The 115,343-nt window shown below is 43.9% G+C and carries 112 protein-coding genes, 4 tRNA genes and 1 pseudogene (1 of these 117 running past the window's edge); 32 read left to right on the top strand and 85 right to left on the bottom strand.

Going from position 1 to position 115,343, the window contains the following annotated elements; translation table 11 throughout:
- Positions 1-261 (bottom strand): alpha/beta fold hydrolase (locus AC9UG7_RS12545; protein ID WP_509588366.1); only part of this gene is annotated, 261 nt, incomplete at its 3' end.
- 109 nt (positions 262-370) lie between these two features.
- Between AC9UG7_RS12545 and AC9UG7_RS12550 the strand changes: the two genes are divergently transcribed.
- The 3 genes from AC9UG7_RS12550 (at position 371) to AC9UG7_RS12560 (ending at position 2,930) form a co-directional block, all read left to right on the top strand.
- The gene (locus AC9UG7_RS12550) at positions 371-1,135 is read left to right on the top strand and encodes an SDR family oxidoreductase (RefSeq protein WP_509588369.1); all 765 of its coding nucleotides are present in this window, start codon (positions 371-373) and stop codon (positions 1,133-1,135) included.
- Between the two features lie 22 nt (positions 1,136-1,157).
- Positions 1,158-1,751 (top strand): 2-hydroxychromene-2-carboxylate isomerase, encoded by a 594-nt coding sequence (locus AC9UG7_RS12555; protein ID WP_509588372.1) that lies wholly within the window; start codon positions 1,158-1,160, stop codon positions 1,749-1,751.
- Positions 1,752-2,135: 384 nt separating this feature from the next.
- A complete protein-coding gene (locus tag AC9UG7_RS12560; protein WP_509588374.1) occupies positions 2,136-2,930 on the top strand; it encodes a class II glutamine amidotransferase in 795 nt (264 codons plus the stop codon).
- 102 nt (positions 2,931-3,032) lie between these two features.
- On the opposite strand, the gene AC9UG7_RS12565 is transcribed toward AC9UG7_RS12560, so the two are convergent.
- From AC9UG7_RS12565 to uvrB, 17 genes are all read right to left on the bottom strand, one after another.
- Positions 3,033-3,845 carry a hypothetical protein gene (locus AC9UG7_RS12565; RefSeq protein WP_509588376.1) on the bottom strand — a complete coding sequence of 271 codons (813 nt, stop codon included), beginning with the start codon at positions 3,843-3,845 and terminating at the stop codon, positions 3,033-3,035.
- Between the two features lie 11 nt (positions 3,846-3,856).
- Positions 3,857-4,201, bottom strand: coding sequence for a cyclic nucleotide-binding domain-containing protein (locus AC9UG7_RS12570; protein WP_509588378.1), 345 nt, complete (start codon positions 4,199-4,201; stop codon positions 3,857-3,859).
- 28 nt (positions 4,202-4,229) lie between these two features.
- A complete protein-coding gene (locus AC9UG7_RS12575) occupies positions 4,230-4,817 on the bottom strand; it encodes a cyclic nucleotide-binding domain-containing protein (protein ID WP_509588381.1) in 588 nt (195 codons plus the stop codon).
- Between the two features lie 5 nt (positions 4,818-4,822).
- Positions 4,823-6,037: a PP2C family protein-serine/threonine phosphatase gene (locus AC9UG7_RS12580; RefSeq protein ID WP_509588383.1), complete on the bottom strand. Its 1,215-nt coding sequence runs from the start codon at positions 6,035-6,037 to the stop codon at positions 4,823-4,825.
- Complete coding sequence (locus tag AC9UG7_RS12585; protein ID WP_509588385.1) at positions 6,030-7,064, bottom strand: adenylate/guanylate cyclase domain-containing protein; 1,035 nt, start codon at positions 7,062-7,064, stop codon at positions 6,030-6,032. The genes AC9UG7_RS12580 and AC9UG7_RS12585 overlap by 8 nt, the downstream gene beginning before the upstream one ends.
- 19 nt (positions 7,065-7,083) lie before the next feature.
- Positions 7,084-7,467 carry a DUF1987 domain-containing protein gene (locus AC9UG7_RS12590; RefSeq protein WP_509588387.1) on the bottom strand — a complete coding sequence of 128 codons (384 nt, stop codon included), beginning with the start codon at positions 7,465-7,467 and terminating at the stop codon, positions 7,084-7,086.
- Between the two features lie 8 nt (positions 7,468-7,475).
- Positions 7,476-8,072, bottom strand: a complete 597-nt coding sequence (locus AC9UG7_RS12595; RefSeq protein WP_509588389.1) for a SiaB family protein kinase — start codon at positions 8,070-8,072, stop codon at positions 7,476-7,478.
- Between the two features lie 462 nt (positions 8,073-8,534).
- Positions 8,535-8,609 (bottom strand) — tRNA-Val (locus AC9UG7_RS12600).
- A 92-nt stretch (positions 8,610-8,701) separates the two neighbouring features.
- Entirely contained in the window at positions 8,702-9,406 is a 705-nt protein-coding gene (gene dnaQ, locus AC9UG7_RS12605) for a DNA polymerase III subunit epsilon (protein ID WP_509588391.1), read from the bottom strand.
- Between the two features lie 5 nt (positions 9,407-9,411).
- On the bottom strand, positions 9,412-9,750 hold the full coding sequence (gene fdx, locus AC9UG7_RS12610; protein ID WP_509588393.1) for an ISC system 2Fe-2S type ferredoxin: 339 nt from the start codon (positions 9,748-9,750) through the stop codon (positions 9,412-9,414).
- Positions 9,750-11,606 carry a Fe-S protein assembly chaperone HscA gene (gene hscA, locus AC9UG7_RS12615; protein WP_509588395.1) on the bottom strand — a complete coding sequence of 619 codons (1,857 nt, stop codon included), beginning with the start codon at positions 11,604-11,606 and terminating at the stop codon, positions 9,750-9,752. The genes fdx and hscA overlap by 1 nt, the downstream gene beginning before the upstream one ends.
- 16 nt (positions 11,607-11,622) lie before the next feature.
- A complete protein-coding gene (hscB, locus tag AC9UG7_RS12620; protein WP_509588659.1) occupies positions 11,623-12,144 on the bottom strand; it encodes a Fe-S protein assembly co-chaperone HscB in 522 nt (173 codons plus the stop codon).
- A gap of 29 nt (positions 12,145-12,173) precedes the next feature.
- Positions 12,174-12,497: an iron-sulfur cluster assembly protein IscA gene (gene iscA / locus AC9UG7_RS12625; protein ID WP_509588397.1), complete on the bottom strand. Its 324-nt coding sequence runs from the start codon at positions 12,495-12,497 to the stop codon at positions 12,174-12,176.
- A 1-nt stretch (position 12,498) separates the two neighbouring features.
- Positions 12,499-12,885 (bottom strand): Fe-S cluster assembly scaffold IscU, encoded by a 387-nt coding sequence (gene iscU / locus AC9UG7_RS12630; RefSeq protein WP_509588399.1) that lies wholly within the window; start codon positions 12,883-12,885, stop codon positions 12,499-12,501.
- A 122-nt stretch (positions 12,886-13,007) separates the two neighbouring features.
- Positions 13,008-14,228, bottom strand: coding sequence for an IscS subfamily cysteine desulfurase (locus AC9UG7_RS12635; protein WP_509588661.1), 1,221 nt, complete (start codon positions 14,226-14,228; stop codon positions 13,008-13,010).
- Positions 14,229-14,236: 8 nt separating this feature from the next.
- Entirely contained in the window at positions 14,237-14,773 is a 537-nt protein-coding gene (gene iscR, locus AC9UG7_RS12640; protein WP_509588401.1) for a Fe-S cluster assembly transcriptional regulator IscR, read from the bottom strand.
- Positions 14,774-14,866: 93 nt separating this feature from the next.
- A complete protein-coding gene (gene uvrB / locus AC9UG7_RS12645; protein ID WP_509588664.1) occupies positions 14,867-16,939 on the bottom strand; it encodes an excinuclease ABC subunit UvrB in 2,073 nt (690 codons plus the stop codon).
- Positions 16,940-17,091: 152 nt separating this feature from the next.
- On the opposite strand from uvrB, the gene AC9UG7_RS12650 reads away from it, so the two are divergent.
- Together AC9UG7_RS12650 and AC9UG7_RS12655 are read left to right on the top strand one after the other, a co-directional pair.
- Positions 17,092-18,291, top strand: coding sequence for an amino acid aminotransferase (locus AC9UG7_RS12650; RefSeq protein WP_509588403.1), 1,200 nt, complete (start codon positions 17,092-17,094; stop codon positions 18,289-18,291).
- Between the two features lie 9 nt (positions 18,292-18,300).
- Entirely contained in the window at positions 18,301-19,005 is a 705-nt protein-coding gene (locus tag AC9UG7_RS12655) for a haloacid dehalogenase type II (RefSeq protein WP_509588406.1), read from the top strand.
- Between the two features lie 50 nt (positions 19,006-19,055).
- Here the strand turns inward: AC9UG7_RS12655 and ygiD are convergent, their stop codons facing one another.
- On the bottom strand, positions 19,056-19,910 hold the full coding sequence (gene ygiD, locus AC9UG7_RS12660; protein WP_509588408.1) for a 4,5-DOPA-extradiol-dioxygenase: 855 nt from the start codon (positions 19,908-19,910) through the stop codon (positions 19,056-19,058).
- Positions 19,911-20,044: 134 nt separating this feature from the next.
- Between ygiD and AC9UG7_RS12665 the strand changes: the two genes are divergently transcribed.
- Both AC9UG7_RS12665 and AC9UG7_RS12670 read left to right on the top strand, forming a co-directional pair.
- A complete protein-coding gene (locus AC9UG7_RS12665) occupies positions 20,045-21,391 on the top strand; it encodes a polyhydroxyalkanoate depolymerase (protein WP_509588410.1) in 1,347 nt (448 codons plus the stop codon).
- A 5-nt stretch (positions 21,392-21,396) separates the two neighbouring features.
- Complete coding sequence (locus AC9UG7_RS12670; RefSeq protein ID WP_509588413.1) at positions 21,397-21,987, top strand: RnfABCDGE type electron transport complex subunit B; 591 nt, start codon at positions 21,397-21,399, stop codon at positions 21,985-21,987.
- Between the two features lie 26 nt (positions 21,988-22,013).
- Here the strand turns inward: AC9UG7_RS12670 and AC9UG7_RS12675 are convergent, their stop codons facing one another.
- The 7 genes from AC9UG7_RS12675 to AC9UG7_RS12705 are packed head-to-tail and all read right to left on the bottom strand — an operon-like array spanning position 22,014 to position 31,754.
- A complete protein-coding gene (locus tag AC9UG7_RS12675) occupies positions 22,014-22,496 on the bottom strand; it encodes a VOC family protein (protein ID WP_509588415.1) in 483 nt (160 codons plus the stop codon).
- Positions 22,493-24,538 (bottom strand): acetyl-CoA carboxylase biotin carboxylase subunit, encoded by a 2,046-nt coding sequence (locus AC9UG7_RS12680; protein WP_509588417.1) that lies wholly within the window; start codon positions 24,536-24,538, stop codon positions 22,493-22,495. The genes AC9UG7_RS12675 and AC9UG7_RS12680 overlap by 4 nt, the downstream gene beginning before the upstream one ends.
- Entirely contained in the window at positions 24,531-24,659 is a 129-nt protein-coding gene (locus AC9UG7_RS12685; protein ID WP_509588420.1) for a hypothetical protein, read from the bottom strand. Before AC9UG7_RS12685 ends, AC9UG7_RS12680 begins: the two co-directional genes overlap by 8 nt.
- 20 nt (positions 24,660-24,679) lie before the next feature.
- Complete coding sequence (locus tag AC9UG7_RS12690) at positions 24,680-26,212, bottom strand: acyl-CoA carboxylase subunit beta (protein WP_509588421.1); 1,533 nt, start codon at positions 26,210-26,212, stop codon at positions 24,680-24,682.
- 30 nt (positions 26,213-26,242) lie between these two features.
- Positions 26,243-27,250 (bottom strand): methylmalonyl Co-A mutase-associated GTPase MeaB, encoded by a 1,008-nt coding sequence (meaB, locus tag AC9UG7_RS12695; protein WP_509588423.1) that lies wholly within the window; start codon positions 27,248-27,250, stop codon positions 26,243-26,245.
- Positions 27,251-27,271: 21 nt separating this feature from the next.
- The gene (gene scpA, locus AC9UG7_RS12700) at positions 27,272-29,452 is read right to left on the bottom strand and encodes a methylmalonyl-CoA mutase (protein WP_509588425.1); all 2,181 of its coding nucleotides are present in this window, start codon (positions 29,450-29,452) and stop codon (positions 27,272-27,274) included.
- A gap of 16 nt (positions 29,453-29,468) precedes the next feature.
- Positions 29,469-31,754: an Orn/Lys/Arg family decarboxylase gene (locus AC9UG7_RS12705; RefSeq protein WP_509588427.1), complete on the bottom strand. Its 2,286-nt coding sequence runs from the start codon at positions 31,752-31,754 to the stop codon at positions 29,469-29,471.
- Between the two features lie 83 nt (positions 31,755-31,837).
- Here AC9UG7_RS12705 and AC9UG7_RS12710 point away from each other — a divergent pair.
- Positions 31,838-31,928, top strand: a tRNA-Ser gene (locus AC9UG7_RS12710).
- A 118-nt stretch (positions 31,929-32,046) separates the two neighbouring features.
- On the opposite strand, the gene AC9UG7_RS12715 is transcribed toward AC9UG7_RS12710, so the two are convergent.
- On the bottom strand, positions 32,047-32,850 hold the full coding sequence (locus AC9UG7_RS12715; protein ID WP_509588430.1) for a sterol desaturase family protein: 804 nt from the start codon (positions 32,848-32,850) through the stop codon (positions 32,047-32,049).
- 4 nt (positions 32,851-32,854) lie between these two features.
- Positions 32,855-33,610, bottom strand: a complete 756-nt coding sequence (locus tag AC9UG7_RS12720; protein ID WP_509588433.1) for a lysophospholipid acyltransferase family protein — start codon at positions 33,608-33,610, stop codon at positions 32,855-32,857.
- Between the two features lie 78 nt (positions 33,611-33,688).
- Here AC9UG7_RS12720 and AC9UG7_RS12725 point away from each other — a divergent pair, with 78 nt between their 5' ends.
- On the top strand, positions 33,689-34,408 hold the full coding sequence (locus tag AC9UG7_RS12725; protein ID WP_509588435.1) for a GNAT family N-acetyltransferase: 720 nt from the start codon (positions 33,689-33,691) through the stop codon (positions 34,406-34,408).
- A 25-nt stretch (positions 34,409-34,433) separates the two neighbouring features.
- Here AC9UG7_RS12725 and AC9UG7_RS12730 read toward each other — a convergent pair whose 3' ends face one another.
- The 13 genes and pseudogenes from AC9UG7_RS12730 to AC9UG7_RS12790 form a co-directional block, all read right to left on the bottom strand.
- Positions 34,434-35,912 carry an SRPBCC family protein gene (locus AC9UG7_RS12730; protein ID WP_509588437.1) on the bottom strand — a complete coding sequence of 493 codons (1,479 nt, stop codon included), beginning with the start codon at positions 35,910-35,912 and terminating at the stop codon, positions 34,434-34,436.
- Positions 35,912-36,355, bottom strand: coding sequence for an SRPBCC family protein (locus AC9UG7_RS12735; protein ID WP_509588439.1), 444 nt, complete (start codon positions 36,353-36,355; stop codon positions 35,912-35,914). Before AC9UG7_RS12735 ends, AC9UG7_RS12730 begins: the two co-directional genes overlap by 1 nt.
- Positions 36,356-36,359: 4 nt before the next feature.
- Positions 36,360-38,051, bottom strand: a complete 1,692-nt coding sequence (locus tag AC9UG7_RS12740; protein ID WP_509588441.1) for a flotillin family protein — start codon at positions 38,049-38,051, stop codon at positions 36,360-36,362.
- A gap of 45 nt (positions 38,052-38,096) precedes the next feature.
- Positions 38,097-38,945 (bottom strand): phosphoenolpyruvate hydrolase family protein, encoded by an 849-nt coding sequence (locus AC9UG7_RS12745; protein ID WP_509588444.1) that lies wholly within the window; start codon positions 38,943-38,945, stop codon positions 38,097-38,099.
- A gap of 20 nt (positions 38,946-38,965) precedes the next feature.
- The gene (locus AC9UG7_RS12750; protein ID WP_509588667.1) at positions 38,966-40,213 is read right to left on the bottom strand and encodes a Tm-1-like ATP-binding domain-containing protein; all 1,248 of its coding nucleotides are present in this window, start codon (positions 40,211-40,213) and stop codon (positions 38,966-38,968) included.
- A 417-nt stretch (positions 40,214-40,630) separates the two neighbouring features.
- Positions 40,631-41,125 (bottom strand): annotated as a pseudogene (locus AC9UG7_RS12755) (ABC transporter ATP-binding protein); the annotation flags it as partial.
- On the bottom strand, positions 41,125-41,952 hold the full coding sequence (locus AC9UG7_RS12760) for an ABC transporter ATP-binding protein (RefSeq protein WP_509588446.1): 828 nt from the start codon (positions 41,950-41,952) through the stop codon (positions 41,125-41,127). The pseudogene AC9UG7_RS12755 and the gene AC9UG7_RS12760, both read right to left, overlap by 1 nt.
- 15 nt (positions 41,953-41,967) lie before the next feature.
- Positions 41,968-43,221 (bottom strand): ABC transporter substrate-binding protein, encoded by a 1,254-nt coding sequence (locus tag AC9UG7_RS12765; protein WP_509588448.1) that lies wholly within the window; start codon positions 43,219-43,221, stop codon positions 41,968-41,970.
- Between the two features lie 99 nt (positions 43,222-43,320).
- Positions 43,321-44,451 carry a branched-chain amino acid ABC transporter permease gene (locus AC9UG7_RS12770; protein WP_509588451.1) on the bottom strand — a complete coding sequence of 377 codons (1,131 nt, stop codon included), beginning with the start codon at positions 44,449-44,451 and terminating at the stop codon, positions 43,321-43,323.
- A 23-nt stretch (positions 44,452-44,474) separates the two neighbouring features.
- Positions 44,475-45,416 (bottom strand): branched-chain amino acid ABC transporter permease, encoded by a 942-nt coding sequence (locus AC9UG7_RS12775; RefSeq protein ID WP_509588453.1) that lies wholly within the window; start codon positions 45,414-45,416, stop codon positions 44,475-44,477.
- Positions 45,413-46,696 (bottom strand): metal-dependent hydrolase family protein, encoded by a 1,284-nt coding sequence (locus AC9UG7_RS12780; RefSeq protein ID WP_509588455.1) that lies wholly within the window; start codon positions 46,694-46,696, stop codon positions 45,413-45,415. Before AC9UG7_RS12780 ends, AC9UG7_RS12775 begins: the two co-directional genes overlap by 4 nt.
- A gap of 14 nt (positions 46,697-46,710) precedes the next feature.
- Positions 46,711-48,024, bottom strand: coding sequence for a metal-dependent hydrolase family protein (locus AC9UG7_RS12785; protein WP_509588457.1), 1,314 nt, complete (start codon positions 48,022-48,024; stop codon positions 46,711-46,713).
- A 10-nt stretch (positions 48,025-48,034) separates the two neighbouring features.
- On the bottom strand, positions 48,035-48,820 hold the full coding sequence (locus tag AC9UG7_RS12790; protein ID WP_509588459.1) for an alpha/beta fold hydrolase: 786 nt from the start codon (positions 48,818-48,820) through the stop codon (positions 48,035-48,037).
- A 191-nt stretch (positions 48,821-49,011) separates the two neighbouring features.
- On the opposite strand from AC9UG7_RS12790, the gene AC9UG7_RS12795 reads away from it, so the two are divergent.
- The 3 genes from AC9UG7_RS12795 to AC9UG7_RS12805 are packed head-to-tail and all read left to right on the top strand — an operon-like array spanning position 49,012 to position 50,947.
- Positions 49,012-49,674 (top strand): TetR/AcrR family transcriptional regulator, encoded by a 663-nt coding sequence (locus AC9UG7_RS12795; RefSeq protein ID WP_509588461.1) that lies wholly within the window; start codon positions 49,012-49,014, stop codon positions 49,672-49,674.
- A 4-nt stretch (positions 49,675-49,678) separates the two neighbouring features.
- Positions 49,679-50,551: a fumarylacetoacetate hydrolase family protein gene (locus AC9UG7_RS12800; RefSeq protein ID WP_509588463.1), complete on the top strand. Its 873-nt coding sequence runs from the start codon at positions 49,679-49,681 to the stop codon at positions 50,549-50,551.
- A gap of 21 nt (positions 50,552-50,572) precedes the next feature.
- Complete coding sequence (locus AC9UG7_RS12805) at positions 50,573-50,947, top strand: VOC family protein (RefSeq protein ID WP_509588465.1); 375 nt, start codon at positions 50,573-50,575, stop codon at positions 50,945-50,947.
- 248 nt (positions 50,948-51,195) lie between these two features.
- Here AC9UG7_RS12805 and AC9UG7_RS12810 read toward each other — a convergent pair whose 3' ends face one another.
- From AC9UG7_RS12810 to AC9UG7_RS12835, 6 genes are all read right to left on the bottom strand, one after another.
- Entirely contained in the window at positions 51,196-51,666 is a 471-nt protein-coding gene (locus AC9UG7_RS12810) for a SixA phosphatase family protein (protein WP_509588467.1), read from the bottom strand.
- A gap of 1 nt (position 51,667) precedes the next feature.
- Positions 51,668-53,725: a polyphosphate kinase 1 gene (ppk1, locus tag AC9UG7_RS12815; RefSeq protein ID WP_509588469.1), complete on the bottom strand. Its 2,058-nt coding sequence runs from the start codon at positions 53,723-53,725 to the stop codon at positions 51,668-51,670.
- Positions 53,725-55,056, bottom strand: coding sequence for a phosphoglucosamine mutase (gene glmM, locus AC9UG7_RS12820; RefSeq protein ID WP_509588471.1), 1,332 nt, complete (start codon positions 55,054-55,056; stop codon positions 53,725-53,727). Before glmM ends, ppk1 begins: the two co-directional genes overlap by 1 nt.
- A 24-nt stretch (positions 55,057-55,080) precedes the next feature.
- Positions 55,081-55,953, bottom strand: coding sequence for a dihydropteroate synthase (gene folP, locus AC9UG7_RS12825; RefSeq protein ID WP_509588473.1), 873 nt, complete (start codon positions 55,951-55,953; stop codon positions 55,081-55,083).
- Positions 55,953-57,866, bottom strand: coding sequence for an ATP-dependent zinc metalloprotease FtsH (gene ftsH, locus AC9UG7_RS12830; protein ID WP_509588475.1), 1,914 nt, complete (start codon positions 57,864-57,866; stop codon positions 55,953-55,955). The genes folP and ftsH overlap by 1 nt, the downstream gene beginning before the upstream one ends.
- A gap of 378 nt (positions 57,867-58,244) precedes the next feature.
- Positions 58,245-58,898 (bottom strand): RlmE family RNA methyltransferase, encoded by a 654-nt coding sequence (locus tag AC9UG7_RS12835; protein ID WP_509588669.1) that lies wholly within the window; start codon positions 58,896-58,898, stop codon positions 58,245-58,247.
- Positions 58,899-58,932: 34 nt separating this feature from the next.
- On the opposite strand from AC9UG7_RS12835, the gene AC9UG7_RS12840 reads away from it, so the two are divergent.
- Complete coding sequence (locus AC9UG7_RS12840) at positions 58,933-59,406, top strand: YhbY family RNA-binding protein (protein WP_509588477.1); 474 nt, start codon at positions 58,933-58,935, stop codon at positions 59,404-59,406.
- A gap of 3 nt (positions 59,407-59,409) precedes the next feature.
- Here AC9UG7_RS12840 and greA read toward each other — a convergent pair whose 3' ends face one another.
- The 17 genes from greA to rpsB all read right to left on the bottom strand — a co-directional run bounded on the left by greA (position 59,410) and on the right by rpsB (position 77,453).
- Positions 59,410-59,886, bottom strand: coding sequence for a transcription elongation factor GreA (gene greA, locus AC9UG7_RS12845; protein WP_509588480.1), 477 nt, complete (start codon positions 59,884-59,886; stop codon positions 59,410-59,412).
- Between the two features lie 27 nt (positions 59,887-59,913).
- The gene (gene carB, locus AC9UG7_RS12850; protein WP_509588482.1) at positions 59,914-63,168 is read right to left on the bottom strand and encodes a carbamoyl-phosphate synthase large subunit; all 3,255 of its coding nucleotides are present in this window, start codon (positions 63,166-63,168) and stop codon (positions 59,914-59,916) included.
- Positions 63,161-64,333 carry a glutamine-hydrolyzing carbamoyl-phosphate synthase small subunit gene (gene carA / locus AC9UG7_RS12855; protein WP_509588484.1) on the bottom strand — a complete coding sequence of 391 codons (1,173 nt, stop codon included), beginning with the start codon at positions 64,331-64,333 and terminating at the stop codon, positions 63,161-63,163. Before carA ends, carB begins: the two co-directional genes overlap by 8 nt.
- A gap of 160 nt (positions 64,334-64,493) precedes the next feature.
- The gene (locus AC9UG7_RS12860; protein WP_509588486.1) at positions 64,494-65,273 is read right to left on the bottom strand and encodes a TrmH family RNA methyltransferase; all 780 of its coding nucleotides are present in this window, start codon (positions 65,271-65,273) and stop codon (positions 64,494-64,496) included.
- A gap of 4 nt (positions 65,274-65,277) precedes the next feature.
- The gene (gene rnhB, locus AC9UG7_RS12865; RefSeq protein ID WP_509588488.1) at positions 65,278-65,910 is read right to left on the bottom strand and encodes a ribonuclease HII; all 633 of its coding nucleotides are present in this window, start codon (positions 65,908-65,910) and stop codon (positions 65,278-65,280) included.
- On the bottom strand, positions 65,882-67,051 hold the full coding sequence (lpxB, locus tag AC9UG7_RS12870) for a lipid-A-disaccharide synthase (protein ID WP_509588490.1): 1,170 nt from the start codon (positions 67,049-67,051) through the stop codon (positions 65,882-65,884). Before lpxB ends, rnhB begins: the two co-directional genes overlap by 29 nt.
- The gene (lpxA, locus tag AC9UG7_RS12875; protein WP_509588492.1) at positions 67,048-67,842 is read right to left on the bottom strand and encodes an acyl-ACP--UDP-N-acetylglucosamine O-acyltransferase; all 795 of its coding nucleotides are present in this window, start codon (positions 67,840-67,842) and stop codon (positions 67,048-67,050) included. The genes lpxB and lpxA overlap by 4 nt, the downstream gene beginning before the upstream one ends.
- Positions 67,843-67,849: 7 nt before the next feature.
- Entirely contained in the window at positions 67,850-68,287 is a 438-nt protein-coding gene (gene fabZ / locus AC9UG7_RS12880; protein WP_509588494.1) for a 3-hydroxyacyl-ACP dehydratase FabZ, read from the bottom strand.
- A gap of 5 nt (positions 68,288-68,292) precedes the next feature.
- Positions 68,293-69,276 carry a UDP-3-O-(3-hydroxymyristoyl)glucosamine N-acyltransferase gene (lpxD, locus tag AC9UG7_RS12885; RefSeq protein ID WP_509588497.1) on the bottom strand — a complete coding sequence of 328 codons (984 nt, stop codon included), beginning with the start codon at positions 69,274-69,276 and terminating at the stop codon, positions 68,293-68,295.
- A 4-nt stretch (positions 69,277-69,280) separates the two neighbouring features.
- A complete protein-coding gene (locus AC9UG7_RS12890) occupies positions 69,281-69,790 on the bottom strand; it encodes an OmpH/Skp family outer membrane protein (RefSeq protein ID WP_509588499.1) in 510 nt (169 codons plus the stop codon).
- Complete coding sequence (gene bamA / locus AC9UG7_RS12895; RefSeq protein ID WP_509588501.1) at positions 69,790-72,066, bottom strand: outer membrane protein assembly factor BamA; 2,277 nt, start codon at positions 72,064-72,066, stop codon at positions 69,790-69,792. The genes AC9UG7_RS12890 and bamA overlap by 1 nt, the downstream gene beginning before the upstream one ends.
- A 216-nt stretch (positions 72,067-72,282) precedes the next feature.
- Positions 72,283-73,479 (bottom strand): 1-deoxy-D-xylulose-5-phosphate reductoisomerase, encoded by a 1,197-nt coding sequence (gene dxr, locus AC9UG7_RS12900; RefSeq protein ID WP_509588503.1) that lies wholly within the window; start codon positions 73,477-73,479, stop codon positions 72,283-72,285.
- The gene (locus AC9UG7_RS12905) at positions 73,476-74,318 is read right to left on the bottom strand and encodes a phosphatidate cytidylyltransferase (RefSeq protein ID WP_509588505.1); all 843 of its coding nucleotides are present in this window, start codon (positions 74,316-74,318) and stop codon (positions 73,476-73,478) included. The genes dxr and AC9UG7_RS12905 overlap by 4 nt, the downstream gene beginning before the upstream one ends.
- An 11-nt stretch (positions 74,319-74,329) precedes the next feature.
- Entirely contained in the window at positions 74,330-74,893 is a 564-nt protein-coding gene (gene frr, locus AC9UG7_RS12910; protein WP_509588507.1) for a ribosome recycling factor, read from the bottom strand.
- A gap of 29 nt (positions 74,894-74,922) precedes the next feature.
- On the bottom strand, positions 74,923-75,651 hold the full coding sequence (pyrH, locus tag AC9UG7_RS12915) for a UMP kinase (protein WP_509588509.1): 729 nt from the start codon (positions 75,649-75,651) through the stop codon (positions 74,923-74,925).
- A 67-nt stretch (positions 75,652-75,718) separates the two neighbouring features.
- A complete protein-coding gene (tsf, locus tag AC9UG7_RS12920) occupies positions 75,719-76,612 on the bottom strand; it encodes a translation elongation factor Ts (RefSeq protein ID WP_509588511.1) in 894 nt (297 codons plus the stop codon).
- 88 nt (positions 76,613-76,700) lie between these two features.
- Positions 76,701-77,453, bottom strand: a complete 753-nt coding sequence (gene rpsB / locus AC9UG7_RS12925; RefSeq protein ID WP_509588513.1) for a 30S ribosomal protein S2 — start codon at positions 77,451-77,453, stop codon at positions 76,701-76,703.
- A 203-nt stretch (positions 77,454-77,656) separates the two neighbouring features.
- Between rpsB and AC9UG7_RS12930 the strand changes: the two genes are divergently transcribed.
- Positions 77,657-78,895, top strand: a complete 1,239-nt coding sequence (locus AC9UG7_RS12930) for an FAD-dependent oxidoreductase (protein ID WP_509588515.1) — start codon at positions 77,657-77,659, stop codon at positions 78,893-78,895.
- Here AC9UG7_RS12930 and AC9UG7_RS12935 read toward each other — a convergent pair.
- A complete protein-coding gene (locus tag AC9UG7_RS12935; protein WP_509588517.1) occupies positions 78,892-79,644 on the bottom strand; it encodes an SDR family oxidoreductase in 753 nt (250 codons plus the stop codon). The two genes, AC9UG7_RS12930 and AC9UG7_RS12935, sit on opposite strands and share 4 nt — an antisense overlap.
- Before the next feature lie 24 nt (positions 79,645-79,668).
- Positions 79,669-81,909, bottom strand: coding sequence for a ribonuclease R (gene rnr, locus AC9UG7_RS12940; RefSeq protein WP_509588671.1), 2,241 nt, complete (start codon positions 81,907-81,909; stop codon positions 79,669-79,671).
- 22 nt (positions 81,910-81,931) lie between these two features.
- On the opposite strand from rnr, the gene AC9UG7_RS12945 reads away from it, so the two are divergent.
- Positions 81,932-82,016 (top strand) — tRNA-Leu (locus tag AC9UG7_RS12945).
- Between the two features lie 40 nt (positions 82,017-82,056).
- Here the strand turns inward: AC9UG7_RS12945 and rimO are convergent.
- The 4 genes from rimO to AC9UG7_RS12965 all read right to left on the bottom strand — a co-directional run bounded on the left by rimO (position 82,057) and on the right by AC9UG7_RS12965 (position 86,427).
- Entirely contained in the window at positions 82,057-83,418 is a 1,362-nt protein-coding gene (gene rimO / locus AC9UG7_RS12950; RefSeq protein ID WP_509588519.1) for a 30S ribosomal protein S12 methylthiotransferase RimO, read from the bottom strand.
- The gene (phaR, locus tag AC9UG7_RS12955) at positions 83,415-83,954 is read right to left on the bottom strand and encodes a polyhydroxyalkanoate synthesis repressor PhaR (protein WP_509588521.1); all 540 of its coding nucleotides are present in this window, start codon (positions 83,952-83,954) and stop codon (positions 83,415-83,417) included. Before phaR ends, rimO begins: the two co-directional genes overlap by 4 nt.
- A gap of 77 nt (positions 83,955-84,031) precedes the next feature.
- Positions 84,032-84,108: transfer RNA gene (locus tag AC9UG7_RS12960), tRNA-Val, on the bottom strand.
- A gap of 108 nt (positions 84,109-84,216) precedes the next feature.
- A complete protein-coding gene (locus AC9UG7_RS12965; protein ID WP_509588523.1) occupies positions 84,217-86,427 on the bottom strand; it encodes a RelA/SpoT family protein in 2,211 nt (736 codons plus the stop codon).
- Positions 86,428-86,498: 71 nt separating this feature from the next.
- Between AC9UG7_RS12965 and AC9UG7_RS12970 the strand changes: the two genes are divergently transcribed.
- Both AC9UG7_RS12970 and AC9UG7_RS12975 read left to right on the top strand, forming a co-directional pair.
- Positions 86,499-87,281 (top strand): 3-hydroxybutyrate dehydrogenase, encoded by a 783-nt coding sequence (locus AC9UG7_RS12970; protein ID WP_509588525.1) that lies wholly within the window; start codon positions 86,499-86,501, stop codon positions 87,279-87,281.
- Between the two features lie 119 nt (positions 87,282-87,400).
- The gene (locus AC9UG7_RS12975) at positions 87,401-87,838 is read left to right on the top strand and encodes a helix-turn-helix domain-containing protein (RefSeq protein WP_509588527.1); all 438 of its coding nucleotides are present in this window, start codon (positions 87,401-87,403) and stop codon (positions 87,836-87,838) included.
- Between the two features lie 4 nt (positions 87,839-87,842).
- On the opposite strand, the gene ispF is transcribed toward AC9UG7_RS12975, so the two are convergent.
- Together ispF and ispD are read right to left on the bottom strand one after the other, a co-directional pair.
- Complete coding sequence (gene ispF / locus AC9UG7_RS12980) at positions 87,843-88,334, bottom strand: 2-C-methyl-D-erythritol 2,4-cyclodiphosphate synthase (protein ID WP_509588529.1); 492 nt, start codon at positions 88,332-88,334, stop codon at positions 87,843-87,845.
- Positions 88,335-88,343: 9 nt separating this feature from the next.
- Positions 88,344-89,057 carry a 2-C-methyl-D-erythritol 4-phosphate cytidylyltransferase gene (gene ispD / locus AC9UG7_RS12985; protein WP_509588531.1) on the bottom strand — a complete coding sequence of 238 codons (714 nt, stop codon included), beginning with the start codon at positions 89,055-89,057 and terminating at the stop codon, positions 88,344-88,346.
- A 124-nt stretch (positions 89,058-89,181) separates the two neighbouring features.
- Here ispD and mfd point away from each other — a divergent pair, with 124 nt between their 5' ends.
- Both mfd and serB read left to right on the top strand, forming a co-directional pair.
- On the top strand, positions 89,182-92,661 hold the full coding sequence (gene mfd / locus AC9UG7_RS12990) for a transcription-repair coupling factor (protein ID WP_509588673.1): 3,480 nt from the start codon (positions 89,182-89,184) through the stop codon (positions 92,659-92,661).
- Positions 92,658-93,374 carry a phosphoserine phosphatase SerB gene (gene serB / locus AC9UG7_RS12995; protein WP_509588533.1) on the top strand — a complete coding sequence of 239 codons (717 nt, stop codon included), beginning with the start codon at positions 92,658-92,660 and terminating at the stop codon, positions 93,372-93,374. Before mfd ends, serB begins: the two co-directional genes overlap by 4 nt.
- Before the next feature lie 2 nt (positions 93,375-93,376).
- On the opposite strand, the gene uvrC is transcribed toward serB, so the two are convergent.
- From uvrC to AC9UG7_RS13020, 5 genes are all read right to left on the bottom strand, one after another.
- Positions 93,377-95,293, bottom strand: coding sequence for an excinuclease ABC subunit UvrC (uvrC, locus tag AC9UG7_RS13000; RefSeq protein WP_509588536.1), 1,917 nt, complete (start codon positions 95,291-95,293; stop codon positions 93,377-93,379).
- 7 nt (positions 95,294-95,300) lie between these two features.
- Positions 95,301-95,720 carry a VOC family protein gene (locus tag AC9UG7_RS13005; protein ID WP_509588538.1) on the bottom strand — a complete coding sequence of 140 codons (420 nt, stop codon included), beginning with the start codon at positions 95,718-95,720 and terminating at the stop codon, positions 95,301-95,303.
- Between the two features lie 129 nt (positions 95,721-95,849).
- Positions 95,850-97,163, bottom strand: a complete 1,314-nt coding sequence (locus AC9UG7_RS13010) for an aspartate aminotransferase family protein (RefSeq protein WP_509588541.1) — start codon at positions 97,161-97,163, stop codon at positions 95,850-95,852.
- A gap of 2 nt (positions 97,164-97,165) precedes the next feature.
- Complete coding sequence (locus tag AC9UG7_RS13015; RefSeq protein WP_509588543.1) at positions 97,166-98,080, bottom strand: NAD(P)-dependent oxidoreductase; 915 nt, start codon at positions 98,078-98,080, stop codon at positions 97,166-97,168.
- Positions 98,077-98,787 (bottom strand): class I SAM-dependent DNA methyltransferase, encoded by a 711-nt coding sequence (locus tag AC9UG7_RS13020; protein ID WP_509588546.1) that lies wholly within the window; start codon positions 98,785-98,787, stop codon positions 98,077-98,079. The genes AC9UG7_RS13015 and AC9UG7_RS13020 overlap by 4 nt, the downstream gene beginning before the upstream one ends.
- Before the next feature lie 117 nt (positions 98,788-98,904).
- Between AC9UG7_RS13020 and AC9UG7_RS13025 the strand changes: the two genes are divergently transcribed.
- Both AC9UG7_RS13025 and AC9UG7_RS13030 read left to right on the top strand, forming a co-directional pair.
- Positions 98,905-99,336 (top strand): HIT family protein, encoded by a 432-nt coding sequence (locus tag AC9UG7_RS13025; protein WP_509588548.1) that lies wholly within the window; start codon positions 98,905-98,907, stop codon positions 99,334-99,336.
- A gap of 19 nt (positions 99,337-99,355) precedes the next feature.
- Positions 99,356-99,709: a hypothetical protein gene (locus AC9UG7_RS13030; protein WP_509588550.1), complete on the top strand. Its 354-nt coding sequence runs from the start codon at positions 99,356-99,358 to the stop codon at positions 99,707-99,709.
- A 9-nt stretch (positions 99,710-99,718) separates the two neighbouring features.
- Here AC9UG7_RS13030 and AC9UG7_RS13035 read toward each other — a convergent pair whose 3' ends face one another.
- The gene (locus tag AC9UG7_RS13035) at positions 99,719-100,507 is read right to left on the bottom strand and encodes an enoyl-CoA hydratase (RefSeq protein ID WP_509588552.1); all 789 of its coding nucleotides are present in this window, start codon (positions 100,505-100,507) and stop codon (positions 99,719-99,721) included.
- A 38-nt stretch (positions 100,508-100,545) separates the two neighbouring features.
- On the opposite strand from AC9UG7_RS13035, the gene aat reads away from it, so the two are divergent.
- From aat to AC9UG7_RS13065, 6 genes are all read left to right on the top strand, one after another.
- Entirely contained in the window at positions 100,546-101,301 is a 756-nt protein-coding gene (gene aat / locus AC9UG7_RS13040; RefSeq protein WP_509588554.1) for a leucyl/phenylalanyl-tRNA--protein transferase, read from the top strand.
- Positions 101,302-101,303: 2 nt separating this feature from the next.
- Complete coding sequence (locus AC9UG7_RS13045) at positions 101,304-102,050, top strand: arginyltransferase (protein WP_509588556.1); 747 nt, start codon at positions 101,304-101,306, stop codon at positions 102,048-102,050.
- 15 nt (positions 102,051-102,065) lie between these two features.
- Entirely contained in the window at positions 102,066-102,854 is a 789-nt protein-coding gene (locus AC9UG7_RS13050; RefSeq protein WP_509588558.1) for an IclR family transcriptional regulator, read from the top strand.
- 199 nt (positions 102,855-103,053) lie between these two features.
- Positions 103,054-103,380 carry an ArsR/SmtB family transcription factor gene (locus AC9UG7_RS13055; RefSeq protein WP_509588560.1) on the top strand — a complete coding sequence of 109 codons (327 nt, stop codon included), beginning with the start codon at positions 103,054-103,056 and terminating at the stop codon, positions 103,378-103,380.
- Positions 103,381-103,394: 14 nt separating this feature from the next.
- Complete coding sequence (locus tag AC9UG7_RS13060) at positions 103,395-103,898, top strand: arsenate reductase ArsC (RefSeq protein WP_509588562.1); 504 nt, start codon at positions 103,395-103,397, stop codon at positions 103,896-103,898.
- A complete protein-coding gene (locus AC9UG7_RS13065) occupies positions 103,895-104,560 on the top strand; it encodes an aquaporin (protein WP_509588564.1) in 666 nt (221 codons plus the stop codon). The genes AC9UG7_RS13060 and AC9UG7_RS13065 overlap by 4 nt, the downstream gene beginning before the upstream one ends.
- Positions 104,561-104,614: 54 nt before the next feature.
- On the opposite strand, the gene AC9UG7_RS13070 is transcribed toward AC9UG7_RS13065, so the two are convergent.
- The 7 genes from AC9UG7_RS13070 to AC9UG7_RS13100 form a co-directional block, all read right to left on the bottom strand.
- Positions 104,615-105,592, bottom strand: a complete 978-nt coding sequence (locus tag AC9UG7_RS13070; RefSeq protein ID WP_509588567.1) for a D-alanyl-D-alanine carboxypeptidase family protein — start codon at positions 105,590-105,592, stop codon at positions 104,615-104,617.
- 135 nt (positions 105,593-105,727) lie between these two features.
- Complete coding sequence (locus tag AC9UG7_RS13075; protein ID WP_509588569.1) at positions 105,728-107,266, bottom strand: 2-isopropylmalate synthase; 1,539 nt, start codon at positions 107,264-107,266, stop codon at positions 105,728-105,730.
- Between the two features lie 202 nt (positions 107,267-107,468).
- Entirely contained in the window at positions 107,469-108,272 is an 804-nt protein-coding gene (gene pssA, locus AC9UG7_RS13080) for a CDP-diacylglycerol--serine O-phosphatidyltransferase (RefSeq protein WP_509588571.1), read from the bottom strand.
- A 4-nt stretch (positions 108,273-108,276) separates the two neighbouring features.
- Complete coding sequence (locus AC9UG7_RS13085; RefSeq protein WP_509588573.1) at positions 108,277-108,924, bottom strand: phosphatidylserine decarboxylase; 648 nt, start codon at positions 108,922-108,924, stop codon at positions 108,277-108,279.
- The gene (gene ilvC / locus AC9UG7_RS13090; protein ID WP_509588575.1) at positions 108,924-109,940 is read right to left on the bottom strand and encodes a ketol-acid reductoisomerase; all 1,017 of its coding nucleotides are present in this window, start codon (positions 109,938-109,940) and stop codon (positions 108,924-108,926) included. Before ilvC ends, AC9UG7_RS13085 begins: the two co-directional genes overlap by 1 nt.
- Positions 109,941-109,967: 27 nt before the next feature.
- Positions 109,968-110,459 carry an acetolactate synthase small subunit gene (ilvN, locus tag AC9UG7_RS13095; RefSeq protein ID WP_509588577.1) on the bottom strand — a complete coding sequence of 164 codons (492 nt, stop codon included), beginning with the start codon at positions 110,457-110,459 and terminating at the stop codon, positions 109,968-109,970.
- Between the two features lie 100 nt (positions 110,460-110,559).
- On the bottom strand, positions 110,560-112,341 hold the full coding sequence (locus AC9UG7_RS13100; RefSeq protein WP_509588580.1) for an acetolactate synthase 3 catalytic subunit: 1,782 nt from the start codon (positions 112,339-112,341) through the stop codon (positions 110,560-110,562).
- A 261-nt stretch (positions 112,342-112,602) separates the two neighbouring features.
- Here AC9UG7_RS13100 and AC9UG7_RS13105 point away from each other — a divergent pair, with 261 nt between their 5' ends.
- From AC9UG7_RS13105 to AC9UG7_RS13125, 5 genes are all read left to right on the top strand, one after another.
- Positions 112,603-113,169, top strand: coding sequence for an RNA polymerase sigma factor (locus tag AC9UG7_RS13105; RefSeq protein ID WP_509588582.1), 567 nt, complete (start codon positions 112,603-112,605; stop codon positions 113,167-113,169).
- Positions 113,166-113,606 (top strand): DUF3619 family protein, encoded by a 441-nt coding sequence (locus AC9UG7_RS13110; RefSeq protein ID WP_509588584.1) that lies wholly within the window; start codon positions 113,166-113,168, stop codon positions 113,604-113,606. The genes AC9UG7_RS13105 and AC9UG7_RS13110 overlap by 4 nt, the downstream gene beginning before the upstream one ends.
- Positions 113,607-113,752: 146 nt before the next feature.
- Positions 113,753-114,259, top strand: coding sequence for a DUF3106 domain-containing protein (locus AC9UG7_RS13115; protein ID WP_509588586.1), 507 nt, complete (start codon positions 113,753-113,755; stop codon positions 114,257-114,259).
- Positions 114,256-114,789, top strand: a complete 534-nt coding sequence (locus AC9UG7_RS13120; protein WP_509588588.1) for an RDD family protein — start codon at positions 114,256-114,258, stop codon at positions 114,787-114,789. Before AC9UG7_RS13115 ends, AC9UG7_RS13120 begins: the two co-directional genes overlap by 4 nt.
- Positions 114,790-114,819: 30 nt before the next feature.
- On the top strand, positions 114,820-115,343 hold the 5' portion of the coding sequence (locus tag AC9UG7_RS13125; RefSeq protein ID WP_509588590.1) for an LOG family protein. It continues 61 nt past the right edge of the window; 524 of the gene's 585 nt are visible here — the first part of the coding sequence; it begins with the start codon at positions 114,820-114,822; its stop codon lies beyond the right edge, outside the window.

Genomic DNA, 115,343 nt, shown 5'->3' on the forward strand with positions numbered 1-115,343 from the left:
CGCTTGAGTCCAACCATCCCAGGTGTGCAAACTAGACGAGGTTCCGTGCAACAAAATCAGTGGCATTGGGTCGTCACGCAGACCTTCGTCTCGAAAGTGAACTTTCATCCCGTCAACCAATACAAATTGAGAAGGCGGCTGCGCCCAGCGCTGCGACAAATCTTCGGCTGATCGGTCCGGTGCCCAAATGGAGACAATACCGCCAATAGCAATGACAAATGCTACGAAAAGCACAAGACCGAAAACTTTGATTTTTTTCATGGACTCTTTTAGAAGTGATTAACCAGTTTAGCGAGTCTTCCTTTCTCAGTGGAGTCCCTGCAAGAATTGATTAAGATGCGATTCCAGTCAACGCCTTTAAAGTAATTTCATGTCCACATCCAAAGTCTGCTTGGTCATAGGTGCTGGTGACGCAACGGGTGGCGCTGTAGCCAAACGATTCGCGCGAGAAGGTTTCACTGTTTGCGTGACCCGCAGAACCCTTGAAAAATTAAAGCCATTGCTTGATCAAATTCAACAATCAGGCGGCGTTGCATTTGGATTCGCTTCAGATGCACGCAAAGAAGATGAAGTCATTGCGCTGATAGAGCACATTGAGTCCAACATCGGCTCAATCGAGGTGATGGTTTTTAATATTGGTGCCAACTCACCCAGTAGCATCTTGACCGAGACTGCCCGCCGATACACAAAAATGTGGGAGATGGCTTGTTTAGCTGGTTTTTTGAATGGGCGCGAGGTTGCCAAGAGAATGGTTGCCAGAACCCCTCACAACGAGCCACACATTGGCGGCACCAGCCAAAAAGGAACCCTCATTTTTACGGGCGCTACGGCTTCGCTTAGAGGCAGCGCAAACTTCGCTGGGTTTTCAGGCGGGAAGATGGCCTTGCGTGCCTTAGCGCAAAGCATGGCACGCGAGCTGGGGCCTATGGGTATCCATGTGGCACACACCATCATTGACGGCGCCATTGATACAGAATTCATACGCACACTTTTTCCTGAGCGCTACGCATTAAAGGATCAGGGTGGAATCCTCAATCCTGACCACATCGCAGATGCCTATTGGATGCTGCACCAACAGCCCAGAGACGCTTGGACGCACGAGCTCGATTTGCGGCCCTATATGGAAAAGTTCTGATTAAACTTTAAGGTGAAAAATTATGGCAAAAACATTTGATTATTATTTTGACTTTGGCAGCTTGGCTACTTATTTGGCCCACACCCAGATGGACAAAATAAAGGCGGAAACAGGAGCGAGTCCTGTATATCTTCCGATGCTTCTGGGAGCGGTTTTTAAGGCTACTGGAAACGCATCGCCTGCCAGTGTGCCTGCCAAGGGTAAGTACATCTTTGTTGACTTCAAGCGTTTTGCCGACAACTACGGCGTTCCACTTGAAACAAACCCTTTCTTTCCGATCATTACCACCACCCTCATGCGCATGGTCACAGGATTGCAAATGCGCTCCGATGCTCGTATGCATGAATTCATGGACACCATTTTCAAAGCCATTTGGGTCGATGCACTGAACCTTAATGCACCCGAGGTGGTTGAGCAAGTTCTGCGAGAAGCGCACTTTGACCCCGTCGAGCTACTTCAGTTGGCAAACGAGCAAGCCACGAAAGATAGACTCAAAGATATCACCACCCAAGCGGTCGACCGGGGCGTCTTTGGAGCCCCCACTTTTTTTGTTGGCCAAGACATGTTTTGGGGGCAAGATCGGATTGAGCAACTTAAAGCTGCTCTTCGTGCTTGAATACGAATACATAAAAAAAGCACTTGTATCGCTGCAAGTGCTTGTTCTATAACCAATAAATTGGTGGGCGATGCAAGTTTCGAACTTGCGACCCCTGCAGTGTGAAGACTCCTTTAGACCACTAATTTCTTCAATGAATTCATTGTGTTAGCTGCTTTCTGGTAACTCAAAGTAGTATAGAAGTAGTATGGTTAACAGAATAAAAAGTTTGGTTTTTTAAACCTGTAAATAACTTATAGGAATAAAAGCGTAAAGACTCTTTACGCTTGTGCGTTTTGAACTCTCACCTAACCCGTTTACAAGTCGCGGGACAAGTCAAAGTATATGGAGTTTTCGCTATGCAATAGACTGCAAGACATTGCCAATCCATTAAAGGAGGTCACTATGTGCAGATGGGTTGCTTATGCTGGTCCAGAAATTTACCTAGAAGACTTGGTATTTCACCAAGAGCACTCGATAGTGAGTCAAAGCCTTGCTGCTAACCAATCTAGTTGGGTCACCAATGGCGATGGATTTGGTGTTGCTTGGTACACCCAGCGCACCACGCCTGGACTATTTAAAGATGTACTGCCAGCCTGGAACGATGCCAATCTTCGGTCGCTTGCAGCACATATTCGAACAAGTTTGTTTTTCGCTCATGTACGCGCTACCACTGGCACTGCGGTCAACAGAAGCAATTGCCATCCGTTTATTTGGCAAAACTGGACCTTCATGCACAACGGAAAGATTGGCAATTGGCATAACTGCCGCAAAGATGTAGAAGACTTAATTGACCATGTGCACTACCCACACAGAGAAGGCACCACAGACAGTGAAGCTTTATTTTTAGTGGCACTTAGCAAAGGCCTAATTAATGATCCTATCTCTGCACTGCAAGCAACATTACGTGATGTAACCGGCATCATGGAAAAACACAACTCAAATGATCCTATGCGGATATCTTGCGCACTGACCAATGGCAAAGAAATGTGGGCATTTAGATATTCAAGTGACGATCAGTCACCAAGTATGTACTTTGGTTCCCCGCATACGCGAGCCAGCGAAGCAGGCTCCAACCCAATCACAACCATTGCATCGGAGCCATCAGATTCTGATGCTGGACACTGGTTCAAAGTTGAAGAACGAAACGGTATCCATTGGACTGAGCAAGGTTTACAGCATTTCAAAATAACTGTCTAACAGCTTAAAAGAAATGCTAAGTGGCGACCCTTGCAGAAGTTGAAACCGCTTCGAATGAAAAGCAAACCTATTCTCAATATGTAACAAATATATATTTGTGCATTACTTAAGATGAGAGTAAATTTTCTTGGCTGAATCAGACGAAAAATAAATAGTTGATAAAAACTGACGTCGGCCCTCCTCCGTCGCTACTGTTGTGTGTGCAGGAAAATGAATAATCGCCCATTCTGCGGATAGGGCATGACTAAGTGATGGGCCAAAACTCGAAGTAGCACTCGCCATAATATCGGATTCATTAAGTAGAACAGTGGCCCAGTCAACATCCCATTGAAAAGAACGATCCTTTACCCGCAAATGATTATCCTTAACAAGTGCGAAGTCCGAACGCATGATGATTATTTTTAATCTTTCTATCCACAGTTGACTTAAATGCACTGATTTTAAAAAAGGTAAAAGAGCATCAATCGAAGCAGTTTCAATATCAGATGGAAATCTATTAGTGCGTCCAGGATGGCGAAAGTCATGAGATATTGCAGCAAGCAATAATGCCGCCTGCCATGTCGGATCTCGCCTTACGCCGCCTAATGCCTCTAAATGACACTGAAGCGTCATACAGGTTATTGAATCAGCAAAATGCAGCCTATTGTGATAACAAGGTTCTTCCGTACCTATGCCGCAACCTTTTTCTAACTCAATTTGATGAGCTATGCACATTGCCGCATTTAGCAATGAATTTATTTCTGCGTCTGTTATTTCCTCACTGAAATTGAGAAAAGATATGCACTTACTAAGTATTAAAGGTAAACCTAGCCAACCCTCTGACCAAGAATGTCGCAAATAGGATAGGGATGAATGTAAACACTCCCCTGCATCAGTAATGCGGGTATCTAAATAGTTAGAGAAATTTGAGGACATTGAGCTCGGACTCAATGATTGCGAAGAACATTATTCATACTTTGCTGGAGTAGCAATGCCTCCAATACCGTCACCAAAAGTGGAGATTGAGCCAGAAGTATTTCGGAAGCCTGAGTAGCACTTATTCTTTTACAAATCACTTTGCCTTTTGCCCTTGCAGTAGCTGAACGAATTCCATCTGGCAAGATTGCTGCCTCCCCAAATGACTGCCCAGTATTCGCGCTGGCAAATACTTTTCCCTGCAGATCAATTAACTCAACTACTCCTTTTTCTATGAAATAAAGATGTTGAGCCAAATCACCAACTTTAAAAATGACATCACCATCTTCTAAAGTTTGAACTTCAAAATTATCCATACAAGTTTTCCAATACTTTTTTAAGGAATTAAGCAATTATTCGGTTGATAATTGTTTTCAAAATTGCTTTAACTTCTGGCGGAAGTCTGGAGATAGTAGCGTCGATTTTATGTAAGGGAATCACGCAGGCCAAAACAGCAGTCGTGGTTATGACATTCATACTAAAGGGTTGGTTGATTAGACCTTCCGCCAAACCGATTACTGAGCCAGGCCCAAGGCGATAAATGCTGTCACCTTTGACGGCAACTAAATTACCTTGAGTTATCAGATAAGCAAAATCGACTTGACTGCCAGAGGACATAATTTTTGTTTTAGGTTCAAACAGTTTTGTGTCAAGCAAAGGAGATCTGGAAATTGATAAAAATAATCGCATATCGCTTTTAAGAGAACCAGATCGTAAGGACTCCATTTCAAATTCAGGATTTATGTCACTTGAACCAGGATTAATCTCGCGGACGATTGAAAAACTGGCTTTATATGAAGGTAGATTAGACATACTAAATTTAATTAATTTTAAAAAATAAAAAAAACTTTCTAAAGAATAAATGCATATCTCAGCAAATATTTTAAATTCCAATGGTCTGATATAAAGCTTATCAAATCTATGCTCAATCAAGTAAACTAAGAATTGATGGAAAATGCAATAGCGGATAAATCATCTCTTCTGAGTTCTGTACCACGCCAATCACTTACAGTTTGAAGCAAAAATTGCAATAAATTAGATGGGCTTGCTGATCTATTTTTGTCAACAAATTCCATAAAACGCTTTGGGCCAAAGGCAATATTCTTCGGCCCTCCAGGCTGATCAAAAATACCATCCGACGCCATACAAAACATACGATATCCGTCCAGCGGAATTTCAAATTCCTCAAGAGGCGTGTAAGGTGTAATTCCTGGGTAGCCTAATGCAGATTTTTCCCCTGCAATTCGAAGGATTTGGTCATCACCTCGGGGCACCACAAAACAATTGTTTCGTGCGCCAGAGAATATTAATTTTCGATTCGATAAATCAATCTTACATAATCCCGCATCAAATCCATCATTTGAATCGCACTCCAGTGAATTTTGATTTAAAGCGTCGCGGACTAAATTACCAAGCCGCGCAAGCGCAACGCCAGGTTGTATTTGTGCGTCCTCTGCATAAATACGATTCAATATACTCAATACCATCATAGACATCAAGGCTCCAGGTACGCCATGACCAGTACAGTCGATCAAGCCGACCGTAAAGTGGTTATTTCCTATGTCCTCAGATCTCCAATAAACGTCCCCACCGACTATGTCACGAGGCTCCCAAATTACTCCTACATCCGAAAAACCAACTTGTAGGTTCTTTTTCGTAGGTAATAAACTTTTTTGAATTCGACCAGCGTATCTAACGCTGTCGATCAACTCTTCATGAAGTTCTGACATTTCAAGAGCACGGCGAGAGTTAGATTCAACCAAATAATTTAGTGTGTCAGTACAGGCACCAACACCAGCAAAACTTCCATCGCGCGTAATAATAAAACCGCCTTCACTCAAAGGTAATCCTTCCTTTAAGAAAGTTGACGCCACTTCATCAATAGATATACTTTCATCAAAACTTAGGAATTTGTCCACCATCGCAGCACTAACACTTCGATTTTGAATTACTGAGTAATGTAGGGGATTTGATGCCAACATTAATGCCGATTGTTTTTCAATCAGTCCTATTGCATCTCCATTAACTCCCATGACTGGGACAACTACAGCATTTTCGTCTTTCCGTAAGGCTTCAATTAAGTTTCCGCATTTTTCATTGATACTCACGGACCATTGAGTGCGCAGAATACTTCCAACATTTTTTTCAATCATTTTTATGGCCCTCCAGTAAAGACAATACGCTTCTAAGACTTGTAATTAAGTCAAGTCGATCTGGCAAACTCAATTGATGAGTATTTATAAGTACTTGGTCGTAACCAGGAATGTGCAAGGTAATTGGAGGTGTATCAATTTCTCCATCATCCAGTAAACGACGAACGCTGTATGTGCGAACTGGATTTTTAATACCCTTGAGAGTTACTAAATCTTTTTCGTCAGCAACAACAAAATCTTTTATCAAACCATAAGTTTCAGAGGAGATTAGCACACCAGAGGGTTCGCACAGGCTTTCAATTCGTGCCGCTAAGTTAACTTCTCCTCCGATAATGGTATAGGACATTCTGGTTGTGCTGCCAAAATTACCGACATTGCACCAACCAGTGTTTATACCGATACGTGTTAAGAACGGATATTGAAGTCCTTCAGTCATCCATTCAGCATTGAGTTCCGATAGACGTAACTGCATTTCAACGGCCATTCTTACACAGGCCAAGGCATCCTCCATTTCCCCCTTAGATTCTGGATCACCAAAAAAGATCATCATTGAATCACCGATGAATTTGTCTATCGTTGCACCGTGCCTCATTGCGATATCAGAGAGCTCTGAACAATATTTATTGACATAATATGTCAGTGCCTCAGGTTGTAGGCTTGCTGAAATCTCGGTAAATCCTTTGATATCTGAAAAAAATACAGTTAATAATTTTCTTCTTGTTTTTAACTCTAATGCATAGTCACCTGCAAATATAGATCTATATATTTGCTTTGGTAGATAGCGAGAAAGTTGTTCTGCCACAACCTCCATTTTCTTTTTTTCAATAGATAGTTCATGAGAAATAGTCTGTAAACGATGCTCATTTTTATCACTGATACGGATCATCCGAGAAAAATTTTTGAAAAGCTTTGAATATTGAGTCAACAGTTCTTCAAATTCCTCTTTTCTTACAATTTTTTCACTTGTAGCTATTTCCTGAAAATAAATCAGGACAGATTCTTCATTTTGAAAGTTAAATTGATTCATTTCAAAGATGTAATCAAGATCAAGAATATTCAATCAATTCGAATTTTGCATAACTAAGCTCCTCTGAAAATTCTTCACCAAGCTCTTTCATATTGTCATCATCAAATATGAAGTACCACTCAACTTTCACCTGATTTCCTTTATTTGCTGAGTCTTCAATTGCAGTAAAAAGATCCATTAACACTTTCGCTGAAGAACTATTAAAGTACTTAAATTTGAATTTACAGATAACTTCATCTTGGTGTTTAAGAGCCAAAAATTCAAGAACTTGTGCAATTGGAATTTCATAAAACTTTTTTGTATCTTCAGGGTAGGACTCCCCCTCAATTTCAAAAATACGCCTTGATACATCAAGGCTGACTTTTGGCGTTCGTTGTGCAGCCGATATTTCAATATTTTTCATACTTAATATTAGAAGTGAGCTTCGAATGTAAAAAAATCAAAACCATCTTTGAAATTTTTGATAATGTCATATTCCCAATTACCGTTTGCTTCACGTGCAATTGATATAAAACCAACACCAGCGCCTTTAGAACCTTCTGGCGGACCGTCACGTAATTGCTGCCTCATTAATACACCCAGTTGTTTGCGATCCAATCCTCGAATTGATTCCAACTGTTCTGAAATTCTCACAGTATCAATACTCTGAATAATATTGCAACAGTTTACAAAGTATCGCCCATCTGGATGGATCCCAATTGCTACCAAACCATATGGCAGAACAATAGCTTCAGGGGTATTTAATTCATCATGAAGCGGTACCTCAGGGGAGGTTTCTGCTGAATAGCGGATGACATTTTGCACTTGCTCTACAAACGAAGAGAAAACTGCACGGGATATTTTCTCATCCGTACGATCAGTAATCATTTTGATTCGAAGGGCGTTACCAATGCCATACAGAATATCTTCATTTAAGTAACCGCTATAAGAAAAAACTATTCCACGATCACTAAGCTCTTTTCGAAAATTAATGTAAGACTGACCATCAAGTTTAGTTAATGCTTTCATAAACTGATTTATGTTGTATTGACAAATAATATTTTCCGATAGCAATATTTTACTGTTAATTGCCTTTCAAAAGCAAGGCCCGAAGCCTTGACTTTACAGCCATTCGCCTTCTTGAACTTACGCAAAAACCTGTCGAAGGTTGTTTTGAAAACAAGGAGATCGCTCGCTTCATCTATCAAAATCAAACAGACTTCTATAACAAATTTATAAACATTATTGAGACTGTATCTATGGATAAGTAGTTAACTCTCTCTTACTTATTAGATTTCTGCTTTGCTCACGCGGCGTGAGCATATGAAAATTGTTACAAAGATACCATTAGGATATTTACTTTGTATTGATTATTAGTAATTATATTTTTATCGTCTAAAAATTTGCTTCCTAGGGAAGCATATAAAGTTTTCTGTGAAAGTAAATCGTGAAAAGCACTTAAACAGTTGATTTATATATAAAAAAAAGTAGTGGTGCGTGGTGAGGGTTTCGAACCCCCGACCCCCGCCGTGTGAAGGCGATGCTCTACCACTGAGCTAACCACGCTATGCTGATACCAACATTAGGTATTTTGACACAAATCCAATTTCACAAGAGACGAATGAAGCCTAGAGAAGTCTTTGATTTGAAGAACCAATTCAAGCCGATGCTTGTCTCCATATCGTTTTACCGCCGCTGGCTTTGTCAATCTCATCGAGTAATTTTTCATGGCTCAACAATTCGTCAGCCGTCGCTTGAATGACAGGTAATTTGAAATGACTGTAATCTTTTTTGGTTGTATTGAAAATACCGGCGTTGTTGTCTTCACCCTCCATCAACAAGGCATCTTGACCGCGGGTCAGGTTGATATAGACATCGGCCAGCAATTCTGCATCCAGCAAACCGCCGTGTAATGTGCGTGCTGCATTGCTCACTCCAAGACGTTCACACAAAGCGTCCAACGAATTGCGTTTGCCTGGGTATAGCTCCTTGGCCATGGCCAGCGTATCCAGCACACTATTGACATGTTCTTTGAATACTGGTTTGCCATTGCGTTGCAATTCGGCATTCAAAAAACCGACGTCAAATGGCGCATTGTGAATAATGATTTGAGCATCTTGCACATAAGCCAGGAATTCTTCAACAATATTTTCAAAGCGAGGTTTATCGCTTAAAAAATCGGTGCTGATGCCGTGCACCTTCATCGCATCTTCATGAATATCGCGATCTGGATTCAGGTAGTGGTGAAAATTATTGCCAGTCAATTTACGGTTGATCAATTCCACGCATCCAATTTCAATGATGCGATCGCCTGCCTCTGGCGACAGGCCAGTGGTTTCAGTATCGAGGACAATTTGTCGCATGGAGTTCAGTGGTTTTCTTTGGCATGGTTGATGGTGTAGCGCGGAATCTCGATCACCAAGTCCTGCTGCGCAACCAGTGCTTGACAACCCAATCGCGAATTAGGTTCCAGACCCCAAGCTTTATCTAACAAATCTTCTTCCTCCTCCTGCGCGTCATTCAAACTGGCCATGCCTTGACGCACAATGACATGACAGGTGGTGCAGGCGCAACTCATGTCGCAGGCATGTTCAATATTGATACCGTTGTCCAGCAAGGCCTCACAAATACTGTTACCGGGCAAAGTATGTATGTCTATGCCTTCAGGACAAAGTTCAACGTGCGGAAGAATTTTGATAGTTGTCATCACATGGCCCCGATATGTTTACCAGCCAACGCTTTGCGTATGCCGTCGTTCATGCGTGCCGCAGCAAAAGCCTCGGTTCCTTTAGCCAAAGCTTCTGTCGCAGCCTCAATGGCAGCTGGCGTCTCAAGCGATTTTGCGGTCAACACTTCAGCCATCAAACCTCGAATGACCGATGCCTCATCTACCGTGAGCAAATGTTCGTCAGCGTTTAAAGCACTTTGCGCGGCCAGCCACATGCGGTCGGCCTCGAGCCTAGCTTCGGCCAAGGCACGCGCGTTCTTGTCGTACTCGGCGGTATGAAAACTGTCTTGCAGCATGGTGGCAATTTGATCATCTGACAAGCCGTAGCTTGGCTTGACATTGATCTGTGCTTGCACGCCGCTGTTGGTCTCAATCGCATTCACGCTCAGCAATCCATCCGCATCGACGGTGAAGGTCACACGTATGCGCGCAGCACCGGCAGCCATGGGCGGAATACCGCGTAACTCAAAACGCGCCAGGCTGCGGCAATCAACCACCAAATCGCGTTCGCCCTGCACCACATGCAAGGCCAAAGCAGTCTGTCCGTCTTGGTAAGTGGTGAAGTCTTGCGCCATCGCGGTAGGAATGGTCTGGTTACGCGGAACAATACGTTCTACTAAACCGCCCATGGTTTCTATACCCAAAGACAATGGGATGACATCCAGCAACAGCAATTCACCGTTGGGATTGTTGCCGCTCAATTGATTGGCTTGAATAGCCGCGCCCAAGGCAACCACTTCGTCTGGGTTGACATTGTTTAAAGGTTGGCATTGCAACAATTCACCAACCGCCGATTGAATATGCGGCATGCGCGTGGAACCACCGACCATCACCACACCATGAATATCAGACGCTTGAATACCGGCGTCACGCATGACTTTTTTCACGGCTTGCAAAGTTTGGCGTGTCAAATGCTGTGTGCTCGCTTCAAAAGCTGCGCGTGTCACGAGGTGGCTGATAGGACCGTCGCTGAGTTCTAATTGCAAGAGATGTTCTGTGTTGTCGGACAAAACTTCTTTGCCATGACGTGCTGCTGTCAACATGCGCGACTTGTCTGAGGCGTTATTCAATGAACGGCCAGTCGCAGACAAAACATTTTCGACCACTGCGCGATCGTAATCATCTCCACCCAAGGCGGAGTCGCCGCCTGTGGCCATGACTTCGAACACGCCTTTGCTCAAGCGCAAAATAGACACATCGAAAGTACCGCCGCCTAAGTCGTAGACAGCGTAAATGCCTTCGCTGCCATTGTCTAGTCCGTAGGCGATTGCAGCGGCTGTGGGTTCGTTGATGAGCCGCAATACATTCAGGCCAGCCATTTGCGCTGCGTCTTTGGTGGCTTGGCGTTGAGCGTCATCGAAATAGGCGGGTACCGTGATGACTGCGCCATAAATCTCATCGTCAAAAGTATCTTCAGCGCGTTGACGCAATGTCGCCAGTATTTCTGCACTGATTTCGACTGGCGACTTTTCACCTTCACGCGTTTGCAGACTCAACATACCAGGCTTGTCTAACAATTCGTAAGGTAGCCCAGCGACATTGGCTATATCGGCGACACCACGCCCCATGAATCTTTTGACCGAGACAATGGTGTTGAGCGGGTCTTGCGCCTGCGCTGCCAGCGCTTCGTGACCGATGGCACGTTTACCGTTACCTAAATATTGAACTGCCGACGGCAATATCACCCGTCCTTGTTGGTCTGGCAGACATTCGGCAACGCCGTTACGCACACTGGCAACGAGCGAATGCGTAGTGCCGAGGTCTATGCCAATGGCGATACGCCTGGCGTGCGGATCGGGAGCCTGACCGGGTTCGGAAATTTGCAACAAAGCCATCTGCGTGAAATCTTTTTTAGTTATTGTTTAAGCGGTCTAGGCGGGAATCCAAGTCTTGTTCAAATCGCTCTATAAACATGAGCGCACGAACAGTGTGTGAAGCATTTATCCAATCTGCGTGCAAATCAATGTCTTGTGCACATTGTTGCAGAAGCTTTTTTTTCTCATCAATCATCTGATGCTGCAAGGCTTCAATAGCGACAACATCTGGTGCTTCATCGAGTTCTTCCCGCCACTGCATTTGTTGCATCAAAAAAGTGTGTGGCATAGCTGTATTGTCTTCGGCACGAATCGGCGCACCATTTATTTCACACAAATAAGCGGCGCGGCGTAACGGATTTTTTAAACGCTGATAGGCCTCGTTGACGCGGACTGACCATTGCATAGCCAATCTCTTGTCAGCAGCACTTTGTGACACGAACTGGTCAGGGTGGACTTGTCGTTGTAGCTGCTTCCATTGCCGATCCAGTAAAGCGGTATCGATTTGAAAACAGATAGGCAAGCCGAATAATTCAAAGTCGCTGCTAGCAAGTGTCAGCGCAGCCGAGACTAACCCTTCGCTCACCATCAAACCCGGAAAGATTCACCACAGCCGCAACGGTCACGTTCGTTGGGATTGTTAAATTTAAAGCCTTCATTAAGACCTTCACGGACAAAGTCGAGTTCCGTGCCTTCCAGATAAGGCAGGCTTTTGGGGTCAATCAGAATTTTCAGACCATGAACCTCGAACACCACATCTTCAGGCGCAAGTTCGTCTACATATTCCAGTTTGTAGGCCAGCCCTGAGCAACCCGTGGTTTTGACACCTAAGCGCACACCAACGCCCTTGCCTCTTTTACTGAGGTAGCGGTTCACATGCCGTGCGGCAGCTTCGGTCATAGAGACTGACATATCAGTGGGCGTGTTTCTTTTTGTAATCGTCAACCGCAGCCTTGATGGCGTCTTCGGCCAAGATGGAACAGTGGATTTTGACAGGCGGCAGCGCCAGCTCTTGGGCAATTTCGCTGTTCTTGAGTGACGCAGCTTCGTCCAAGGTTTTCCCCTTGACCCACTCTGTCACCAAAGAAGAAGACGCAATGGCTGAACCGCAACCATAGGTTTTGAAACGTGCGTCTTCAATGATGCCGGTGACGGGATTGACTTTGATTTGCAGTTTCATCACGTCGCCGCATGCAGGTGCTCCAACCATGCCGGTTCCTACAGAATCATCTCCCTTTTCAAACGAACCCACATTGCGTGGATTTTCATAATGGTCGATCACTTTTTCTGAGTAAGCCATATTCTTCCTTGTGTAAATTCTGCTAGCCGTCAATGGGCCCATGTGTGTTGCCGTTGTGAAAACGATGCGCTAAGCACGGTCATCAACAGCGACAAAACGGTGTTTCAATGTGTCGCAACTGTTCAATGAGCAGCCCACTGAATGGTACTGATGTCAATGCCGTCTTTGTACATGTCCCACAACGGACTGAGGTCGCGCAACTTGCTGACATTCAGACGAATCGTTGCGATGGCATAGTCAATTTCTTCTTCAGTGGAAAAACGTCCCACGGTCATGCGTAAACTGCTGTGAGCGAGTTCATCGCTGCGACCCAAGGCACGCAGTACATAACTAGGCTCTAAGCTGGCTGAGGTGCAGGCTGAACCAGATGACACCGCCAGACCTTTGATGCCCATGATCAATGACTCGCCTTCAACGTAATTGAAACTGATGTTCAAGTTGTGCGGCACACGCTGAGTCAGGTGGCCGTTGATGAACACTTGTTCTATGTCTTTCAATCCGTTGAGCAAACGCTGAGACAAATGCCGGGCTTTGGCGATGTCTTGCGCCATTTCCAACTTAGCCAGATGAAATGCCACACCCATACCAACACACTGATGCGTGGGCAAGGTACCGCTGCGCATACCACGCTCGTGGCCGCCGCCGTGCATTTGGGCCTCCAAGCGGATACGTGGTTTACGGCGAACATACAAAGCGCCAATGCCTTTAGGTCCGTAGGTTTTGTGCGATGCCAAGCTCATCAAATCAACCGGCAATTCAGCTAAATTGATGTCAACCTTGCCGGTGGACTGGGCGGCATCGACATGAAAGATGATGCCTTTTTCACGACACAAATTACCGATGGTAAAAAGGTCCTGGATGACACCAATTTCATTGTTGACATGCATGACGCTGATGAGCGAAGTGTCTGGTCGGATAGCGTCTTTCAACTTGTTCAGGTCAAGCAAGCCGTCTTCTTGCACATCAAGGTACGTCACCTCAAAGCCTTGGCGCTCAAGTTCACGCATAGTGTCGAGCACGGCTTTGTGCTCGGTTTTCACGGTAATCAGGTGCTTGCCCTTGGTTTTGTAGAAATGCGCAGCACCTTTGATAGCCAGATTGTTGGACTCGGTCGCGCCAGAAGTCCAGACAATTTCACGAGGGTCGGCGCCAATCAGATCCGCTACTTGGACCCGCGCTTTTTCAACTGCTTCCTCGGCTTCCCAGCCCCAGGCGTGGCTACGGGAAGCTGGGTTGCCATAATGCTCGCGCAACCAGGGAATCATGGCGTCGACCACGCGTTCGTCACAGGGGTTGGTGGAGGCGTAATCCAGATAAATCGGGAAATGAGGCGTCATATCCATGGTATCCATCAACCTTTGATAAATGCATTGCCCAAAGCAAAGACAGAGTTAGGCGCATTGACGCGGATAGGCTTGACCACTGGTGCAGTTGTGATGGCACGCTTCATCATGGGCTTATCTTCAATTTGCAAACCTTTGGCGAGCTGATCATCTACCAGTTTTTGCAGATTGACCGAATTCAGGAAATCGATCATGCGCTGGTTGAGAGAAGTCCAAAGTTCATGAGTCATGCAGCGGCCGGTTTCGCCTAAGCAATTTTCCTTGCCTGCACAATGGGTGGCATCGATAGGCTCATCCACAGACAAAATGATGTCAGCCACTGAAATGTCTGAGGCTTTGCGCCCCAGCGTGTAACCGCCACCGGGACCTCGAGTTGATTCGACCAGATTGTGGCGACGCAATTTGCCGAACAATTGCTCGAGGTAGGAGAGTGAAATCTGCTGGCGCTGGCTGATGGCAGCCAGGGTGACCGGTCCATTGTTTTGGCGCAATGCCAAATCAATCATAGCGGTGACGGCGAAACGGCCTTTGGTTGTGAGACGCATAGAAACTCCTGAAAGGTGCTTTGTCGACTGGATTAGTCAACTATAGCACATAGCCTAACAATTTAGTCGGGTAATAGCCCTAAATCCTTGTGGCTAAAGCCTATCTTGGGGTGTGGCGCCAAAGGTCAAGGCGCGTAATCGACCCAATTGGTCCCTGGTTGCTGCGGCCTGCTCGAACTCTAGGTTACGCGCGTGTTCCATCATCTGCTTTTCCATGCGCTTGATTTCTTTGGCAACGTCTTTTTCGCTCATGTCCTGCAAGCGTGCTTGCTCTAGCTCCATGCGCATGGACTCTTTGTCAGATTTGTCGCTATAAACCCCGTCGATCAAATCGCGAATGCGTTTGACCACACCGCGCGGCGTGATGCCGTTTTCCAAATTAAAGGCTATTTGCTTGTTGCGGCGCCGCTCGGTTTCGCCAATCGCGCGTGCCATGGAATCCGTGACGCGGTCGGCGTACAAAATCGCCCGCCCTTCCAAGTTTCGTGCCGCACGCCCGATGGTTTGAATCAAGCTGCGTTCAGAGCGTAAAAAACCTTCCTTGTCCGCATCCAAAATGGCCACCAGAGAGACTTCCGGCAGGTCCAAACCTTCTCGTAGCAAATTGATGCCGACCAGCACATCGAAAACTCCCAGTCGCAAATCGCGCAGTATTTCCACGCGTTCAACGGTGTCTATGTCACTGTGCAAGTAACGTACTTTTACGCCGTTGTCGCTCAAATAATCGGTCAGTTGTTCTGCCATGCGTTTGGTCAAGGTAGTGATCAGCACACGTTCGCTTTTCTCCGAACGTATACGGATTTCTTGTAAAACATCATCGACTTGGTGGGTGGCCGCGCGTACTTCGACTTGAGGGTCCACCAACCCGGTCGGTCGAACCACTTGTTCCACCACTTGGCCAGAGTGCGTTTTCTCATAGTCGGAGGGAGTGGCCGATACAAACACCAGTTGTCGCATGCGCCGCTCAAATTCTTCAAGTTTGAGCGGTCGGTTATCCAATGCGCTCGGAAGCCGAAAACCATATTCCACCAGGGTAGTTTTGCGGGCGCGGTCGCCGTTGTACATACCCGAGAACTGGCCCATCAGCACATGGCTTTCGTCGAAAAACATGATGGCATCTTTGGGCAAATAGTCGGTCAATGTGCTGGGCGGCTCTCCCACCGCGGCGCCTGATAAATGCCTGGTGTAGTTTTCAATGCCTTTGCAATGACCGATTTCGCTAAGCATTTCCAAATCAAAGCGTGTGCGTTGCTCCAATCGCTGTGCTTCCACCAGTTTGCCCATGCCGACCAACTCCTTGAGTCGATCACCCAATTCAAGTTTGATGGTTTCTACGGCAGCAAGTACTTTGTCGCGCGGGGTGACGTAGTGGCTTGAGGGATACACGGTGAAGCGCGGGATTTTTTGAATCACGCGTCCGGTAAGAGGATCAAGCAACTGCAGGCTTTCGATTTCATCGTCAAATAATTCAATGCGTATCGCCAGTTCGCTGTGTTCCGCAGGGAAGACGTCGATGGTGTCACCGCGCACACGAAAGCACCCGCGTGAGAAATCCATGTCGTTGCGTTCGTATTGCATGCGCACCAATTGCGAAATAATGTCGCGCTGACCCGGCTTGTCACCGATACGCAAAGTCATCACCATTCGGTGATAACTCTCAGGCTCGCCGATACCGTAAATCGCCGACACCGTAGCCACGATGATGACATCTCTGCGCTCTAGCAAACTTTTGGTGCAAGACAACCGCATTTGTTCAATATGTTCATTGATCGCACTGTCTTTTTCAATAAAAAGATCGCGCTGCGGCACATAGGCCTCTGGCTGGTAATAGTCGTAGTAGCTAACGAAATATTCAACGGCATTTTTAGGAAAGAACTCGCGAAACTCGCTATAAAGCTGTGCCGCCAGGGTTTTGTTAGGCGCGTAAATGATGGCCGGGCGGCCCATTTGTGCAATCACATTGGCCATAGTGAAGGTTTTGCCCGAACCTGTCACACCAAGCAGTGTTTGGAACATTTCGCCGTCGTGCATGCCTTCGACAAGTTTGCCAATGGCAACAGGCTGATCACCCGCCGGCGGGTAGGGCTGGAACAACTCATAAGGTGAACCGGGATAGGTTTTCCATTCGCCAGCGAGTGCCGCAGCGCTCTCGGCGGTTTCATCCATACTGAATAAGGGACTGCTCATGTCTATGCTTTGAAAGGACGATCCAGCTCGCACATGCGAACCGCTAAAATCGTTGCCAAACCGCTAAGCCTAACGCAGTCTGAGCTGTTTGATCTCATCTCTGCTTTTTTCCCTCCCCTCAAGGACTGACGATGTCTCTTTTTTCCGCCGTAGAAATGGCACCCCGCGACCCGATTCTGGGCTTGAATGAACAATTTGCAGCCGATACCGCCCCTGTCAAGGTCAACCTTGGCGTAGGTGTGTACTTCAATGACCAAGGAAAACTGCCACTGTTGGAATGTGTTCAAAAAGCAGAGCACGCCATGATGGCCAAGCCCACTGCCCGCGGCTATTTACCAATCGATGGCATAGCGGCTTATGACACCGCTGTCAAAGGTTTGGTGTTCGGTGCTGACTCAGAGGCAGTCAAATCAAACCGTGTCGCCACCGTGCAGGCCCTTGGCGGCACCGGTGGTTTGAAAATCGGTGCGGATTTCTTAAAAAAGCTCAATCCATCAGCCGGCGTGCTTATTAGCGACCCAAGCTGGGAAAACCACCGCGCTTTATTTTCTTCAGCTGGTTTTAAGGTAGAGACTTATGCTTACTATGATGCGGCCACGCGCGGCGTCAATTTTCAAGGCATGCTTGACAGTCTGAATGCTGCCGCCCCTGGCACCATCATCGTGCTGCACGCTTGCTGCCACAACCCGACCGGTTATGACATCACCTCTGAGCAATGGGACAAGGTGGTTGAATCCGTTAAAGCACGCCAACTGACAGCGTTTCTTGACATGGCCTACCAAGGATTTGGCTATGGCATTGCCGAGGACGGCGCAGTGATAGAAAAATTTGTGAAAGCTGGCCTCAACTTTTTGGTTGCTACGTCGTTTTCCAAGAGCTTCAGTCTGTATGGCGAACGTGTCGGCGCCCTGTCTGTTCTGTGCCAATCTGCCGACGAAGCTGCACGGGTCTTATCGCAACTCAAAATCGTTATTCGTACCAATTATTCCAACCCGCCGACACATGGCGGCGCGGTGGTTGCAGCCGTGCTGCAAAGCCCTGAGTTGCGCCTACTGTGGGAGAAAGAACTCGGTGAAATGCGGGTTCGCATCAAAACCATGCGCCAAAGCCTGGTCGACGGTTTAAAGGCTGCAGGCATCAATGAAGACATGAGCTTCATCACTCGTCAGATCGGCATGTTCAGTTATTCGGGTTTGAGCAAGGATCACATGCTGCGTTTGCGATCAGAGTTTGGTGTCTATGGCACCGACACAGGACGTATGTGCGTGGCTGCCTTGAACAGTCAAAACATCGCTCACGTTTGCAAAGCCATTGCAAGCGTTTTGAAATAGGTTTTCAAAATGGCTATCAAAGCGCTGGTTTTTGATGTGTTCGGTACCTTGGTTGATTGGCGCACGAGCATTGCTAAGGAATCCCAAAGGCTTTTGTCGCCCTTAGGATTGACAACCGATTGGCATGCGTTCGCTGACAACTGGCGAAACGAGTACCAGCCGGCTATGGAAAAAGTACGCAGCGGCCAACGCGGCTTTTGCAAGCTGGACGAATTGCACAGAGGCAATTTGGATACTGTGCTTGAGCGCCTAGGCTGGCAACAAGTGGACGAAGCCACCCGTCAAAAGCTGAACCTCGGCTGGCACCGGTTGGACCAATGGGCGGAAGTCCAACAAGGCTTAATGCAGCTGCGTCAACAATTTGTGCTCGCGCCCTGCTCCAATGGCCATATCAGTTTGATGGTCAACTTGGCACGCCACAATCGCTGGCACTGGGACGCGATCACGGGAGCTGAAATCGCTCACGAATACAAACCACAAGCGATCGTCTACCAAGCCTCGGCGGCCGCACTTGGGTTTTTACCCGAAGAAACCATGATGGTGGCGGCGCACTCAGACGATTTGGTCGCAGCTGCTCGCGCAGGGCTGAAAACTGCATTCATTGCCAGACCCGATGAGCACGGGCCAGGTCTGGGTGAGTCTGTGGCAAAAATTCCAATGGACTTTTCCGCCAGAGATCTGCTGGATCTGGCAACGCAACTGGGTTGTGCTTGAGCCTTTTTTCTTTCACTGGCTCACTTTTTCTACTTCACTCAATAATCATTTCAAGCCCGGTCCCAGATTACCGAGCGCATGGCAATCGAGCCAAGCTGAAAGCTGGTGTTGAAATAACTCACAGTGTCTTCTTCAGTGGCAGCGCCAGCCGCGTAGAGTAAGGGCAGAAAATGCTCATAACTTGGGTGTGCATGAGCAGCCTCTTGTCCACGATCTTTAAAAGCGATCAAGGCTTTACGCTCCCCTGCTGAAATTCGCTGCGCTACCCATTCATCGAAACTGCGCGCCCAATCCAGTGCCTCTTCGCTGCCCATTTGCATTTGTATTGCACGAAGATTGTGTACCGTATTGCCGCTGGCAACAATCAACACACCTTGTCGGCGCAATGCTTGTAATTGGCTTCCGATAGCAAAGTGGTCTTCGATAGGACGCGAATAATCCATGCTGAGTTGCATCACAGGTATTTGCGCCTTTGGAAACATAGGTTTAAGCACCGACCAGGCGCCGTGGTCCAATCCCCAATCACTGCTTAAAGTCAGGTTGGCGCCATCCGGTAACGGGCTCAATATGTGCGCTATTGCTTGCGCGGCATGTGGGTCGCCAGGCGCTGGATATTGCTGATCGAACAAAGCCTGCGGAAATCCGCCAAAGTCGTGAATAGTTTTAGGTTTCTCATCAGCCGTGATGTGCCAACCCTGTGTCAACCAATGCGCTGATATGCACAAAATCAGCTTAGGTGCAGGCCAACGTTGCGTGGGGCCAAACTGAGCACCGATTTGCACCCAATGACGGCGAAAAGCATTGTCCTCGATGGCATTCATCGGACTGCCATGACCAACAAACATGACGGGTAATGGTTTTTCGGTCAAAGACTCCGTATTTTTTAAAAAAACTTGTTGATTCAATCAATAACTCCACGGTTTTATGTATTTTGCGACTGTATACCTACAATAAAATTGCAAAGTTACCAGGGTGTCAGCCAAAAACATGTTTCAACTGGTATATTGCACTGCAACAAACACATAGTGAGGTGTCAGCCATGCTTTACCAATTCTATGAAGCCCAACGGGCGATGATGGAACCCTTTGCCGAATTTGCTCAAGCGTCCTCCAAGATGCTGTCCAACCCGGTGTCTCCATTTGTACAAAATCCCATGGTGCAGCGCGTTTCAGCCTCTTATGACTTGATGTACAGGTTAGGCAAAGACTATGTCAAACCTGCCTTCGGTATTCAAACTGTACATATTCACGGTTCAGATGTCGCGGTTCAAGAGCATGTCGAAGTCAGCAAACCATTTTGTGAACTGCTGCGCTTCAAGCGATTCAGCGACAACGTTGAGACACTTCAAAGCCTTCAGAATATGCCAGCCGTTCTTGTGGTTGCACCCTTATCAGGTCACTATGCAACTTTGCTGAGAGACACTGTGCGCCAATTACTCAAGGACCACAATGTTTACATCACTGATTGGAAAAATGCTCGCTTGGTTCCCTTGAGCGAAGGCGAATTTCATTTAGATGATTACATCAACTATGTGCAGGAATTCATACGCCATATCCAATCCACTCAAGGTCATTGCCACGTGATCAGTGTGTGTCAACCTACAGTTCCAGTGCTTGCCGCGGTTTCATTAATGGCGAGCAGAGGTGAAGCCCTGCCCCTCAGCATGACGATGATGGGCGGTCCGATTGATGCCACCAAATCACCAACTGCAGTAAACAATCTGGCGATGAACAAGAGCTACCACTGGTTTGAAAACAATGTGATTTATCGGGTACCTACCAACTTTCCAGGCGCAGGACGTCGTGTTTATCCGGGCTTTTTACAGCACACAGGGTTTGTAGCCATGAACCCCGATCGCCATATGAATAGCCATTACGACTATTTCAAAGATCTGATCAAAGGTGACGATGCCAGCGCTGATCAGCATCGTCAGTTTTATGACGAGTACAACGCAGTCTTAGACATGGATGCAGATTACTATTTGGAAACCATTGCGACGGTATTTCAAGACTTCAAACTTGTACGAGGTACATGGGATGTTCGCTCAGAAAACGGCGATATTGAACGTGTGCGCCCGCAGGACATCACTGGCTGCGGCTTGTTGACTGTTGAAGGTGAGCTTGACGACATCTCCGGCTCTGGGCAAACCAAAGCCGCATTGAAGTTGTGCACTGGCATTCCAGCAAGTGACAAACATCACTACGAGGTCAAAGGCGCTGGTCATTACGGCATCTTCAGCGGTCGCCGCTGGCGCGAATTGGTGTACCCGGAAGTCGTGGCTTTCATTCAAGCACACCATCCCAAAACAAAAAAAGTGGCCACTAAAAAAACCGTGAGTAAAACAAATACTTCTACGACGAGCAGTCGTCGCCGAGCGACGGCCTAAATGCAGTGAATCTGGCGGGCCGCATTCTGGAAGTTTTGCCGCAAACGCAGTGCACACGTTGTGGTTACCCTGATTGCGCAGCCTATGCAAATGCCATCGCTAAGGGTGAGGCTGCGATCAACCAGTGTCCGCCTGGCGGTTTACAAGGTATTAAAAGACTGGCCGCTATCACAGGACAAGCTTTAGTTGCGCTGAACCCTGACAACGGCAACGAATCACCGCGGAATATTGTCTGGATTGATGAGAATTGGTGTATCGGCTGCACCTTGTGCATTGAAGCCTGCCCGGTGGATGCCATCGTGGGCACGCATAAACTGATGCACACCGTCATTGAGGCTGAATGTACGGGTTGTGAACTCTGCTTACCGGTCTGCCCGGTTGATTGCATAGTGCTGGAAAATATCAGCGGACAAGCCACCGGTTGGGATGCTTGGTCTGCCGACGCAGCTCAAAGAGCAAGACAGCGATATGAAGAACGGCAACAACGCTTGTCGGCCCTGCCCTCAGCACCTGAGCCATTGTCTGAACAACATAAACAAAGCAGAGTACAAGCTGCACTGGCACGCGCCAAGAAGCAAACCAGTATTTCAGATTAGGCTAGCGCAGTCATTAAGGACAGAACTCAATAGGCGTTCGAAGCCAGCGCTGCAAACGACTTGACCACCTCGGGTGGCGCTTGCACCAGTTCAATCAAAACGCCTTCACCGCTGAGCGGGAATTCTTCGTTACCCTTTGGATGTACAAAACAAATATCAAAACCAGCAGCTCCCTTACGGATGCCGCCGGGTGCAAAACGCAATCCCTTTGCGCTTAACCATTGCACAGCCTCAGGCAGTTTATCTATCCACAATCCGATGTGATTTAACGGTGTCGAGTGCACGGCCGGTTTTTTATCTGGGTCCAAAGGTTGCATCAAATCTACTTCCACTTTGAATGGTCCGCTGCCGATGGCACAAATGTCTTCATCCACATTCTCACGCTCGGAAGTGAATTGACCTGTGATTTGCAAGCCGAACAGATCAATCCAGAGTTTTTGCAAAACCTTTTTATCACTTGCTCCGATGGCAATTTGTTGTATGCCTAAGACTTGAAACGGTCTGCTCATGCGAATTCCACAATCACTTGATCTACTGTCAAGGACTCTCCCTTGACAGCCATCACATTCTTTACCACTCCATCTTGCGTCGCGAACAATATGTTCTCCATCTTCATGGCTTCGATGACCGCGACTCGTTCCCCAGCTTGTACTTTTTGACCGACGGTGACTGCCACATCTACCAGCAAGCCAGGCATAGGGGACAACACGAATCGACTCAGGTCCGGCGGTGCTTTGAATGGCATTAGACGGTATAACTCGGCCATACGTGGCGACACGACCAACGCATCTATACGGCATCCGTGATGTTGTACTTGCAAGACCAATGGATTTTTGGCTGAACCGCGTTCAACCTGCGCAGTGAAGGGTTGACCATTCACCGTGCCTTCAATTGCAATATCATTTAAACGCGATGTGCTGTGAATGGCGTAATTCTTGCCGTTGACTTTGATGACAGCGGTACCGCGTCCGCCAGCGTCGTCAACTTCAACATCGCTGTACTGATGATCACCTTTAACATCAAGTGTGATGACCGCATATTTCTGTCCTACTTTCACGTCATAACCGGGCAATTGCCCGCTGAGCGAAGCGGCACGCTCACGTGATTTACGACGGACAAAAGCTGCCAATGCCACCAAAAAATCGGGGTCAGTGTGCGGCACATCTTCAGCATGAAACCCTTTACCGAAATGTTCGGCGATAAAACCAGTGTTGAAGTTACCGCTGACAAAATCTGGATGGGCCAGTAAAGCAGCTTGAAAAGGGATATTAGAGCTAATGCCTCTGATCACAAAGCCGTTCAACGCTTCGCGCATTTTCTGAATGGCATCATTGCGGTCACGGCCATGTACGATGAGTTTGGCAATCATCGAATCGTAATGCATGGATATTTCACCGCCCTCTTGCACGCCAGTGTCGACCCGAACGCCCAGCAACTTGGAGATATCGGCCTGCACCATGGTTTGTTCAGGCGGCTGGAAACGAATCAAGCGACCCGTGGAAGGCAAGAAATTTCTAAATGGGTCTTCGGCGTTGATGCGGCATTCAATGGCCCACCCATTACGCTGAATATCGGTTTGTGCAAACGGCAGTTTTTCACCGGCAGCGACGCGAATCATCCACTCGACCAAGTCCAAGCCGGTAATACATTCAGTCACTGGATGTTCCACCTGCAAACGGGTGTTCATCTCGAGAAAATAAAAACTCTGATCTTTACCGACAACAAACTCGACCGTACCCGCGCTTTGGTATTTCACTGCCTTGGCTAAAGCCACGGCTTGTGCACCCATGGCGGCACGCGTTTCATCGCTAATGAAGGGCGAAGGCGCTTCTTCAATCACTTTCTGATGACGCCGCTGAATGGAGCATTCACGTTCATTCAAAAAAACCACGTTACCGTGAGCGTCCCCGAGTAACTGGATTTCTATATGACGCGGCTCTTCAACAAATTTTTCTATAAACACTCGGTCATCACCGAAACTGTTTCGCGCTTCATTTCTACAAGATGTGAATCCTTCGTGCGCTTCCTTGTCGTTATAGGCCACACGCAGACCTTTACCGCCGCCACCGGCAGACGCTTTGATCATGACCGGATAGCCTATGCCCTTGGCGATGTCCACCGCTTTTTCAGGCGTTTCTATGGCTTCGTTCACACCGGGAATGGTATTGACCTTGGCGAGTGCGGCCAGTTTCTTGGACGCAATTTTGTCGCCCATGGCAGCAATTGCTTCGTGTTTTGGCCCAATGAAAACAATGCCCTGTTCTTCACAGCGACGCGCAAACTCTTCGTTTTCACTCAAAAACCCGTATCCAGGATGGATAGCCTGCGCACCGGTTTGTTTGGCGGCAGCAATGATTTTGTCTGCGACCAAATAGCTTTCGCGACTGGCAGCAGGACCAATGTGTACCGCTTCATCTGCCAGTGCCACAAATCGCGCGTTGCGATCTGCTTCAGAGTAAACAGCGACAGTGGCAATTCCCATGCGTCTAGCAGTTGCGATGACACGGCAGGCGATTTCACCTCGATTAGCAATCAGTATTTTGTTAAACATGGGTCATCTCCATCGAGCTGAAATCGCCTGCGTGCGCTACGCGCACCATGCAATTTAACTGCGCTGCTGCGCCGCTTTGCGGCTGGTCACCTCGATTAGCAATCAGTATTTTGTCAAACATAGTTTTCTCCAGCGCAATCATCACAGCGGAATATTGCCGTGCTTACGCCACGGATTCTCAATTTTTTTATCTTTCAACATCACCAACGAGCGGCAAATGCGCTTGCGTGTCTCACTGGGAAGAATGACGTCATCTATAAAACCTCGCGCACCTGCGACAAATGGATTGGCAAATCGGGCTTTGTATTCGGCTTCCTTGGCTGCGAGTTTTTCTGGATCGCCTTTATCCTCGCGAAAGATGATTTCCACCGCACCCTTGGCACCCATGACAGCGATTTCTGCGTGCGGCCAAGCAAAGTTGACGTCGCCGCGCAAGTGTTTGGACGCCATCACGTCATAAGCACCGCCGTAGGCCTTGCGTGTGATAACGGTAATTTTGGGTACTGTGCATTCAGCATATGCGTAAAGCAATTTGGCACCATGCTTGATGATGCCACCAAACTCTTGCGAAGTACCTGGCATGAATCCGGGTACATCCACAAAGGTAAGTACAGGAATATTGAAGGCATCGCAGAAACGGACAAAACGACCGGCCTTGATGGAACTCTTGATATCCAAGCACCCAGCCAATACCAAAGGTTGATTAGCCACGATGCCGACTGTTTGACCGGCCATGCGAGCAAAACCAATCAATATGTTTTTTGCATATTCGGGTTGCAGTTCAAAAAAGTCACCATCATCCACAGTCTTCAGAATCAACTCTTTCATGTCGTATGGCATGTTGGGGTTGTCTGGCACCAACGTATCCAAACTCAGGTCCATGCGTTCTGTTGGGTCACCACTGGGACGGACAGGTGGTTTTTCCCGATTATTTAACGGTAGGTAGTTGTACAAACGGCGCAACATCAACAAGGCTTCAACATCATTGCTAAAAGCCAGATCGGCAACACCGCTTTTGGTGGTGTGCGTTGTAGCGCCACCTAACTCTTCTGCGCTCACCTCTTCATGAGTGACAGTTTTTACTACGTCAGGACCAGTGACAAACATGTATGAGCTGTCCTTGACCATGAAGATGAAATCCGTCAATGCAGGTGAATAAACCGCACCCCCTGCAGAAGGCCCCATGATCATGCTGATCTGGGGCACTACACCGCTGGCCATTACATTGCGCTGAAACACTTCAGCATATCCGCCAAGAGATGCCACGCCCTCTTGGATACGGGCGCCGCCTGAATCGTTCAAACCAATCACCGGGGCGCCGACTTTCATGGCCTGATCCATGATTTTGCAGATTTTTTCGGCATGAGTCTCTGACAACGCCCCACCGTAAACCGTGAAGTCCTGGCTGTAGACAAACACAAGTCGACCGTTAATCATGCCGTAACCGGTAACTACGCCATCACCAGGTATCTTGCTGTCTTGCATACCGAAGTCGGTACAACGGTGCTCGACAAACATATCCCATTCTTCAAAGGTGCCTTCGTCCAACAACACTTCCAAGCGTTCACGTGCGGTCAACTTGCCTTTGCTGTGCTGAGCAGCAATTCGTTTTTCGCCTCCACCCAGGCGAGCAGCTGCGCGTTTTTCTTCCAGCTGATGAATGATTTCCTGCATATCAAATCCTCTTTGGTTTTCTATTTAGCTTCAAGTAACAGGCCGCGATGCCAAAGATAGCAATTGTCGGGCAGCTGTAGAGGCAGCGATCCGACCGGCCAATACTTCCTGCTGCATTTGTGACAGTACAGCAGACACACTTGCATGCTGTGTGAAAGCATCTTTCAATCCTGACTGTATACGCTCGTTCATCCAAGTCAGTGCCTGAGTTTGACGGTGACTGATCCATAGACCGCTGTCAGTTTGAACGGTTTTGAACTTCATCACCTTGTCCCATAATTCAACCAAGCCACTGCCATTCAAAGCGCTTAACCGCATCACCTGCGCCTGCCAACGTGGTGTTGCCTCACTTGGGTGATGCCCCAATAAATGCAACGCGCTTTGAATGAATGATTGCGCGCGTGATGCTGCGTCTTCATCGATATCTGTCTTATTGATAATTATCAAATCTGCCAGTTCCATCACACCTTTTTTGATCGCTTGCAAATCATCCCCTGCATTCGGTAATTGCATCAGCACAAACATATCTGTCATGCCAGCAACAGCAGTCTCGCTCTGACCCACGCCAACCGTTTCAACGATCACAATGTCATATCCCGCAGCTTCACACACCAACATGCACTCACGGGTTTTTTCAGCAACACCACCCAAGTTGCCACTGCTTGGACTGGGACGAATAAATGCGCTGGCATGAACGGACAAATGCTCCATGCGGGTTTTATCACCCAAAATAGAACCACCCGACACACTGGAAGAAGGATCTATAGCCAAGACTGCTACTTTGTGGCCTTGTTCAATTAACCACAAACCCAAGTTTTCAATCAATGTGCTTTTTCCCACACCTGGTACACCGCTTAATCCGATACGTAAACTCTTTCCAGAGAACGGCAACAATTGTGTGAGTAAGTCGTCTGCTTGTTCGCGGTGATCAACTCTGGTGGATTCAAGCAATGTAATAGCTTTAGCCATGGCACGTCTTTGGGTCAAGTTGTCAGAACCCAATATGTCAGCAAGCAAGACGTTGGTATGGGAAGCCATCAAAAATACCGATGATCGGCTTTAGCCGGCCAGTGCCTTATTGATTTGTTCCAGCACATCTCTGGCACTCACTGGAATGGGGGTGCCAGGACCGTATATGCCCTTCACGCCAGCTTGGTAAAGAAAGTCGTAATCCTGACGTGGAATAACACCTCCAACAAACACAATGATGTCATCCGCACCTTGTTTTTTGAGTTCAGCAATGATTGCAGGCACCAATGTTTTATGGCCAGCTGCCAACGTAGAAACCCCTACTGCATGCACATCGTTTTCAATAGCCTGTCTTGCACATTCTTCAGGGGTTTGAAACAACGGCCCAATGTCCACGTCATATCCTAGATCAGCAAAAGCGGTGGCTACTACTTTGGCTCCACGGTCATGGCCATCTTGACCCAGCTTGGAAATCATGACCCGCGGACGCCTTCCCTGCTTTTGTGCAAACAAGGCAATATCTGTTTTCAATGCGTCCCAATAGGCCATGGTGTCTCCTTCATGCGCACCACCATCGTATGCAGCTGCATACACGCCACTGATTTTGTGAGTATCAGCACGGTGACGGCCAAACACTTTTTCTAATGCATCACTGATTTCCCCCACGGTGGCGCGTAAACGCACTGCCTTGATCGACAAGTCCAGCAGGTTAGAACCGCCATTTTGTGCGGCCTGTGTCAACGCTTCCAATGCGTTGGTCACAGCGGCGTTGTCTCGAGATTGCCTGATATGGTGAAGTCTCTTGATTTGCGAATCGCGTACCTTGACATTATCAATGTCCCTTACCTCGACGGTATCCTCGGTAGACAGTTTGTATTTGTTGACACCCACAATCACATCTTGGCCAGAGTCAATTCGCGCTTGTTTATCAGCAGCAGCAGCTTCAATTTTCAGTTTTGCCCACCCAGAACCCACAGCCTTGGTCATGCCGCCCATGTGGTTGACTTCTTCAATGATTTTCCAAGCCTCATCAGCCATATCCTGAGTCAGCTTTTCCATCATGTAACTGCCTGCCCATGGATCAATCACATTCGTGATGTGGGTTTCTTCCTGAATAATCAGTTGGGTATTGCGTGCAATGCGTGAAGAAAATTCAGTCGGCAACGCAATAGCTTCATCAAAGCTGTTGGTATGCAAACTTTGTGTACCACCAAACACTGCCGCCATGGCTTCGATAGTGGTGCGCACTATATTGTTGTAAGGATCTTGTTCGGTCAGTGACCAGCCTGATGTTTGGCAATGGGTCCTAAGCATCAAGCTCTTGGGATTTTGGGCACCAGCTTCTTGCATGATGCGACACCATAGCAGTCGCGCTGCACGCATTTTGGCAACTTCCAAATAGAAGTTCATGCCTATGGCCCAAAAGAAAGACAAGCGAGGCGCAAACGCGTCAACGTCCAACCCTTGATTCATAGCGGTACGCACATATTCCTGACCATCAGCCAAGGTCAACGCAAGTTCCAATGCTTGGTTAGCACCCGCCTCTTGCATGTGATAGCCGCTGATGCTGATGGAATTGAATTTAGGCATATGCACAGCTGTGTACGCAATGATGTCTCCGACAATACGCATACTCGGCTCGGGCGGATATATGTAGGTGTTGCGCACCATGAATTCTTTGAGAATGTCATTTTGGATGGTGCCACTGAGTTGATCTTGCGACACGCCCTGCTCTTCAGCAGCCACTACATAGCCGGCAAGCACTGGCAACACTGCCCCATTCATAGTCATCGATACAGACACTTTGTCCAAGGGTATCTGATCAAACAAAATTTTCATGTCTTCGACAGAGTCAATAGCCACCCCGGCTTTGCCGACATCACCAGTCACACGCGGATGATCTGAGTCATAGCCACGGTGTGTTGCCAAATCAAAAGCTACAGACACACCTTGCCCACCCGCAGCCAATGCTTTACGGTAAAAAGCATTGGACTCTTCCGCCGTAGAGAAACCAGCATATTGCCGGATGGTCCATGGACGCACCGCATACATGCTGGCTTGCGGTCCACGTAAAAAAGGTGCAAAACCCGGCAAAGTATCGGTATAAGAAAGCGATGCTGTGTCCTGCGCGGTATATAAAGGTTTGACAGTGATGCCGTCTGGCGTCAACCAGTTCAGTTTATTCAAGTCCCCACCAGGGGCAGACTTAGCAGCGGCCTTCTCCCAATCGGAAATACTGTACTTAGCGAAAGTTTTTTTATCAATACTCATGGACATTCAACAAGAATTAAAGTTTCACGCAATCTGCAAAGTAATGGGTAACGCCGTGTTCATCTTTTTCTTCAACCAGGCCATGAATATCAGTTTCAAACCCTGGGCATTTCAAATTGAATTCACGCGCGAATTTTAAATAATCAATGATCTTCTTATTAAAAACTTCGCCAGGAATCAATAACGGAATGCCGGGCGGGTAAGGCGTTACCAGACTGGTCGTGATGCGCCCGAGTAAATGGTCAATGGGTACTCTCTCGGTATTGCGATGTGCAATTTGTGAATATGCATCGCTTGGTTTCATCGCTGGCTTCAAATCACTCAAGTACATCTCTGTTGTCAACCGCGCAATATCATACTTGGCATATAGCGTATGAATGTAGTGACACAAATCGCGTAAACCCATGCGTTCATATTTAGGGTGTTTTTGACAAAATTCAGGCAGGATGCGCCACATGGGTTGATTGCGGTCGTAGTCGTCCTTGAACTGCTGCAACGCAGTCAGCAATGAATTCCATCGGCCTTTGGTGATTCCGATAGTAAACATAATAAAAAAACTGTAGAGCCCAGTTTTTTCAACAATAACCCCATGCTCAGCCAGAAACTTGGTCACGATGCTGGCTGGAATACCTACGTCATCAAACTTACCGTCCAAGCGCAAACCCGGCGTGACAATCGTTGCCTTGATTGGGTCAAGCATATTGAACCCATCTGCAAGATCTCCAAAGCCATGCCAGTTAGGTGCATCGGTTTTTTTGATACGCCCTTTTTTCTCTGCCTTGATCACCCAGTCGTCAGCTCTGCCAACACCGTCTTCCACCAAGTTATCAGGACCCCACACCTTAAACCACCAGTCCTTACCGTATTCCGCGTCCACTTTGCGCATGGCGCGACGGAAATCCAAAGCTTCAGCAATGCTTTCTTCAACCAATGCAGTGCCACCGGGTGGCTCCATCATGGCCGCGGCCACGTCACAACTGGCAATGATGCTGTATTGCGGACTGGTACTGGTGTGCATCAAATACGCTTCGTTAAATAAATGCCGATCGAGTTTGTTTTTCTGTGAGTCTTGGACCAATACATGGCTAGCTTGGCTGATACCTGCAAGCAATTTATGCACCGATTGGGTGGAATACACCATGGCTTCTTTGGGTCGCATACGCTTTTTTCCCATGGCGTGAAAGGTGCCGTAGAAAGGATGGAAAGCCGCATGAGGTAGCCACGCTTCATCAAAATGAAGATTGGGTATATAGCCGTCAAGCATGTCCTTGATGGCTTCAGTGTTGTACAAAACACCATCATAGGTAGATTGAGTCAATGTCATGACTTTAGGCTTGATCAATTTAGCATCTTGGCCTTTGAGTAATGGATTGGCTTTGATCTTTGCTTTGATGGCCTCAGGTTCAAATTCACTTTTAGGAATAGGCCCAATGATGCCGAAATGATTTCTGGTTGGCTTGAGAAAAACCGGTATGGCACCGGTCATGATGATGGCATGCAAAACCGATTTGTGACAATTGCGATCGACAACCACAACATCGCCGGGAGCTACTGCGTGATGCCAAACAATTTTGTTAGAAGTACTTGTGCCGTTGGTGACAAAGAAGCAATGGTCAGCGTTAAAAATACGCGCAGCATTACGCTCACTTTCACCTATGGCGCCATCGTGATCCAGCAACTGACCGAGTTCTTCCACCGCATTGCAAACGTCAGCCCGCAACATATTCTCACCAAAAAACTGGTGAAACATTTGTCCCACTGGACTTTTTAAAAACGCAACGCCGCCCGAATGACCTGGACAGTGCCACGAATAAGAACCGTCTTCAGCATAATCAAGTAAAGCTTTGAAAAACGGTGGCTGAACACCTTCAAGATAACTTTTGGCTTCACGGATAATGTGACGCGCGACGAATTCAGGCGTGTCTTCAAACATATGAATGAATCCATGCAATTCGCGCAATATGTCATTGGGCAAATGACGCGAGGTCTTGGTCTCACCATAAACATAAATGGGTACATCTGCATTTTTCCGTCGTACCTCGTCAATAAAACTGCGCAGGTTCAACACAGCGGGATCCAAATCAGGGCCGGGCGTGAACTCCTCATCATCAATGGACAAAATAAAAGCACTTGCACGAGACTGTTGCTGAGCGAATTGACTCAAATCACCATAGCTGGTGACGCCCATGACTTCATATCCCTCACCTTCTATGGCTTGGGCTAGGGCGCGTATACCCAATCCTGACGTATTTTCAGATCGAAAATCTTCATCAATGATGACGATAGGAAAGCGAAATTTCATTAACAGCTCCAGCCCTGGATTTGAGCATTGATGTAAAACAATAAAGTGTACCCTCCATGCCGACTGATACAATTAGAAAATTAGGAGAGGTGGATGAGCGGTTTAAGTCGCACGCCTGGAAAGCGTGTGAGGGTTAATAGCCCTCCGCGGGTTCGAATCCCGCCCTCTCCGCCAATGCACCTTACTTACTGATTCATAAACCCCTTTCATGAACCTTTACGAGCAACTTAAGTATTTTCTTAAAATACCCACAAGTTTGTGTTTGATTCATGACTAAATAGTCGCTTTTCGTTTATTGATTATTTTCTTTTAAATTTACACCCCAAAACAACGAAGAAGTTGAATATTTATTAGTAAGGCCAAGTTGACCTTTGACAGCTACGTTCTGGGCATTGACATAGGTTCCGAACAAATGATCCCAGATAGAAAAATAAAATCCAAAATTACTGCTTCCATAACGCTCATCAATATGATGGTGCACAAAATGCATGCGTGGAGTTACCAGAAAAGCTTCCAATTTATTGGCATAAGGTAAATAAACATTTGAATGCGTTAAGTGTTGACTGCATATGTCAATGACGACAACCGTATAAAACACCCAAGGCTGATCAGACAAAAGGAAAATAGAAGATGTCAGCATACCAGGGAGAATCACCATCAATATATGCACAGGTGAACCGCGAACTCCAGCAACCCAATTCAAGGATTGAATGGAGTGATGAAAAGCATGAACACGCCAAAAGGTCTTGGTGTGCATCAGACGATGAAAGCAGTATCCTAAAAAATCAGTGACTATCAAATAAGCAGGGATTTGGAACCACCATCCCCAGTGGTCTACTGCTCGATGAAGTGCAAGGTGAAAATCTGTGAAGCTTATAAATACATATTTAATTACTGGTGTTAAAAACAATTCAAATAATCCGGAAAATATTAATGCAGAAAAAATAAGCGAATAATCAAGATAGGTGATTTTAAGATTTGAATATTCTTCCATGGGAAAATATTGAGAGATTAACCAAAATGTCAAGCCTAATAAAATAAATATACATACTCTTATTAGCGCATCTTCGGAAAAAATTTGATTTATATAATCCATATTTTTAATTTAAGTTTTTAATTGATAAAGAATTAGTAATTTGAATATAACAATATTCTGAAATTTCTTTTTTATTTGAAAATTCAGGAGCAGCAGGCAGTACTGTGACCTCTGCAATCAATGGTGCATGTTCAAAGATATTTTTCATGCATTCAATCAACGTCATATCGCCAAAAAAAGCAGGCGCACTTGAAACCTGATTGTATTTATCAAGATATCTTATTGCTACTGGTACTACAGGTGTATTAGCCAAAATTGAAGACTGAAACAAGTTGGCTTTAAAAGGTAATATTTCCGCTCCATCTGTTGAAGTGGCTTCGGGGAAAAAACAAATAGCTTCTCCACCCCTAAGCAAGGGCACCATTTGGTCAACTATTTTTTTTGTGCCTGTTCTAGGATTATGTAAATCAATGAAAAGAGAACCGGCAGCTTCTGCCATTTTGCCAATGAGTGGCCAACTAAAAACCTCAGAGGTTGAAATGAATCTACAATGTATAATTGATTCCAGAACTTGTATGTCAATCCAAGAAATGTGATTGGATACCAAACTAAACCCTCCCTGGATTGATAGATTTTCAGGGTTCACCAAATCTATAGTAACGCCAAAAGATTTCAGTACCTTGTCTGACCATTTTTGAATATATATTTTTTTCCAATTTGCTGATAATAAAAAAAAGAACAATCTACTAACTATGGCTGCTTCAACAATCAATGAGAAAATTTTCAACCAAAAAATAAAGAGCTTTAAAAATTTTTTCATCACACCATTTATCAAAAAATTATTTCAATTATTTATTGCAGTTACTTTCAGTGAACTAACAGTAACTTATTCGAGAAGATGAATTCTAAACTGCTTAACATCGAGTGGACAAAAGACCCGAGGGTTATTGAAGATGTACAACGCTTTCGCTTCAAAGTATTTGTCGAAGAGTTTTCTATTACTTTTACAGATAATTTTCATGACATGGATATTGATGATTTTGATCAAGTCTGTGATCATTTGGTAGTCAGAGAAACGACAGAAAACAGCATAGTCGGGACTTACAGACTAATCACTCCAGCTGCCGCAAAGAAAATAGGCAGTATGTACTGTGACTCATTATTTGATTTGAGTCCTATCCATCACCTAAGGGATCAGATTGTCGAAATTGACAGATCTTGCATCGATAAACAATTCAGAAATGGCTACACGATACTTTTGCTTTGGAAAGAAATATACAAGTTTATTCTGAACTCAAGCCATCAATACATCATGGGTTGCTCAAGTATTTCTCTTGCTGATGGTGGCTTGTTGGCATCCAATGTTCATCAGCAATTGATAGCTATGAATCGGTTTTCTAACAAAATAAAAATTAAATCTAAACACCCTATTCAATTATCAGAAAACCTTGCTCACAACGATATGTCTATCCCAGCTATTCTCAAAGGATATTTGAATGTAGGTGCCTCTATTTGCAGTGAACCAGGTGTCGATCCATTGTTTAATACTGTAGATTATTTAACCATCTTAAAGATGACTGATATGAATTCAAAATATGTCAAAAGATTTTTAAGATAATTTATTTTCAATTCAATTTATAGCTTTATCGAATTTTTAACAATAATGAACCCGTTGAAAGTCTAGCCTCTAATTTTTCATGCGCTAGATAGGCATCTTGTAATTCAAATTCTTCATATGCTGGATTTTTCAATACACCATCAAAATATGCTTTCCAAATACGCTGTGCACGCTCGTCCAATAATTCTTGAGTCGACACGTAATCAAATACAACCGGACGTGAAAAGCTTAATGATTTTTGTACCAACCAATGAGGAGATATTTCGTTGATAGATCCTGTGGCTTGTCCAAGACTGATCCAATGTCCGCATTTTGCCAAAGCAGCAAAATTTTCTTCACGTGCCTCTTCACCAAGTCCATCAATGATAACGTCAGCCCCTTGGCAAATGGAATGAACTGCATCGCTAAATTGGTAATTTTTGCTGACGACAACATGATGACACCCATGCTCTCTTGCAATTTTTGCTTTTTCCTGCGTTGAAACAGTTCCAATAACAAGAGCACCTAAACTATTTGCCCAAGCGCATATCAACTGGCCAACGCCACCTGCTGCAGCGTGTACCAAAAGACGAGTGTTTTTTTTGACATGACCAAGGTCACGAATCAAGTAATCTGCGGTAACACCTTTTAACAATAAAGCAGCAGCTACTTGATCAGAAATTCCTGGTGGAATTCGAGTTGTACTAGATACTGAGACATTACGAACTGTGGTGTATGAACCTGGTACTGGAGACATATACACAATCCTGTCACCAGGCAGCAAGCTTGTGACGCCTGGGCCGACATCAATGACCTCACCTGCGGCTTCCATACCGGGAGTTCCGGGCAATGGTAAAAAATCCGGGATCCAACCTTTGCGAAGATAAATATCTAGATAATTCACACCTACAGCAGTTTGTCTGATGCGTATTTCACCAAATGCTGGTGGTGGTACTGTGACTGCTTCGTATTGCATCACTGTAGGTAGTCCGTAATCTCTGATACGAATAGCATTGGCTTGAATTGACAGACCTGTAGCTGAGGCTTGTTTATTCGTTTCAACAGATCGATTATGAAGTTGTCCTGAGGAGAGAAAACTTTTTAAATTAGAAAAACCTGCTTCGTAAACGCCATGAGCTACCATGTCGCGTAACTGGGTTTCCATACCAGGTGGTGCCTCAAAGCTTGAGGCCCAATGCCAAAATGTTCTATTCCCATCAGTAACAGGCTTTAAGCTGACTGTGGCTACATAACGAATCAACGGAACTGTTGCATCTATGATCGTATAGGTACTGATGTAGTCTTTATCGGAAAGGCTGATCAACATTTCACGAATATGATTACCATCAGCTAGTGTGAAATTACGAACACAGCCTACTCGATCAGAGTGTTGGTTGTCCTCTATTTCACTTTGTGCGACCACACTGTGCCATTGATCGTGACTGTTAAAGTCTCGAAGAATTGACCAGACCCGATCTATGGGTGCATCAATAATGCTGGAACGAACGACTCGCTGTAAGCCCATCAACGTCGACTGGCAAAATAACGCTTTAGCGCATCAAATCCAACTTGAAATACACCTTGTCCAATCAATTGGGACAATTCACTTTCCCGACTGGGTACGCAGTCAAATTCCGCACTCCATTCTGCAAAGCAACGTCCACCATCGGTTACTGGAGTTAGCTTCAATGTGGCTACGTAATTTTCAACCCCCATTGGACTTTCAAGAATACTGTAGCTGCAAGTGAAATCATAGTCAGATAAAGCCAAAAGACGCTCTCGTATTAATCCTCCATCGCGCAAATGGAAATAACGAACACAACCTATACGATCTGAAGGTTGATTATTTTCAATGCGACTATCCGCAATACTTGGATGCCAAATAGGTAGCGCATTGAAATCGCGTACACGAAGCCATACAGCTTCGGCTGTCGTATCAATCACACTCGATGTATAAACTTGAATCACAAACTTATTCCTTGATCGCAGGTGTATCGCTCATGCCTGCATTGGCTCCAGAAACACCAGAAACCAAGCGTTGAATATCACCACCTTCTAGCCCTATTTCTTTAAGCAATTGATCCACGATTGGTGCTTGCGCTCTGAAACGCAACGCTGAATTCACAATACCATCAGCAAATCCAGCTTGTCCGTTTCCGTCACTGCCGTGACCGCTACTGCCACCCAAACCATCTACATGCATGATTTTGATGCCTTCTATCCGCTCCATAGGACGAACAGATTCGCGAATAATTGCTTCAGCTTTTTCTACCAAGCGCATACGCAAAGCCGATGCCCTGGCTTCAGTTGATAAAGTATTGTGAGCATGATTCATCAGAGATAGTGCCTCAGCTTCCACTTCGGCACGGATTTTTTGGGCAATAGAGCGGATTTTGTCTGCATCTGCTTCAGCTTCAGCTTGTGCCCGTATGGCCAGTCCACGACTTGTACTGGCCGTATTTTCTGCCTCAGCTGTTTGAACAATTCGCATTGTTTCGCGCTCAATATCTTGTTGAGTGGCAATCAGTTCTATTTCTTTGCGTCGATTAGCAATTTCAACTTCACGCGCAGTGAATACTTTTTCTTCAGCCGATACAGCAAGAGCTCGAGCAGTATCGGCTTGGGCTTGAGCTTCGCTGTGGTGCTTGCTCTCAAGGGCAATGGCAATCGCACGCTGTTGTTCTGCCAGTTCAAGGGACTTACGGCGCTCAATCTCAATGGCTTGAAGTGCTTGCTCTTTGCGGATACGTTCTTGTTCAATCGTCTGATCAGAATGAATTCGAGCACTTTCAATAGATTGCCTAGCCAAAATTTGGGCGCTTTCTGATTCACGCTCTCTCTCAGCTTGCTCGGTTCGTAATTCAGATCGTTGTCGCGCACGGGCAAATTCCACATCTTGGGTTTGCTCAATACGCGCAAATTCACTTTCCTTGTCTATTTGGAGGGATAATTTTTCAGCTTCTAAATTTTTATTGCGAATTGCAATCATGGTATCTTGCTCAACATCATTACGCTGTTTTTTTCTTCGCTCAATTTGTTCAGTTAAACGAGTTAAACCTTCTGCATCGAAAGCATTGCTTGGATTGAAATATTCCATGCTGGTCTGATCAAGTTGAGTCAATGATGCAGCTTCCAATTCGAGACCATTTTTCGTCAAATCTTCAGCAACCGCTTCTCTCACCCGTCGAACATAAGCGCCACGTTTTTCATGTAGCTCCTCCATTGTCATATCAGCAGCTGCAGTTCTGAGGGCATCAATAAATTTACCTTCAATCAACTCTTTAAGTCTTTCAGGTTCAAGCGTTCTTAGGCCTAATGTTTGCGCAGCCGCTGCGACAGAAATTGAATCAGCAGCAACACGAACGTAAAACTCAGCTATGACATCAACTCTCATCCGATCTTTAGTGATCAATGATTTATCTTTACCACGAACGACTTCAAGTCTCAATGTATTCATATTGACTGGAATCACGTCATGGAGAATTGGCAGAACAAATGCTCCTCCATCAACAACAACTTTTTCTCCGCCAAAGCCTGTACGGACAAAAGCTCGCTCTTTGCTGCTTCGCAAATACAACCAGTGCAATAACCAGACCACCACAGCAACTACGATTGCAACAACAATCAGTCCGAGTAGAAATTCACCAAATTGAGAGCCAGTCATGGAATTTTCTCCAGCTTAAATTAACTACCAACACACTTCTTTGACTCAACCAGTGGTTGAATCGCTTTTTTTCATTTGTACAAATTCACGCGTAGTTTGGGTGAGCGCAACTTCAGTTGGCAGTCGCTCCATCGAACTCGCTCCATAGAAACCATGCAGTTGTGGACATTGCGACAATATCCATTGCGCATCTTGGGGTGTTGCGATCGGCCCCCCATGACACAGAAGCAATACATTAGATTTGATTCGCAACGCAGCTTCACACATCTCTTGGATAGGTTGCACACAATCTAAAAGCTTTAGCGCTGTAGAAGCGCCTATATTTCCACCGGTTGTTAAACCCATGTGACAAACGACAATATCTGCTCCAGCATGAGCCATATCGGTAGCCTGCTCAGCATTAAATACATATGGTGTTGTTAATAAATCAAGCTTATGAGCTTTTTTAATCAAATCAATTTCAAGACCGTAGCCCATACCGGTTTCTTCTAAATTGGCTCGAAAAACGCCATCTATTAATCCGACAGTAGGAAAATTTTGTATACCAGAAAATCCTAATTTGATTAATTTTTGTAGCAAATGATCGGTGATCATGAAAGGGTCAGTCCCGTTGACACCTGCCAGTACAGGGGTATGTTTGACCACTGGCAAAACCTCTTTCGCCATATCGCAAACAATATCGTTTGCGTTTCCATAGGCTAGAAGTCCAGCCAACGAACCTCGGCCTGCCATGCGATAGCGGCCAGAGTTATAAATAACAATCAAATCAATACCACCAGCTTCTTCGCATTTGGCTGACAAACCAGTACCCGCCCCACCGCCAATGATCGGTTGACCATTCGCTACTTTGACGTTCAATGCCTGAAGAATAGTTGCTTTATCTATGCGGGACATGTTCTTTCTCAGTTAATTTATCAAGCAGATTTCGACAAAAGATTGCTAGTGGAGATTTCAAGCCAAGCATGAACTAAGGCTTCAGCAAACGCAGCATCGTTCACATGCAGCGGCAAGCGAATGAGTTTGCTTTTTGAAGTTGGTTTGAAGTTAGCCATTAATGCAGCAATCAAAGCTTGATCTGCTTGCGGGTCGTGAAAAGGATGGCCCTGATGATCAATGGCTGAAAATCCTTTTTCAGGGACAAGAAATCTCACTGGCCCTTGCATGGCACTGAGTTTTTTACCGATGAATTCGCCTATCAATCTACATTCGTCTTGCGTAGTGCGCATCAATGTGACATTGGGATTGTGTCGGTAAAGATTTCGGTTTTTAAATTTTTCAGGGACCGAGTTGTAAGGGCCAAAATTAACCATATCCAATGCGCCGCAAGATCCCACATAAGGAATCTCTAACTTAGAAAATATATCCATTCGGGTTGGACCAGCAGATAATACGCCTCCCACTATTTCATCAGCGACCTCTGTCGTTGATACATCAATCACTCCATTGAGTAAATGAGAAGCCACCAGTTTTTCCATAGACTGGCCACCGGTACCGGTAGCATGAAATACCAAACAATCGTAGTCTGACTCTAATTGTTTAGTGACTGCTTGAACACATTGGGTAGTTACACCAAACATAGTCAAGCCAATAGCCGGCTTGATGGAGTCAATTCCTCGATGGCTATGTGTCATCATGCCTGCCATTGCATGCGCAGCATTAGACAAAACTTTTTCACTGATACGGTTAATCCCTTGTACATCCGTCACTGAATAAATCATGCAAATGTCACTTGGGCCGACATACGATCGGGTATCACCAGAGGCCATGGTTGACACCATGACCTTAGGAATTCCGATAGGCAAGACACGCATCGCAGCTGTTGCCAAAGTGGTTCCTCCCGAGCCGCCTGCAGATATCAATCCTCCTACATCTTGTCGATGAAGTATGAATTGCTCGAATGCTATTGCCATCGCAGTGACCGAACTACCCCTGTCCCCGCTGAACACAGCTTTCTCACCTTGTGGGTGATACCTGGCAACCTCTCTTGGATGTATGGATGCAGAAGATGGTCTTCCACTTGTGGACAAGTCTACGGTTATTGCGCGTAAACCAAGTTTTTCAAGGCATTGGCGAATAAAGAATAATTCTTTGCCCTTTGTATCAAAAGTGCCCGCAACGTAAACCGCTTTTTTACTACTGGTAACAACTGGAAAATCAAAAATTTTTCTTTTTGTTGTGTCATTAATTTCTGCACCTTCATCTACTCGACTCTGATAAGTAGAAGAAGTAAATTGCTTACTGAAAGGCTGGTCATCTTTAGCGTGAGCACGCTGAACTCGAATAATTTCGTTCGGATGATCAGACACAGGCTGAGTTTGTGAAACCTCGATGACTTCAACGCTTGCTCGAAGACCTAATAACCTTTCTTGTAAAGCTTTATCAGAGGCCATATCAGATGCAAGCATGTCAGCTTGCAATCTTCCGTTCACCATCACAGCTATACGGTCAGCGGCAGCAGTGGCAACACCTAAATTTTGTTCAATCAACAAAATAGCGATGCCATCCTCTGTCGCTAATTGACGTAATGAGGCTTCCACCTGTTCAACGATAACTGGCGCTAAACCTTCAGTGGGTTCGTCCATTACTAATACTCTAGGCTTTAGCAATAGAGCACGTCCAATTGCCAACATTTGCTGCTCGCCGCCCGATAATTGGGTTCCACCATTAGATCGGCGCTCCGCTAAACGTGGAAACATGGCATACACGCGGTCAATGTCACGTCTTTGAGGAGCAACCAGTCGCAATGTTTCATCTACAGTTAATGAAGGCCACATGCGACGACCTTGGGGTACGTATGCAATTCCTCTTTGAGTAATAGCATGCGGCGGCATTCCAAGAATTTCTTCGCCTGCTAAACGTATGCTGCCACGTGCTGATACCAAGCCCGTAATGGCATTGCATAAAGTGGTTTTACCCATGCCATTACGTCCAACAACGCCCAACACACCTTGACTCAAACTCAAAGAAATACCTTGTAACGCGTGTGCTTGCCCGTAATACACATGTAAATCTTCAATGACAAGCAGTGGGCCTTTCCACGAAGTATGCGAAGGGATATCGCCAAACCAGGCCATCAGTGCTTGCCTCCCATATAAATGGCTTGCACCTGCTGATCATTTTCGATTTCTGAAGGCGTGCCAGTTTTAATCACTTGCCCGTTATGCATGACTGTGACTCGCTCTACAACACGTAATGCAATTTCTAAATCATGTTCAATCAATACGAAACTCATGTGGGCTGGCAATGAAGTCAATAACAAAACCAATTCACGCCGCTCAGCAGGAGACAAACCAGCGGCAGGCTCATCAAAAAGAATCAGTCTGGGTGCACCTGCCAGAGCCATTGCAATTTCAAGTTGACGTTGCTGGCCATGAGCAAGATTGCTGACCATTTCATCAGCTATATGCGTTAAACGACCCCGTTCTAATAATTCCTGTGTGGCTATAGTTGTGGGATGCCCACGTCCCGCTCTTCTAAAACTGAAGCGGGAATTAGATACACCTCGCACAGCCAAAAATAAGTTATCTCGAACACTTAAATCGCGGAACAGTAACGAAGACTGGTAAGTTCTGCGCATGCCTTTGCGAATTCTCTCAAAGGGGTCCATGTGCGTGATGTCTTCGCCAAAAAAAAGAATCCGCCCAGAGGTAGGCGGAAAATCGCCGGTGATGGCATTGAACAATGTAGTTTTGCCCGCACCATTTGCGCCCAAGATAGCGCGTTTTTCACCAGCGAGAACTGACAATGTGACGTCATCCACCGCCCGCAATGCACCAAATGCTCTCGTCACGCCTTCGAGGACAAGTGCCTCAGAAGACATGAGCGGCACTTCGCTTACCTGAGGCAAGCGCGGCATTACCGCGGTGGTAATGGCCGAGCGCAATGCAGTGATGGATGCCATTTTTATCAGCCTAGATTACTTACGGCAATCAGGGATGTCACGTGTGCCCAGACCCATCTTCTTGAACTCTGCTTCAGGCAGACCCAGCGTTTGGGTGATGTTAGGTACTGTCTTCACGACTTTGTTGAACAAGGAACCATCTGCAGCCTTGGTCACTTCAGTAATGTAGGTAGGACCAACACCATTGCGATTGGCATCAATCACCACTTCACCGGCAGGACCAACGAATTTGGTTTTCTGTAATGCTTCACGGTATTTCTTCTGACCACCGCTCAAGTCACCTTTGACAGCATCTAAACCGTCAAGTGCAGCTTTGGTGTTGATGTAGTAGAGGTAGGCAAACAGTGACGGACTTGGAAAACCGTCTTTAAAGTTGGCTTTGTAATCGGCTACGAATTTCTTCCACTCAGCTGTATCCAAGGAATCAGCCATCGGGCCTGCAGAAGCAGTACCGACCAATGACTCACGACGCTTGCCTTTGTAGTTCAATACCGTTTGATCCACGGTAATAGAGCCACCAACCATAGGCTTAGTACCACCCGCTTGTTCATACTGTGTCAAAAAGTTAACTGCATCAGAGCCACCCAGTACCACAAGTAAAGCGTCTACATCCTTAGGTATTTTGGCGATCACAGAGGCATAGTCCTTGGTACCCAAGGGTACCCATGCCTTGTCAAGCACCTTGCCGCCTTTGGCGCAGTAACTGGCCATGAAACCTTGTACTTGTGAATACGGAAAACCGTAGTCTTCAGCAATCAAGAACATTTTCTTGTAGCCTTTTGACAAGGCATGGTCTCCCAAACCTACCATCCACTGAGCACCCTCAGTATTAAATCGGAAAAAGTTAGTCGATGGATCATTCAAGGTGGCAGCCTGTGCACCTGATGAACCATTAATGAAAGTGATGCCGGCCTGTGTTTTGGCGTAGTTCTTTACGGCAATGCCTTCGTCACCGGACAAAGGTCCAATCATGACTTGAACTTTATCTTGCTCAACCAATTTACGGGTAGCAGCAACAGCCTTATCTGGGTTTCCATCTGAGGAACCACTGATGAGTTGAATTTTCATACCACCAGCTGTTCCACCTTTTTGCTTTAAGGCCAGTTCAGCGCCCCGAATACCGTCTTGCCCAGGAACGGCAAAAGGACCTTCCAATATTGAAAGCAGTCCGACTTTCAAAGTGCCTTCTGCGAAAGCAAATCCGGTAGTAGCCGCCAGAATTGCTGCGCTGATCACAGTACGTGTCAGCGTTCTTTTGCTCAGTTGCATATTTGTCTCCTCAAGTTGAAAGATGGCCGGATGGCCGTGAAAAAACGCATAGCCCAGAAAGCACTGCGTCGGGTTGCCTACAAGAAAACACATTGGTTTTCATGCGCGGCGACTTCCTTGTATGCGTTCATCTCTACCTGAAGATGCCCACCGCACACGCAATTTTTGCCACAAGCCCAATAAACCATCAGGCGAGAAAAAAACAATCAACAGAAAAACGCTGCCAATCACAAGATTGAAACGTTGCCTGTCTACCAAATCAATAGCAAAGTTTTGTAGGAGAACAAACGTAATTGCTCCAATGAATGCACCTATAGGATGCTTCATTCCCCCCAGCACGGCTATGACAAGAATATTGATCAATGCGCCAGTATTGATTGAACCTGGAGAGATACGGTTGTTGTACCAAATTAACAAAATACCGCCAACAGAAGCCAGTAATCCAGCAAAAGCATGCGCAGCTAGACGATGCGCAGTGATATTGAAACCAAGTGAATTCATACGCCTGGGGTTGTCGCGTATACCTTGCAAGGCCATGCCGAATGGTGCTCTCACTAGATACTTCACTGACCAATATGACAATAGCGCACAACCTACAGATAAAAAATAAAAAGCATTGGGATCCTTGAAATCAACATCGCCGACTGTAGGTGAGCCAATCTTGCTAAAGCCCTGAAACCCGTTAAACAAAACATAGTTTTGCTGCGTCAAGTAAAAAAATGCCACGCCAATTGCAAGAGTAATCATGATGGTATGAATACCCTCAGTTCGAATAGATAACCATCCCACCAAGGTAGCAAAAACAATGGAGATAAGAATAGAAAAAATAACTGCTAACCACCAAGGCCAACCTAGGCTGATTGCTGTCATGCTGCTAGTACCAAAAATAGCAATCAGATAACCGCTAACACCTGCGACAGTCATTTGCGACAAGGACACCATTCCTCCGTAACCACCAAGGAATGTAAGAGATAAAGCAATCAGACCCAACGCCATCGATTGCGCCGCAATTTGATAGGTAAAGAACGGTGAGGCGATCAACGGATAAATGAATAAACCTAATAAGACTAAGCAATGTCTTATGCGAATATTTGACCAGGCGCGACTTAACCAACTCTTATTTTGATTGGATAAGTCTTGGGTTGGAATATAGCCAGGAAATGAAGTCGCACTTCTATCAGGTGCTTGAGTCACAACACTGACTTGCGCGCGTGGCAACTGAGTATTCATGGCACGACGCCATTGTGCGGCACTCATATTGCTTTTCCTAAAACACCACGTGGCCTGAATGCCAGCGCAATAATCATGATCACAAATGTGAACACCACTGAATAGGTAGGTGCATAAGCTTGACCAAACTGTTCAGCAAGACCAATCAGTAAAGCCCCTATAGCGGCGCCAGGCACACTACCCATACCACCAACAATCACTACCACAAGAGATGCAAGTAAGTATCGGGTGTCCTCTCCAGGTGAAATCGATAAAGCAGTTCCGCCTACTACACCGGCAAGTCCTGCCAACCCAGCGCCCAGTGCAAATGTCAAAGCGAAAATTCTTTGTACATTCACGCCAGATGCAGACAACATTCCTCGATCATCAACACCTGCTCGAATCATCATGCCAATACGTGTACGCGTCAACAGAGTCCATAACCCCAAACCTATGACAATTGAAATGCATAAAACAATCAACCGATAGGTGGGGAATTTCTCAATAATAGGCAAAGATGTTGTCCCATAAATCCATGCTGGCGGATCAAAGGTATAAATCTCACCACCAAAATACCAAAGCATCAAATCAGCAAGAACAATTGATAAACCAATGGTGACGAGTGTCTGCCTCAAGTCTTCACCCTGCATACGTCGAAACACAATAATTTGGATCAACACACCAATAATGGCAGCAGAAATGAATCCCGCAAGCACAGCGAGTAACCATGAGCCGGTGTACTCACCTGCAATCCAACCAATATATGCACCAATTAAAAAAAGCGATCCGTGAGCAAGATTGACATTACGCATCAACCCAAAAACCAAAGTAAATCCGCTGGCAACAATGAAATAAAGTGCGGCAAGTGTTAATCCATTGAGCGTGGTTTTTAAGAATAATGTTGCGTCCTCATATAAACCCCATAGGGATAGCAATACCAGCGGCAAAACCAGTAACCACCAGAATGCAAGCTCACTTCGCTTCATGCAGCGCGCTCCCATGGCATGGCTCGAGTGGTAGGTGGATGTTTGGCAAAAACACCATCTTTCATCACAGCCAATATGCGTGATGGTTCACGCAATATGGCCAAGTTGGTTAGTGGATCGCCATCAATCAATAATAAATCTGCCAAATAACCTTCTTTGACCAACCCAAGTTCGTTGGGCTTGAGCATGATCTGTCCACCGTATAAGGTGCATGATCGTATAGCCTCCATTGGCGTAAAGCCCAAATAACGAACAAAGAACTCCAAGTCGCGGGCATTTTGACCGTGCGGGGTGAAAGCAAAACCATAATCACCACCAGGCATGACACGAATGCCGCGTTTATGCATTGCACTTAACGACTTTAAAGCAGCTTCCCACTCAATGGCATAACCCATACTTTCGGCTTGCGCTCGTGTGACCCCCCAAGGTTCTGCTTCATTGAGTAAGGCATGAATAATGCCGATACCTGGAACAACATACACTTTGTCTTTAGCCTCCTCGAGCAAATCAAGTGTTTTTTCATCGCAAAAACTTGCGTGATAAATGATTTCAATTCCATGCCTTAAGGCCTGTTGAACGGAGGGTCCAGAACGCGCATGCGCTGTTCCCCTCTTACCGCGCATCTTTACTTCTTCCATGGCAGCAGCCACCTCTGCGTCTGTCATCCAGTGGGTTTCAGCCGGCGAGTCTGGGGTAAAGTTATCTCCAGATAAATTGAGTTTGATGCAATCCACACCATATTTCAAAAACATACGAACAGTTTTTCGCATGTCCTCTGCGCCATTGACATTCGCACCGAAACTGAATTCAGGGAAAGGTAAATGTGGAAGTGTTTCATCTCCCAAAGCGCCAGGCACTGTGATTTCCTGACTAGCTGCTAAATAGCGGGGTCCAGGTATTTGACCGCTATTGATAGCATTTCGAATCACCACATCCAGTCTAGGTTTAGCGCACGCAGCACCAACACAAGATGTCCATCCTGCCTCCAAGTAAATTTTGGCTACTTTGGCGCTCCATAGCACATGCTCCTCAAGAGGCATGGTTTGAATACCAGCCAGATTGGCTGCGTTGTTCCAAGAAAAATGTGTATGAGCTTCACACATACCAGGCATTAGGGTAGATCCGGCAGCATCAATCGTGAGAGCATCGCCGCTTAAAATGGGTGCGGTTGAACGACTGATATGTTTGATTCTTTTACCTTCGACAAGCACGCTACCCGTGTAGGGAGCAGATCCCGTGCCATCAATGATTCGAACATTGGTAAATTGAGTTGTAGTCATCATCATCTCCTTGATCACGCGGCCCAGCGTGTTGGCACACTCGGACGGCTAGGTTGCCCTCTCTGAGTCAATGAAGGTGGTTCGCGATGAAATTTTCCGTCTTTCATCACAGCTAATATGCGAAACTTATCTTGAAGAACCGTGATATCTGTCATTGGGTCCCCGTCAATTAATAACAAATCGGCAAGATATCCTTCTCGAATTTGACCTAAGGGTTCAGCACTGCGCATCATAGGAGCGCCCCAAGTTGTCGCACTTAGCAACGCTTCCATATTTGACATACCTACATGCTTGACAAAGTATTCCAAATCTTTGGCATTGGTACCATGCGGAGTCCATGCAAAACCATAGTCCCCTCCGGGCATGATGTGAACTCCACGCTTATGCAAGGCTCGCATAGATTCAATGGCTGAATCAAGCTCTTTAAAATATCCCATTTTCTGAACTACTTCTTTGGTCAACCCAAATTCTTTGGCGTTGTGGCAAGTATTGATTAACCAAGCCAAACCGGGAGCAATGAAATGCGAATGTCGATGTTGATCCAATAAATCTAACGCTTCATTGTCCAGAAAACTGGCGTGATAAATAACATTGATGCCCTGCTTTACACATTGCTTGACAGACCAAGTGGATCGGGCATGCGCCGCCACCCATTTACCCCAACTTTTAGCTTCTTGGACACAAGTGGTTATTTCTTCCTCTGTGAATTGACTTTGCTCACTTGACATGCCAGTGATGGACTCGCCTGATAAATTTATTTTTAATGTATCGACACCGTATTTACAAAACATACGAACACAACGACGCATTTCATCGCTGCCACTGACGACGGCACCAAAGGCAAACTCTGATTGAGGTAAGTGAGGTTGAGTACTGTCTCCCAAACCACCAGGAACAGTAATTTCTTGACTGGGCGCTGTATATCGCGGCCCAATAATTGTTCCATCATTAATGGCATTTCTAATCACTACATCTAAACGAGGTTTAGCTGCAGCAGCACCGACGCAACTTGTCCATCCCATGTCAAGATACTGTTTAGCGACTTGGGCACACCACAAAATATGCTCTTCAGGTGGCATGCGTTGAATCGCATCTAGACTGGGCTGATCATTCCACGAAAAATGCGTATGAGCTTCAACCATACCCGGCATTAAAAAACAACCAGCCCCATCAATGACTGTTTGACCCGATAAGGGTAAATTTCGCATTCCATTGATTGCTTTACTGACACGAACAATTTTGTTGTCTTGCACAAGCACCTCGCCTGCGAATGGCATTTCACCACTCGCATCAAATACATTGACATTGGTAAACAAAATTTGGTTCATGGCCTTAACCTCAAGCATGACGTTTTAAAAATTCACGCGTGGCTCGAATACACTCATGAGGTCTTTCAATCGGAGTCCAATGGCCGCAGCGGTTCACAACCATGCGTCGCGCTCCAGGCATTCGTCTAACCATTAAATCAACAGCATCCGGTGTGGCGACGAGATCCTCGTCCCCAGTAATCAACAAAGTAGGCATATCAATTCGTTGAATGTCAGCAGCCCTCATTTGCGATAGCGCAAGACAATAATCAGCATATGCAATGGGAGCTTGTCGCATTAAGCTTTCACGTACAAATGCAAAAGCCGCTGGGTTATGGTCTCTGGTATGCCGACTAACTGCAGTATTCAATAAAGTATCAGCCACTTCTTGCATGCCAGACAAACCACTCTCACGAATTTTTTGTGAGCGAATACGCAAAGGCTCTCTCGCAGCATCTGCGGGCGCAACAAGCGGCCCGAATAAAAGCATACTTTTCACCAAACTTGGTGTGTTTGCTGCCAAATGCTGACAAATAATAGTTCCCATGGAATGACCTATCCAGTGCGCAGAATCTATAGACAAGGTACGGCAGACCACTTGAAGACAGCTAAGTAAATCTTGAATATTGATGTCGACAGTGCTTCCTGATGACCGACCGCACCCCGGGAGATCTAAACGTATTAAACGAAATCCTTCAAAAGAGGAAAGTATGGGAGACCAAGTATTGGAAGTTCCACCTAATCCATGAACGCACACAACCACTGGCCCCGTACCCGCGTCTTCAACTGCTAAACCTTGAATCAGGTGCAGGCTCATAAGATGGAATTCTTTTGGATATGTTGTTGATTCATAGTCTGGTTATTTGAAATTTTTTCTTCTCAAAATTTTTAGTAAATTACGCAACATGTCAAAATAAGACAGGTGTCTCATTCCTCTCAAACAATAATAAGGTTTGGCGTAGCAAACCAAAACCCTATAAATTGTTTTTTTTCTCCTGATTTACCCTGATGAATACAAACTTAGTTAGCCCAACTCCTGACTCTCCGGATAAACCCGCGGGTATCAAATCAGCAACCTTTAAGCTACTTTTGGACAGTGCGATTGAGTTGTTGCAACGAACAGGTTGCGCTCCTACTATCGCAGAGGTTGCAAAATACGCTGGCATATCACGAGCGACAGCCTATCGATGTTTTCCAAGCAAAGGAGCTATGTTGGGTGCGATGGTCAGTCAATCTTTAGGGCCAATGCGCACATTCGCTTCTGAACAAACCCAAGGCAAAGAACGAATACTTGAGTTGCTATCTAGAAGTTTTCCACGATTGGTTAAGCATGAGACCACCTTGAGAATGGCGGTACAAATTTCGTTAGAGCAACAAGCATTAGCTAATGCAGGAATGATTCAAGAAAAACCTTATCGCAGGGGACATAGAATTCAAATATTAGATAAAGCATTAGAGCCATTGAAAGCTCAACTACCAAACGATATCTATTTGAAGTTGCACAAAGCTTTATCAATGGTTTACGGTGTTGAAATATTTATCGTGATGAAAGATATATGGAATGACAAAAACAAAGATATTCTTACCAACATGATGTGGATGGCAGAAGCTTTGATAGATTCAGCTATCAATCAAGCCAAATCACATTTAGTCTCAAAAAACAAAAGGTAATCTCATGAAATTTGCGACATGTAGTTATAAAAACCAAAGATTTGTCGGAATGATCTCATCCGATGAAAAAGATATTAATTTCTTTCAAATGACTCCGAGTCAACATGCTGAAGGAGTTTTATCACTGGTTAGAGCTTCTCAACATTCGCACGAATTACCACCATTGACATCGCCCAGCATAGCTATAACTGATGTCAAACTCGAATCACCTTTTCCACGGCCATTAAGAAACATATTTTGTGTTGGAAGAAATTACCACGCACACGCAAAAGAACTTTCTACAAGTGTATTTAAAGACAATGATGCAGATCCCAATTCATGGCCTATCGTTTTTACCAAAGTACCAGAATCTGTTGTTGGTCCATTTGACAATGTGCTACTTCCTTTGGAAGTTTCTCAACAAATTGACTACGAAGCAGAGTTGGCTGTCGTTATTGGTGTCGGTGGAAAAAATATCTCCCGTGAAAAAGCCATGTCGCATGTATATGGTTACACCATAGTGAATGATGTCACTGCCCGTGATGTACAAATACGGCATCAACAATGGGACCTAGGAAAATCATTTGATACATTCTGTCCTATGGGTCCTTGGTTGATAACAGCAAATGAATTCGATGGCTTAATTGCTCACATTAGGTGCTGGGTAAACGGAGAACTAAGGCAAGATGGAAATACCCAGCAGATGATTTTCGATATTCCCACCTTGATAGAAACCTGTTCCAGGGGAATTACTTTGCTGCCAGGGGACATCATTGCTACTGGTACACCAGCAGGTGTGGGTATGGGATTAAAACCACCCACATATTTAAAAAATGGGGATGTAGTCAAGATCGAAATAAAAGGTCTTGGCTCCATTGAAAATACATTCATTGCATAGTCTGTCAATTTGGAGAACAGCATGATCACTGGAATGAACCACTTCACAGCTATTGCAAGCGACCCAGATATCACCTTAGATTTTTATACGAACTTATTAGGACTACAAAGAGGTTATCGACCAGACTTGGGTTTTTCGGGTGCTTGGTTGTATGCAGGTGATACTGTTGTTCTACATTTATATTTTGACAGACCTGTACCGAATCCAGCTCCGGGTGTGATTGACCATATGGCTTTCACGACACAAAACTTAAAAATATTCAAATCCAAATTTGACGAAGCAGGTTATCCCTACAAACTACAACACAGACCCAATGGACCATGGCAATTGTTTTGCCATGATCCAAGTGGTGCAAAAATAGAGTTGAATTTCGATTCAACAGAAAACTTAGACTGAATTTATTTACTGTCTGATTTGAATAAGTCAGAAACAGAATTAGCAGCTGAGTCATATGCAGCACTGAGTGACGCACATCCACTCAAACCTAAAACCAAAGATAAACAAGAAACTAGCGTGAGAGTTTTGACAGTGTGAAGCATTTGAATCCTTTGAAAGTAGAGTTGAAAAAGTAGTTTCGATCTTAATGCATACTGATAAAATTAATTGTATGAAAAATAATACGAAATAAATAATAATTAGTCTAATTAAAGCAAGTCTGGGTCTTGGATAGTAAACAAATAAGACTCTTTTCTTTGGTCGGTGGGTTTACGTCTTCGTATCCACCACAGAGATCCTTTGCGAAAAGATATAGGTTCTGATGTCTGCAACCCAAAAATATAAGAAACGGTATCAGCAAGAAATGGTTGATGGGCTACAACTAATGATGGAGAAGAATTTTCACTGTACCAGTCAACAAGCTTGAGTAAATTTGAAGCGTTACTGTCAGGAGCTAATTCATCACAAATCGTGTATGGAACATTCATTCGGTCAACCGTTTGACGTGTTCTCAATGCAGGACTACACAGAATATGAGTTCCTTTAGGCAAACGCGTTTGCAACCAGTCAGCCATTTTTTTTGCATGTGACTCACCCTTAGCAGACAAAGGGCGATCTAAATCGGATTGACCAATTGATGCATCAAGTGCATGAGCATGTCGCCAAAGTAATAAATCCATTTCAGCTTCCTTGACGATATCTATTCATCAATTCTGACTGCGCGCTCAAGGGTGTTTGTCTTGGCTCCAAATGCTTTTGAATATAACGACCATCCACTTGTAGATCCCAAGCATCAGTGTTGTCGTACAAATATGCAACCAAGCATTCATCAATAATTTTTTGTCGCAAGGATTTATCTAGTACTGGCCACGCGAGCTCAATGCGTCGCATCATATTTCTATTCATCCAATCCGCACTTGATAAATACAAATGCTCGGTTTCTCCGGCGCGAAAATAATAGACCCTAGAGTGCTCAAGAAAACGGCCAATGATCGAACGTACACGGATATTTTCGGTAAATCCAGGTCTTTGCGCTGGCAATATACAAGCACCTCTGACGATCAAATCAATTTCAACTCCACGCTGACCTGCCAAAATTAATTGCTTGGCCATTTTTTCGTCAGTGAGAGAATTCATTTTTAAAATGATACGTCCTTTGACGCCATGCATACTGGCTTTAGAAATTTTTTCAACCATTTCTATCAATTTAACTTGAAGATCAAAAGGCGCAAGCCATAAATAGTTAAGCTGAGTAATTCTTGTTTGACTGGCAAGTTGTGTAAATACTTGTTCAATGTCAGAGGTTAATTGGAGATTTGCAGTTAAATAACTTATATCTGTATAAAGTTTTGCCGTGTTGGCATTGTAATTTCCTGTAGACAAATGCGCGTATCGCATCAATTTCTTTCCCTCACGTCTTGTAATCAACAGCATCTTTGCATGAGTTTTTAGACCGACTACGCCGTATACAACTTGTGCACCGACAGATTCAAGTCGTTCTGCCCAATTAATATTGGCTTCTTCATCGAAGCGAGCTTTTATTTCAACAACGACTGTGACTTCTTTGCCCCTAATTACTGCCTCTCTAAGTAATTCCATTAACTCCGAATTAGAACCCGTACGATAAATCGTCTGCTTGATTGCTAAAACATTCGGATCATCAACTGCCTCTCTCAAAAAACTTAAAACACCTGCGAAAGATTCAAAAGGCTGATGAATCACAATATCATTTTTTTTGATTTGTCGAAATATAGATTCATCTATATGCATCTGTTTTGGAAAACTTGCCTCATAGTCAGCAAAAAGTAGCTTTGGTAGCTTAACCAGATCAATCAATTGATTTAATCGAACAAGATTAACTGGCCCATCCACTTTATATAGAGCTTCCCCAGGTAATTTAAATTGCTGCAATAAGAATTGAGATAGGTAGTCAGAGCAACCCGAAGACACCTCCAATCTGACAGGCTTGCCAAACTGACGATGTTCTAAACCATGACGAAGCGCTGTTCTTAAATTTTTAGCATCCTCTTCATCTACCAATAATTCAGAGTCTCGAGTTAATCGAAATTGAGAAAATTGACCCACATTTCTATCGGGAAACAAGTCCTTCAAATGCGCCCTGATCACACTGGACAAAGTAACCATATCAAAGTTGCTACTGTCATTTTGCAAAGGTATTTTGATTACTCGCGGTAATGACCTCGGAACTTTCACAATGGCAATATCATTCTCACGTCCGAAGGCATCTTTACCCGTCAGTCTGACAATGAAATTCAATGATTTGTTGGCAACTTGTGGAAATGGATGTGAAGGATCCAAACTTACTGGCGTCAATAATGGTCGGACATTTTGTTCAAAGTATTGCTTCACCCACTTATGCTGCGCACTGTTTCTCTCATCATAAGTAATAAGACGAATGCCCTGCCGAGAAAGATCCGGCATTAATTCTTCATTAAATAATTTATATTGCTTCTCAACCAGGGCTTGTGCTGAATTTGAAATTTTCTTATAAGTATGGAAAGAATAAGGTGTATTTAAACTCTTATTTTGAATTTGATGCAGGTGAAGAGCAACACGAACCTCAAAAAATTCATCAAGATTAGAGGAAACAATGCATAAATAACGCAATCTTTCAAGCAATGGAATATTTGGACGGCGCGCCATGTCAAGCACACGTTCGTTGAAAGATAAAGTACTTTCATCCCTATCGATTAAAACCTGTAAAGCGGAGGTAGTCATTATTGATTGAGTATTTTGGCAAGTTGATTGACGTTAGATTGTGCAGTAATTAAATCACGTGCTTCAACCATGATTCTCAAAACAGGCTCAGTGCCACTGGGTCTGATTAACAGCCTTCCCTCATCTCCCAATTTCGTTTGAACAGCCTTACATTCACGTTGAAATGCATCATGGTGTTGCCAGTCTAGGCCATCTTTTAATTTAATATTGATCATTACCTGCACATACAAAAAGACATCCTGAAGCAACTCTGTCAGCAACTGCTTTGAACGTAAGCATATTTGAAGTATTTGTAAACAACTGATGAGTCCATCACCAGTGGTATGTTTATCAAGTATCAATAAATGACCAGAACTTTCTCCACCTAACATCCAATTATTCTCAATCAATTTTTCTAGTACGTACCTATCCCCTACATTGGTTCGAATCAATTCAATATTTAATTTTTGTAAGGCCTCTTCGACACCTTTATTCGTCATCTGGGTCCCTACTACACCTGAAATTAGATTTCCTTGGTGAACTCGGTCTTTGGCAAGTAGATATAGCAACTCATCACCATTAAATAATCGACCTGAATGATCAACCATTAACAACCGATCTGCATCTCCATCGAGTGCAACACCAAAATCAGCGTTGTGTAAAAGTACTGCTTGGATTAAGGCTTCAGGATGTGTAGCACCGACATCCAGATTAATATTTATGCCATCAGGTGAACATCCAATAGATATAACTTCAGCGCCAAGTTCTTTAAATACTTGGGGTGCTGCAATATAAGCAGCACCGTGGGCAGCGTCAACAACGATTTTTTTGCCCTTGAGAGTCAGTGTTTCCGAAAAAGTACCTTTACAGAATTCAATATATCTACCAATGGCATCATCCAGTCTTCTTGCCTTGCCAAGCGTTTGTGAGTTTTCCCACGAAGGCTCACTCAACAGTCGTTGCTCAACAGACACCTCCCATTGATCATCCAGTTTGGTTCCGTGCTCATTGAAAAATTTAACGCCATTGTCTTCATAAGGGTTGTGACTGGCACTGATAACAACCCCTAAATTAGCTCTCAAAGCTTTGGTTAAATATGCCACGCCTGGCGTTGGCATAGGGCCTAACAAAACAACATCAACGCCAGCTGAGTTGAAACCGGCCTCCAAGGCAGACTCGAGCATATACCCTGAAATTCGCGTATCTTTGCCAATGACTACCAGGGGTCGCTTTTCTGTCATCCTCAATTGATGACCCATGGCATTTGCCAGTTTCAAGAAAAAATCTGGTGTGATAGGAAAGTGGCCTACAGTTCCTCTGATTCCATCTGTTCCAAAATATTTTCTTTTCATTGAAGTTTATCCAGAAATGTATTTTTATAATTCCATTGGCGCAGCGTGCCAAACAGCCATGGCTGAAACTGTTTGTGCAACATCATGGACTCTTAAGATCCGAGCACCTCTTTCAACAGCCAAGACAGCGGCGGCGATGCTTGGTATTAATCTTTTATCTACGTCTAATCCGGTTATCTTTCCGAGGGATGATTTTCTAGACCATCCAACCATGACAGGAAGTCCCAAATCCAATAGCAATTTTTGCTTTTGAAGAATATCAAAATTTTGAGTGACTGTTTTTCCAAAACCAATACCTGGGTCGATAACAATCCGGTTTCTAGCAAAGCCTTTAATTTCAATCAAATGAATTTGTTGGCGAAAAAAGTCTAATACAGGTTCAATGGTCTCATCTGCCATAGGTTTTATTTGCATAGTTTCTGGAGAACCGTGCATATGCATTAAGCAAATCCCACAGCTATATCCGGCAACCACATTGAGAGAATTTTCCTGCCTCAGCGCCCAGATATCGTTAATAATATCTGCACCCATATCCAAAGCTTTATGCATATTTTCGCAATGGTAAGTATCCACAGAAATAGGAATCCGCCAATTTACAAGCTCTCGCAATACAGGCTCAATACGAAGCCATTCTTGCTCGTGTGATAGCGGTACAGCTCCAGGCCGCGTTGATTCACCGCCAATATCTAATATATCTGCACCTTCACGCAACAAGCACTCTGCTTTCAGCAACGCATCACTAGGTAATTCAGTAGAACTTAGGGAGGAAAAAGAATCTGGAGTGATATTGACTATGCCCATCACCAAAGGCCGATGGAGCGAAAGATTAAAGCGAGTAGTTTTCCAAAAACCCAAGCGAGGAACAAGTCCCTCACTGGTTTTTGTTTCTACATCCATTAAGCAGTCGTAGGCGCAGGATTGGAATGCACTGCTGGAGTCCCACCTGAACCATCACCTGATGAAGGTGTTCGAGGAGTCCAATCCTTTGGAGGTCTAGGTGGACGTCCAGCCATGATGTCATCCAATTGATCACTGTCAATGGTTTCCCATTCCATCAATGCGTTAGCCATAGCGTGCATCTTGTCAGCGTTGTCTTCAATCAAGCGTCGAGCTAAGTTGTACTGCCCGTCAATGATGCTTCTAACTTCATCATCCACTTTCTTCATGGTCGATTCACTCATATTGGTCGTTTTAGTTACGGACCGACCAAGAAAAACTTCTCCTTCATTTTCAGCATAAACCATAGGTCCAAGCGCTTCAGACATACCGTAACGCATCACCATATCTCGAGCAATTTGTGTTGCGCGTTCAAAATCATTTGATGCCCCGGTAGTCATCTGATTCATGAAAACTTCTTCAGCAATTCGACCGCCAAACAACATACTTATTTGACTAAGCATATAAGTTCTATCGTAACTATAGCGGTCAGCAGCAGGTAGACTCATAGTGACACCCAAAGCACGACCGCGCGGGATGATAGTTACCTTATGGACAGGATCACATTTGGGCATTAATTTCCCAATCAAAGCATGTCCAGATTCATGGTAGGCGGTATTTTTACGTTCATCTTCAGGCATGACCATACTGCGACGCTCAGGACCCATCAAAATCTTGTCTTTGGCCTTTTCAAAGTCTTGCATTTCAACCACGCGTGCATTACGACGAGCTGCCATCAGCGCAGCTTCATTGGTTAGATTTGCTAAATCAGCGCCACTCATTCCAGGTGTTCCTCTGGCAATCACACTTGGAGAGACATCCTGACCAACGGGGATTTTGCGCATATGAACATTCAAAATTTGTTCACGTCCCCTAATGTCAGGCAAAGTTACATAAACTTGCCTGTCAAAACGGCCCGGGCGCAACAATGCCGCATCCAAAATATCTGGCCGATTGGTAGCAGCAACCACGATAACCCCAAGATTGGTTTCAAACCCGTCCATTTCGACCAGCATTTGATTCAATGTTTGTTCACGTTCATCATTACCGCCACCGAGACCAGCGCCACGTTGACGACCAACGGCATCAATTTCATCAATAAAAATAATGCAAGGTGCATTTTTTTTGGCGTTTTCAAACATGTCTCGAACACGTGCGGCACCCACGCCCACAAACATTTCAACGAAATCAGATCCTGAAATACTGAAAAAAGGAACTTTGGCTTCTCCTGCAATTCCTTTAGCCAACAATGTTTTACCTGTGCCGGGGGGGCCAACAAGCAACAATCCGCGCGGAATACGTCCACCTAATTTTTGAAATTTTTGAGGATCTTTAAGAAAATCAACAACCTCTTTCACCTCTTCTTTAGCTTCATCACAGCCAGCAACATCTGCAAAGGTCACCGTGTTATTGTTTTCGTCAAGCATGCGCGCCTTGCTCTTTCCAAAGCTGAATGCGCCGCCTTTGCCCCCACCTTGCATTTGTCGCATGAAGTAAACCCAAACCCCTATCAATAAAAGCATGGGGCCCCAGCTGACCAATAAGGTCATAAGTAGCGACCCTTCCTCACGGGGCTTGACATCAAATTTGACATTATTTGCAATCAAGTCGCCAACCAGACCACGGTCTAAATAAGTTGCGTTAGTGCGAACTTTACGGTCGTCAGTAGTGGTGGCAATGATCTCTGTACCACCCTGACCTTCTTGAATAGTCGCTGATTTGATTCTTTTACCCCTGACTTCCTCAAGAAAGTCAGAATATGCAAGATAACCATTTCCGGCCTGGCCACGCGTGTCAAATTGCTTAAATACAGTGAATAGCACCAAAGCAATCACGAGCCATACGGCTATTTTAGAAAACCAGGGGTTGTTCAATGCGAACTCCAGAAAGTAAAGTGCAAGCGAGATGCCTACAAACAGTTTGAGACTATTTTAGGCTTTTCAAGCCATAAACATTGATTTAATCTGTTTGCGCCCTGAACCCAGTACGGTTTTAGAGACATTTTGACAAATTTAATCAAATACAATTCTAATATTGGTTTTTATAATTCCAAAATATTCTATAAAGCATTCAAATACACTACAAGTTGTTAGAACTTCATAGAAAAATCAAATTACTAGTTTTTTAAAGTCTGTGAATCCGAATTCAGGAAACTGATCCCCATTTGGAACAAGTGAATTCTTTGCAAAGGAGGCAGATGCGCTTAGCGCTGTCGAATCAAACACTGAATGCACTTAATATTTTGTAAGTCGCTACTTTAATCCCATGCCAACCAAGAAATTTTCTGAAGATTTATCCCTGCTGGCTTTAGGTTTGAACGGCTTCACGACTTTGAATGTTTGCTTGAATAGCTTAACTAACTGGCTATACCCGCTTCCGTGAAACACCTTCACTATCAAGGTCCCATCCTTTTTCATTTGAGCTTGGCAAAATTCAACAGCCAATTCCACCAGATGCGCCATTCTTGCCGCATCAGCAGATTCAACACCTGATAAATTGGGCGCCATATCAGACACAACTACATCCACAATCTTTCCATCTAAGCAAAGATTAAGCTGTTGCAAAACTTCAGGCTCTCTGAAATCACCTTGTATAAATTGGATCCCCTCAATAGGCTCCATGGGTAATAAATCTAGAGCAATCAGAGTGGCTCCAAGTTCACCACTTGCAGCCCCCGCAGGAGCCATTTTTCTCCTTAAATACTGACTCCAAGCGCCGGGCGAGCTTCCAAGATCTACGACCACCATCCCGGGCTTCAGTAGGTTTAAGGACTCATCCATTTCTTTTAACTTATAGGCAGCACGGGCCCTGTAACCCTCTTTTTTAGCCAACTTGACATAGGGATCATTGACATGGTCATTTAACCAAGACTTATTTACTTTTTTACTTTGTGTTTTGACTTTCAATTGATAACCCTTAAACAAAGAAGATAATACCTGCATGCCAGCAATTCAACTTACACCCTCAGAACGAAAAGTTCACCGAGCAAACGCTCACCATCTTGACCCAGTTGTCATGATTGGTAATGATGGAGTGACTCCATCTGTTTCCAAAGAAATTGATAGTGCGTTAAATTCTCATGGACTGATCAAAGTCAGAGTACTTGGTGATGATCGGATACAAAGAGAATCCATATTTCATGATCTTGCAAATCAACATAATGCTGCAGCTATTCAGCACATTGGTAAATTGTTAGTTTTTTGGAGACCCCAACCTGAAAAAGAAAAGAAATCTGATCAAGAAAAAATGCCAGGTCCGCGAGAATTCAAAGTTCTCAAATACAGCAGCAGGGGTGGTCAAAGACCAGAAATGAAAAGAGTCACCATCCTAGGGAATCAAAGGCTGGCAGCGGGCGGTCAGGTCAAGCGAGCCAAGCCAAAACAAAAATCAATTAAAAAGAAAAATCAGATTTAAGTTTCAAATGTAAGAGACCTTAATGATTTCGTAATTTCTGACACCACCTGGCGCCTGAACGCTGACTAAATCGCCCTCTTCTTTTCCTATCAAGGCTCTGGCAATAGGACTGCTGATGTTGATGAGGCCGAGCTTTAAATCGGCCTCATCCTCACCAACTATCTGATACTTTACAGTTTCATCTGTATTTTCATCTTGAAGTTCTACAGTGGCACCAAAAACCACCTTACCACCAGCGTCTAGTGCGGTTGGGTCGATGATTTGAGACATAGATAATTTACTTTCAATTTCTTGGATACGCCCTTCAATAAATCCTTGGCGATCCTTGGCTGCGTCGTACTCGGCGTTTTCACTCAAATCACCTTGGGCACGAGCTTCAGCAATTGCATTAATTACCCAAGGTCTGTCCACAGTTTTCAAGGTGTGGAGTTCTTGCTTGAGCTTTTCAGAACCTAATTTAGTGATGGGAATGGTTGCCATGTTAGAAATTTTGAAAGTGATAAAGAATCAAGAATGCAATCTAAGATGCAAATCTTGTAATGAATATACATCCAAATTATCAAGGTACTTCATTCCTTGAACAGCGGCTTCAGCACCAGCTATTGTCGTAAATGTTGTGACGCGTGCCAAGAGAGAAGAAATCCTTATCTGCCGTGAATCTGCAATCGCATTACGCCGCTCTTCTACAGTGTTGACGACAAGGGCAATTTCATTGTTTTTGATCATATCCACAACATGAGGACGACCCTCAGTAACTTTATTGACAGCTGATACAGGAATACCAGCGGCAAGAATAGCAGCAGCGGTTCCTTTTGTCGCTACGATTTCGAATCCATATGCGTAAAGATTTCGTGCAACTTCTACAGCCCGGTTTTTATCTGTATTCTTCACAGTTAAGAAGACTTTCCGGATTGAATCAGTTGGGCGGGGCAACTTAGTCCCAGCGCCTAGTTGGCTTTTCACAAATGCTTCACCAAAAGTTACTCCCACGCCCATCACCTCTCCAGTGGATTTCATCTCAGGCCCAAGAATGGTGTCAACACCAGGAAACTTAACAAAGGGGAAAACAGCTTCCTTGACACTGAAGTAGGGAGGAATAATTTCTTTTGCAATGCCTTGTGATTTAAGACTCTGACCAACCATGCAACGTGCAGCAACTTTTGCTAATTGAATCCCAGTGGCTTTACTTACAAACGGAACAGTTCGGCTTGCTCTTGGGTTGACCTCCAAAACATAAATAATATCTTCACCGTTGATTTTTTGAATTGCAAATTGAACATTCATCAAACCAACAACTTTTAATCCATGCGCCATTTCAGTGGTTTGTCTTTTCAATTCATCAATAGTCACATTTGAAAGTGAATAAGGCGGTAATGAACAAGCTGAGTCCCCGCTATGTACACCAGCCTGCTCAATGTGCTCCATCACGCCACCAATAAATACCATTTGGCCGTCACAAATGGCATCCACATCGCATTCAATGGCATCATTTAAAAAACGGTCAAGTAGAACAGGAGATTCATTGCTGACTTTGACAGCCTCTCGCATGTAACGTTCAAGATCTCTTTGTTCGTGAACGATTTCCATGGCCCTTCCGCCAAGAACGTAACTTGGACGAACCACAAGTGGGTATCCTAATTCAGAAGCTTTCAAAAGAGCTTCTTCCTCAGTACGTGCTGTTGCATTTGGAGGTTGGCGCAATCCTAGAGAATGAAGCAATTGCTGGAAGCGCTCTCTATCCTCTGCTGCATCAATCATATCTGGAGAAGTTCCAATAATCGGAACGCCTAGAGCCTCTAGGCCTAAAGCCAACTTCAATGGTGTTTGTCCACCATATTGAACAATCACACCAACAGGTTTTTCTTTATCAACAATTTCGAGCACATCTTCAAGTGTCAATGGTTCAAAATATAGTCGATCACTGGTGTCGTAGTCTGTAGATACTGTCTCAGGATTACAGTTGACCATGATAGTTTCATATCCATCCTCGCGCATGGCCAATGCTGCATGCACACAACAATAGTCAAATTCAATACCCTGACCGATTCGATTTGGACCACCGCCAAGAACAATAATTTTTTTCTTGTCGGAAGGCAACGATTCACATTGCGTTTCATAAGTCGAATACATATAAGCTGTATTTGTCGAAAACTCTGCTGCACAAGTATCAACACGCTTGTATACAGGTCGAATTCCTAAAGTTATACGTGCTTCACGAACAGCTTTCTCACTGGTCTTCAATTGCTTAGCAAGCCTTCTATCTGAAAAACCTTTTTGTTTTAACTGACGCAACTCTATCGCTGAGATATCTGATAACTGATGCTTTTCTAGCTCTAACTCAATTTTGACAATATCTTCAATCTGAACAAGAAACCAAGGATCTATACGTGTCAGAGAAAAAACCTCATCAACACTCATTCCCATTGCAAAAGCGTCTCCCACATACCAAATACGGTCTGGGCCAGGAGCACCTAGTTCTTTTTCTAAAACCTCTCGGTCTTGCGTTTTTTCGTTCATTCCATCAACGCCGACCTCTAGACCGCGAAGCGCCTTTTGAAAAGACTCTTGGAAAGTTCGACCGATGGCCATGACCTCGCCAACTGACTTCATTTGGGTGGTTAATCTGCTGTCAGCAGTGGGGAATTTCTCAAAAGCAAAACGTGGGATTTTTGTTACTACGTAGTCAATACTTGGCTCAAAACTCGCAGGAGTGGCACCTCCAGTGATGTCATTGCGTAACTCATCCAAAGTAAATCCAATTGCCAATTTCGCCGCAACTTTAGCGATTGGAAATCCTGTCGCTTTAGATGCCAATGCAGAGGATCTGGAAACACGCGGATTCATTTCAATCACAATCATTCGACCATCAACAGGATTGATTGAAAATTGAACATTTGAACCACCAGTGCTTACTCCAATTTCACGCAATACAGCAAGACTGGCGTTTCGCATGATCTGATATTCCTTATCAGTCAATGTCTGTGCAGGAGCTACCGTGATTGAATCGCCTGTATGGACACCCATCGGATCCAGGTTTTCAATTGAGCAAACAATAATGCAGTTATCGGCTTGATCTCTGACGACTTCCATTTCATATTCTTTCCATCCAAGAAGTGATTCTTCAATAAGTAATTCACTGGTTGGAGAGGCTTCTAATCCACGCTTACAAATAACCTCAAACTCTTCTGCGTTATATGCAATACCACCGCCCGTTCCACCTAAGGTAAAACTAGGACGAATAACTACTGGAAATCCAACAGTTTTTTGAACTGCCCAAGCCTCATCAAGAGAATGAGAAATACCAGATCGTGCAGAGCCAAGACCGATTTTGGTCATTGCATCTTTGAACTTCAAACGATCTTCTGCTTTATCAATTGCCTCAGGGGAAGCGCCGATCAACTCAACAGGCTTTCCAGTATTTGCACCCAAATACTTTTCCAAAATTCCGTTATGCCACAGATCAAGTGCGCAATTTAATGCCGTTTGACCTCCCATGGTTGGCAAAATTGCGTCTGGTTTTTCTTTTGCAATAATTTTTTCTACAGTCGGCCATGTGATTGGTTCTATATAAGTAACATCTGCGGTATCAGGGTCAGTCATGATAGTTGCAGGATTACTATTGATCAAAATTACCTTGTATCCCTCTTCACGCAAAGCCTTGCACGCTTGAACCCCTGAGTAATCAAACTCACACGCCTGCCCAATCACAATAGGGCCAGCGCCAATAATCAGAATGCTTTTTATATCGGTACGCTTAGGCATGCTGAGACATCGCCATTGAATGAATAAAACGGTCAAATAAATAACCAATATCGTGCGGGCCAGGTGATGCCTCTGGATGCCCTTGAAAACTGAAGGCTTGTTGCCCAATCAATTCCAACCCCTGCAAACTACCATCAAAAAGACTGACGTGAGTAGTTTTAATATGGGCAGGTAAAGATTTCTCATCTACTGCAAAACCATGATTTTGGCTGGTTATTGAAACTCGAGATGTATGCAAATCTTTGACAGGATGATTGGCGCCATGATGACCAAATTTCATTTTGTATGTGCTCGCACCGCAGGCTAATGCGAGGATTTGATGTCCTAAACATATGCCAAATATAGGTATTTTTTGATTCAATAAACTTTGCGTTGCCTTGATGGCGTAACTGCATGGGCCAGGATCGCCAGGACCATTGGATAGAAAAACCCCATCAGGCTTTAATTTCAAAACATCTTCTGCAGAGGTTTTGGCTGGGACTACTGTGATACTGCAACCACGCTGTGCAAGCATACGAAGTATATTTTTTTTAACGCCGAAATCATAAGCTACAACATTGAACTTAGGGCTTTCCAATTTTCCATACCCTTGGCCAAGCTCCCATTCAGTCTCAGTCCACGAATAATTTTCAGTTACCGTAACTTTTGAAGCCAGATCCAAACCATTCATTGAGGGAGCATTTTTTGCGTTGTCAATAGCGTTCTTGATGAAAGCTTCTGTGACTTCAAAACCATGCGGAACACTTTCAATAGTTGCATTTTGTGTGCCGTTTTCACGCAAATACCTCGTCAACATCCGAGTATCGATGTCTGAGATAGCGACTGTCTGTTGAGATTTCAAGAAAAAAGCAAGATCATTGCTAGCTCTGAAATTGGAATGCATCAAAGGAAGATTTTTAATAATTAAGCCAGCAGCAAAAATTTGAGAGGACTCACTGTCTTCTGCGTTCACGCCGTAATTACCAATGTGTGGGTAGGTAAGCGTAACCAGTTGTTGGCTATAGCTAGGATCGGTCAAAATTTCCTGATAGCCAGTCATTGAAGTATTGAATACCAGCTCCCCGACGGTTTTTCCATGGTGGCCAATAGACTGGCCCAAGAATACAGTTCCGTCAGATAAAGCCAATATAGCGGGAGGGCGATTTCCCTGAAGAGTCAAAAGCACTCAGATCTCCGAGATTCGGTGACGCCCTTGACGCGAGAGATGCACTCTCATTGGATGTTATGCAAGGGGAATGGCTTTATTTCGAGCTAAGGGCGTACTGTTGGTGTAAAAAGTATTTCATTATATCCCTCTTGACTTAGGATAAGTTCATCTAGAACTTCTATATTCTTTGAGATGCATGTGCATGTAAACATATGGCTGCAGCAGCTGCGACATTGAGTGATTCCTGACCACCAGGTTGTGCAATTCTTATCCTACGAACTGTATCGGATGGCCAGTTTGCATTCACGCCTCTGCCCTCGTGCCCAAAAACCCATAAACAACTACCTGGCAGTAATCTCTTACTGGTTAACTCATGCAGGAATTCTCCATCGTGTGAGTCTGTCAACATTACAGGTATAGACATACCAATAAGATATGAAATATCAACAGATTCAGTTAACTGCACGCTGAAATGAGCGCCCATCCCAGCACGGACAACTTTGTCCGACCACAATGAAACAGAACCGGGAGTAGTAATGACTTGTTTAAAACCAAAAGCAGCTGCAGATCGAATGATTGAACCTGCATTACCAGGATCCTGGATTTGATCAAGAACAACTACGGGCTGAGTTGAATCAATTGCAAAAGACAAAGGAAGGGAAAGGGATCCCAATATCCAAGCTGCAGAGGGTAATTGACTTAATCCGGTCAGTAAGCTTCGTGGCAAAGTATAAATGTGGTCTGCAAATGTTTGCCAAAATTCCAGTTTGGCTGGCACCACATCTTCGAGCAAAACTAATTCCTTGAAATGCCAACCCTTTTCTATGGCTGAAAGACAAAGGTTTTCACCCTCTATCCAGAAAAATTTATCTGTTTTGTATGCTGAGTTATCTCTAAGCGCTAAACGTAAGCGTTTGTAAAGAGGATTCTCTTTTGATGTTATCGTTGTCACAACCATATTCTTAAACCTGAGTAGTTTTTTTCACCGATTGAGCAACCGGCGCAAAGCTTTGTCTATGCAAAGAAATAGGTCCGTAAGTAGATAAAGCCTGTAAATGCTGTGCAGTGCCGTAGCCTTTATGCTTAGCAAATCCATACTCTGGAAATTCGTTATCGATAGAATGACACCACAAATCACGTTCAACTTTAGCCAAGATAGATGCTGCTGAAATACAAGGCACTTTAGTATCGCCCTTGACAATTGCTTCAGCCACAATATCTATAACAGGCAAGCGATTACCATCTATCAAAACTTTCCCCGGTTTTAGTCTCAACCCAGCAATAGCACGTTGCATTGCTAGCAAAGTTGCCTGAAGAATATTTAGTCTGTCTATTTCTTCTACTGAGGCTTGGGCTACGCTGAAGCATAAAGATCTGGCTCTGATTTCATCGTACAGTTTTTCTCTTTTGTTTGAACTTAATTTTTTTGAATCTGTAAGTCCTGCGATTGGTAATAAATCATCAAGAATTACTGCTGCTGCAAACACGGGACCCGCCAATGGTCCCCTACCAGCTTCATCAACGCCAGCTATTAATGTTGGGACATCCCAATTCAATGGCACTTGTTTAACGTTCAAGGAATTTTTCAATTGCATTTCTAGCTACTCTAGGTGTGTCGAGGCGTAAATCTTTATGCATTTTTAAAAATATATCCTTGAGATGCGCTATTGCATTTGGATTGTCTAGCCAATGTAATATGCCATTTGCAATTGCCTTAGGCGTAGCATCAGTCTGTAAAAATTCAGGGACTACAAAATTTCCACATAATATATTTGGCAATCCAACCCATGGTTGCAATCGTTTAGTTTGTGTAATTTGCCAGCTTAACCATGGCATTGCGTAAGAAATAACCATTGGACACTTAAATAAAGCTGTTTCCAAGGTCGCTGTCCCACTAGCAACCATTGCAACGTCAGCAGCTGCCATGCATTCGTGACTTTTCCCATTGAATATTTTTAAGTTTCGAATCAACGGGAAATTCTTTATGTACTTTGTAAGAAAGATCTCCATTCCAGGAGCTATTGGCAAAATAGGAATGATATGAGGTTGTACTTTCTGAAGAATTTCTATAGCTTTCAAAAATCTTGGTGCCATTTGGTGAATTTCGTCTCTCCTACTTCCGGGAAGAATGACAACCACAACATCATCTGTATGAAGTCCCAAGCCCTGACGTGCTAAATTTTTATCAGGTTGTATCGGTATTAAATTTGCTAATGGATGGCCTACAAATGTAGAAGAAATACCGGCTTCGGCCAAAATTTTGGTTTCAAAGGGAAATATGCACAACACATGGTCTATGCTGGCTTTTATTTTTTTTACTCGGTCCGCCCGCCAAGCCCAGATAGAAGGACATACAAATTGAATAGTTGGAATTCTCCTTTTACGCAATTCATACGCTAAGTCCAAATTAAAGTCAGGTGCATCTATCCCAATAAATAGGTCAGGTGGATATTTAATTAGTTGAGTGAGTAAAGCCGTCCGAATTTGGACGAGTTCTCTGTAGTGTTTCAGTACTTCAACATAGCCACGAACAGAAAGTTTCTCCATGGGCCATTTAGACTGAAATCCATGAGCAATCATTTTGGGGCCACCAATCCCAGACATTTGTATATCTGGCCACCTATTTTTAATCTCAGGAATTAAAAGTGAAGCGAGTAAATCACCTGATGTTTCTCCTGCAACCATAGAAACATGAGGAGCTTTGAGGTTTTCCGTTCTGCTTGAGAGTGGACTCAACGCATTATTCCGTGTTCAGGTGGAACTGATATTAAAAAATCGAGCATGGTAGAAACAACAGACTGTGTTTCAAAATTTTGTTCAGCTAATTTTTTGATTTCATTGATTGACTCATTCAATGAAAAGTCGCTACGGTACAGTGCTTTATGCATAGATTTCACAACTTTTATTTGTTCTGACGTGAACCCCCGACGCTTTAAACCCTCATAGTTCATTGAGCGAACTTTAGCGGGTTGTCCTTGGCACATTGCAAAAGGTGGTAAGTCAGCGAACAATAGTGAATTCATTGCCGTGAAACTATGTGAACCAATACGACAGAATTGATGCACAACCGTAAAGCCACCTAAAATTGCCCAATCACCTACATGGACATGGCCGGCTAATTGGGTACTGTTTGCAAAAATTGTGTGGCTGCCTATTTGACAGTCATGTGCCAAATGAACATAGGCCATGATCCAGTTGTCATTACCCAAACGAGTCACACCTTTATCGTTTACCGTACCAATATTGAAGGTACAAAACTCTCTGATGGTGTTTCTATCGCCAATCACCAGTTCGCAAGGTTCACCAGCATATTTTTTATCTTGAGGTATGCCACCCAACGAATTAAATTGAAAAATCGTATTGTCAGATCCAATAGTGGTTTTTCCCTCAATCACACAATGTGAACCGATTTTTGTACCTGACCCGATACGTACATCTGGACCAATGGTCGTAAAAGGTCCCACAATCACTGAACTGTCTAATTCTGCAGCAGAATCAATCAATGAGGTTGGATGAATTTGAGCCATATTTCTCTCAATCAATGCGGCGCATCGTACACATCAATTCAGCTTCAACAGCCAATTCATCTTCAACCATGGCTTTGGCTTTGAATTTAAAAATACCAGCTTTCATTCGGTCAAGTTCAACCATGAGAGTAAGCACATCACCAGGTTCTACAGGTCGTTTAAATCGAGCAGAATCAATGCCAGCAAAATAATAAATGACTTTTTCATCTGGAACCATATCAAGGGTTTCAAAGGACAGTAAAGCTGCCGCTTGAGCCAAGGCCTCCAACATTAGCACACCTGGCATGACGGGTCTGTGGGGAAAATGACCATTAAAAAATGGTTCATTGATCGTTACATTTTTAATCGCAACAATAGACTTTCCCTTTTCTAACTCGAGTACTCTGTCAACCAACAAAAAAGGATATCTGTGCGGTAATAATTTTAAAATTTGATGTATGTCCATAAATATTAACTTGATGAATTGTTATTTTTTTCTAAAAACTTTATCCGTTCGCGCAATGATGAAAGTTGTCGAAGGCTTGCAGCATTTTTTTGCCATTTTAAATTTTCATCTATTGGAAAGACACCACTGTAGGTACCTGCCTTTAATATGGAGTGACTTACCAGTGAAAATGCTGAAATATGAACGTTATCAGTAATTTCTAAATGCCCCAAAATCGCAGCTCCACCACCAATGGTGCAATACGCACCGATTTTTGCACTCCCAGCAATTCCGGCGCAACCCGCCATGGCAGTGTGTTTACCAATATGCACATTGTGCCCAATCTGAATAAGGTTATCTAGCTTGACACCATCTTCAATGACAGTATCTTCTATTGCGCCGCGGTCTATGCAGGTATTGGCACCTATCTCAACAAAATCGCCAATCACAACCGCGCCCAATTGCTCAACCTTTATCCATTGTTGATTGTCTAAAGCAAATCCGAATCCATCAGCGCCAATCACAACACCTGGATGTAATATGCAATGGCTACCAATTTCGCACCCACTTGACACAGTGACACCAGATTTCAACCAAGTACCAGGACCTATTCGTGCTCCCGCCTCAACGACACACAGCGGACCAATAATAGCCGTAGGATCAACCTCTGCGCTTGGATCGATCACTGCTGTGGGATGTATATACTGAATAGGTTTGGACTTAATGCTTATTGCCCAAAGCTGTGTCAACTTAGCCCAATAAACATAAGGATTGTCACAAAGAATATATGAGCCACGATGCTTAGCAATTTCTTCATGCGCACTTGCAATAACAACACAAGTTGCCTTGCTGTTTTGAAGTTGTGAAATGTAGCGAGGGTGACTTAAAAAACTGATGTCTCCATCAGTTGCATTAGATAAAGGAGCCAAGCCGTAAATTTCAAGATCCGGCGAACCAATTAATTGGCCGCCTAATCTTTCAACAAAAAAACCTAGCTTGTGCGATACCACGCCATCACTTACCGCTGTTGATGACTTTGAGCACCTTGTCAGTGATATCGTGCTTGGGATTAATGTAGACAGCCTCTTGCAAAATCAAATCGTATTTTTCAGACTCAGCCACTTGCTTGACTACTTTATTTGCCTTTTCAAGCACTTGCTGCAATTCTTCGTTTTTACGGGCATTCAAATCTTCTTGAAATTCACGTCTTTTACGCTGAAACTCTCGGTCTTGTTCAGCCAATTGCTTTTGACGCGCAGAACGTTGAGTGTCAGAGAGTGTGGGTGAATCTCTTTCAAGCTTTTCAGAATTTGATTTCAAAGAATTACCAAAATCAACCAATTCTTTTTCTCTTTTAGAGAACTCTTGTTCAAGCTTGGTTTGGGCTACCTTTGCTGTATTAGCTTCTCGAAAAATTCTATCGGTATTTATAAAGCCTACACGGAAATCTTCAGCATGCAACAAATTTAGTGAAGCAATACCAAAAACACAAATCCATAGCGTGCGAAGTGAAAGAAATCTCATCAGAAGGCCGTCCCAATTTGGAATTGAAAGGTTTGCATTCTATCGTTATCAAAGCGCTTTATTGGCTTGGCAAAAGCAAACCTTAACGGACCGACCGGCGAGACCCAACTTAAGCCAACACCGGCCGAACTTCTTAATTGACTTAAATCAATAGATTCTTCATAACTGTATACGTTACCGACATCAATAAAGGTAAACAAACGCAGTGTTTTATCAGTACCAACGCCTGGGAAAGGCATTAAAAATTCTGTATTTAGGAGAATTTTCTTGGCGCCACCGGTGGAATAATCAGCGTATTTCGAATACATTTTTGCTGTCTGAAGTGAGTTCTGCTGATAGCCTCTCACTGAACCCAGTCCACCTGAGTAGAAATTCTTGAATACGGGGTAAGGATGTCCCCCATAACCAGCACCTAAACCTAGCTCAGCATTGACAGCCAAGGTATATTTACGTGTTAACGGCCAATATTGTTGGTACTGACCTGAATTTTTATAGTATCTTGTGTCACCGAAGACACCAACTTCTGAGTTAAGTCTAAATAATTTACCTTTATTTGGAGCCAGCATACTGTCTCTGCTATCCCTTGCCCAACCGACAGTTAAGGGGAGAGAGTTGGTATTTATTCCTTTGTAAATCTGATATGTAGATGGTAATCCCGTACCAGAAGATACGTATGTTTCGTCGTATGCAATCCCGACGAATACTGTATCTATTTCAGCAACAGGCACTCCAAAATTTACACCCAGTCCCTTGGAAGTAATATTGTAATAAGTGCTGGACGCTGAGTAGGGTCGCAAATTTCGATCGTAGAAATTAAGCGTTCTGGAAACACCATCCTCTGTAAAATAAGGATCAGTAGTACTGATTTGATAAAGTTTGTTGTACTTGCTGGTATTTATTTGTATTCCCAAGGAATTCCCAGTCCCAAAGAAATTTTCTTGACTGATACCAAACGAAAGAAAAAATTTCTCTGATGATGAAAATCCAGCACCCAATTGCAATGCGCCAGTGGGTTTTTCAATAATCTTAAGATTAATATCTACTTGATCGGGGGAACCCGGAACTTCTTGGGTATCAATCGCTACGTCAGTAAAGTAACCCAAGCGGTCAATGCGGTCTCTTGATAATTTGATTTTGTCGCCGTCGTACCATGATGACTCCATTTGGCGAAATTCACGGCGAATAATTTCGTCTTTTGTTTTTTCGTTACCAGAAATATTGATACGACGAACATAAGCACGTCTAGAAGGATCCGCTTGTAAGAAGATCTTTACCTGATTGGTTTGTCTATCTATCTCAGTACGCGGTTCAATTTTTGCGAATGCAAAACCAAATTTTCCAAAGTATTCGGCAAATGCTTTGCTGGTTTCTACAACATCCGTGATGTTGTAAGCAAGTCCAGGTTTAATGGAAACCAGAGATTTAAATTCATTGTCTCTGCCTAAATAAAAGCCTTCTAATTCAATAGAGCTAACTACAAATCTAGAACCCTCTGTAATATTTATGGTGATACTTATATCTTGCTTATTGGGTGATATAGCAACTTGTGTAGATTCAACTCTAAACTCCAAATATCCTCTTGAAAGATAAAAAGATTTGATATTTTCTAGATCGGCATTTAATTTTGCTTGCGAATACCGATCTGATTTCGTGTACCAAGACATGTAATTTGGTTCAGATAAGTCCATTTGATCCATTATTGTTGATTGATCAAATGCTTTGTTACCGATAATTTTAAATTCTTTTATTTTAGAAACATCGCCCTCAATCACAGTGAAGTTGAGATTTACCTTATTACGCTCAGAAGGTGCTACTGTTGTGACGATTTCTGCAGCATACAAACTACGATTTATATATTGGCGCTTTAACTCTTGTTCAGCCCTGTCAGTCATTGCTTTGTCGTAGGGCCTTCCTTCAGAAAGTCCAATATCTTTGAGTGCTTTCTTTAAGGTGTCTTTTTCAAACTCCTTAATTCCAACGAAATTGATGGCAGAAATTAAAGGTCGTTCTTCAACCACGACTATGACGACATTGCTTTTCAGTTCTATCCTGACATCCTTAAAAAGCCCTAATGCAAAAAGATTTCTAATCGCAAGCGTACCCTTGTCATCAGTGTAGTTATCTCCAACTTTAAAAGGTAAGGTAGCAAGAACATTTCCTGGTTCAACACGTTGCAAACCTTCCATTCGGATATCTTGGACTTGAAAAGGCTCAACAGCAACAGCAACATGCAAAGAGCACAAATAGATTAACAGTGCTCTTGAAATATTCAGCATAAAGGAAAGCGAGATAAATTTCATATGTGAATGACAGTTTAATCTGAATGCTCAGGATTGAAAGATTGTTTCAAGTTTGATAATCTCAACCAATAAAAAATCGGCGGAAAAGATGGCAATTTTGAATTCAAAATAACCAACTAAATTTTGGTGCATAACGAATAATACATCAGGCAAACCATGTTGATTCAAATACTGAAAATTTGTACGGCATCTTCATTTGAAAGAGGGTAATTTTTTAGCATTTTCTATCGCAAGAATGCGGGTTTCAATGTCAATGTTAAGTAAATCCTCCAGGTTTTTTGGCTTCGCTGGAGGAGGTAATGACAATACAGTCAAATTTACATCATGTATTTGATCAAATCTGATTCTCTGGCTCAGAAAAAGATCGACTGCAACTTCATTGGAGGCATTAAGCACAGCGGTCATCCCAGCCGGTCCGGCAAGCACTTCCCAAGCTAACGACAGGCCGGGGAACCGGTGTTTATGATCCAATGACTCCATAGACTCAAAGCTCATTTGTGAGGTTAACCTAAAGTCAATATTTGCAGAACCACTTGAAATTCTATTTGGCCACGCCAAACCATAAGAAATTGGCATGCGCATATCAGGCGTACCCAATTGAGCAACAATAGATCCGTCAATGAATTCAACCATTGAATGAATAATGCTTTGCGGGTGAATTATTACTTCTATCTGTGAAGGAGCCAAATCAAATAAAAATTTGGCTTCAATCACCTCTAGGGCTTTGTTCATCATGGTTGCAGAATCAACCGATATTTTCTTTCCCATAACCCAATTTGGGTGAGCACAAGCCTCTTGTGGAGTGACATCTTTCAATTCATGCAATAGTTTTTGCCGAAATGGCCCGCCAGACGCAGTCAAAATAATTTTATTAACGACTTTTTGCCAAGTTATGGGGTTTTCAGGTAAAGATTGAAAAATTGCAGAATGCTCACTGTCAATAGGAAGCAGCTTAGCGCCACCACTTTTAACTGACTCCATAAACAATTCAGCGCCAACAACCAAAGCTTCCTTATTTGCGAGTAACAAACGTTTACCAGCACTTGCTGCGGCCATGCATGATGGAAGTCCTGCTGCACCTACGATAGCTGCCATCACCATATCCACTCGATCGTCACTTGCCACCTGAATCAAAGCTTCAGATCCACTCATAACATGGGTAGCTAAGTTTTCAGCTGATATTTTATTTTCTAACTCCCGCGCTGCATCAGCATCGACCATCACTGCAAACTTCGGATGAAACTTTGCACATTGCTTAAACATTAAATCAACTTGTTTAGCACCGGTCAAAGCAAATACAGAAAATTTATCTAAGTGGCTTGAAATTACATCAAGCGTATTCACCCCTATCGAACCAGTAGATCCCAAAACTGAAATTTGTTTTTTCATATCGGTTTTGCCATTGATAAAAGGATTGACAATGGCAACACAGGCAGTAACGCATCTATTCGGTCTAGTACACCACCATGGCCTGGTAACAGTTGACTACTGTCTTTCTTTCCCGCACTTCGCTTTATCAAAGATTCAAATAAATCGCCCGCTGCACTCATCAAAGTAAGGAATGTCAAACCAATCAACATCGATACCCATCCATGCCTCAACAACATACTGAAAATATTGTCATTCATTGATGCAAATATTTTATTTAAACTTAACCAAACAATTGCTAGGCACCAAACCGAAACAATGCCACCAATCAATCCCTCTACACTTTTTCCTGGACTGATTGATGGAGCTAGTTTATTTTGACCCCAACGCCTACCTATAAAATACGCACCGATATCTGCAGCCCATACAAGCAAGAGCACCGAAGTTAGAAAAGAAGTTCCTATCAATTTAGCCTGAAATAATGCCAAACCTGCAGAAGTCAGTAAAAGAACTCCCATGCTATTTCTAATTATTATGTGGATTTTTTTCCAACCTTCTATCCCATTTTTAAAAAAATAAAATGAAATAAATATCCATAATATGGCTATCAGTAACCAGAATATTTCAGCTTTTTTTCCTGCTATTCCTAATATCCCAAGCGACACACAAAGGACAAAACAAATAATACTTAACAAAAATGCTTTTGTAAATCCAAGATCATTTAACCGCCCCCATTCCCAAGCAGCGGCAAAAATTAGCACTAACCCAATAATCCCCAAACTCTCTACTCCAGGGGAGAACAATGCAGGTAAAAAAATCAATAAAAGAAGAACTGCAGTGGTGATACGTTGCTTCAACATGTGATGTTCAATTAAACAGCCATGATTTCTTGTTCTTTAGCTGCAATTAATTTGTCAATGTCAGTAATATGTTTATCTGTGAATTTTTGTATATCGGTTTCAGCTCGCTTTTGCTCATCTTCAGAAGCCAGCTTATCTTTAACCATTTTTTTGACTGCCTCATTCGCATCACGACGAAGATTACGTACAGCGATTTTTGCATTTTCACCCTCTGTCCTGACGATTTTGGTCATCTCTTTGCGCCGTTCTTCAGTCATTGGCGGCATGGGGATACGGATTAAATCTCCCATTGATGAAGGGTTTAATCCCAAATCACTTTCACGAATAGCTTTTTCAATTTTGGCTCCCAGTCCTTTTTCCCAAGGTTGAACACTGATTGTTCTAGCATCCAATAAGGAGACATTAGCAAGCTGACTCAAAGGAGTAGGATTTCCATAATATTCAACCATGATGGAATCTAGCAATCCAGGATTGGCTCTACCAGTTCTGATTTTGCTAAGACTGTTGGTGAAAGCAGAGATGGATTGATTCATCTTCATCTCACTATGAATTTTAATTTCGCTGATACTGGACATCACTTACCCCCTCAATTTACACTTCAAAACTATGATGCAAAAACCAAAGTTCCTTCATCTTCGCCCATCACTACCCTCTTTAGTGCACCAGATTTGAATATTGAAAAAACTGTAATTGGTAATTTCTGGTCTCTACACAAAGCAAATGCAGTGGCATCCATGATTCCCAAGTTTCCTTGAATAGCTTCATCAAAACTGATTCTGCTGTATTTTGTAGCCTTAGGGTCTTTTTTAGGATCAGCCGAATATACACCTTCAACTTTGGTTGCCTTTAGTACCATGGCAGCGCCAATTTCAGCGCCCCTTAAAGCAGCTGCAGTATCCGTCGTAAAGAATGGATTTCCTGTACCTGCAGCAAATATGACCACCTTACCTTCCTCTAGATACTGCAGCGCTTTAGGACGAACATAAGGCTCAACCACTTGCTCAATACCAATAGCGGACATTACTCTTGCAACCAAACCAGCTTTATTCATCGTATCTGCCAAGGCAAGCGCATTCATCACGGTTGCCAGCATACCCATGTAATCTGCCGTCGCTCGATCCATTCCAACTGAGCCACCTGCAACTCCTCGAAAAATATTCCCTCCCCCAATCACCACGGCAACCTCTACACCTAGGCGAGTGATTTCTGCAATTTCTTCTACCATTCGCACAATTGTGTCGCGATTAATTCCAAATGCATCATCACCCATTAAAGCCTCGCCAGAAAGCTTGAGCAAAATTCTTTTATAAGCAGGACGAGGCGAGGTTTTCATTTAAAACTCCATGCATTTAAGTTTACGACTTAAAAAAAAGGGGACTAAAGAGTCCCCTTTTAAATGTTCAAGCGGTTTGTTTGGCCGCTGCGACCTGCGCAGCAACCTCAGCAGCAAAATCATCTACTTTGCGCTCGATTCCTTCACCAACTACATAGATAGTGAAAGATTTAACCGATGTTTTTGATGCAATCAGCATTTGCTCCACCGTTTGTTTGTCATTTTTAACAAACGGTTGATTAAACAATGATACTTCTTTGAGATATTTTTGGACAGCGCCTTCAATCATTTTTGAAGCAATTTCAGCAGGTTTTCCTGACTCTGCAGCCTTTGCTGTAGCAACAGAACGCTCGCGTTCAATCAATTCGCTGGGCACATCTGCACTTGTCAATGAAACTGGTTTCATGGCAGCAATATGCATTGCTACATCTCTAGCGGCGGTTTCGTCACCAACATAACGAACAACAACACCAATACGTGTTCCATGCAAGTAAGAGGTCATTTGATCGTTTCCGTCAAAGTAGTGGAAACGTCTGAAGCTCATATTTTCGCCAATCTTTCCAATCAACCCCTTGCGCACATCCTCTAAAGTTGGACCAAAACCATCCTGTGAATAAGGTAGGGCCGATAAAGCTGCTAAGTCTGCTGGATGGTGACTAGCAACCAATCCAGCAGCCCCGTTTGACAGCGCTAAAAAACTGTCATTCTTAGTCACAAAATCTGTTTCACAGTTAACTTCCAAGATAGCGCCACAATTTCCATGTTTTGCTATTGTGATCACGCCTTCCGCAGTGACACGATCAGAGGCTTTACTTGCTTTACTACCTAATTTAACTCGAAGTAATTCTTCAGCTTTAACCATATCCCCTTCGGCTTCAGTCAATGCTTTTTTGCACTCCATCATCGGAGCATCTGTTTTTGCTCTTAACTCAGCAACCATACCAGCCGTAATATTTGCCATGAAAACTCCTATCAATCCTTGCGTTTAAATTTTTGATCAGCTTGCAAAAAAGGGGCATTTAAGCCCCTTTAAAAGTGAAATGAAAACCTTATGCTTGCACGCTGGCATCAACCTCTACAAACTCATCATCACCTTCAGACACAGCTTTAACAATGTCGTTAACAGCGTTTGCTCTACCTTCTAAAATAGAATCAGCGATGCCCCTAGCATAAAGAGTAACGGCTTTAGAAGAGTCATCATTGCCAGGAATCACGTAATCGATGCCTTCCGGGGAATGGTTTGAATCAACCACACCTATCAGTGGAATTCCGAGTTTTTTTGCCTCAGCAATAGCGATTTTGTGGAAACCAACATCAATAACAAAAATAGCATCAGGAAGCGTCACCATGTCCTGTATGCCACCAATATCTTTTTCTAATTTCTCTAATTCACGCATGAACATTAACTGTTCCTTTTTAGACAAGGCGTCCAAACCGGTTTCCTGCTGTACCTTCATATCTTTTAGACGTTTTATGGAGGTTTTAACTGTTTTAAAGTTGGTTAACATTCCGCCGAGCCATCGCTGATCAACATATGGGACACCTGCTCTTTTTGCCTCAGCAGCAATAATTTCGCGAGCTTGTCTTTTTGTTCCAACCATCAAAATATTTCCGCGATTGGCAGAAAGTTGCTTTGCGAATTTCAATGCATCTTGAAATAATGGCAATGTTTTTTCAAGATTAATGATGTGAATTTTGTTGCGATGACCGAATATAAAAGGGGCCATCTTGGGATTCCAAAAACGTGTTTGATGGCCGAAGTGAACTCCAGCTTCCAACATTTCACGCATAGTAATAGACATACATTTCTCCAAAGGTTGAGTCAAAAAACCAGATCGCTATTCCCAATAGTCAGATAAACTCTGAAAATGGAAACACCTTTTATGAACTGGTTTGGGATTTACTTTGGAAATTGATTCATGCAAATTAATTTCCTAAAGCCTGAAAATTCTAACACAATTGCACCATTTACACCGCCTTCGCATGGCTACTTTTGTATAAATATATGAGAATTGCTGTCGTTGGAGCTGGTGTCGTTGGGGTGACGACTGCACTTGAACTTGTTTCCCATGGACATGACGTGGTTGTTTTCGAAAAGAACGCAGGTATTGCCCAAGAAGCCAGTTTTGCCACCTCGGGATTTATCGGCCCTGGTTTGATGCACTCTTGGACTGTGCCTGGAATGGCTTCTAAAGTCATCCGAAAAATGGTATTTGGTTCAGAGGCTTATGCTTTTCATGGGTTGAAAAATATCCCCATTAACTGGCTTTGGCATTGGATACTAGCCTGCAAAAATTCTGATCACAAGCTAAAAATTGAGTCACTTCAAAGGTTGGCTTTTTATAGTCAAGAAGTCATGAAAGGAATCACTGAACAGTATGGATTTCAATATGAATTAAGTCAAGGCAGCATTTTAATTTGTCGCCATGAAAAGGACATGAAAAACTTTCAATTGCAATTGGATTTAATGAATGACAGTGGAATACCTTTCAAAAAAATTAGTCAAAAAGAAACCCGCGATTTAGAGCCAGCTTTATCAGACGAAACATCTTTTTTTGGATCAATACTTTTTCCTAATGACCAAATTGCAAACTGTAGGCAATTTGTATTGATGGCAAAACATCAAGCTGCTCTTTTAGGAGCTGAATTTAGAACAGGACAAGATGTATTACCCTTATCATCTAATGCTTCAAAGCAAATTCAAGTGACAGGCCAAAGAAATGAAAGTTTTGACCATATAGTTATTTGTGCAGGTATTCACAGTAAAACAATTCTTAAAAATTTACCTATCAAATTACCTTCACTGGCGGTTTATGGGTATTCATTGAGTGCAGCTGTTCGAGAGCTTATAGATGCACCGGTCTACGGGGTTGTGGAAGCCAAAAACCACATTTCAATTGCCAGAACTGGTCAGCGAATTAGAGTAAGCGGCATTACAGAAATCGGGTTGAACAAGAAGCCAGCTAATGAATGCATACAGTTGCTCTATAAAACACTGAATGATTGGTTTCCTGGCGCTGCCAAGACACATGAATCAGTCCAAGTCTGGCGGGGCACGCGTGACACCATCACAGATGGTCTGCCCATACTAGGTCATTCGGGAGTTCCCGGTATTTGGTTAAATACAGGCCACGGTAACCATGGTTGGGCGTCAAGTTGTGGAAGCGCAAGGGCTATTGCCGATATGGTGTCGGGTCGTGGTTGTGAGGTTGACCTTAAAGGCCTAGGAATAGAGCGTTTTTAACCTCTACCCACAAAAGGCATATTTGTTGCCATCACCGTATGGAATAGCACGTTTGCAGATAACGGCAATTCAGCCATATACAGTACAGAGCTCCCTACATGCGAAACATCCATCAAAGGTTCAGGTCTGATCTCACCATTTGCTTGTGGCACCCCTTTGGCCATCACGGATGCCATCTCTGTTTCTGCATTACCAATATCAATTTGTCCAACAGCAATTTGAAATTTTCGGCCGTCTAAAGCTGCTGTTTTTGTCAGACCTGTCACAGCATGCTTGGTAGACGTATAAGCAATTGAGTTAGGTCTAGGCGCAGTAGCAGAGATAGAACCATTATTGATAATTCTCCCGCCTATCGGATTTTGTGTTTTCATTACTCTGAATGCTTGCTGTAAACAATAAAACATACCGTTCAAATTGATATCAACCACATTTCGCCATTGTTCAATAGTAAGTTCATCTAACGGAACAGCAGGAGCACTCACTCCTGCATTGTTAAACAATAAGTCAACTCGTCCAAAATTTTTGACTACTGCGTCAAATAGGTTTTTTACTGACACAGGGTCTGCAACATTAGTCGGTACTACCAAACAATTGCTTGGATTGAAAACTGTTGACGCAACATCATTGAGCGGCTGCTCTCTGCGACCAGCCAACACCACCTTCCATCCCGCGTTATTTAATGCAAGTACCGCTGATTTTCCAACGCCTGTTCCAGCCCCTGTAACAATTGCAATTTTTTCATCATTCATTTAGCTTCTCCAAAGACATAAATATCAACGCTTCTTTATTTTTTTTACAGTTTTAACCGATTTAGCTGCAGAGGTTTTAGCGCCACGACGGCTGTAAGTAGCCTTTCCCATAGCAGGAAGAGATTTCTTTAATGATGGTGATTTTGAATTACTCAATTCATTAGGCTTAATTTTTTTAATACCCGCATCATTCTCTTCAGGATAAGCATCCTGAACCCATCTAAAGTCAATTTTTCTGCCATCTAAATCTACTCTACTCACCTGAACACGTACTCTGGCTCCGATTGCATATCGAATTCCTGTTCTTTCACCACGCAATTCTTGCCTAACTTCGTCGAAGCGAAAATAATCGCCCCCAAGCTCAGTAATGTGAATCAAACCTTCTACAAACATGGCGTCGAGTGTCACAAAAACACCAAAAGTTGTCACAGCTGAAACCGTGCCGCTGAAATCTTCACCCAGATGCTCTCTCATGTATTGGCATTTAAGCCAAGATTCAACATCCCTGCTTGCTTCGTCAGCCCGACGCTCATTGGCACTGCAATGCAATCCCGCCGCCTGCCAAGCCAAAGTCTCAGGTGAGTTATTTGATTTTGCATTTTTCTCATTTGGAGATTGGGAAATTTTTGAAGATAAACGTCTCGATAACTTTGCGTGCGCTTCTCCAGGTGTTGGTAATGTTGGCAATTTGTATTTTTTCTTTGCCAGTATTGACTTGATGACTCTATGCACAAGCAAATCCGGATAACGGCGAATTGGACTGGTGAAGTGGGTATATGCTTGATATGCCAATCCAAAATGGCCGCTATTTAATGGCGTGTAAATGGCTTGCTGCATTGAGCGTAACAACATGCTATGTATTTGTTGAGCATCCAGTCTGTCCTTGGTTACATGTGCAATTGCCTGAAATTGAATCGGTGAGGGAGTATCAGATAGTTGAATTCCAACACCTATCGTCTTGAGGTAACTACGCAACATATCGAGCTTTTCAGGCGTAGGGCCTTCGTGTACCCTAAACAATGCATCTGACTTATTTTGCAGAATAAAGTCAGCACTGCAGACATTCGCAGCCAACATAGATTCTTCAATCAATCTATGTGCCTCCGTCCTTACCCTTGGCACAATTTTTTCAATTCTTCCATTTTCATCACAAATAATTTGTGTTTCAGTAGTTTCAAAATCTACAGCTCCACGCTTTAATCTGGACTTTAGTAAAGCACGATATACATCATGCAAATTAATTAAATCATTAACCCGTTCTTTAAATTTTAAAGCCAGAGGACCACGTGTATTAGACAAGATGGCAGCAGCCTGAGTGTAAGTAAATCTTGCATGGCTATGCATAACAGCTTCATAAAATTGATATGCATAAATCTCACCTTCATTATTGATCAACATATCGCAAACCATGCATAAGCGATCAACATCTGGGTTTAGCGAACATAGCCCATTAGACAGTTTCTCTGGCAACATCGGAATGACACGGCGTGGAAAATACACACTTGTGGCTCTGTCATAAGCATCTATATCAATTGCACTCTCAGTTTCAACATACTGACTTACATCTGCAATAGCCACTAGAAGTCTCCAACCTGCTTGACCATTTTCATTAAGCGATTGGCAATAAACTGCATCATCAAAGTCTCTAGCGTCTTCGCCATCAATAGTGACCAAAGGAATGTCCGTCAGATCAATTCTGTTCTGAAAATCTTTAGATATTACTTTTTCAGGTAATGATTCAGCTAACTTCAAGCACTCATCAGAAAATTTATACGGCACACCATACTTACGTACAGCAATTTCAATTTCCATACCTGGATCGTCCATCTCTCCAAGTACTTCCTGTACTCTTCCAACAGGTTGACCATAAAGACTTGGCGGCTCAGTTAACTCAACCACCACAACTTGACCAGGCAATGCTTTTCCAGTTGCACTTTTAGGTATAAGAATATCTTGACCATATCGCCTATCCTCAGGAGCCACGAGCCATACGCCACTTTCTTGTAATAAGCGACCTATGATGGGATGCGAGGGACGTTCAACTATTTCTAAAATGCGACCTTCTGGCCGTCCTTTTTTATCCATACGAGTCACGCGAGCCATCACACAATCTTTATGCAATACAGCACGCATTTCATTTGGCGGCAAATAAACATTGGTTTGTCCATCATCTCGTAGGACAAAACCATGACCGTCGCGGTGCCCTTCAACCACGCCTTTGAATTCTTCAAGAAGACCTGTAGGGGTGCTATTGTTTTTTTTGATATGATCCTCTGCTTTCCTGATTGCCCAGGTGGCGGAATTGGTAGACGCACTAGTTTCAGGTACTAGCGAGTAACATCGTGGGGGTTCGAGTCCCTTCCTGGGCACCAATCTTACCTATACAAAAGACAATACGTTGAATTTTGCTAATTAAATTGGCATTCCAATAAGTTCGTGACCATTAGTCTCAAGAATTTGTACCTTGATAAACTCCCCACTCCGATAGGTTTTGGTTACTCTCGCAGGTGGTAGCAAGTGCACAGATCCATCAATTTCTGGAGCATCTCTGTAAGTGCGGCCTTTGCCGCCAGATCGTCCCAAGGCATTAGAACTGTCAACCAGCACTTGCATTTTTGCGCCAACGAGTTTGTTGATTTTTTGAGCTGAAACAGCTTGTGCTACCGCCATGAATCTTGATTTTCTTTCCTCACGTAGCTCCAAGGGTAACATTCCAGGTAAGTGATTGGCTTGTGCACCGTCAATTGCACTGTAAGCAAAACAACCTGCATTGTCTATTTGAGCTTCTTTTAGAAATTGAAGCAAATGCTCAAATTCCGATTCTGTTTCGCCGGGAAAACCAGTAATAAATGTACTTCTAACTACCAATTCGGGACAAATAGATCGCCATGTGAAAAGCCGTTCTAGGTTTTTTTCACCACTTGCAGGACGACGCATTCTTTTCAAAACTTCGGGATGGCTGTGCTGAAACGGAATATCCAAATAGGGCAAAACTTTTCCTGTCGCCATCAAAGGAATAATTTCATCAACACTTGGGTATGGGTAAACATAATGAAGCCTTATCCACGCACCAAAGGGTTCTGCCAATTCTGCCAAGCTCTGAACTAGTTCAAACAAACGCGATTTAATTGGTTTTCCGTTAAAAAATCCCGTTTGATATTTAATGTCGACACCATATGCAGAAGTATCTTGAGAAATGATTAACAGCTCTTTGACACCAGATTCAAGTAAAGCAGCTGCTTCTTTCAAGATATCACCTATTGGTCGGGAAACCAAACCACCTCGCATAGAGGGAATAATACAAAAAGTACACGAGTGATTGCAACCTTCGCTGATCTTGAGATAAGCAAAGTGCTTAGGCGTTAATTTGATACCTATCGATGGAACAAGATCAAAAAAGGGATCATGGGGTTTTGGCAAATGTAAATGGACAGCGTCCATCACTTCGCGGGTTGCATGTGGCCCAGTCACAGCCAACACACTTGGATGAAGTCCTTTGATCATGTTTTGACCGTTCGAATCAGACTTGGCACCAAGGCAACCCGTAACAATTACCTTTCCATTTTGTGCAAGCGCCTCACCAATGGTTTCAAGACTTTCTTTGACGGCATCATCAATAAAACCACATGTATTCACAACAACCAAATCAGCTCCGTCGAAAGTTTTAGAAGTTGAATATCCTTCGGCGCTTAATTGGGTAAGAATTAGCTCTGAATCAGTAAGCGCTTTGGGGCAGCCTAGGCTGACAAAACCAATTTTTGGTGCTGATATCATTTTTTTAAACCCATAGCTTTAATCATCTGCTCTTGCATTTGAACAAATAATTGATTGGATTGTTCAGTGTAGTTTCCCATTAATGATTGAACAGCATTGGTCGGTGAAATTAAAAATTGCGCCCACATATCAGGACTTAAAGAATGAGATTGTTCAGTCATCTGTTTCTGAAAGTTGCAAAAATGCTGAATATTATTTTCTAGGTAATTGCCCATTAAGGCCTGCATAGAATGACCATAAAAACGGATAATGTTTGCTAAAGCGTCTTCAGAAAATAGCGGTAGTCCGCCAGCCTCTTCTTCTAAAAGAATTTGCAAGAAAATACTTCTTGTCAAGTCTTCATTGGTTTTAGCATCTACAACCTTGAGACTTTCACCTTTCACAACCATCTCTTTTACTTCTTGGATAGTGATGTAACTCGAAGACTTGATATCGTAAAGTCTTCTGTTGGGATATTTTTTGATGAATCGTATTGAATCCACAGAATTATTTTGTTCTGTGGATTGTGATTTTTTATCTTGATTATTACGAGGCAAGAATTATCCTGATAGATATGCATGATGAAAGCATGCTGAATCCATGGTTGACATTCAAAAAGGTCGGGAATTAACGATGGTAGGCGCGATTGGACTCGAACCAACGACCCCCACCATGTCAAGGTGGTGCTCTAACCAGCTGAGCTACGCGCCTTCGTTGTCGAAATCTAATTCTAGCAGGATTCAATTGATGCTGTTTCAGCTATTGATTTTGACCAATCAAATCAAACAATCTAAATTTATTGAAGACAGAGCTAAAACATCAAGGTCTACGAGCAATTCTGACACCGTTGATAAGAAGCAGCATCGATAAAATTTTATGAATTCCTGAAGATTTAATCGCTTCAACAGTGAAAGTCATATAAGCTAAATCTTTGATTGTTTGCGTTTTAACACCAACTACATTTATTTTTTCTCTAGAAAATACTTCAGAAATATCTTTCAATAAGCCTTGTCTGTCATCAGCAATTACTTGGACATCAATAAAGTAAATATCGTTAGCATCAGAAATATTTTTATTTTTCCACTCAACGGCTATTGATCGTTCAGGTTCACGTTGTTGTAACTGCGAAAAATTATGACACGTCAAACGATGAACACTTATCCCCTTTCCTTTTGTCACATATCCTTTAATAGGATCTGGAGGTACAGGCCTACAACATTTAGCTAATTGGGTCAGTAACGAATCAACCCCAACAACCAAAACACTCCCTTTACTGACATTTGATTTGGTATTTTGAAATTTTTTTAAAAATTTTTCATCATCAGAATCAATCTCAGGCATAGGACGCCATAAGGATTCAATTTGTCGCAAAGAAAATTCATCTTTTCCAACCACTTCAAATAATAAGCTGGAAGTTTCATACCCAACTTGCTTAGCCAGTTCATCCAGATTTAAAGCGGTTTTACCTTCTCTTTGAAGAAGTTTTTCAACTGCCAACCTTCCTCTGGAAATAGTTTCCTGAGATTTTTGGTAGTTGAACCAAGCACGAACTTTAGATTTTGAGCGAGGGCTACGGATGAACTTCAAATCTGGATTTAACCAGTCAAGCGAGGGTCCACCATCTTTAGCTGTCAAAATCTCTACAGATTGCCCATTGAGTAAAGGCGTTGAAAGCGGTACAAGTATTCCTTCAACTTTTGCACCTCTACACCGGTGACCTAATTCAGTATGTACAGCATAAGCAAAGTCAATAGGCGTTGATCCGTGACAAAGCTCAACTATCGATGCTTCTGGTGTAAATACATAAATTTTTTCGTTTTCGATCACGCTTAAATGCTGATTGTTTTTCTGCACATCAACACTGACGTCTCTTTCCCATGCCAAGAGTTGTCGTAAGACTGCGATGCGCTGCGCTTTGTTCGTTTCTACAAAAAACCCTGCGTAGCCCTTAACACCATTCTCCTTATATGCCCAATGCGAAGCTACACCGAATTCAGCATGCGCATGCATAGTTTGTGTTCGAATTTGAATTTCGAATATTCTGTTATTTGTATCTCGTACAACAGTATGTAAAGATTGATAACCATTGGATTTAGGTTTAGCGATATAGTCATCGAATTGATTATCCAATGGCTCCAAATGCTGATGAACGAGTGACAAACATCGATAACAGTCTGCTACCTCGTCAGTGATAATTCTTATCGCTCGCAAATCATACAGTTGATTAAATTCAAGCGATTTTCCTCTCATTTTCTTTACAATACTGTAAATATTTTTGGGTCTGCCGTGAATTTTTACATGCAATTTTTGAGAAATAAAAATATGGTCTAAATGCTCCTTGATTTCGGTGATTTCTATTTCTCTATCAACTCTTTTTATCTCTAAAAGACCCGCAATATTTTTATATACCTTGGGCTCAAGAACTCTAAATGCCAAATCCTCAAGCTCCCATTTAATCTGCCATATCCCTAATCGACTTGCAAGAGGAGAATAAATATTCTGGATATTGCTAGCTATAGCTTCAAAGCCCTTGATTTTTTCAGAAGTGATATACCTTATCGTCTGCATTTGAGATGCAAGCAATACCATAATGACGCGCAAGTCTTTAGAAAAAGTTAGCAATAAACCTCTAACATGCTCTATTTGCGATTGCGAATTAAATTTTGAATTCGTTATATTTATCGGTAGTTTTTCAATTTCTAATATTTTTTGACATGAAATTGCTAATTCGGTCAAGTTTTTGTCAAAATTTTGATGTAACGTTTCGTATGGCTTGCTTAAAACCCCACAAGCATATGCCAAGTAAATTGCGGAGCGAATTTCAATTGAACCGCCCATATATTCAATAATCTTACAAACTGAATCCGCATGTGAAAGAGTTAACTCACCAGTTTGATAGCGATGACCAGAAAGTAAATTTCTTGCAAACTGAATGGCTTTTCCTAAAGTATTTATATTTTCCGCTAGCAGACCCATTTCCTCATAGGCTAAAGGATTTGCCAAATGATTATTTGGATGTTTATCGTTCATAAGTAGCAGATATGTATATCAACAGATTAGGGCAAAATCCAAATTCAACATCGTAATTGATTGGAATAAACATGTCAGATCGTTTTTTAATTGGTAAAACAGCTTTGGTGACTGGATCAACCAGTGGTATTGGACTTGGAATCGCAAAATCACTGGCTCTAGCAGGTGCAAATATAGTACTTAACGGGTTTGGCTCCTATGAACAAGCTGTGGCAGAAATAGAAATACATGGTGTTAAAACACTTTATCAGCCAGCTGATATGCGAAAACCAGATGAGATCAGGGATATGGTGTCAAACGTCATTTCACAATGGGGGCATATCGATATCCTGATCAACAATGCTGGAATTCAATATGTTTCCCCCTTAGAAGAATTTCCTACAGATAAATGGGACGACATTATTGCAATCAATTTATCTTCATCGTTTCATACCATTCGATCTGTTTTACCGGTAATGAGGGCTAAAAATTGGGGCAGGATTATCAATATCGCATCTGTTCACGGTCTGGTGGGTTCTGCTTATAAATCAGCGTATGTAGCAGCCAAGCATGGCTTGGTAGGATTAACTAAAGTAACCGCTTTAGAAACTGCAACTACAGGAATAACCTGCAATGCCATATGCCCAGGATGGGTATTGACCCCCTTGGTACAGCAGCAAGTCGACGCGAAAGCACAGTCTTTGAATATCTCACTAGGGGAAGCACAGCGTTTGTTACTGAGCGAAAAGGAACCTTCCATGCAATTCACAACTCCTGATGAGCTAGGCTCACTTGCGGTTTTTTTATGCTCAGATGCAGGTAAAAACATCAGAGGCGCAGCATGGAATATGGATGGCGGTTGGGCTGCTCAATAAACTTAGATCTGTAAGACTATCCATCAAATGATGGATAGTCACTCACCATATATTCAGTTCATTAAAAAGTAAGCAAAAATCTATTGAGCATTTCATGAGTCTGGTTTATCGTACGTCCCATGAAAAAGCACACAACAACCCCTTCATCAGAAGCCTTTGCAGCTCGGTTGAGACTTGCAATGAAACAAGCGGGCCTCAAAGCTTCCGCTACCCAACTCGCAGATGCATTCAATTTGCGTTATTGGGGAAATGGCATCACGGCACATGCAGCTAGGAATTGGATCACTGGCGTGTCCATACCAAAGCCGGATAAATTAAAAACTTTAAGTGATATTCTTCAAATTAGTCCCCAGGATCTTTTCTTTGGACCAGACACTTCAAATTTACCTTTGAATGAACCCTTACATAGAGAAAATTTATGCATGGGTGATGCTCAAATGCTGAAGCAATTTCTTAAACTTAATACGGAGCATAAGAAAATGATTCGTCATTGCGTTCGTATTGCCTATCTTTATGAAAATGAAATTCAAAACAAAAGAAAATCTTCAGATGAATAACTGGCTAGACATCAGATTGAATCAATACAACGGCTTGTGCTTCAATAGATTGGCTTTGACCAACAGGGCCTAATTTTTCAGCAGTTTTAGCTTTGATATTGACCTGAGCCATATCGAGATCAAGCAAATCAGCAATCAGATTTCTCATCTCTGGTATGTACGCAGCCAACCTTGGAGCTTGTGCAATGACTGTAGAGTCAATATTTACTATTTTCCAATTACCCTCTTGCAACTTCGGAATTAAGTGAATAAGTAATGCCTTTGAATCCGCATTTTTCCATTTTGTATCGGTATCAGGAAAATGTTGTCCAATATCTCCTAAACCTAAAGCGCCTAAAAGAGCATCAATGACGGCGTGCAACAAAACATCTGCATCTGAATGCCCCATAAGACCGAGATGATAGGGAATTTGTACCCCTCCTATGGTTAGAGCTCTTCCTGGAACCAATGCATGTACATCCCAGCCTTGACCAATACGTATGCTTTGTTTATTCATTTTTTTACTTTAAAAATTGGATAAAGAATATGTTGATCTGCTTGACAAGACACTTTGCGCCAATTGCATATCCTCAGCAAATGTGACCTTGAAGTTGTAGGAAGCTGAAGGTACCAGTAAGGGAGAAAACCCCATGGCTTCGATTGCACTCGATTCGTCAGTGACTTGGTCTCCTGCCATCAACAATGCCCTCTTCAGCATGTCAAGTCTAAACATTTGTGGCGTTTGAGCTAACCACTTACCCGATCTATTGACAGTTGTTGAAACCCGTCCTTCAATTTCAGTTTTCAGGGTATCCGGTAAAGGGAGTGCAAGCAAACCTCCTACTTTATCGTCAAAACAAGTAGCAATTAATCGACTGATTAATTCATGAGTAACCAAGCAGCGAGCAGCATCATGAACCAATACCCATTCATCAGGACGTATACCTTTCAATTCAAGAACGTTCAGACCAGCTACAACGCTTTGCGCGCGTGTTGCACCTCCAGTTTGACTAATTAAGAATTTGGGCTGAGGCCAATCTTTCAATATTTCAGATATGTAATTATCATCCGGGGCTACCACTAACACTCCTTGAATCAATCCAGGTAGCTTAGAAAAAGCTTCTAATGTATGAACCACCATAGGTTTATCTGCTAATAAGGCATATTGCTTGGGAGTAGTTAGCCCAAAACGGCTACCGCTTCCTGCACAAGGAATAACAACATGAAATTGGGGTTCCATAGCATCCATCTAAAAAAATTGGTTAATTTTTGTTTTAAACATTGTGTCCAGATATTCTAAAATCTGCTTTTTCACCCAAGATTGAATGCACTCTAGGGTGATTGTCATGCCTGATACTAATTCAATGCAATTACCTGACCTTAATAATACAAAGAGATTCACTTTAAATAAACCTGCTGGCTCTGCTGATGCTGCATTATTAGCCGCATTGATTGACAAGGAGGTTGCGACAGGCAGACGCGTTGCCATTTTTACTGCAGATGCGTTTGACGCACAAAGATTGATCGATGAATTGCCTTTTTTTTCGCCGCACATACGGTGTGTACTATTTCCCGATTGGGAAACCTTGCCGTATGACAATTTTTCACCGCATCAGGATTTAATCAGTGAACGTCTTGCAACCTTGTGGCGTATTTCTCAAGGGGAAGCCGATGTCATTTTGGTCCCTGCAACAACTGCACTTTACAGATTAGCCCCACCAGCTTTTCTAGCAGCCTACACTTTTCATTTCAAAGTTAAACAAAAACTTGACGAAGCAAAATTGAAATCCCAGCTAACACTGGCAGGATACAACCATGTAAACCAAGTTATCAGTCCTGGTGAATACACAGTAAGAGGAGGACTGATTGATTTGTTCCCTATGGGTTCGTTGGTACCGTATCGGGTAGATTTATTTGACGATGAAATCGATTCAATCAGAACATTTGATCCAGACACTCAAAGAAGCTTGTATCCAGTTCCTGAGGTTCGTTTACTACCCGGTCGTGAATTTCCGATGGATGAATCGGGACGTGTATTGTTCAGAAGTCGGTGGCGAGAAATGCTGGATGGTGACCCTACCCGCAGTCGACTTTACAAGGATATAGGTAATGGTGTCGCCACTGCAGGCATTGAATATTACCTGCCTTTATTTTTTGAAAATACATCCACTGTATTTGATTATCTGGGAGATCAAGCGTTAGTGGTTCTTCATGGTGATCTTGAATCTGTATTGATGCGTTTTGGTCAAGATGCTCAAGAACGTTACCGACTGTCACAAGGAGATATTGAACGTCCGGTATTGCCACCCGCAGAGCTGTTCTTAAATACTGAACAGTTTTTTACTGAATCAAATTTGTATCCTGTCATAAATATACGTAAATCGGAGCAAATTCAAGCTACACAATGGGTAGATTTTCTACCTCAACTGGCCGTGGAAAGAGGCGCTACTGAGCCAGTATTCAAATTAATTCAGCGACAGGAAAGCAGCGGTCAACGTATCTTGATACTTGCAGAGTCAGAAGGTAGACGTACGAGTCTTTTAGATTTTTTATCGTCTGCAGGTTTGCAGCCCACTGTGTTTGAGAGTTTGATTGATTTTTTGCAAAGTAATGACAAGTTCGGTATTTCTATCAGCCAGTTACACGCTGGTTTTGCGTGGCTGGAATTGGGAGTCGACCTAGTTACTGAAACAGAGTTATTTACTGCAGGACCGACACTCAGACGTAAGCGTAAACAAGAAGTAGTCAGCGATGTTGAATCACTGATAAGAGATTTGTCTGAACTGCAGGTTGGGGACCCTGTAGTTCACAGCTCTCACGGCATAGGCAGATACCGCGGTCTTATCAATATGGACATGGGACAGGGTCTGGATGATAAAGGCCTGCCCATGTTGCAGGAGTTTTTGCACCTTGAATATGCTGATGAAGCAACTTTATACGTACCTGTCAGCCAATTACATTTAATCAGTCGCTATAGTGGGATGAACCCAGATCAAGCACCTTTACATCGATTAGGTTCTGGTCAATGGGATAAAGCCAAGCGCCGCGCAGCGGAGCAAGTTCGGGATGCTGCGGCTGAATTACTTAATATTTACGCAAGACGCGCAGCCAGGCAAGGTCATGCTTTTCGCTACAGCGCAAATGATTACGAAACTTTTGCCAATGATTTCGGTTTCGAAGAAACAGCCGATCAGCGAGCTGCTATACACGCTGTGGTCCAAGACATGATCAGCCCGCGCCCGATGGACCGTTTGGTATGCGGTGATGTTGGCTTTGGCAAAACCGAAGTAGCGTTGCGAGCAGCATTTGTCGCCGTGATGGGTGGCAAACAAGTCGCCATACTTGCCCCTACTACTTTGTTGGCTGAGCAGCATTACCAGACACTGACTGACCGATTCTCTAAATGGCCGGTAAAGATCGCAGAACTTAGTCGCTTTCGATCAGCCAAAGAAATTAAATTAAGCATTGAGGGGCTCGCACTTGGCCAAATTGACATTGTGGTCGGCACGCACAAATTACTAAGTGAATCGGTCAAATACAAGGATCTTGGTTTGCTGGTGATTGATGAAGAGCATCGCTTTGGCGTTAAGCATAAAGAAACGTTGAAAGCACTACGTGCTGAAGTTGATGTGCTTACTCTGACCGCGACACCGATTCCGCGTACTCTTGGAATGGCGCTCGAAGGCATGAGAGATTTGAGTGTGATAGCCACAGCTCCACAACGGCGTCTTTCAATAAAAACATTTGTGCGCACCGAAGATAACGGCGTCATCCGTGAGGCTGTGCTTCGCGAACTCAAGCGCGGTGGTCAGTGCTATTTCCTGCATAACGAAGTTGAGACAATACAAAACCGTTTGGAACGCTTGCAAGAATTGATACCTGAAGCTCGCATTGCCATCGCCCATGGCCAGATGCCAGAGCGCGATCTAGAAAGAGTCATGCGTGATTTTGTTGCTCAAAGATTTAATATCTTGCTTTGTTCAACCATTATTGAAACTGGTATTGATGTACCTACAGCCAACACCATTTTGATGAGCCGCGCAGACAAGTTTGGCTTAGCTCAATTGCATCAGCTGCGTGGTCGCGTCGGCCGCAGCCATCACCAAGCATATGCCTACTTGCTGGTGCCTGACGTTCAAGGATTGACCAAACAGGCCAGTCAAAGGTTAGATGCGATTCAGCAAATGGAAGAGCTTGGTTCTGGTTTTTACTTATCTATGCATGACCTGGAAATACGAGGTGCAGGTGAAGTGCTTGGTGATAATCAGAGTGGAAATATGCAGGAAGTTGGTTTTCAGTTGTACAACGAAATGTTGGCTGAAGCTGTACGCGCACTAAAAAATGGCGAAGAACCTGATTTACTTAGCCCTTTACAAGTCACGACCGAAATTAATTTACATTCTCCAGCACTGTTGCCTGATGAGTACTGTGGCGATGTTCATTTGCGCTTGTCGTTTTATAAAAAATTGGCAACGGCTAAGACTCAGGATCAAGTTGATGCATTAATGGAAGAACTTATTGATCGTTTTGGAAAGTTGCCCAGCCAAGCGCAAACTTTGATAGATTCACACCGCTTGCGTGTGCTTGCCAAGCCATATGGAATTGCCAAGGTAGATGCAGCACCAGGGGTCATTCTTATCAACTTTAAACCCAATGCCCCTGTCGATGGAATGCGAATCATCCAATTGGTACAGAAAAATAAACACATCAAGTTGGCTGGTAATGATAAGTTACGGATAGAAAAAGACATTGAAGACGTAAAAGGTCGCGCGCAAATGGTTCGCGACATCTTGCGCTCATTGGGTGACCCACTTGCACTCACACCTAAAAAAGCTGCTGTATGACTGACATGACCCTACACAGTCCAGGGCTCTGGACACAAAATCTTCCTTCTCAGAGACGATTGTCAGACTATAAATTGATTGCATTCGACATGGATTCGACACTCATCAATATTGAGTGTATTGACGAAATAGCAGGCATGGTTGGTCTTCAACAAGAGGTCTCTGTCATCACAGAGGCTGCTATGCGTGGCGAGATTACTGATTACAAAGAAAGTCTGCGTAGGCGAGTGGCTTTGCTTAAAGGTGCGCCTTCAAGCACCCTGAAACAGGTGTTTGAACAACGACTTGAACTCAACCCAGGCGTAAAAAACCTTATTGCCAAGTGCCAAACAGCGGGTTTACGAACATTAATCGTGAGTGGAGGCTTCGATTATTTCACCGACAGATTAAAAATAATGCTTGGTATAGATGCCACCCGCAGTAATAAACTTGAAATCATCGATGACGTATTGACTGGAAGATTACTCGACCAAGAGTGGGGAGACATATGCGATGGTGAAGAAAAAAAACGCATGGTGCAAATCACTTGCGAAAGTCTAGGCGCAAGGGCAAATCAATGCATAGCAGTAGGCGATGGCTCTAACGATTTACCTATGATGGCGTGGTGCGGCCTGTCGGTCGCATACAAAGCCAAACCCAATGTCAGGCTAGCAGCTAATATTGCTATCGACTCAGGCGGATTAGACCGAATGCTAGAGATCATCAAAGCCTAAATCTAATGTAAAGCAGCGTAAATTGCCTGCGCCAATTCAGTAGAAATTCCTTCTACCGTGCATAAATCTTGCACACTTGCATCAGCAACACCTCTGACACCGCCAAAGCGCTGTAATAATTTGGCACGCTTGCGTGGACCCACGCCAGGAATATCCTCAAGGCTGCTTGATCCAGTTCTCACTTTGGCGCGCTTAGCTCTCATTCCAGTGATGGCAAACCGATGAGCTTCGTCACGGATTTGTGCTACTAACATCAACGCCGCCGAATCTTGTGTCAGGGTCAATTTGGGGCGGCCGTCGGCAAAAACAAGTTCCTCTAAACCTACTTTGCGTCTCTCTCCTTTTTCTACGCCAACTAGCCTTGAGATATCTAAATCTAATGCCTCGAATACAGATTTAGCCATACTGATCTGGCCCTTGCCTCCGTCAATCAACACCAGATCAGGAAATTTTGCTTCACCTGAACGAACTGCTTCTGCAAGTTTGCTGTAACGACGCGTCAACACTTGGCGCATGGCTGCGTAGTCATCTCCAGCCGTGATATCTGTGATGTTGTAACGCCGGTACTGAGAGGCCTGCATTTGGTGATGATGAAAAATCACACATGAGGCCTGAGTGGCTTCTCCGGCCGTATGAGAAATATCAAAACACTCTATCAAGAAACTATCCAAATCTTCAGGAGCCAAATCCAATGCATCAATCAAGGCTCTTGTTCGTGATTGCTGGGAGCCTTCCTCAGCAAGTAATCTGGTAAGTTTGATGGATGCATTTTGCTGAGCCATCTCTAACCATGCTTTTCTCTGCCCTCTTGGTTGATGAATCACGTGTAATTTGATTCCGATTTGTTCACTCAAGGCACGTATCAATCCCTTATCCACTGCATGGCTGGTAATCAACGTCGGGGGCGCAGCAATCTCAAGGTAATGCTGGCTGATAAATGCTTCTAATACCTCTAAGGGTTCTGCCTTATCAACATGGGATGGAAAATATGGACTGTCCCCTAAATGTCTTCCGCCTCTGACCATGGCCAAATTGACACAAGCCTTTCCACCCTGCACGAGAACTGAAAGTATGTCCACATCTCGATCATCAACAGAATCCACCGATTGCTGATGCAGTACTTTAGAAAGTGCATTAATCTGATTCCTCACATCTGCAGCAGCCTCGAACTCAAGTTTTTCTGAATGCATCATCATTCTGACTTCAAGAGATTTGATTACTTCGCTGGTCCGTCCCTCTAATAACGAACACGCGCTTTGTACATCTTGTTGGTAGCTTGACTCAGAAATGAACCCAACACACGGCGCAGAACAACGCTTGATCTGGTGCAGCAAGCAAGGCCTTGTTCTGTTCCTGAACACTGTGTCTTCACACGTACGTAAACGAAAAACTTTTTGTAAAAGTTGTATGGCTTCTCGCACAGCCCAAACACTCGGATAGGGTCCAAAGTAGTCATGTTGTTTATCGACAGCACCTCGGTAATAGACAACTCGAGAAATAGATTTAGGAGACGGATGTCCTAAAGCATCTATCTCACTCGATTTCGCCTGAGTTATTTTCAAATAGGGATAGCTTTTGTCATCCCTAAATAGTATGTTGTAACGCGGCTTTAGCGTTTTAATTAAATTATTTTCTAAAAGAAGTGCTTCAGCCTCAGATCTAACGACAGTCGTTTCCATACGAACAATTTTGGACACCATGTGCCCTATTCGTGTGCCGTCATGTGTCTTTTGAAAATAACTACTGACGCGCTTTTTTAAATGATTGGCTTTACCTACATAAAGCACCTGACCCTCTTCGTCATAGTATCTGTAAACGCCTGGCAGAGACGGTAGTGCTGCTACTTGTGATAACAATTCCGGAGAAAAAACTAACTTGCTGTTAGCTGAATTTTCAGATGAATCTGAGGCAGTGTTCACAGCAAAACTACCATTGCCCAGTATTGGGCATACTTGCCCATGGCTCAATTGGTGGCAGAGCTTGACCATCCTGTAACAGTTCTATAGATACGTTGTCCGGCGATTTGACGAATGCCATGTAACCATCACGCGGGGGCCTCAGTATGGCCACACCGTGGTTTTGCAAACGCTCACACGTAGCATAAATATTTTTTACTGCATATGCGAGGTGACCAAAATTACGCCCGCCCTGCAAAACTTCTGGGTCCCAGTTATAAGTTAATTCAACTTGCGACTGAGTGTCTCCTGGAGCCGCAAGAAATACCAACGTGAATCTTCCTGAGGGTACGTCTTTGGAACGCAGAACTTCCAGTCCCAGCGCATCCCGGTAAAACTTTAAAGATGTATCAAGGTCAGTGACACGAACCATAGTGTGCAAATAGCGCATAAGCAATACCAGTGATCAAGTTAGGGAAACTTTAACCTATATCAACGCAGCAGATCCGCTAGCTTGGAAAAATTTAAAATTCAATGAATCTCTGGTCATGCACTGAAATAAGTCTGATCTTATGGTTGTTCAAAGAATACTTTTATCCATTGCAGCTAAGAGAGATGCAGCAACTACCTCTTCCAACCATCCTAAATCAATTTGATTGTGCGCTTCACAAAAAAACCATGGCTCGCGAGAATCTGGTTCCAGCATTACACCGCGATGGATCAACTCCCAAGCGAACAGGTTGTATAAACGACTGTCTGTCTTGCGCCAATCTCTGTAGGTTTGTGGCACATCAGATGTGAAATGAATGCCAAGCATGGCTGGTGGACCTGCAAAAGCATGTGCGACACCAGCGCTTACAAACACGCGGGCTAATATATCTTTGATCCGCAAGCCGCTTTCATCAACAGTTTGCAACGCATTGGTGTTCGCCAAAATATCCAAGGTGGCATGCGCAGCGCTCAACCCCACCAGATTAGCGGTATATGTTCCACCATGCACTACTGCACCCTTGTTTGAGCCAATCACATCCATCACCTCGGCTCGGCCACCAAAAGCAGCTACCGGGTAGCCATTCCCCATCGCTTTAGCGAACGTCGTCAGATCTGCATAAATTCCATACAAAGACTGAGCGCCACCTTTGGCGACCCTGAACCCGGATTTGACTTCATCAATCAATAGCAAAGTCTGGTTGTGATCACATAATTCACGTAAGCGTTGCAACCAAGACTGACTTGCAGAAATACTTCCCGCATTTCCAATGATGGGCTCAAGAAGTACACATGCCAATTGATCAGAGCGTTTTTTAAACAGATTTTCTAACGCTTCAAAATCATTCAAGCCGATGATATCTACCAGGTCTCTTGTCTTGGCTGGAATGCCCGCACCAAATGGAATGACCTTGGGAGGATGATGGTCTGTGGCTTGCCAGTTTTCTATGTCTGATTTCCACATCAATTCGTCATACAAACCATGAAAGCTGCCCTCAACCAACGCGATACGTTCTCTACCAGTGAAACCTCTGGCTGTTCGTACAGCGCCCATGACTGCCTCGGTGCCAGAATTTGCAAAACGTATTTTGTCAATTTGCGGACACATACCTTTGATTTGTTTGACGACTTCGGTGTCTAACGCACTGGCAAATCCGGTCAGAGTACCTGAATGCTTGATCTGCCGAACAACCGCATCATCAACTCGCTGGTCTTGGTAACCTAATATGATGGGGCCATAACCCAATCTGAAATCTACATATGTCTTGCCGTCACTGTCAGTTAATTTACATCCTTTTGCTTGCTGAATAAAAACAGTTCGATCATCACCCCAATAGCGGTAGTTCTCAGCAACGCCTTGAGGCATGTGCAAATGTGCTTCCTGCATTAACTTCTGCTGCTTCATGTCTAACCTTCTGCTTTGACAGATGATCTGAGGTAATGTCCTACGTTATCTTCTAGCAACTTAACCACATGCAATTCAGCCGCATCGGGTCCATAGACTGTTTTTGCTTTTTCAAACAAGGTTAATGCATGAGACCCCATTGGTAACTGGTAGCCCTGAGATTCAGCAATCTCATTGATCAATCCCAAATCTTTACAGCATAAGGCAAGTGAAAAACTGGGGTCGTAATGACCCGCAAATATAGAAGGTACATCATGCTCAGCTACCCAGCTATTTCCGGCGCTAGATTTGATGGCCTCCCAAACAGTGGGCAATGGAATATCTGCCTTGGCACCCAACATCAAAGCCTCACCTATGGTGGCGGCACTCACAAACCATAAAAGGTTGGTCAGTAACTTAACAGTAGCGCCGTTACCAGCTTTACCCACATGAAAAATTTTCTCACCTATAACTTCAAAAATTGGCTTGTGCTTTTCAAATGCCGTAAGCGATCCACCGATAAAAATCGAAAGCCTACCAAGAGCAGCAAAATCAACCGCATTGGTCACTGGAGCTTCCAAATAGTCAATATTTTTTTTTGATGATTCTTCTACCAATTGCTTGATCAACTCCACAGAACTGGTCGTTGTATCAATGATGGTTACACCTTGTTTCAAATAGGAGAGTACGCCATTGTTTCCCAGCATTACCTGCGCAACCTCCGGCGGCCCGGGCAATGAAACCATGACTACGTCTGCGTTTTGAACTGTAGATGACAAGCTGTCCCCTACGTTTGCACCCGCAGCCTGTAAGTTGAGGGTTTTGGTTTTGTCTTTATCGAAAACTGTCACAGAGTATCCTGCATTGATTAGGTTAAGCGCCATGGGATTGCCCATATTGCCTACGCCAATAAAAGCAAGTAACGGTTTGTTGTTCATGATTTCACAAAACGCTGAAACTGAGGTGATACTTGAGAAGATGGCAGATAGTCAAAACCAAAAGATTTGAGTAAATCCATCGCCTCTTTCATCGGGTAGGTTCTGTAATCAATACGCTGTTGCATCAGTTGTTTATCCCCATCGTGTAGGAAATATTGCTTTGAAAATCCATGTTCAAGTGGCTCAATGGATTGAGAATATACAAAACCATTTTTAATTTGGCTTTGATAGTCGCGGTGTGGTCCCTGCACGCCTAGAAGTAAATGGCCTTTTGCTTTCACATGATTCGCGACTCTGGACAAACCTTGGATATTGGCTTGTTCATCGTATATGTGGCTGACAAGAAAAGGCTCATTGATACCATCCATGACAAAGTACCACACACCGCCGTAAGAGAATGCTAAGTCAAATTGTTTTTTGAGATCTAGTTCAATCACATTCTGGTGTTCCAAATGCACATGATTGAATTTGTTCAATCGCGGCCTGGCAATGGCGAGCATGGCTTGCGTCAAGTCGAATCCCGTGATTTCAATCTCATTTTTTCTGCTTGCAAGTTCTTCTATGATTAAGCCGGTACCGCATCCGATTTCTAGAATATTTTGAAAATTGGCGCTGGAAATTAACTCATTAACTATTTTTTTGTAATCGTAGTAACCAGATGTCATTATTAGGTCATAATAATTGGACATGTTTGTGTAATCACCCATAGTTATCCTCGAATTGAATACATATTCCGAGTAACCGATCAAGAAAGAAAATCAACCGATACTTTTGTTAAAGCATATCAGCATACAAACAATCAAAAACTTAGCGCATAATTTCTTATGGATAAACCAACGACATGTCACTATTGCTCTCTTGCAGCAGCCAGAATCATTGATGAAAGCGCGTTATCAATCGCATTCAAAGATGCCTTTCCCATTTCTTCCGGACATACGCTGATCATTCCTAGGCGACATACTGATTCTTTTTTTGACTTGACCCATCAAGAACGAGAAGATATGTTGGATTTATTGACCCGGGTCAAAAACCACCTACAGGATGAATTAAATCCGCAAGGTTTTAACATCGGCATTAATGAAGGCTTTGCTGCTGGGCAAACAGTCATGCATACCAACATACAGTTGATTCCCCGCTTCAAAGGTGATGTCTCTGAGCCCAGAGGAGGTATCAGATGGTTGTTTCCTGAAAAAGCAGTATTCTGGGATAAGAAGCCAGATGAAACTCCACCAGATATCGGCAACGCCAAACCCTAACCATATTAAATACAACCAAATGAAAAACATTTTTTTTGCTCAATTTACTTTTGTAATATTGCTACTGAGTTCTGTATTCATAGGTGGCTGTACCCAAGAACAGCAGAATAAAATTGGACGCGGCATTCAAAATTGGACAGGTACGGATGGCGTACTTGAAGTCTATGCTGGGGATAAACTGGTGAGACGATTTTTAAAAGTCGATAAGCTCAGTACTGCCTTGGGTACTGATGATGGAAAGCCTCGGGAATATCGTTATGGGTACGGCTATTTAGACGAAAACCTAAATATGCAAGTTGATCCCACAGAGAAAAAAGTTTATTTTGAATTCAGCAATTACTCAACAATCGTTTTTTTTGAAAATCCGCATTGAATCAAAAGTTTAGGTATTCCAACTAGGTTTGCGTTTATCTAAAAATGCCTGAAAGCCTTCTTGGGCAGTTTCATCCATCATATTGCAAGCCATGGTTTGCCCTGCCAGTTGGTAAGCAGCGGCAATGCCCATTTCTAACTGCTTATAAAAAAGCTGTTTTCCCATTCGAACTGCTGGCTCAGGTTTAGCCAATATCTTTTCACACAAGTTGATAACGCTTTGTTCCAACCTGTCGTCGTCTACACACTGATTGATAAGACCTCTTTGCACAGCAGTTTCTGCGTCAATGAAGTCACCTGTCAAAAGCATTTCCATGGCCTGTTTACGGTGCATGCTTCGACTTATACCGACCCCAGGTGTTGAACAAAATAAACCGTAATTGATACCCGATACAGCAAATTTTGCGGTTTTTGCAGCCACAGCCAAATCGCACATACTGACCAACTGACATCCCGCTGCAGTTGCTATACCTTGCACTTGGGCAATCACAGGTTGCGGTAAGTTTTGAATCTGTAACATCATTGCCGAGCACTGCTGAAACAATGCAGAATAAAAATCGTGATCAGGTTGATTTCGCATTTCTTTTAAATCATGTCCGGTGGAGAATGCTTTTCCATTTGCCGCCAAAATGACAATACGACAATGTGAATTCTGGGATATTTTTTGAAATGCTTCTTTCAACTCGCTCATCATCTTTGCAGATAAGGCATTGAAACTGGATGCATTATTCAAAATAAGTCGCACAATCCCACTCGCAGGAGAGTCTTCCAAAACCAATTGACTAGGTTCTATGCTCATGTGATGAACTCCACAAAATCTTTAGATAGACTGGCTCAATGGTGAAACAAGCTCCACATTTGATTCAGATTTCCACAAACGATCCACTGCCAGATCCCCAATCAGCTTGGGGACATGACACTTTAGCACCTGGCTTATTAGCCATTGGCGGGGGCTTATCTGTAGGCAGGCTTATTCAAGCATATAGCCAAGGCTGCTTTCCCTGGTATAGCGAAGGCCAACCTGTGATGTGGTGGTGTACCGATCCGCGCATGGTACTGAAAGTCAATAACTTTCGCTTACATAGATCGTTGAGACAAACAATACGCCGTCTTTTAAAGTCGCAAAGTTTTGAAATTCGAATAGATAAAAACTTTGCTCAAGTCATTCATGCGTGTGCTTATTCAAATCGAAACGGGCAATCAGGTACTTGGATTGTGAAGGACATGATCCAAGCCTACACCGAATTGCATCGTCAAGGACACGCACACTGTGTTGAGGCTTGGATTGATGGTCAACTGGCAGGCGGTTTGTATTGTGTGTCCATTGGTCGGGCAGTCTTCGGTGAATCAATGTTCAGCAACCAACCTAACGGCTCTAAACTCGCACTGGCTGGGTTGATTGCATTGTGCAGAGCTCAGAATGCACATTGGGTAGATTGCCAGCAAAATACCCTCCATTTATCCAGTCTAGGGGCGACAGAAATACCCAAGCATCAGTTTTTGGCAGATGTCTCGCAAGCCACTCTCATGGACCCGTTGGTTTGGGAGTTTGAGCCTATATACTGGGAAAAAATCTTGCTTAGACAACTCTGATCGTGACTCACTTAAAAGATTTACCGCTTCAATCTTTGCAGTTTTATGCGACTGCGCCCTACCCGTGCAGCTATTTAGACGATAGAGAAGCCAGATCTCAAGTTGCTACCCCTAGCCATCTCATACACAACGATACTTACTCGGAACTGGTAGCAAAAGGTTTCAGGCGCAGTGGAATGTTTACTTACCGGCCTTATTGCGACGGTTGCAAAGCATGCATACCTCTGCGTATCAACGTCAATTCATTCAAGCCAAATCGCAGCCAAAAAAGAACATTCAAAAATAATTCCCATCTTGAAATAAAAATTTCTAAACTTATTTATGTTCCTGATCATTACCAACTCTATCTCAAATATCAAAAAGGCAGACATTCTGGAGGTGGAATGGATCAAGACAGTGTTGATCAATACACTCAATTTTTATTACAAAGCCGCGTGAATTCAAATTTAGTTGAATTCAGGCTTCCAAGTAATGAATCTGGCTCCCCAAGCAAACTTTTGATGGTGAGTATTCTGGATGTACTCAATGATGGAATCTCTGCTGTCTATACTTTTTTTGATCCAAGCTACAAAATGGGTTTAGGAACTTTTTGCATTTTGTGGCAGATAGAACAAGCGAAATTACTTGGACTTGAGTACCTATATATGGGATATTGGATAAAGGAAAGTCCAAAAATGGATTACAAATCAACATTCAAACCACACCAATTGTTGATTGATGGTGAATGGCAACAAGCCGGATTTTCATAGATTTAAAATATCGTAATGCGAAAAAAAAATACAGATTCGGTTCAAACTCCCTCTATTCAAGTCTTGGAGAGGATGTTCTCTCTCATAGATGTATTAGCTGCAAAAGAAGGCGCCGCGTCACTTAAAGAAATCAGTGAAAAAACCAAACTTCATCCTTCCACCACCCACAGAATTCTCAACGATTTAGTAGCGGGTCGGTATGTTGACAGGCCTGATCCAGGTCATTACCGCCTTGGCATGCGTTTGTTGGAATTAGGCAATTTTGTGAAGGCCAGATTGAATGTACGGGATGCAGCGTTGATACCCATGCGTGAACTTCATCAATTGATTCAACAACCTGTCAATCTGAGTGTTCGTCAGGCAGATGAAATAGTCTATGTAGAACGCACATACAGTGAGCGCTCAGGGATGCAAGTTGTTCGAGCCATAGGAGGACGTGCGCCTTTACACCTGACCTCTGTAGGAAAACTATTTTTGGCCGCTGATGAGGCCGCCAAAGTTCGCGCGTATGCGACCAAAACTGGTCTAGCTGGACATACAAAAAACAGCATCACTCAATTGCAAACATTAGAAAAAGAATTAGCAAGAGTCAGGCAACTTGGTTTTGCTCGCGATAATGAAGAACTAGAATTGGGTGTCCGTTGTATGGCGGCCGGCATATATGACGATCAAGCTAGATTAGTTGCTGGGTTATCTATTTCTGCTCCTGCAGACCGACTTGATGATGCATGGCTACCCAAGCTTCAAGATACGGCTAAATTTATTTCCTCTTCACTTGGATTCATGAATTTTCCCAGTAATTGATAAATACGGCAGATAAGCAACTACTTTACTTTGTCAGAAACCATTTATTGAAGCGCCTGATACTGCATAAATCAGTATGGACAACTTGGTGTATGTGACCAGAAATAGTAAGAAACACATTCTCGTTTTTTGATGCAGATTCAAAATTTAAAACCGCTTAGACCATTAAATAGTTACATATTTCGATTATCATTGAATCATGGAAAGCAAATTTGTAATCAAAGCACTTGCAGCGCTAGCGCAACCCCATCGACTAGACATCTTTCGTTCGTTAGTCGTTAAGGGCGCAGAAGGGTTGACTCCAGCATTGTTAGCAGAGCAATTGCTCATACCAGCCAACACACTTTCATTTCATCTCAAAGAATTGATGAACGCTGACCTGATATCTCAAGAACGCAACGGCCGTAACTTGATTTACAGGGCCCAGTACGACCGAATGAATGCTGTACTGACCTACTTGACACAAAACTGTTGCCAAGGGGAAGCCTGCGAGATGGGTCCAACTGAAATTTGCAAAACATATTAAAGAAGGAAACCGCTGTGACACAAGAAAGACCATTGAACGTACTTTTTCTTTGCACCCACAACTCAGCCCGAAGTATCTTGGCCGAGGCCTTGCTGAACCATTTGGGTCAAGGGAAATTCAAAGCATATTCTGCAGGCAGTAGCCCGAAAGAAAACCAACAACCTAACCCTATGGCGCTGGCTACATTGCAAAAGGCGGGTATTTCCGTTGAAGGCTTGACCAGCAAAAACTGGGATGTGTTCTCTGAACCCAACGCACCGCACATGGACCTGATTATCACAGTGTGCGACAACGCGGCTGGGGAAGTTTGCCCCTATTGGCCTGGCCAGCCCGCAACCGCGCATTGGGGTTATGAAGACCCTTCAGCAGGTAATGGCACAGATGAAGAAAAGATGGAAGCGTTTAAACAAACCATGCATTTGATCAGACGACGCCTTGATATTTTCATCAGCTTGCCAGCCGCAAGCTTAAGCCGGATTTCGTTGGAAAATACAGCACGTTCATTGACGCGATCATGACTCATTGGAGAGCTTATCTATCTGAGATGCTAGGCACGGCAGCATTATTGTGCGCAGTCATCGGTTCAGGCATCATGGCCGAGCAATTATCCGGTGGCAATATGGCTGTTGCTCTGCTTGCAAACACGCTTGCCACAGTCTTTGCACTTTATGTCCTCATAGAAACACTGGGGCCAATCAGTGGCGGTCATTTCAATCCTATTGTTTCCCTGGTTATGACAATTCGAAAGAAGTTAGCAAGCCATCATTTATTTGGATATGTCGTTGCTCAACTCACCGGTGCAGTATGTGGTGCTTGGCTTGCGAATGCAATGTTTGGACAGGAAATATGGCAATGGTCCACAAAGATGAGAACCGGACCATCGCAATGGTTGGCTGAAATTGTGGCTACCAGCGGCTTGCTGTTTGTTATTTTGCGCTCTCCTCAAGAAAAGGCTTCTTCATTGGTGGCCTGCTACATTGGGGCCGCCTATTGGTTCACCGCTAGTACCTCTTTTGCCAATCCTGCGGCAGCTTTTGGCAGAATGCTCTCCAATACTTTTGCAGGAATATCACCAGCTGACGTTCCTGCTTTTGTAGTGGCGCAAATAGTTGGTGGATTCTTAGGCTTGCTACTTCATGTGAGTTTGAAATCTGAGCACGATCAGATTCCAGACCAATAAGTACAAAAGACGATTCATAATTTTCGCAACCCAATCTTGGGTGCTTCAAAGCACTTAGGTCTGAGGTGAGATGGCGGGATGACGCAACTCAACCCATCGACGAACACGTTCAGCATCTGCAATTCGGCTGAATTTACCTGCTGAATCAAGAAAAACCATCACCAGTTTTCGACCAGCAATTTTGGCTTGCATCACCAAGCATTGGCCTGCCTCAGAGATATAACCTGTTTTTTGTAGATCTATATCCCATTGTGGGTTGGTCACAAGCCTGTTGGTAGACTTGTACTTTAAAGTATGTTTACCAACCTCCACAGCAGTTCCGCCGGAAGTAGTCAATTCACGCAACATGGGATCATTCGCAGCGTATGCTACTAACGTTGCCAAGTCCTTTGCACTTGACTGATTTTTACTAGAGAGTCCTGTGGGCTCAGCATAGTTCGTATCATTCATGCCGAGTTGACTTGCTTTCAAATTCATTTGCTGAATAAATGCATGCAGTCCTTGAGGATAAGTTCGGCCCAGTGCATGCGCTGCACGGTTTTCACTAGACATGAGTGCAAGATGCAGTAACTCACCACGGGTCAAAGTGGTACCAGGACGTAAACGTGAACTGCTTCCTTTTTCAGTGTCCACGTCTTCATGGGTGATAGTAATAGGTTCATCCATAATTAAATTGGATTCACGTATGACCAATCCAGTCATCAATTTGGTAATGGAAGCAATCGGCAAAATGGCATTGTCATTTTTACTGAGCAACACCTCTTGAGTATCCTGATCGATCACATAGGCAACGCTAGATTTGAGAGAGAGTTCATCATTCAAATCATGCAGACCAGCGATTTGTCCAAAAGATGGTTTCTTAGGAACAACGTAGCGTGAACGAGGTGAAAATGATTTTTTTCTGCTACTGACAATCTTTCCAGCAGTTTTCTTGGATTTAACACCTTCAACTTTCGCCAAAGTTGCTGTTGAAAAACTTGCCATGCTCAAAGCAATGACACAAGCGATCAGAGGATGAAGTAAATTTTTCAAAAGTTTGCCTTTGTCTGTGATTGACAACATGCCTACGAGTTTATAGCCAATTGAAAAAACTGGCAATATCAAGCACTTGCATGTGATTTCTAAAGAACACTTTGTTAATTAATAATTCGAAATAGTTATTTTCGATTAACCTTGAGCAGCAACTCGCTCAGCCTTACTTTGAAGTTTGTTCAACGCACTGAGATAAGCTTTTGCACTGGCAACAACAATATCTGGGTCAGATCCAACGCCATTGACGATGCGACCATTATTTTGCAATCGGACAGTCACCTCACCTTGACTTTCCGTCGAACCACTGATGGCATTGACTGAATACAAGACCATTTCTGCACCGCTTTGCACATGTTTTTCAATGGCTTTAAGTGAAGCATCTACTGGGCCGTTACCGCCTGATTCGCAAGAAACCTCTTTTCCACTGTCTGTGAAAACAATGGCAGCATGGGGTTGTTCTCCGGTTTCACTGTGCTGAGAAAGCTTGACAAATGTAAAGACATCACCGTCGTGAGAGACGCTTTCTTCGCTAACAAGCGCGAGGATATCTTCGTCGAAAATTTCACTTTTACGATCTGCCAATTCTTTAAAGCGGGCAAAAGCAGCATTAGTTTCGGCCTCACTTTCAAGCTCGACACCCAAATCTTGCAACCGCTGCTTAAATGCATTTCGTCCGCTTAATTTACCAAGCACAATCTTATTTGCGCTCCATCCCACGTCTTCAGCACGCATGATTTCGTAGGTGTCGCGAGCTTTCAGCACGCCATCTTGGTGGATGCCTGAGGCATGCGCGAAAGCATTTGCCCCGACCACCGCTTTGTTAGGTTGAACCACAAAACCGGTAGTCTGACTCACCATGCGACTGGCCGCCAAAATATGCTGAGTTTCTATGCCTAAGGTCAAACCAAAATAGTCTTTGCGTGTTTTCACAGCCATGACAATTTCTTCCAAAGAGCAATTACCCGCACGTTCACCCAGTCCGTTGATGGTGCACTCCACTTGACGGGCACCACCAATTTGTACACCGGCCAACGAATTGGCAACCGCCATGCCCAAATCATTATGACAATGAACAGACCAGATGGCTTTGTCAGAATTTGGAATTCGCTCACGCAAAGTTTTGATGAAGTTGCCATACAACTCAGGCACGGCATAGCCTACGGTGTCCGGTACATTGATAGTTGTTGCTCCTTCGGTAATTACAGCTTCAAGGACTCGACATAAAAAATCCATATCGCTGCGATAACCGTCTTCAGGGCTGAATTCAACATCTTCAACCAAGTTACGTGCAAAACGAACAGACTGCTTGGCCTGCTCAAACACCTGGTCAGGCGTCATGCGCAACTTCTTTTCCATGTGTAATTCTGAAGTAGCAATGAATGTATGTATTCGCGAACGCTTTGCCCCTTTGAGTGCTTCAGCCGCCCTTGAAATATCTCTGTCATTGGCACGCGACAACGAACAGACAATAGATTCAGTAATGGCGTTAGCAATTGCTTTGACCGCCTGAAAATCCCCCTCTGAACTTGCTGCAAAACCAGCTTCAATCACATCAACACGCAACCGCTCCAACTGTCGAGCTATGCGTAACTTTTCATCGCGAGTCATAGAGGCACCGGGAGATTGTTCGCCATCTCTCAAAGTGGTGTCAAAAATAATCAAATGGTCACTCATCAATCAACTCCTGTGTTGTGAACTGCCACGAGTCCCGCAAAACGCCAAAACAAAAGGCCCGATGCGAGGAGCATACGGGCCTTGAAGATAATCGCGCAAGCGTTACTGTGTCGGCCCGAAGAAGCCTAGTAGCAATAGGTTGTGCAAATTGATCATGGTTGAAATGTAGCATAAAGAATATGGATTCAAAAAATACAACTCCTTAATGCAAGCCTTTCTCGTCCGGTTCGTCCGTTGAGGTACTGATCACACTGGTTGGCAAACCTTTGGTTCGACGCCATGTATAGACCGCATAGCCACTTAATGCATACCCCAAAAACAAAGCAAACAAAACAACAGGGGGATGAATATTGATGACTGCAATCACAAGCGCAATAGAAACGATGACTGCAAAAGGCACACTTTTTCGCATCTGGAAATCTTTGAAACTGTAAAAGGGAACATTGCTAACCATTGTCAGCCCTGCATATAGACAAAATGCAAAACATACCCAGGCCATGTCAGACTTGTTTACTTCAAGTACGGTAATTACCCAAACAAATCCCATGACAAAAGCTGCTGCCGCTGGAGAGGGTAGTCCTTGAAAAAAACGCTTGTCAACAACTGAGGTATTGACATTGAATCTTGCTAATCTGAGAGCGGCACAAGCGCAATACACAAATGCCGCAAACCAACCCCATCGGCCCAAGTCTTTTAATACCCATACATATGTAATTAACGCAGGTGCAGCACCAAAAGAAACCATGTCAGCAAGCGAATCCATTTGCGCGCCGAATGCGGATTGCGTGTTGGTCATTCGAGCAACCCTACCATCTAAGCTGTCAAGAACCATGGAAGTAAATACAGCGATAGCAGCAGCTTCAAATTGATTATTGATGGCCATCACAATCGCATAAAACCCACCAAACAAAGCTGCAAGCGTAAATAAATTAGGCAGCACATAAATGCCCTTACGCAAACGACTTGGGACTTCTTCGTTGTTGTCGGTGGGTTCTTGCAAACTCATGGGCTCAAAGGGTCGCCAAAACAGTACAGGTAGCCGAAACCACGTCGCCAGGAGCAACGCGCACAACAGCAGTTAGAGGTAAATAAACATCGACACGAGAACCAAAACGAATAAATCCGTAACGCTGGCCTTTTTCAAGCGTGTCGCCCGGATGAACATAACAAAGGATACGCCGCGCAATCAGACCTGCGACTTGGACCAGTGTGACCACCTGATTTTCACCACTGACGTTTGTATCGATGATGACGGCGTTGCGCTCATTTTCCGTTGAGGCTTTATCCAAATCGGCATTGACAAACAGTCCAGGAAAATAATGCACTGCCCGCACTCGCCCATTGACGCTGGCTCGGTTGCTGTGAACATTGAAAACATTCATGAACACACTGACCAGCAATGCATCACGATCGGCATAGGGGTCACGCACTTTTTCAATTTTGACGATGCGCCCATCTGCAGGAGAAAGAACTGCATGAGGCTCATCTGGCACAGCCCTGGGTGGATCACGAAAAAACTGTATGACAAAGGCAAGCACCATGTAAGCTGGAATTGCCACCTTCCAGCCCCATAACAGCGTCAAAATCAAAGATGCAGCAGTTGCCAATCCTATGAATGGCCAGCCTTCACGCGCCAACAAGGGGTGCGGGTAGTTCATCAGTTACGACTCTGGTCAACCAGCTTATTCTTGGCAATCCAAGGCATCATGGCGCGAAGCTGTGAACCCACTTTTTCAATTGAATGGTCAGCGGTCAATCGGCGGCGTGCCGTCATGCTGGGGTAACCGGTGCGGCCTTCGAGAATAAACATCTTGGCGTATTCGCCTGTTTGAATACGCTTGAGGGCATGGCGCATGGCTTCACGCGATTGTTCATTGATGACTTCAGGGCCAGTGACATATTCACCATACTCTGCATTGTTAGAGATCGAGTAATTCATGTTGGCAATACCGCCTTCATAAATCAAATCAACAATCAGTTTAAGTTCATGCAGACATTCAAAGTATGCCATTTCAGGCGCGTAACCAGCTTCGACCAAGGTTTCATAGCCCATCTTGATCAATTCGACCGCACCGCCGCACAACACAGTTTGCTCACCAAATAAATCCGTCTCAGTTTCTTCACGGAAATTGGTTTCAATGATGCCTGCCTTGCCGCCGCCGTTAGCCATGGCGTAACTTAGTGCGAGATCACGCGCTTTGCCTGATTTGTCCTGATGAATCGCCACCAAGTGGGGCACACCGCCACCTTGAGTGTAGGTTGAGCGAACAGTGTGGCCCGGGGCCTTTGGCGCTACCATCCATACGTCCAAGTCAGCACGTGGTATGACTTGGTTGTAATGAACATTAAAGCCGTGGGCAAATGCCAACGATGCGCCTTGCTTCATGTGTGGAGCAACATTATTGTTGTAGACCTCTGAGATTTGTTCGTCAGGTAACAAAATCATGACGACATCAGCTAATTTGACTGCGTCATTGACTTCCATGACGTTCAAGCCTGCTTTGCCAACCTTGTCCCAAGAAGCACCACCTTTGCGCAAACCGACCACCACTTTGACACCACTGTCATTCAAGTTTTGGGCATGGGCATGGCCTTGAGAGCCATAGCCAATGATGGCAACAGTTTTACCTTTGATCAGGCTTAAATCACAGTCTTTATCGTAATAAACTTTCATGGCTCTCTCCTTATATGTTGTTTCAATTCAAACCCGTAATACGCGTTCACCACGGCCAATGCCGCTGGCGCCGGTGCGCACTGTTTCCAAAATGGCGCTGCGTTCGATGGCTTCTATGAAAGCATCGTTTTTAGATACATCGCCAGTCAATTCAATGGTGTAACTTTTATCGGTCACATCTATGATGCGACCTCTGAAAATATCTGCCATACGCTTCATTTCCTCACGCTCCTTACCGACAGCGCGTACTTTGACCATCATCAATTCACGCTCGGTGTATGCGCCCTCTGTCAGGTCTACCACCTTGACCACTTCAATCAGCCTGTTCAAGTGTTTGGTGATTTGCTCAATCACATCATCCGAGCCCGATGTCTGCAAAGTCATTCGCGAAAGGCTGGGGTCTTCTGTTGGCGCCACAGTCAAGGATTCAATGTTGTAACCACGCGCTGAAAATAAGCCTACTACGCGGGACAGCGCTCCGGGTTCGTTTTCTAACAATACTGCAATGATGTGTTTCATAGGTAGGGATTCCTCTTTTCGCCGCCCTCCCCAACTGACGGTAACCAGTCGGCTCGGCGGACAATAGATTCGTCAAAAAGAATTTAAAAAAAATCTGGCATCAAAGGTCTTCGCTGCCAAGCAACATCTCGGTGATGCCTTTACCGGCCTGGACCATAGGAAAAACGTTTTCGGTTTGGTCTGTTCGGAAATCCATAAAGACAGTTCTGTCTTTCAGTTTTCTGGCCTCACGCAAAGCCGGCTCTACATCTTGAGGGCGTTCGATCAACATGCCCACATGGCCATAGGCTTCAGCAAGCTTCACAAAATCAGGCAATGCATCCATGTAGCTGTGGCTATATCGCCCAGAATACTCAATTTCTTGCCACTGCCGCACCATGCCAAGGTAACGATTGTTCAGTGAAAGTATTTTGATCGGCGTGTTGTATTGCAAACAAGTTGAAAGCTCTTGGATACACATTTGTACAGAGCCCTCACCTGTTACACAGTAAACCTCACTGTCAGGCTTTGCAAGCTTGATACCCATGGCATAGGGAATACCTACACCCATAGTACCCAGGCCGCCAGAGTTGATCCATCGGCGTGGCTGATCAAAGCGGTAGTATTGCGCAGCCCACATCTGGTGTTGGCCCACGTCAGAAGTGACATAGGCGTCTGCATCTTTGGTCATGTTCCACAAGGTTTCAATCACATGCTGAGGCTTGATGACCTCAGTGTTGTGGCGGTCATATTTCAAGCAATCGCGAGCACGCCAAGCTTCAATGGTTTCCCACCAGGCCGCCAGCGATTGAGGATCCGGTTTGGCAGGAGTTTCATTCAACATACCGATCATTTCGGTCAGCACGTCCTTGACATCTCCGACTATGGGGATGTCAACTTTGACACGCTTAGAGATGCTGGAAGGGTCGATATCAATATGAATAATCTTGCGTTCGTTTTGTGCAAAGTGCTTGGGGTTACCGATGACTCGGTCATCAAAACGTGCACCTACAGCCAATAAAACGTCGCAATTTTGCATGGCATTGTTTGCTTCAACCGTGCCATGCATTCCCAGCATGCCCAAAAATTTGCGATCACTGGCTGGGTAAGCACCCAACCCCATCAATGTGTTGGTGCAGGGAAAACCCAGCATATCGACCAACTGACGCAGTTCAGTTGAAGCCTCACTCAATAAGACGCCGCCACCGGTGTAAATGAATGGGCGCTTAGCAGTCAATAACAGTTGGAGTGCTTTGCGTATTTGGCCTGTATGGCCTTTACGGACGGGGTTATAAGAGCGCATTTCTACCGTTGCTGGGTAGCCAGAATAGGTGGTTTTCTTGAACGACACGTCTTTGGGGATATCGACCACCACTGGACCGGGACGACCGCTGCGAGCGATATGAAAAGCTTTTTTCAATATATCGACCATGTCTCGCACATCCTTGACCAGGAAATTGTGTTTGACGATGGGACGTGTGATGCCGACAGTGTCACATTCTTGAAAGGCATCCAAACCGATCGCATGCGTAGGAACCTGACCAGTAATGATGACCATAGGAATACTGTCCATGTACGCAGTGGCAATGCCGGTAATGGCGTTAGTCACTCCCGGACCAGAGGTCACCAAAGCGACGCCTACATCGCCTGTTGCACGCGCATAACCATCAGCAGCATGGACCGCAGCTTGCTCATGGCGAACCAGCACATGCTGAATACTTTCTTGTTTGTAAAGCGCATCATAAATATGAAGAACAGCGCCGCCAGGATAGCCCCAGACGTATTTGACATTTTCTGCTTGAAGCGCTTTGACCAGAATATCTGATCCATTGATTTCAATCGCAGCGTGGGTTTGTTGATTGACAACCGCCGCCGATTGCAACTCAGCTTTTGATATTTCCATGGGGTATAACCTTTGTGAATTTCGTAGACGAAAAACCCAGGGTGCCTTTTTGTAACCTCTTTTGAAGGCACATCAAAACTTTGGATACCAAGCCATAAGTGTTTAACACCAAGCTCAGACCCTTTTCTTGGGACAGCCTAGGATTATGACATTTTTTCTAATGGTTATTGCTTATGTCTTCAACAACGGCCTGAAATGACATAATCAAAGGAATAAAAATGCTTTCCCATCTTCACTTGCGCGAACTCTAGACTTAACCACTTGGCCTCCGATAAAGAACTATCAGATTTTCTTGTCAGCGTTGAAAAACGTGCATTCAAGCGATCTCTCTACCATGTGCGCAATGAAGATGCCGCCTTAGATATCGTTCAAGACAGCATGATGAAACTTGTAGAGCACTACGCTGATAAGCCTGCGCAAGAACTACCCATGCTTTTTCAGAGAATTTTGTCCAACACCACTTTAGACTGGTTTCGAAGACAAAAAACACGCAATGCCTTGTTTTCCAATTACAACGACTTTGGGGATTCAGATGAATCAGAAAGTTTTGATTTTTTAGAAGTCACTTCGCTTGACGAAGTCACCCAATTCACAGAAAGCGCACAAGAATTGTTTTCTCGCACCGAAACAGTGCATGAAATCGAGCTCGAAATCCAAAATCTCCCCGGCCGTCAACGAGAAGCCTTCTTGCTGCGTTATTGGGAGGAGTTGGATGTAGCTGAGACTGCTGCAGCTATGGGTTGTTCTGAAGGCAGTGTTAAAACTCACTGCTCAAGAGCTATTCAGGCTTTACACAAAGCCCTGATTGCCAAAGGATTTAAACCATGAAATCGACAACATATTTACAAAGCCAAGAAGATCAATTCGGTAAATTTATCGCATCTCGTTTGGAGTTGGGCAATCAACAACTTCCCTACGAATTTTCGGAACGTTTGCGTGCGGCTCGCACGCGGGCATTGGCTTCACGCCGCCTGCCTCTGCCAGTTTTTCAGTCAGCAGTCGACCCTCAGCTACAAGCCGACGGCTCAGTAAGAATGCCTTTTGAAAACAAGGGTAAAGAAATCTACAACATGTTCGTTTCTTTCATTCCATTGGTTTGTCTTGTCGCTGGATTGATGCTGCTATATGAATTTCATAACGATCAATCAGCCTTGGAGTTGGCTGAAATTGACTCAGCACTTCTCATCGATGACTTACCACCCCAAGCCTATTCTGATCCAGCCTTCATTGATTTTCTAAAAATCAAATCCACTCAAAAAGATTAATGCCACCTCAAACCATGGGCAAATTGATCAGCATATTTTCATTTTCGCTTCTCGTTTGGTGTGCTTGCCTGAGCTTTGTTTTTGCTCAAACACAAAGCGCTAACCTCGAAACAACTGCTGCTCAAACGACAAAACAGCCACATTCAATGCATGAGGCCTCTCCCAAATGGACGGAACTTAGCGCCTCTCAAAAAGAAATTCTTCTACCGTTGCAAAATTTGTGGCCATCGCTTGAAGAAAACCGTAAACGCAAATGGCTGGCAATCGCTAAAAATTTTCCTACTTTAAGTGCGCAGTCTCAAGCCACCGCCCAAGAACGTATGCGCGAATGGGCAGCACTTTCACCTACGCAACGCTACCAGGCTCGCTTGCACTTCACCCAATCACAGCAACTCAGTAATGACGAAAAATTGGCCAAATGGGAAGAATACCAATCCCTCAATGACGAAGAAAAAAACAAGCTGAATCAAATAAAACCTGTATTACCCAAAGGCGCAGCAATCGTTCCTCGTCTGATTGCCCCAGGGAAACTGACAACCACGCCTGTTGTCAAAAAAGAGGGGCAAGATAAACCCCCTCGTATAGAAACGGCTGAGGTAGACCCCCAAACTTTACTGCCCATCAAAAAACGAGTGATATCTGACAAGCAATGACTCCTCTGATTGATCAAACCAGCAAAGATGCAGGTTTGATTACCGCTCCATCCTTGCTGAGAAGACTGAGTTGCTGGATCTATGAAGGCATATTGCTTTTTGCCGTTATTTTCATCTCGGGTTATTTATTCAGCACCTTGACTCAGACCCGCCATGCATTAGAAAACAGAACAGGCCAGCAGATTTTCATCTTTCTTGTGTTGGCTCTTTATTTCTCTTGGTTTTGGCACAAAGGTCAGACACTGGCCATGAAAACTTGGCACATCCGCGTCGCAGATGCAGATGGTCAACCGCTTGAAAAAAGCCGCGCTTTTCTCAGATATTTATTGAGTTGGGTATGGTTTTTACCGCCTTTATTGCTGATGCAATGGTTAAATGCACCGCTGTCAATCACATTGTTAGCTTGCCCTGTTTGGATCGTTTGTTGGTCATGGTTAAGTTATTTCCACAAAGATCGTCAGTTCTGGCACGATCATTGGGCCGGCACCAGGTTGATGGATGTCAGACCCGTCAAAATAGACACTGTATAAATATTCCATTTCATTAATTACACTTTGCCCATGAAACCTGCTTTTTCACTCTGTGTTTACTGTGGCTCTCGTACCGGCGCCTCGCCTTCCTTCGCGCAAGCTGCAACTGCCGTTGGTCAATGGATTGGTGCGCACCAAGGGCAACTGGTTTACGGTGGTGGTAGCAATGGATTGATGGGAACAGTTGCAAGGGCAACGAAGTCAGCCGGCGGCAAAGTCATAGGTGTGATTCCGCATGCGCTTGCAGAAAAAGAATCTGCCAATGATGATTGCGATGAATTGCACTTGGTGGACAACATGCATCAACGTAAATTTATGATGGCTGAACATGCCGATGCCTTTTTGGCTTTGCCTGGTGGCATAGGCACTTTTGAAGAACTTTTTGAAGTCTGGACTTGGCGACAACTGGGTTTTCACAATAAACCCATAGGTTTGCTTAATGTCGATGGTTATTACGATGGCCTGCTAGGGTTCATGCAAAACACTGTAGCCAAGGGGTTTGTGTCAGATTGGCAGATGGATTTTGTCTTTCAATCAGACAGCATAGAAAGTTT

Source organism: Limnohabitans sp., from assembly GCF_046052765.1.
Lineage (GTDB): Bacteria > Pseudomonadota > Gammaproteobacteria > Burkholderiales > Burkholderiaceae_C > Limnohabitans.

Bases quoted from the DNA above. Each gene is read 5' to 3' on its own strand.
- AC9UG7_RS12550 (WP_509588369.1), top strand. From the start codon at position 371: ATGTCCACATCCAAAGTCTGCTTGGTCATAGGTGCTGGTGACGCAACG.
- AC9UG7_RS12555 (WP_509588372.1), top strand. From the start codon at position 1,158: ATGGCAAAAACATTTGATTATTATTTTGACTTTGGCAGCTTGGCTACT.
- AC9UG7_RS12560 (WP_509588374.1), top strand. From the start codon at position 2,136: ATGTGCAGATGGGTTGCTTATGCTGGTCCAGAAATTTACCTAGAAGAC.
- AC9UG7_RS12565 (WP_509588376.1), bottom strand. From the start codon at position 3,845: ATGTCCTCAAATTTCTCTAACTATTTAGATACCCGCATTACTGATGCA.
- AC9UG7_RS12570 (WP_509588378.1), bottom strand. From the start codon at position 4,201: ATGGATAATTTTGAAGTTCAAACTTTAGAAGATGGTGATGTCATTTTT.
- AC9UG7_RS12580 (WP_509588383.1), bottom strand. From the start codon at position 6,037: ATGATTGAAAAAAATGTTGGAAGTATTCTGCGCACTCAATGGTCCGTG.
- AC9UG7_RS12585 (WP_509588385.1), bottom strand. From the start codon at position 7,064: ATGAATCAATTTAACTTTCAAAATGAAGAATCTGTCCTGATTTATTTT.
- AC9UG7_RS12590 (WP_509588387.1), bottom strand. From the start codon at position 7,467: ATGAAAAATATTGAAATATCGGCTGCACAACGAACGCCAAAAGTCAGC.
- AC9UG7_RS12595 (WP_509588389.1), bottom strand. From the start codon at position 8,072: ATGAAAGCATTAACTAAACTTGATGGTCAGTCTTACATTAATTTTCGA.
- dnaQ (WP_509588391.1), bottom strand. From the start codon at position 9,406: ATGCGACAAATTGTCCTCGATACTGAAACCACTGGCCTGTCGCCAGAG.
- fdx (WP_509588393.1), bottom strand. From the start codon at position 9,750: ATGACAACTATCAAAATTCTTCCGCACGTTGAACTTTGTCCTGAAGGC.
- hscA (WP_509588395.1), bottom strand. From the start codon at position 11,606: ATGGCTTTGTTGCAAATTTCCGAACCCGGTCAGGCTCCCGATCCGCAC.
- iscA (WP_509588397.1), bottom strand. From the start codon at position 12,497: ATGTCAGTCTCTATGACCGAAGCTGCCGCACGGCATGTGAACCGCTAC.
- iscU (WP_509588399.1), bottom strand. From the start codon at position 12,885: ATGGCTTACTCAGAAAAAGTGATCGACCATTATGAAAATCCACGCAAT.
- AC9UG7_RS12635 (WP_509588661.1), bottom strand. From the start codon at position 14,228: ATGGATATGACGCCTCATTTCCCGATTTATCTGGATTACGCCTCCACC.
- iscR (WP_509588401.1), bottom strand. From the start codon at position 14,773: ATGCGTCTCACAACCAAAGGCCGTTTCGCCGTCACCGCTATGATTGAT.
- uvrB (WP_509588664.1), bottom strand. From the start codon at position 16,939: ATGGATGAAACCGCCGAGAGCGCTGCGGCACTCGCTGGCGAATGGAAA.
- AC9UG7_RS12650 (WP_509588403.1), top strand. From the start codon at position 17,092: ATGTCTCTTTTTTCCGCCGTAGAAATGGCACCCCGCGACCCGATTCTG.
- AC9UG7_RS12655 (WP_509588406.1), top strand. From the start codon at position 18,301: ATGGCTATCAAAGCGCTGGTTTTTGATGTGTTCGGTACCTTGGTTGAT.
- AC9UG7_RS12665 (WP_509588410.1), top strand. From the start codon at position 20,045: ATGCTTTACCAATTCTATGAAGCCCAACGGGCGATGATGGAACCCTTT.
- AC9UG7_RS12675 (WP_509588415.1), bottom strand. From the start codon at position 22,496: ATGAGCAGACCGTTTCAAGTCTTAGGCATACAACAAATTGCCATCGGA.
- AC9UG7_RS12680 (WP_509588417.1), bottom strand. From the start codon at position 24,538: ATGTTTAACAAAATACTGATTGCTAATCGAGGTGAAATCGCCTGCCGT.
- AC9UG7_RS12685 (WP_509588420.1), bottom strand. From the start codon at position 24,659: ATGTTTGACAAAATACTGATTGCTAATCGAGGTGACCAGCCGCAAAGC.
- AC9UG7_RS12690 (WP_509588421.1), bottom strand. From the start codon at position 26,212: ATGCAGGAAATCATTCATCAGCTGGAAGAAAAACGCGCAGCTGCTCGC.
- meaB (WP_509588423.1), bottom strand. From the start codon at position 27,250: ATGGCTTCCCATACCAACGTCTTGCTTGCTGACATATTGGGTTCTGAC.
- scpA (WP_509588425.1), bottom strand. From the start codon at position 29,452: ATGAGTATTGATAAAAAAACTTTCGCTAAGTACAGTATTTCCGATTGG.
- AC9UG7_RS12705 (WP_509588427.1), bottom strand. From the start codon at position 31,754: ATGAAATTTCGCTTTCCTATCGTCATCATTGATGAAGATTTTCGATCT.
- AC9UG7_RS12715 (WP_509588430.1), bottom strand. From the start codon at position 32,850: ATGGATTATATAAATCAAATTTTTTCCGAAGATGCGCTAATAAGAGTA.
- AC9UG7_RS12720 (WP_509588433.1), bottom strand. From the start codon at position 33,610: ATGAAAAAATTTTTAAAGCTCTTTATTTTTTGGTTGAAAATTTTCTCA.
- AC9UG7_RS12725 (WP_509588435.1), top strand. From the start codon at position 33,689: ATGAATTCTAAACTGCTTAACATCGAGTGGACAAAAGACCCGAGGGTT.
- AC9UG7_RS12730 (WP_509588437.1), bottom strand. From the start codon at position 35,912: ATGGGCTTACAGCGAGTCGTTCGTTCCAGCATTATTGATGCACCCATA.
- AC9UG7_RS12740 (WP_509588441.1), bottom strand. From the start codon at position 38,051: ATGACTGGCTCTCAATTTGGTGAATTTCTACTCGGACTGATTGTTGTT.
- AC9UG7_RS12745 (WP_509588444.1), bottom strand. From the start codon at position 38,945: ATGTCCCGCATAGATAAAGCAACTATTCTTCAGGCATTGAACGTCAAA.
- AC9UG7_RS12760 (WP_509588446.1), bottom strand. From the start codon at position 41,952: ATGGCATCCATCACTGCATTGCGCTCGGCCATTACCACCGCGGTAATG.
- AC9UG7_RS12765 (WP_509588448.1), bottom strand. From the start codon at position 43,221: ATGCAACTGAGCAAAAGAACGCTGACACGTACTGTGATCAGCGCAGCA.
- AC9UG7_RS12770 (WP_509588451.1), bottom strand. From the start codon at position 44,451: ATGAATACTCAGTTGCCACGCGCGCAAGTCAGTGTTGTGACTCAAGCA.
- AC9UG7_RS12775 (WP_509588453.1), bottom strand. From the start codon at position 45,416: ATGAAGCGAAGTGAGCTTGCATTCTGGTGGTTACTGGTTTTGCCGCTG.
- AC9UG7_RS12780 (WP_509588455.1), bottom strand. From the start codon at position 46,696: ATGACTACAACTCAATTTACCAATGTTCGAATCATTGATGGCACGGGA.
- AC9UG7_RS12785 (WP_509588457.1), bottom strand. From the start codon at position 48,024: ATGAACCAAATTTTGTTTACCAATGTCAATGTATTTGATGCGAGTGGT.
- AC9UG7_RS12790 (WP_509588459.1), bottom strand. From the start codon at position 48,820: ATGAGCCTGCACCTGATTCAAGGTTTAGCAGTTGAAGACGCGGGTACG.
- AC9UG7_RS12795 (WP_509588461.1), top strand. From the start codon at position 49,012: ATGAATACAAACTTAGTTAGCCCAACTCCTGACTCTCCGGATAAACCC.
- AC9UG7_RS12800 (WP_509588463.1), top strand. From the start codon at position 49,679: ATGAAATTTGCGACATGTAGTTATAAAAACCAAAGATTTGTCGGAATG.
- AC9UG7_RS12805 (WP_509588465.1), top strand. From the start codon at position 50,573: ATGATCACTGGAATGAACCACTTCACAGCTATTGCAAGCGACCCAGAT.
- AC9UG7_RS12810 (WP_509588467.1), bottom strand. From the start codon at position 51,666: ATGGATTTATTACTTTGGCGACATGCTCATGCACTTGATGCATCAATT.
- ppk1 (WP_509588469.1), bottom strand. From the start codon at position 53,725: ATGACTACCTCCGCTTTACAGGTTTTAATCGATAGGGATGAAAGTACT.
- glmM (WP_509588471.1), bottom strand. From the start codon at position 55,056: ATGAAAAGAAAATATTTTGGAACAGATGGAATCAGAGGAACTGTAGGC.
- folP (WP_509588473.1), bottom strand. From the start codon at position 55,953: ATGGATGTAGAAACAAAAACCAGTGAGGGACTTGTTCCTCGCTTGGGT.
- AC9UG7_RS12840 (WP_509588477.1), top strand. From the start codon at position 58,933: ATGCCAGCAATTCAACTTACACCCTCAGAACGAAAAGTTCACCGAGCA.
- greA (WP_509588480.1), bottom strand. From the start codon at position 59,886: ATGGCAACCATTCCCATCACTAAATTAGGTTCTGAAAAGCTCAAGCAA.
- carB (WP_509588482.1), bottom strand. From the start codon at position 63,168: ATGCCTAAGCGTACCGATATAAAAAGCATTCTGATTATTGGCGCTGGC.
- AC9UG7_RS12860 (WP_509588486.1), bottom strand. From the start codon at position 65,273: ATGGTTGTGACAACGATAACATCAAAAGAGAATCCTCTTTACAAACGC.
- rnhB (WP_509588488.1), bottom strand. From the start codon at position 65,910: ATGCAATTGAAAAATTCCTTGAACGTTAAACAAGTGCCATTGAATTGG.
- lpxA (WP_509588492.1), bottom strand. From the start codon at position 67,842: ATGGCTCAAATTCATCCAACCTCATTGATTGATTCTGCTGCAGAATTA.
- fabZ (WP_509588494.1), bottom strand. From the start codon at position 68,287: ATGGACATACATCAAATTTTAAAATTATTACCGCACAGATATCCTTTT.
- AC9UG7_RS12890 (WP_509588499.1), bottom strand. From the start codon at position 69,790: ATGAGATTTCTTTCACTTCGCACGCTATGGATTTGTGTTTTTGGTATT.
- bamA (WP_509588501.1), bottom strand. From the start codon at position 72,066: ATGCTGAATATTTCAAGAGCACTGTTAATCTATTTGTGCTCTTTGCAT.
- dxr (WP_509588503.1), bottom strand. From the start codon at position 73,479: ATGAAAAAACAAATTTCAGTTTTGGGATCTACTGGTTCGATAGGGGTG.
- AC9UG7_RS12905 (WP_509588505.1), bottom strand. From the start codon at position 74,318: ATGTTGAAGCAACGTATCACCACTGCAGTTCTTCTTTTATTGATTTTT.
- frr (WP_509588507.1), bottom strand. From the start codon at position 74,893: ATGTCCAGTATCAGCGAAATTAAAATTCATAGTGAGATGAAGATGAAT.
- pyrH (WP_509588509.1), bottom strand. From the start codon at position 75,651: ATGAAAACCTCGCCTCGTCCTGCTTATAAAAGAATTTTGCTCAAGCTT.
- tsf (WP_509588511.1), bottom strand. From the start codon at position 76,612: ATGGCAAATATTACGGCTGGTATGGTTGCTGAGTTAAGAGCAAAAACA.
- rpsB (WP_509588513.1), bottom strand. From the start codon at position 77,453: ATGTCTATTACTATGCGTGAAATGTTGGAAGCTGGAGTTCACTTCGGC.
- AC9UG7_RS12930 (WP_509588515.1), top strand. From the start codon at position 77,657: ATGAGAATTGCTGTCGTTGGAGCTGGTGTCGTTGGGGTGACGACTGCA.
- AC9UG7_RS12935 (WP_509588517.1), bottom strand. From the start codon at position 79,644: ATGAATGATGAAAAAATTGCAATTGTTACAGGGGCTGGAACAGGCGTT.
- rimO (WP_509588519.1), bottom strand. From the start codon at position 83,418: ATGATATCAGCACCAAAAATTGGTTTTGTCAGCCTAGGCTGCCCCAAA.
- AC9UG7_RS12965 (WP_509588523.1), bottom strand. From the start codon at position 86,427: ATGAACGATAAACATCCAAATAATCATTTGGCAAATCCTTTAGCCTAT.
- AC9UG7_RS12970 (WP_509588525.1), top strand. From the start codon at position 86,499: ATGTCAGATCGTTTTTTAATTGGTAAAACAGCTTTGGTGACTGGATCA.
- AC9UG7_RS12975 (WP_509588527.1), top strand. From the start codon at position 87,401: ATGAAAAAGCACACAACAACCCCTTCATCAGAAGCCTTTGCAGCTCGG.
- ispF (WP_509588529.1), bottom strand. From the start codon at position 88,334: ATGAATAAACAAAGCATACGTATTGGTCAAGGCTGGGATGTACATGCA.
- ispD (WP_509588531.1), bottom strand. From the start codon at position 89,057: ATGGAACCCCAATTTCATGTTGTTATTCCTTGTGCAGGAAGCGGTAGC.
- mfd (WP_509588673.1), top strand. From the start codon at position 89,182: ATGCAATTACCTGACCTTAATAATACAAAGAGATTCACTTTAAATAAA.
- serB (WP_509588533.1), top strand. From the start codon at position 92,658: ATGACTGACATGACCCTACACAGTCCAGGGCTCTGGACACAAAATCTT.
- AC9UG7_RS13005 (WP_509588538.1), bottom strand. From the start codon at position 95,720: ATGCGCTATTTGCACACTATGGTTCGTGTCACTGACCTTGATACATCT.
- AC9UG7_RS13010 (WP_509588541.1), bottom strand. From the start codon at position 97,163: ATGAAGCAGCAGAAGTTAATGCAGGAAGCACATTTGCACATGCCTCAA.
- AC9UG7_RS13015 (WP_509588543.1), bottom strand. From the start codon at position 98,080: ATGAACAACAAACCGTTACTTGCTTTTATTGGCGTAGGCAATATGGGC.
- AC9UG7_RS13020 (WP_509588546.1), bottom strand. From the start codon at position 98,787: ATGGGTGATTACACAAACATGTCCAATTATTATGACCTAATAATGACA.
- AC9UG7_RS13025 (WP_509588548.1), top strand. From the start codon at position 98,905: ATGGATAAACCAACGACATGTCACTATTGCTCTCTTGCAGCAGCCAGA.
- AC9UG7_RS13030 (WP_509588550.1), top strand. From the start codon at position 99,356: ATGAAAAACATTTTTTTTGCTCAATTTACTTTTGTAATATTGCTACTG.
- AC9UG7_RS13035 (WP_509588552.1), bottom strand. From the start codon at position 100,507: ATGAGCATAGAACCTAGTCAATTGGTTTTGGAAGACTCTCCTGCGAGT.
- aat (WP_509588554.1), top strand. From the start codon at position 100,546: ATGGTGAAACAAGCTCCACATTTGATTCAGATTTCCACAAACGATCCA.
- AC9UG7_RS13050 (WP_509588558.1), top strand. From the start codon at position 102,066: ATGCGAAAAAAAAATACAGATTCGGTTCAAACTCCCTCTATTCAAGTC.
- AC9UG7_RS13055 (WP_509588560.1), top strand. From the start codon at position 103,054: ATGGAAAGCAAATTTGTAATCAAAGCACTTGCAGCGCTAGCGCAACCC.
- AC9UG7_RS13065 (WP_509588564.1), top strand. From the start codon at position 103,895: ATGACTCATTGGAGAGCTTATCTATCTGAGATGCTAGGCACGGCAGCA.
- AC9UG7_RS13075 (WP_509588569.1), bottom strand. From the start codon at position 107,266: ATGAGTGACCATTTGATTATTTTTGACACCACTTTGAGAGATGGCGAA.
- pssA (WP_509588571.1), bottom strand. From the start codon at position 108,272: ATGAGTTTGCAAGAACCCACCGACAACAACGAAGAAGTCCCAAGTCGT.
- AC9UG7_RS13085 (WP_509588573.1), bottom strand. From the start codon at position 108,924: ATGAACTACCCGCACCCCTTGTTGGCGCGTGAAGGCTGGCCATTCATA.
- ilvC (WP_509588575.1), bottom strand. From the start codon at position 109,940: ATGAAAGTTTATTACGATAAAGACTGTGATTTAAGCCTGATCAAAGGT.
- ilvN (WP_509588577.1), bottom strand. From the start codon at position 110,459: ATGAAACACATCATTGCAGTATTGTTAGAAAACGAACCCGGAGCGCTG.
- AC9UG7_RS13100 (WP_509588580.1), bottom strand. From the start codon at position 112,341: ATGGAAATATCAAAAGCTGAGTTGCAATCGGCGGCGGTTGTCAATCAA.
- AC9UG7_RS13110 (WP_509588584.1), top strand. From the start codon at position 113,166: ATGAAATCGACAACATATTTACAAAGCCAAGAAGATCAATTCGGTAAA.
- AC9UG7_RS13115 (WP_509588586.1), top strand. From the start codon at position 113,753: ATGCATGAGGCCTCTCCCAAATGGACGGAACTTAGCGCCTCTCAAAAA.
- AC9UG7_RS13120 (WP_509588588.1), top strand. From the start codon at position 114,256: ATGACTCCTCTGATTGATCAAACCAGCAAAGATGCAGGTTTGATTACC.